The organism is Nostoc sp. (genome assembly GCF_036919575.1).
Lineage (GTDB): Bacteria > Cyanobacteriota > Cyanobacteriia > Cyanobacteriales > Nostocaceae > Nostoc.
The window spans coordinates 1-99,355 of sequence record NZ_JBALBY010000014.1; the positions used below are offsets into that span (position 1 = coordinate 1).

The 99,355-nt window shown below is 42.9% G+C and carries 77 protein-coding genes, 1 pseudogene and 1 CRISPR repeat array; of the genes and pseudogenes, 50 read left to right on the plus strand and 28 right to left on the minus strand.

Annotation, left to right across the window (positions count from 1 at the left end):
* Positions 1-621 precede the first annotated feature (621 nt).
* From V7K27_RS04900 to hetR, 3 genes are all read left to right on the plus strand, one after another.
* Positions 622-1,959: an inorganic phosphate transporter gene (locus V7K27_RS04900; protein ID WP_334944869.1), complete on the plus strand. Its 1,338-nt coding sequence runs from the start codon at positions 622-624 to the stop codon at positions 1,957-1,959.
* A 1,189-nt stretch (positions 1,960-3,148) separates the two neighbouring features.
* Positions 3,149-5,392 (plus strand): EamA family transporter, encoded by a 2,244-nt coding sequence (locus V7K27_RS04905; protein WP_334944871.1) that lies wholly within the window; start codon positions 3,149-3,151, stop codon positions 5,390-5,392.
* A 1,892-nt stretch (positions 5,393-7,284) separates the two neighbouring features.
* Positions 7,285-8,184, plus strand: a complete 900-nt coding sequence (gene hetR / locus V7K27_RS04910; RefSeq protein ID WP_334944872.1) for a heterocyst differentiation master regulator HetR — start codon at positions 7,285-7,287, stop codon at positions 8,182-8,184.
* Positions 8,185-9,024: 840 nt separating this feature from the next.
* Here hetR and V7K27_RS04915 read toward each other — a convergent pair.
* The gene (locus tag V7K27_RS04915; protein ID WP_334944874.1) at positions 9,025-9,699 is read right to left on the minus strand and encodes a hypothetical protein; all 675 of its coding nucleotides are present in this window, start codon (positions 9,697-9,699) and stop codon (positions 9,025-9,027) included.
* Positions 9,700-10,168: 469 nt separating this feature from the next.
* Between V7K27_RS04915 and rpsD the strand changes: the two genes are divergently transcribed.
* Entirely contained in the window at positions 10,169-10,777 is a 609-nt protein-coding gene (rpsD, locus tag V7K27_RS04920; RefSeq protein WP_196515572.1) for a 30S ribosomal protein S4, read from the plus strand.
* A gap of 121 nt (positions 10,778-10,898) precedes the next feature.
* Here rpsD and moaA read toward each other — a convergent pair whose 3' ends face one another.
* Positions 10,899-11,885, minus strand: coding sequence for a GTP 3',8-cyclase MoaA (moaA, locus tag V7K27_RS04925; protein WP_334944877.1), 987 nt, complete (start codon positions 11,883-11,885; stop codon positions 10,899-10,901).
* A 439-nt stretch (positions 11,886-12,324) separates the two neighbouring features.
* Here moaA and V7K27_RS04930 point away from each other — a divergent pair, with 439 nt between their 5' ends.
* On the plus strand, positions 12,325-13,356 hold the full coding sequence (locus V7K27_RS04930; protein WP_334944879.1) for a hypothetical protein: 1,032 nt from the start codon (positions 12,325-12,327) through the stop codon (positions 13,354-13,356).
* 414 nt (positions 13,357-13,770) lie between these two features.
* Here the strand turns inward: V7K27_RS04930 and V7K27_RS04935 are convergent, their stop codons facing one another.
* Both V7K27_RS04935 and V7K27_RS04940 read right to left on the minus strand, forming a co-directional pair.
* Positions 13,771-16,212 carry a two-partner secretion domain-containing protein gene (locus V7K27_RS04935; RefSeq protein ID WP_334944881.1) on the minus strand — a complete coding sequence of 814 codons (2,442 nt, stop codon included), beginning with the start codon at positions 16,210-16,212 and terminating at the stop codon, positions 13,771-13,773.
* 708 nt (positions 16,213-16,920) lie between these two features.
* A complete protein-coding gene (locus V7K27_RS04940; protein ID WP_334944883.1) occupies positions 16,921-17,229 on the minus strand; it encodes a hypothetical protein in 309 nt (102 codons plus the stop codon).
* Positions 17,230-17,952: 723 nt separating this feature from the next.
* On the opposite strand from V7K27_RS04940, the gene V7K27_RS36395 reads away from it, so the two are divergent.
* The 4 genes from V7K27_RS36395 (at position 17,953) to V7K27_RS04955 (ending at position 24,657) form a co-directional block, all read left to right on the plus strand.
* Positions 17,953-18,159 (plus strand): HNH endonuclease, encoded by a 207-nt coding sequence (locus tag V7K27_RS36395; RefSeq protein WP_442938035.1) that lies wholly within the window; start codon positions 17,953-17,955, stop codon positions 18,157-18,159.
* 122 nt (positions 18,160-18,281) lie between these two features.
* On the plus strand, positions 18,282-18,977 hold the full coding sequence (locus V7K27_RS04945; RefSeq protein WP_334944885.1) for a hypothetical protein: 696 nt from the start codon (positions 18,282-18,284) through the stop codon (positions 18,975-18,977).
* Positions 18,974-19,732 carry a DUF1822 family protein gene (locus V7K27_RS04950; RefSeq protein ID WP_334944887.1) on the plus strand — a complete coding sequence of 253 codons (759 nt, stop codon included), beginning with the start codon at positions 18,974-18,976 and terminating at the stop codon, positions 19,730-19,732. The genes V7K27_RS04945 and V7K27_RS04950 overlap by 4 nt, the downstream gene beginning before the upstream one ends.
* Before the next feature lie 62 nt (positions 19,733-19,794).
* On the plus strand, positions 19,795-24,657 hold the full coding sequence (locus V7K27_RS04955; protein ID WP_334944889.1) for a CHAT domain-containing protein: 4,863 nt from the start codon (positions 19,795-19,797) through the stop codon (positions 24,655-24,657).
* Positions 24,658-24,732: 75 nt separating this feature from the next.
* Here the strand turns inward: V7K27_RS04955 and V7K27_RS04960 are convergent, their stop codons facing one another.
* On the minus strand, positions 24,733-25,560 hold the full coding sequence (locus tag V7K27_RS04960; RefSeq protein WP_334944891.1) for a carbohydrate ABC transporter permease: 828 nt from the start codon (positions 25,558-25,560) through the stop codon (positions 24,733-24,735).
* Between the two features lie 178 nt (positions 25,561-25,738).
* On the opposite strand from V7K27_RS04960, the gene V7K27_RS04965 reads away from it, so the two are divergent.
* The 5 genes from V7K27_RS04965 (at position 25,739) to folE (ending at position 30,793) form a co-directional block, all read left to right on the plus strand.
* Positions 25,739-26,437, plus strand: coding sequence for an aldehyde oxygenase (deformylating) (locus V7K27_RS04965; RefSeq protein ID WP_334944893.1), 699 nt, complete (start codon positions 25,739-25,741; stop codon positions 26,435-26,437).
* A gap of 156 nt (positions 26,438-26,593) precedes the next feature.
* The gene (locus V7K27_RS04970) at positions 26,594-27,613 is read left to right on the plus strand and encodes a long-chain acyl-[acyl-carrier-protein] reductase (protein ID WP_334944895.1); all 1,020 of its coding nucleotides are present in this window, start codon (positions 26,594-26,596) and stop codon (positions 27,611-27,613) included.
* A 141-nt stretch (positions 27,614-27,754) separates the two neighbouring features.
* Positions 27,755-28,735, plus strand: a complete 981-nt coding sequence (locus V7K27_RS04975; protein WP_334786046.1) for an acetyl-CoA carboxylase carboxyltransferase subunit alpha — start codon at positions 27,755-27,757, stop codon at positions 28,733-28,735.
* A 355-nt stretch (positions 28,736-29,090) separates the two neighbouring features.
* Positions 29,091-29,816, plus strand: a complete 726-nt coding sequence (locus V7K27_RS04980; RefSeq protein ID WP_334944897.1) for an SDR family oxidoreductase — start codon at positions 29,091-29,093, stop codon at positions 29,814-29,816.
* Between the two features lie 269 nt (positions 29,817-30,085).
* Positions 30,086-30,793, plus strand: a complete 708-nt coding sequence (folE, locus tag V7K27_RS04985; RefSeq protein ID WP_334944899.1) for a GTP cyclohydrolase I FolE — start codon at positions 30,086-30,088, stop codon at positions 30,791-30,793.
* Positions 30,794-30,882: 89 nt separating this feature from the next.
* Here folE and V7K27_RS04990 read toward each other — a convergent pair whose 3' ends face one another.
* The gene (locus V7K27_RS04990) at positions 30,883-31,539 is read right to left on the minus strand and encodes a phosphoribosylanthranilate isomerase (protein WP_334944901.1); all 657 of its coding nucleotides are present in this window, start codon (positions 31,537-31,539) and stop codon (positions 30,883-30,885) included.
* Positions 31,540-31,661: 122 nt separating this feature from the next.
* On the opposite strand from V7K27_RS04990, the gene psaK reads away from it, so the two are divergent.
* The 7 genes from psaK to V7K27_RS05025 all read left to right on the plus strand — a co-directional run bounded on the left by psaK (position 31,662) and on the right by V7K27_RS05025 (position 39,937).
* A complete protein-coding gene (gene psaK, locus V7K27_RS04995; RefSeq protein WP_334944903.1) occupies positions 31,662-31,916 on the plus strand; it encodes a photosystem I reaction center subunit PsaK in 255 nt (84 codons plus the stop codon).
* Positions 31,917-32,214: 298 nt separating this feature from the next.
* Positions 32,215-33,411, plus strand: coding sequence for a site-2 protease family protein (locus V7K27_RS05000; RefSeq protein ID WP_334944905.1), 1,197 nt, complete (start codon positions 32,215-32,217; stop codon positions 33,409-33,411).
* Positions 33,412-33,713: 302 nt separating this feature from the next.
* On the plus strand, positions 33,714-34,538 hold the full coding sequence (locus V7K27_RS05005; RefSeq protein WP_334944907.1) for a class I SAM-dependent methyltransferase: 825 nt from the start codon (positions 33,714-33,716) through the stop codon (positions 34,536-34,538).
* A 1,090-nt stretch (positions 34,539-35,628) separates the two neighbouring features.
* On the plus strand, positions 35,629-36,264 hold the full coding sequence (locus V7K27_RS05010; protein WP_334944909.1) for a hypothetical protein: 636 nt from the start codon (positions 35,629-35,631) through the stop codon (positions 36,262-36,264).
* Positions 36,261-37,493, plus strand: coding sequence for a glutathionylspermidine synthase family protein (locus V7K27_RS05015; protein WP_334944911.1), 1,233 nt, complete (start codon positions 36,261-36,263; stop codon positions 37,491-37,493). The genes V7K27_RS05010 and V7K27_RS05015 overlap by 4 nt, the downstream gene beginning before the upstream one ends.
* Positions 37,493-38,248 carry a hypothetical protein gene (locus V7K27_RS05020; RefSeq protein ID WP_334944913.1) on the plus strand — a complete coding sequence of 252 codons (756 nt, stop codon included), beginning with the start codon at positions 37,493-37,495 and terminating at the stop codon, positions 38,246-38,248. The genes V7K27_RS05015 and V7K27_RS05020 overlap by 1 nt, the downstream gene beginning before the upstream one ends.
* Before the next feature lie 198 nt (positions 38,249-38,446).
* Positions 38,447-39,937 carry a saccharopine dehydrogenase C-terminal domain-containing protein gene (locus tag V7K27_RS05025; RefSeq protein WP_334944915.1) on the plus strand — a complete coding sequence of 497 codons (1,491 nt, stop codon included), beginning with the start codon at positions 38,447-38,449 and terminating at the stop codon, positions 39,935-39,937.
* Between the two features lie 275 nt (positions 39,938-40,212).
* On the opposite strand, the gene V7K27_RS05030 is transcribed toward V7K27_RS05025, so the two are convergent.
* Positions 40,213-40,359 (minus strand): hypothetical protein, encoded by a 147-nt coding sequence (locus V7K27_RS05030; RefSeq protein ID WP_334944917.1) that lies wholly within the window; start codon positions 40,357-40,359, stop codon positions 40,213-40,215.
* Between the two features lie 231 nt (positions 40,360-40,590).
* Here V7K27_RS05030 and V7K27_RS05035 point away from each other — a divergent pair, with 231 nt between their 5' ends.
* The 4 genes from V7K27_RS05035 (at position 40,591) to V7K27_RS05050 (ending at position 44,134) form a co-directional block, all read left to right on the plus strand.
* Complete coding sequence (locus tag V7K27_RS05035) at positions 40,591-40,938, plus strand: hypothetical protein (protein ID WP_334944919.1); 348 nt, start codon at positions 40,591-40,593, stop codon at positions 40,936-40,938.
* Positions 40,907-41,491 carry an NB-ARC domain-containing protein gene (locus V7K27_RS05040; RefSeq protein WP_334944921.1) on the plus strand — a complete coding sequence of 195 codons (585 nt, stop codon included), beginning with the start codon at positions 40,907-40,909 and terminating at the stop codon, positions 41,489-41,491. Before V7K27_RS05035 ends, V7K27_RS05040 begins: the two co-directional genes overlap by 32 nt.
* A gap of 272 nt (positions 41,492-41,763) precedes the next feature.
* Positions 41,764-43,134 carry a ribosome biogenesis GTPase Der gene (gene der / locus V7K27_RS05045; RefSeq protein ID WP_334944923.1) on the plus strand — a complete coding sequence of 457 codons (1,371 nt, stop codon included), beginning with the start codon at positions 41,764-41,766 and terminating at the stop codon, positions 43,132-43,134.
* A gap of 79 nt (positions 43,135-43,213) precedes the next feature.
* Positions 43,214-44,134 (plus strand): energy-coupling factor transporter transmembrane component T family protein, encoded by a 921-nt coding sequence (locus tag V7K27_RS05050; protein WP_334944925.1) that lies wholly within the window; start codon positions 43,214-43,216, stop codon positions 44,132-44,134.
* A gap of 503 nt (positions 44,135-44,637) precedes the next feature.
* Here V7K27_RS05050 and nrdJ read toward each other — a convergent pair.
* Positions 44,638-47,226, minus strand: a pseudogene (gene nrdJ, locus V7K27_RS36400) (ribonucleoside-triphosphate reductase, adenosylcobalamin-dependent).
* A gap of 363 nt (positions 47,227-47,589) precedes the next feature.
* Between nrdJ and V7K27_RS05065 the strand changes: the two are divergent.
* Positions 47,590-48,264 (plus strand): Uma2 family endonuclease, encoded by a 675-nt coding sequence (locus tag V7K27_RS05065; protein WP_334944927.1) that lies wholly within the window; start codon positions 47,590-47,592, stop codon positions 48,262-48,264.
* A 47-nt stretch (positions 48,265-48,311) separates the two neighbouring features.
* Here the strand turns inward: V7K27_RS05065 and V7K27_RS05070 are convergent, their stop codons facing one another.
* The 7 genes from V7K27_RS05070 to V7K27_RS05100 all read right to left on the minus strand — a co-directional run bounded on the left by V7K27_RS05070 (position 48,312) and on the right by V7K27_RS05100 (position 55,446).
* Entirely contained in the window at positions 48,312-49,928 is a 1,617-nt protein-coding gene (locus V7K27_RS05070) for a hypothetical protein (protein ID WP_334944929.1), read from the minus strand.
* Between the two features lie 2 nt (positions 49,929-49,930).
* Positions 49,931-50,500 carry a hypothetical protein gene (locus tag V7K27_RS05075; RefSeq protein ID WP_334944931.1) on the minus strand — a complete coding sequence of 190 codons (570 nt, stop codon included), beginning with the start codon at positions 50,498-50,500 and terminating at the stop codon, positions 49,931-49,933.
* 48 nt (positions 50,501-50,548) lie between these two features.
* Positions 50,549-51,538 carry a hypothetical protein gene (locus tag V7K27_RS05080; protein WP_334944933.1) on the minus strand — a complete coding sequence of 330 codons (990 nt, stop codon included), beginning with the start codon at positions 51,536-51,538 and terminating at the stop codon, positions 50,549-50,551.
* On the minus strand, positions 51,531-51,941 hold the full coding sequence (locus V7K27_RS05085; protein ID WP_334944935.1) for a hypothetical protein: 411 nt from the start codon (positions 51,939-51,941) through the stop codon (positions 51,531-51,533). Before V7K27_RS05085 ends, V7K27_RS05080 begins: the two co-directional genes overlap by 8 nt.
* 193 nt (positions 51,942-52,134) lie before the next feature.
* Positions 52,135-52,911, minus strand: coding sequence for an RAMP superfamily CRISPR-associated protein (locus tag V7K27_RS05090; protein WP_334944937.1), 777 nt, complete (start codon positions 52,909-52,911; stop codon positions 52,135-52,137).
* A gap of 1 nt (position 52,912) precedes the next feature.
* Complete coding sequence (locus V7K27_RS05095) at positions 52,913-53,905, minus strand: type III-B CRISPR module-associated Cmr3 family protein (protein ID WP_334944939.1); 993 nt, start codon at positions 53,903-53,905, stop codon at positions 52,913-52,915.
* Positions 53,890-55,446, minus strand: coding sequence for a Cas10/Cmr2 second palm domain-containing protein (locus V7K27_RS05100; protein ID WP_334945006.1), 1,557 nt, complete (start codon positions 55,444-55,446; stop codon positions 53,890-53,892). Before V7K27_RS05100 ends, V7K27_RS05095 begins: the two co-directional genes overlap by 16 nt.
* Before the next feature lie 340 nt (positions 55,447-55,786).
* Positions 55,787-56,417: direct repeats of the CRISPR family, unit length 32 nt; unit sequence GTTTCCATTAATTCCACTTCTCCGAAGAAAAG.
* Between the two features lie 378 nt (positions 56,418-56,795).
* On the opposite strand from V7K27_RS05100, the gene V7K27_RS05105 reads away from it, so the two are divergent.
* Complete coding sequence (locus V7K27_RS05105) at positions 56,796-56,993, plus strand: hypothetical protein (protein ID WP_334944941.1); 198 nt, start codon at positions 56,796-56,798, stop codon at positions 56,991-56,993.
* Between the two features lie 113 nt (positions 56,994-57,106).
* Here V7K27_RS05105 and V7K27_RS05110 read toward each other — a convergent pair whose 3' ends face one another.
* The 3 genes from V7K27_RS05110 to V7K27_RS05120 all read right to left on the minus strand — a co-directional run bounded on the left by V7K27_RS05110 (position 57,107) and on the right by V7K27_RS05120 (position 59,439).
* A complete protein-coding gene (locus V7K27_RS05110) occupies positions 57,107-58,513 on the minus strand; it encodes an AtzE family amidohydrolase (protein WP_334944943.1) in 1,407 nt (468 codons plus the stop codon).
* A 9-nt stretch (positions 58,514-58,522) separates the two neighbouring features.
* Positions 58,523-59,179, minus strand: a complete 657-nt coding sequence (locus V7K27_RS05115) for a hypothetical protein (RefSeq protein WP_334944945.1) — start codon at positions 59,177-59,179, stop codon at positions 58,523-58,525.
* Between the two features lie 71 nt (positions 59,180-59,250).
* Positions 59,251-59,439, minus strand: a complete 189-nt coding sequence (locus tag V7K27_RS05120) for a DUF4089 domain-containing protein (RefSeq protein WP_334944947.1) — start codon at positions 59,437-59,439, stop codon at positions 59,251-59,253.
* 152 nt (positions 59,440-59,591) lie between these two features.
* Here V7K27_RS05120 and V7K27_RS05125 point away from each other — a divergent pair, with 152 nt between their 5' ends.
* The 3 genes from V7K27_RS05125 to V7K27_RS05135 all read left to right on the plus strand — a co-directional run bounded on the left by V7K27_RS05125 (position 59,592) and on the right by V7K27_RS05135 (position 63,114).
* A complete protein-coding gene (locus V7K27_RS05125; RefSeq protein WP_334944948.1) occupies positions 59,592-59,873 on the plus strand; it encodes a glutaredoxin family protein in 282 nt (93 codons plus the stop codon).
* Positions 59,874-59,926: 53 nt separating this feature from the next.
* Positions 59,927-61,429, plus strand: a complete 1,503-nt coding sequence (locus tag V7K27_RS05130) for a UDP-N-acetylmuramoyl-L-alanyl-D-glutamate--2,6-diaminopimelate ligase (protein ID WP_334944950.1) — start codon at positions 59,927-59,929, stop codon at positions 61,427-61,429.
* A 176-nt stretch (positions 61,430-61,605) separates the two neighbouring features.
* Entirely contained in the window at positions 61,606-63,114 is a 1,509-nt protein-coding gene (locus tag V7K27_RS05135; protein WP_334944952.1) for a DICT sensory domain-containing protein, read from the plus strand.
* A 291-nt stretch (positions 63,115-63,405) separates the two neighbouring features.
* Here the strand turns inward: V7K27_RS05135 and V7K27_RS05140 are convergent, their stop codons facing one another.
* The 4 genes from V7K27_RS05140 to V7K27_RS05155 form a co-directional block, all read right to left on the minus strand.
* On the minus strand, positions 63,406-63,819 hold the full coding sequence (locus V7K27_RS05140; RefSeq protein ID WP_334944954.1) for a putative toxin-antitoxin system toxin component, PIN family: 414 nt from the start codon (positions 63,817-63,819) through the stop codon (positions 63,406-63,408).
* A gap of 14 nt (positions 63,820-63,833) precedes the next feature.
* Positions 63,834-64,055: an AbrB/MazE/SpoVT family DNA-binding domain-containing protein gene (locus V7K27_RS05145; protein ID WP_029637898.1), complete on the minus strand. Its 222-nt coding sequence runs from the start codon at positions 64,053-64,055 to the stop codon at positions 63,834-63,836.
* A gap of 180 nt (positions 64,056-64,235) precedes the next feature.
* Positions 64,236-65,729, minus strand: coding sequence for a sensor histidine kinase (locus V7K27_RS05150; RefSeq protein ID WP_334944956.1), 1,494 nt, complete (start codon positions 65,727-65,729; stop codon positions 64,236-64,238).
* A gap of 552 nt (positions 65,730-66,281) precedes the next feature.
* Positions 66,282-69,218: an S-layer family protein gene (locus V7K27_RS05155; protein ID WP_334944958.1), complete on the minus strand. Its 2,937-nt coding sequence runs from the start codon at positions 69,216-69,218 to the stop codon at positions 66,282-66,284.
* A gap of 448 nt (positions 69,219-69,666) precedes the next feature.
* On the opposite strand from V7K27_RS05155, the gene V7K27_RS05160 reads away from it, so the two are divergent.
* The 3 genes from V7K27_RS05160 to V7K27_RS05170 all read left to right on the plus strand — a co-directional run bounded on the left by V7K27_RS05160 (position 69,667) and on the right by V7K27_RS05170 (position 75,480).
* The gene (locus V7K27_RS05160; protein ID WP_334944960.1) at positions 69,667-70,335 is read left to right on the plus strand and encodes a response regulator transcription factor; all 669 of its coding nucleotides are present in this window, start codon (positions 69,667-69,669) and stop codon (positions 70,333-70,335) included.
* Positions 70,335-72,305 carry a CHASE2 domain-containing protein gene (locus V7K27_RS05165; RefSeq protein WP_334944962.1) on the plus strand — a complete coding sequence of 657 codons (1,971 nt, stop codon included), beginning with the start codon at positions 70,335-70,337 and terminating at the stop codon, positions 72,303-72,305. Before V7K27_RS05160 ends, V7K27_RS05165 begins: the two co-directional genes overlap by 1 nt.
* A gap of 466 nt (positions 72,306-72,771) precedes the next feature.
* A complete protein-coding gene (locus V7K27_RS05170; protein WP_334944964.1) occupies positions 72,772-75,480 on the plus strand; it encodes a CHAT domain-containing protein in 2,709 nt (902 codons plus the stop codon).
* 108 nt (positions 75,481-75,588) lie between these two features.
* Here V7K27_RS05170 and V7K27_RS05175 read toward each other — a convergent pair whose 3' ends face one another.
* From V7K27_RS05175 to lysA, 3 genes are all read right to left on the minus strand, one after another.
* Entirely contained in the window at positions 75,589-76,338 is a 750-nt protein-coding gene (locus V7K27_RS05175) for an isoprenyl transferase (RefSeq protein WP_334944966.1), read from the minus strand.
* Complete coding sequence (gene cdaA / locus V7K27_RS05180) at positions 76,335-77,258, minus strand: diadenylate cyclase CdaA (protein WP_334944968.1); 924 nt, start codon at positions 77,256-77,258, stop codon at positions 76,335-76,337. Before cdaA ends, V7K27_RS05175 begins: the two co-directional genes overlap by 4 nt.
* Positions 77,259-77,373: 115 nt before the next feature.
* On the minus strand, positions 77,374-78,771 hold the full coding sequence (gene lysA / locus V7K27_RS05185) for a diaminopimelate decarboxylase (protein WP_334944969.1): 1,398 nt from the start codon (positions 78,769-78,771) through the stop codon (positions 77,374-77,376).
* Between the two features lie 92 nt (positions 78,772-78,863).
* Between lysA and rimI the strand changes: the two genes are divergently transcribed.
* The 10 genes from rimI (at position 78,864) to V7K27_RS05235 (ending at position 86,288) form a co-directional block, all read left to right on the plus strand.
* Positions 78,864-79,415 (plus strand): ribosomal protein S18-alanine N-acetyltransferase, encoded by a 552-nt coding sequence (rimI, locus tag V7K27_RS05190; protein ID WP_334944971.1) that lies wholly within the window; start codon positions 78,864-78,866, stop codon positions 79,413-79,415.
* Positions 79,416-79,876: 461 nt separating this feature from the next.
* Entirely contained in the window at positions 79,877-82,345 is a 2,469-nt protein-coding gene (locus V7K27_RS05195; protein WP_334944973.1) for an ATP-dependent Clp protease ATP-binding subunit, read from the plus strand.
* 166 nt (positions 82,346-82,511) lie between these two features.
* Positions 82,512-82,784, plus strand: a complete 273-nt coding sequence (locus V7K27_RS05200) for a hypothetical protein (RefSeq protein WP_181932412.1) — start codon at positions 82,512-82,514, stop codon at positions 82,782-82,784.
* The gene (locus V7K27_RS05205; RefSeq protein ID WP_334944975.1) at positions 82,781-83,146 is read left to right on the plus strand and encodes a clan AA aspartic protease; all 366 of its coding nucleotides are present in this window, start codon (positions 82,781-82,783) and stop codon (positions 83,144-83,146) included. Before V7K27_RS05200 ends, V7K27_RS05205 begins: the two co-directional genes overlap by 4 nt.
* 188 nt (positions 83,147-83,334) lie before the next feature.
* Positions 83,335-83,547 (plus strand): TerD family protein, encoded by a 213-nt coding sequence (locus V7K27_RS05210; RefSeq protein WP_334944977.1) that lies wholly within the window; start codon positions 83,335-83,337, stop codon positions 83,545-83,547.
* Between the two features lie 58 nt (positions 83,548-83,605).
* Positions 83,606-84,121 (plus strand): TerD family protein, encoded by a 516-nt coding sequence (locus V7K27_RS05215; RefSeq protein WP_334944979.1) that lies wholly within the window; start codon positions 83,606-83,608, stop codon positions 84,119-84,121.
* The gene (locus V7K27_RS05220) at positions 84,102-84,560 is read left to right on the plus strand and encodes a cation-translocating P-type ATPase C-terminal domain-containing protein (protein ID WP_334944981.1); all 459 of its coding nucleotides are present in this window, start codon (positions 84,102-84,104) and stop codon (positions 84,558-84,560) included. Before V7K27_RS05215 ends, V7K27_RS05220 begins: the two co-directional genes overlap by 20 nt.
* A gap of 217 nt (positions 84,561-84,777) precedes the next feature.
* Positions 84,778-84,969 (plus strand): DUF6888 family protein, encoded by a 192-nt coding sequence (locus V7K27_RS05225; RefSeq protein WP_334944983.1) that lies wholly within the window; start codon positions 84,778-84,780, stop codon positions 84,967-84,969.
* Positions 84,966-85,517 (plus strand): DUF6887 family protein, encoded by a 552-nt coding sequence (locus V7K27_RS05230; RefSeq protein WP_334944985.1) that lies wholly within the window; start codon positions 84,966-84,968, stop codon positions 85,515-85,517. The genes V7K27_RS05225 and V7K27_RS05230 overlap by 4 nt, the downstream gene beginning before the upstream one ends.
* A gap of 219 nt (positions 85,518-85,736) precedes the next feature.
* Entirely contained in the window at positions 85,737-86,288 is a 552-nt protein-coding gene (locus tag V7K27_RS05235) for a Uma2 family endonuclease (protein ID WP_334944987.1), read from the plus strand.
* 408 nt (positions 86,289-86,696) lie between these two features.
* Here the strand turns inward: V7K27_RS05235 and V7K27_RS05240 are convergent, their stop codons facing one another.
* The 3 genes from V7K27_RS05240 to ssuD all read right to left on the minus strand — a co-directional run bounded on the left by V7K27_RS05240 (position 86,697) and on the right by ssuD (position 89,674).
* Entirely contained in the window at positions 86,697-87,467 is a 771-nt protein-coding gene (locus V7K27_RS05240) for an ATP-binding cassette domain-containing protein (RefSeq protein ID WP_334944989.1), read from the minus strand.
* A 140-nt stretch (positions 87,468-87,607) separates the two neighbouring features.
* The gene (gene ssuC, locus V7K27_RS05245) at positions 87,608-88,435 is read right to left on the minus strand and encodes an aliphatic sulfonate ABC transporter permease SsuC (RefSeq protein WP_334944991.1); all 828 of its coding nucleotides are present in this window, start codon (positions 88,433-88,435) and stop codon (positions 87,608-87,610) included.
* A gap of 90 nt (positions 88,436-88,525) precedes the next feature.
* A complete protein-coding gene (gene ssuD, locus V7K27_RS05250) occupies positions 88,526-89,674 on the minus strand; it encodes an FMNH2-dependent alkanesulfonate monooxygenase (RefSeq protein WP_334944993.1) in 1,149 nt (382 codons plus the stop codon).
* 671 nt (positions 89,675-90,345) lie between these two features.
* On the opposite strand from ssuD, the gene V7K27_RS05255 reads away from it, so the two are divergent.
* From V7K27_RS05255 to V7K27_RS05285, 7 genes are all read left to right on the plus strand, one after another.
* A complete protein-coding gene (locus tag V7K27_RS05255; protein ID WP_334944995.1) occupies positions 90,346-91,911 on the plus strand; it encodes a hypothetical protein in 1,566 nt (521 codons plus the stop codon).
* Between the two features lie 174 nt (positions 91,912-92,085).
* Positions 92,086-92,331, plus strand: coding sequence for a hypothetical protein (locus V7K27_RS05260; protein WP_442947591.1), 246 nt, complete (start codon positions 92,086-92,088; stop codon positions 92,329-92,331).
* Between the two features lie 997 nt (positions 92,332-93,328).
* Positions 93,329-95,143: an iron uptake porin gene (locus tag V7K27_RS05265; RefSeq protein WP_334944996.1), complete on the plus strand. Its 1,815-nt coding sequence runs from the start codon at positions 93,329-93,331 to the stop codon at positions 95,141-95,143.
* Between the two features lie 596 nt (positions 95,144-95,739).
* Positions 95,740-97,410, plus strand: a complete 1,671-nt coding sequence (locus V7K27_RS05270) for an FAD-binding protein (RefSeq protein WP_334944998.1) — start codon at positions 95,740-95,742, stop codon at positions 97,408-97,410.
* The gene (locus V7K27_RS05275) at positions 97,407-97,736 is read left to right on the plus strand and encodes a 4Fe-4S binding protein (protein ID WP_334945000.1); all 330 of its coding nucleotides are present in this window, start codon (positions 97,407-97,409) and stop codon (positions 97,734-97,736) included. The genes V7K27_RS05270 and V7K27_RS05275 overlap by 4 nt, the downstream gene beginning before the upstream one ends.
* Before the next feature lie 113 nt (positions 97,737-97,849).
* Complete coding sequence (locus V7K27_RS05280; protein WP_334945002.1) at positions 97,850-98,953, plus strand: ABC transporter substrate-binding protein; 1,104 nt, start codon at positions 97,850-97,852, stop codon at positions 98,951-98,953.
* A gap of 3 nt (positions 98,954-98,956) precedes the next feature.
* Positions 98,957-99,355 (plus strand): hypothetical protein (locus V7K27_RS05285; protein ID WP_334945004.1); only part of this gene is annotated, 399 nt, incomplete at its 3' end.

The window sequence follows — 99,355 nt, forward strand, 5'->3', positions numbered from 1 at the left end:
CAACCAGTTGTAGCCGTTGCTCATCACTAAGAAAAATGCTATGTTTTTTATTCATACACCTAATTAATATACTTTGAAATTGTTAGCGATCGCACTGAGACTCGTGTCCCGATATGCCGACACATCGTTATTATAAAACGATAGGACAGAACCCATCAAAACTAATGACATAGACTACTAGTGGTCTGTCAAATTCATTTTGACGGGTTGGTAGTGTGAGCGTCTCGCTCACGACGCGAGCAAGATGCTCGCACTACCCATCAATTTAAGCTTGACAGACTACTAGTGACTGTTTTCAAACTTGAAGATCCCCCCTAACCCCCCTTAAAAAAGGGGGGAAAAGAAACTCTAAGAGCAAGCCTTTTTAAGGGGGGTTGGGGGGATCTCTTCTGCGTAAGTCCTATAGAAGTCTGAAGCTCAGAGGTTCAGCGACCAAGCTCAGAGGTTCAATGACCAAGCTCAGAGGTTCAATGACCAAGCTCAGAGGTTCAACGACCAAGCTCAAAGGTTCAACGACTAAGCTCAGAAGTTCAGCGACTAAGTTCAGAAGTTCAGCGACCAACTTCCGACTTCCGACTTCCGACTTCCGACTTCTTTCCCATGTTCCCTACCTGCCTATATATGTCCTATACTCTACTTTCCGTCGCCTTACTAGCTTTCTACGTCGCTTGGAATCTTGGAGCAAACGATGTTGCTAACGCAATGGGAACCTCTGTAGGTTCCAAAGCTGTTACCCTCAAACAAGCACTAATTATTGCTGGGGTATTAGAGTTTACGGGTGCTGTATTGTTTGGGCATGAGGTAACGGAAACCCTAGCAACGAAAATTGCTAATCCCGCCTTATTCGCTGCTACACCCCAAATATTTGTTGTTGGGATGGTAACGGTACTAATATCGTGTGGTGTGTGGTTGCAAATTGCCACATCACGGGGTTTACCAGTCTCATCTTCTCATGCGGTTGTTGGTGCGATCGCTGGATTTAGTTGGGTAGCTTTGGGAGTAGATGCAATTGATTGGTCATCAATTAAATTGATTACCATTGGCTGGATTTTAACGCCGTTAATTAGTGGTGCGATCGCTGCTTTATTCTACAGTCAAATCAAGCACTGGATTTTGGATCAACCCAATCAAGTAGTGCAGTTACAAGAATGGATTCCCTGGTTAAGTACTCTACTGCTAGGTGTATTCGGCGTGATTGTATTACCATCGCTGACTGAACCGCTAACCAATTTTGTAATTGAGCAAGTTGGTTTTACAATCCCCGCTTACGACATCCCACTGTTAACAGGTGCAGTAGCAGCAGTTGGACTCACAATCATTAGTTGGCGACAGTTAGGGAAGATGGGGGGAGATGAGGGAGATGAGGGAGATGAGGGAGATGAGGGAGATGAGGGAGATGAGGGAGATGAGGGAGAACTACTCCCCACTCCCCACTCCCCACTCCCCAATCCCGTAGAAAGATTATTCGGCCGATTCCAATTATTGAGTGCTTGCTTTGTAGCCTTTGCTCATGGTTCTAATGATGTGGGAAATGCGATCGCTCCTTTAGCTGCGATCGTTTACATCAATCGCACTGGTAGCGTACCTACAGATGGTATCACTATCCCCATTTGGATTTTAATCCTTGGTGGTGCTGGGATTGTTGGTGGTTTAGCTGTCTGGGGTAAAAAAGTTATCGCCACCATTGGCGAAAACATTATTGCCTTGCAACCTAGTAGTGGATTTTGTGCCGAACTTGCGACTGCTACCACCATCCTCATCGCCTCCCGGCTAGGTTTACCAGTCTCCACCTCTCACGCCCTTGTCGGTGGTGTAGTTGGTATTGGATTAGTGCAAAATATCAAGTCGATTAAGTTCCAAACACTAAAAGGTATCGCCGCCGCATGGCTAATTACAATCCCCATAAGTGCTATCCTTAGCGCTGCCATCTTTAGCATCGCCCGGATTTTCTTCCTCTAAGAATTATTGAACAGAATTCAGAAGTCAGGAGTCAGGAGTCAGAATACAGCAAAGGTATTCTGTACGACACAACGACCTGAAAGTTAGTCTAGAAGAAGCATTTAGAGATTGTCTCGTTCCCAGTCGGAGACTGGGAATGCCCGTCGTTGAGGCTCCGCCTCAAGACTTGCGGCAGAGCCGCTTTTGATCTGCATTTCCAGCCAGAGGCTAGAAACGAGGTTTTAAAAGGGTTTTGGCTTAAGTTGACACCAATGAAGTGCGGGTAACAATCCCCAACTGATGGTTACGTAGCTCTGCCGAAGTATTGATTCAGAATTCTGAATTCTGGATTCTGAATTCTGGATTCTGGATTCTTCTTCAAGAATATTTTCCTAACTTTTTCTTCTACTGCATCTACTCAAAGTAGAACCTAGACTGCAACAACGCCAAAAAAGCGTGCTTTTGCAGAATTGCTGCTCATTCATTAGAATGTTGTGCAGGGGATAGCGTAACTTTGAATTTCCACAGAAAGATACTTTAATCTCCATTTAGAGATGTAAACTGTCACACAAGTTACATTCCACACAAATTTACAGCTAGTTTCGCAAGTCAGACAGTTTTGTGGCAATGTCTGGGGAAAAGTCGGTTTGCGCCTACGCGCACGCATCTGTAAGTGTTTGCGAATTACTATTGGCAGCAAAACAATAAATATTTATTTGAAGTCAATACAGTTCAGTTAAGCATTTCTTCCTTCTCTTCTTTGCGACGGCAGTCGCTACAACGGGGAGCCACTGCGGTGGACGGGTTCCCCGGCATAAAGCAAGTGGCGTGGGAACCCCCGCAACGCGCTGCCTCTCCTTTGCGTCCTTTGCGGTTCGTTAAATTGACTTTGACAAAGAGTTTTAGCCTTAACCGAAGCGTATTGTATTTTAAGTGAGATTTCTTTAAAAGTAAAAATCTCATTGGCGAATATTATCTTGATGGAAATTAAACTGACCAAATACTTGTCAATGCTGAAGACAAGACCGTGTAGTAAGCAGTGGAGCAAATTTGAGCCTTTGCTAACCGGTGTCTAGTATGACAGAATTACGTTGAAATGCGGAAGTGCTGTTAAAATTTTTAATTTATCTGACAAAATACAAGAAATTACTATGAGCGCCAAGTGTACCGGAAGCAGCTTTATCGTCAAGGTGTTAGAGGTTAGAAGCTAATGGGGCGATTCGAGAAGCAACCAGAAAACCAAAACCCGCGAGTTAGAGGCGAGCTATCCAGAGCAGCAGAAAATGCTCTTTGGGCTGTAGTTGAAGACTTAGAAAATCTTCAGCAGAATGTCCTCAGAGCATTGCAGGAAGATGTAAAGCGGCTTCAGTCCGAAAAAAATCGGTTATCTGATGAAATTCAAAGCTTGGTAGAGGAAAAAGAGCATTTACAACAAGTGCGCCAAATCACTGAGCAGCAAGTGTTAATTCGTCAACTGGCAGAAGTTCTGGCAAAGCATATATCTTCACAACTGCAATCCTCTCTGGCAACTTTAGCTAACCAAACCAGCGAGGGCAAGTCTTATGAACAAGCTGCGCTAAAGTCCGCTGAAGTCAGCAGCAATGTAGTCGGCGAAATCAATGAAAAAGTCGAACACATGTTTGACAGCCTCGATGACACCGTTACTGTTACCTTTAACTCGCTGCAACAGGAACTCAAAAATTATCAAAGTAATCTTTCCCAGCAGTTGTCACGGATGTATAGCCAGCAGCAGCAAGGGGAAACGATTTTGGCGGAGTTTGTTAATCGCCTGCATGGAGAACTAGAAAAAACTATAGAAGAAACTTCACGCAAACCAGCAACAGCAAGTACACCTACTGTTTTGCAGTTTACGGAGCCGGAAAAAAACAGTTCTTTTGAGACATCTCCGCCACAGTCTGGCGAAGTAGTCAGAAATTCCCCTGAGCCAATTTCCGCGATCGCTAATAAATTTTCACCAAGGGAAACGACATCAGAGCCAACCATTGTTAGAGAAAACGCCGCGAATCCAATTTCTGCCCCCAACCAAGACTTGTCCCAAAGGGAAACGATATCAGAGCCAACCATTGTTAGAGAAAACGCCGCGAATCCAATTTCTGTCCCCAGCCAAGACTTGTCCCAAAGGGAAACTATATCAGAGCCGCCACCTGTTGTAGTTCCGCCACCAAAAGACAATGCCACCGAACCAATTTCTGTTTTAAATCAGGACTTGCTAGAAAACGAAACGACATCAGAGCCTCCGACTGCATCTGTACCACAGCCACGAGCAATACCACCTTCACGAAGGAGAAACGCTGCTGAACCAATTTCTGTCGTCCGCAGGAACGGATCGCAGAGCAAAGCTAAATCCTCATCGGCGACTGCCCTAGAGCCGCAACCGGAAGCAAAACCCCCACAATCCCGATCGCCTAATTCCTCTGGTTTATCGCCGCTTCAAATTGGTTTCTTGTTAATTGTCTTATCGGCAGTCGTATCGTCACTTTATAACGTCGCCATCAAGGTGATTTTCCACGAAGGTTCCCAGATTTTTGGAGTATTAGAGGTAGAGCGCTTGCTGCCGCCCACTTTGGGCAATACTCTGTTAATTTTGACCCTAAGATTTATGGTGGTAGTTCCACTGATGTTACTGTTGTCTCCGATACTGCATCCCCAATTGTGGCAAGACTTGGAAAACTTGGCTAATTCAGTCCGAGGAAATCCCACAGGTGCGAATGCAGCTACCAAGCAAATTTTGCTGTTGTCGATTGTGAGTGGGGGCTTTTTGTTTTTGTCTCAGGTGCTAATATACATTGCGATCGCACAAGTCCCGACTGGAATGGCGATCGCACTGTTCTTTGTCTATCCAATGGTTAGTGGTTTATTGTCGTGGTTTCTGTTTCGCGATCGCCCGACAATATTCCGCATCAGTGCGATCGCTGCGATTTGCTGCGGTGAATTGTTGGTTTTAGCGGGTTCTCCCAGCATCGGTATGGGAAGCAGCACCGCCATTCTTGCGGGCGTGGCTTTTGCTGCCTACATAATTTTGACGCGGGTTTGTGCTAGCAAACTGCATCCGGTGACTTTTACTTTAATAAACTTCGCTACCATGTTGTTGTTGAGCTTTATCTGCTTGATGCTACCTTTACCAAGCAGTTGGAACTTGGTACTTGACCCCTCTAAAATACTGGAACTAGTTTTAAGTGCATTTATTTTGGGTGTGCTGACTCTTGCGGGCTATTTGCTCAACAATATTGGTATAAGTAAACTAGGCGCCTCGCGATCGGCGATCGTCGGTGGTAGCATTCCAGTTTTAACCGTGATTTTCGCTGGGCTAATCATTCAAGAAAATTTGGATATTGTACAAATTCTGGGTGTGTTGTTAGTAACCTTTGGGGCGGCTGCTTTCAGCTTGGAAACAATGCGAAATCAGGTTAAACCCTCTAATCCCACGAATTAAATGGCGAGTTCAATCAGTATCATCTGTCAGATACAAGATCCCCGACTTCTCAAAGAAGTCGGGGATCTAAGTTTTTACGAATCATTTAGGACTACTGTATAGGTGTGGATAACACCTAATAGATTAGCGGACAGTAATCAAAATAACTTGACTTGTAATATATTTTTAGGGATTTAGCCTGATACAGGTAGGGAAAACACGTATATATAAGCAGTATGAACAGGTTTATTTCATCCTCCCCTAGTCCGCCAGGGAATAAATTCCCCATCTCATAGCTAAAGTCGGTTAAAACCGACTATCAATAAGCTTTTGAGTCCGTTAAAACGGACTTGGACTATAAGAAAAGGAAATAAATTTCCGGGCGGGTTATGCCAAGAATGAAATAGCCCTGACAGTATGAGTACTACTGAACTTAAGCAATTGAGCATGAGTACTTGCTAAAAGAGGAAATTGGCAAGGAGTTAAGACCATTGCAGCACATTTTGAAACTAGGAGATCAAAAATGTTTAGAGTAACCCGTTTTTTCCGCGTGGGAGACTATTGTCGCTACATGAATATATGGAGCGATCGCCCGTGAAACAGCTATTACCTTCATCCTACCAAAACCCCTGCGAGTAAGGTGAAATTCCAAATTCCTCATTTCCATGCTTTTGTGTTTGGTGAGATGGTATGTTTATTTCTGTCTGTCTGTAAAACGTCAACTTGGTCTGCGATCGCGCAAACGCCCAGAGAAAGAAGCTTATATCGTAGCCTGCTGCGGATTTTCCTTCTTTTCTAGCAACAAACTATCTACGCAATTCAAGTCTCTAAAATATATAAAACAGCGAGGTGAAAACATATTTGAAAGCAGCCAAAGAATTAGTTAAATCATGAAATCTTAAAACTCTTTCATGAAAAAAATATAAACTCATTGACAAAGAATCATCAGATGGAATCCAATATGTTTTATTATATCTACGGCTAGTAACTAATCTTGAGGTTATTGCCACGATTCACAAAGCCTGATAGCTATGCGATTAATTCAGACTAAATCGCGGCTTTCTGTGTCAAATCATCAACACAAAAAACAAATAAGACTTGGTTTTAGGAGTCAACATAAAAATATCATCAAACCTTGATTTAACCAGAATATAAAATATTTAAATCCGCTTTATTTATAAACTTTAAAATATATAAAATTATTCCAAATACTAAAAACAATGATATGATACAAAATAATATTTGAGAAACCAACAGGTATTTTGAAATTGGAATTATTTGCTCTACTTGATGTCTACTATCTTTCCTTAAGCCAACGGCTGATACTGCTGAGACATCACTGGAGGCTGTCAACGGGATGATAGTTCACAAAGACAACCTCTAAATGTGGCTACACCTGGCAAGCGATTTATTTTTAGACCACTCCCAATTATTTCTACTCACCTGTGTGCTACAAATAATTTGCCAAAGCTGAGAAAAACCATCTTTTTCGAGTAACAGATATCCTAGATAGACCGCGCAAACTAGTTATTACTCCGAGTCGGTATAATGCCACAATTAGGTGTAAGTAGCTTGGCGTTGTTGCTTTTAAAAGATGAGACAAACCTCAGATAACTGAAAGACTTTGTAGATTAATTGCAACATAGTTGACTTTTGGGACGGAAACCGCAATCAAGCTAGAATTGGTGATATCTGTAATTTTCTGGTTAGATGTAGGGACAGTTATAGTAACAATACTAAATCTGCTCATGTACCAGAAAAGATGCGAAAATGGTAGTTTGTGCTACCGCCGATCTGATAGTTATCGCATACTAATATAGTTTGAAGTGAAAACATTGCTTTAGCCCAGGTGTATACTACCAATTCTCACTTGATTAAAAACTCTGTAAACGTGCTATTCAATTGTCTGTAATATGAGTAACGACATAGATCTGATCAAACGTCTTGACCCCAGTGCGATGGATCAGATCATGCTTTATCTGGCTTTTAGTGCCATGCGGACGAGTGGGCACAGGCATGGGGCATTTTTAGACGCAGCCGCAACAGCAGCAAAGTGTGCAATTTACATGACGTATTTGGAGCAGGGACAAAACCTGCGGATGACAGGGCATTTGCACCACCTGGAACCGAAACGCGTAAAAATTATTGTAGAAGAAGTCAGACAGGCGCTAACAGAAGGCAAACTGTTAAAGATGCTGGGTTCTCAGGAACCGCGTTATCTGATTCAATTGCCTTATGTGTGGTTAGAAAAGTATCCTTGGCAACCGGGGCGATCGCGCGTTCCTGGTAGCAATCTGACTAGTGAAGAAAAAAGACAAATTGAGCAAAAACTGCCAAGTAATCTACCTGATGCCCAGTTAGTTAGCTCTTTTGAGTTTCTGGATTTGATCGAGTTTTTGCACAAGCGATCGCAAGAAGATTTGCCACCCGAACACCAAATGCCATTGAGTGAAGCTTTGGGTGAGCATATCAAGCGCCGTCTACTCTACTCAGGCACGGTAACACGCATTGATTCTCCTTGGGGAATGCCCTTCTACGCTCTTACCCGTCCTTTTTATGCCCCAGCAGACGATCAAGAACGTACTTATATCATGGTGGAAGATACCGCTCGGTATTTCCGCATGATGAAAAATTGGGCAGAACGGCGACGAAATGCCATGCGCTTGCTGGAAGAACTTGATATCCTCCCAGAAAAAATGGAGCAGGCTATGGAAGAACTGGATGAAGTTATCCGTGCCTGGGCAGATAAATATCACCAAGACGGTGGGATTCCAGTGGTTTTACAGACGGCTTTTGGCGAAAGAGAAGACTAGTACCGCAAGGCGGAATTCAAAATTCAAAATTCAAAATTCAAACAGGTATACAGAGTAAGCGTTTCATGGTTACGTAGCTCTGCCGTTGGCGCAGCCTCTCCAAGAGTTGTATTGATTTTGAATGGGTGGTTTATTTACGCCGTGCTGTACTAGCGCCATTAGGCTGAATTCAAAATTCCAAAAGCTGATAAAGTAAGCTTTTGAATGATTTGTGATGCGTAAAGCCCCCGTCATTTATGCGGGGGAGTGCGTCAAATTGTAATACTGTACTAGTAGTATAAAAGTCACAAGCAATTTTGTGACTTTTGTCTTGTTAAGAAACGTGGATTAAAGAAGTCAGAAGTCGGAAGTCGGAAGTCGGAAGTAAGTTTTGTGACTCTTATTTAGACCCCGACCCAAAACGTACGGCAATTGATGCAGGGGACTTAAACCCCTAAACTTTGTTAAATAAAATGCAAAACTTTATCCTGTATCTAGCTTCCCTCTCCTTTATAAGGAGAGGGATTGAGGGTGAGGTAAGCCAGGGACATAATTATGTTATTTAATTCTTATTCCTAAGGGACTTCCAAATAAAAAAATATACAACTATTTATTGTGGGGTGGGCGTCTCGCCCGCCCATAGTCAAAGGCGGGCAAGATGCCCACCCCACAAGATTGGATAATTTATTTCTTGGAAGTCCCTAAGTATTTCGTTTGCATAATTTGCAAGCAGAGGGAAATTATAGCGGAGTTTCCAGCTTATGGTTGGAAATGCACCTCATTGGGCTGCTGCCGCAAGTCTTGAGGCGGAGCCTCTTTGAATGCATTCCCAGTCGGAGACTGGGAACGAGGCACTGTAATTTAATTAGTGCCGGGTTGCGTTGGAACAAGCGGTTGCGTTGGAACAACCGGCTGCGCGGGAACAAGCGGTTGCGGCGTTGGAATTGGGGTAATATCGAGACTTGGACTTGATCCCGTAGGAATTATATTCTGCGGTGTAGACGAAGATGAAGCCCCGATAACACTGTCACTAGCATCGATACAAGTTTCCAATATCTGGGCAGGGGGAAGGTCGATTTTACTACTACGTAAGCCAACCACACACTGACCAAAGCGCACGGGCAACAAACTGCGACCACAGTAATCTAAAGCTGCTGGATTAACTGCTTCCTGAGTACTAGAACTGACACCGACTACACAGGTAGATAACTCCTCAGGACGCCTAGCTTTCCCACAAGAAGAAAGCGCATCTGTCGCGGCAATTTGGGTCTGCTTCTCAATTTTAGCCACGCAAGCAGCCAAATCCCTTGGACGCAGTGCCTTTGCACAACCTTGTGATGCTGCTTCTGGCGTGACACCGACGCTCAGAAGGCGACCTGCACAGACACTATAATCATTGCTGTAAGAGGCAGCAACAGCCACATTAGGCAAAATCGTTGTCAACCATCCAGCGATCGCCAAAACTGGTACTATTAAAATCCTGGAGGTCGAACTGCCTTGTTTGTTCTTACCTCTGCTAACCACTTTTTTGCTCATTGATATTGCCATTCTCCAAACACCCAAGGCTATGCTAACTCAAATATTATTTTAAAAATCCTCTGCAATCAAAGAATTTCGGCGGGACTAAAGTCTATACATAATTAATTATCTCGAAAATTGTGCTAATATAACTGTTTGAAAGATAAGTAGGCAACGTAAAAAGTATTTCAAAGTAAGAATACTGCGTAAACCAATCTGATGATTGAGTAGCCTACGAAACTAAATAAACAGAAAAAACTTATTGGCAGGAGTACGGCGGGACACGTCGGAATTCAGGCTTGCAAGTCAGGGGTCGGCTTTACCGACTTAAAGCAACTGGCACGCATTGGATGCCTCTACATTGGTAGGATACGTCATACCAAGGCAAGCAGCCTCAAAAAATCAAGAATCCCCTGATTTTTAATCAGTGGAATGTCAATATAGAATGTTTGGGTAAAGTTTAAACAGGATTAGATTAAGGAAACTCATGTCCCGATATAGAGGACCACGCCTCAGAATTGTCCGTCGCTTGGGCGACTTACCAGGATTGACTCGTAAAAGCGCCAGACGCGCTTACCCACCTGGTATGCATGGTCAGAACCGCAAGAAGCGCTCTGAGTATGCTATCCGTCTAGAGGAAAAGCAAAAGCTCCGCTTCAACTACGGTTTGACTGAAAAGCAATTGCTGCGCTATGTGCGGAAAGCCAGACGTGTTACTGGTTCTACCGGACAAGTGCTGCTGCAATTGCTAGAAATGCGCTTGGATAATACCGTTTTCCGCTTGGGTATTGCCCCAACTATTCCAGCAGCTCGTCAACTGGTTAATCACAGTCACATCACTGTTAACGGTCGTGTGGTGAATATTGCCAGCTACCAATGTCGTCCTGGTGAAGTGATTGCAGTCAGAGATCGGGTACAATCACGTAAAATGGTGGAAACTAACTTACAATATCCCGGTTTGGCTAATCTTCCCAGTCATTTGGAGTTTGACAAAACTAAGTTGGTTGGTAAAGTTAACAGCGTTATTGAACGCGAATGGGTGGCATTACAAGTTAATGAACTACTTGTGGTGGAATACTACTCACGACAAGCGTAATAGTCATTTGTCCTTAGTGAGCTAGTGCGGTCTTGGGGGTTTCCCCCATGAGCAACTAGCGAACCCGAAGGGTCATTTGTCCCTAGTCATTTGCAAAGGACAAATGACAAATGACCAATGACTAACCGCCAATTTGCGACATCGTGCGGGTATATGTACCTAAAATGCCAGAATCGCGCTCTTTAAAGTTAATTTCTGGCTTGATTCCGAGTAAATGTCTGACTTGCTCTTGTAATTGAGTGGTGCTGATACCAGAACGCAGAGCAGTTTTTAAATCTATTTGACCAGTTTCATTTAATAAACAGGGGCGCAGCCAGCCATCGGCACTCAGGCGCATCCGATTACAACGATCGCAAAAACATTCTGACATCTGACTAATAAATCCTAGTGTCCCCTTCGCACCGGGAATTTGAAAGACATCAGCCGGGCCAGCACCACGAACTTGAGATTCTGTCAAGCCCCAGCGATCGCAAATCCGCCCTCGTAAGTCGGCTGAAGATACCCAACCGCGATCGCCAAACAAATGCACATTACCAATAGGCATAAACTCAATAAATCGAACGTGCCACTGTTTGTCAATTGTCAGGGCGGCTAAATCGAGAACTTCGTGGTCATTTACGCCAGGAATCACTACCACATTCAGCTTCAGTGGGTCGAATCCGACGTCATGGGCTGCTTGAATCCCCTGCCAAACTTGTTGCCAACGAGAACGCCCCTGATTACCGATAATTTGATCAAAAATGTCGGGATCAAGAGAGTCCAGACTAATATTAATTCGTCGCAGACCAGCATTATAGAGGTTTTGTGCCATCGGAGCCAGCAAAAAACCGTTGGTGGTCATTGAGATATCTTGAGTTTGGGGGAGAGTTGCGATCGCACCTACCAAATCCACTACACGCGGACGTAATAAGGGTTCACCCCCAGTCAAGCGAAACCGATTAAAGCCGACTGGAATAAATACCTCTTGAATTAAAGTGAGTAGTTCCTCATCAGTCAACATTTGTTGCTTGAGAATATAATCCAGTTCTACTCCCTCTGGCATACAGTATTGACAACGAAAATTGCAGCGATCGATTAAGCTAATGCGGAGGTAGTCTACCGGGTTCATCGTTTTATTGTCTTCGATAAATTAAAGACCATACTTAGGTAGTTTACCAAAACAGAATAAAGGCGTCAGTCGTCAGAATACAGGAAAGGTATTCTGTAAGCTAATCGGCATTGAAGTTGCATAATCAGGGCGCTCATGTTGCCCACCCCACAAGATATTGAGAAAATTTTAATATGCTTTCTTAGATGTGTTTTAGCTTACCACTGGCGGATAGCGCAGCGTAAAGCCTTCTCTACGAGACGCTGCGCGAACAGCATAGCTTGGCTTAGAGCGAGTCCGCGAGCGTCTTGATTCTGAATTCTGAATTCTGAATTCTGAATTCTTCTTCAACCCTTCCTACCATTTTGCTGTAATTCAAGATACCGCACCACCTACTTAGGTTAGAATCTACAGATTGTGGCATAATAAGCCGATCGCATCCACTAGTTAGTCATCAATCGTGCAAGATACCGACTCCATCAACGACCTTGCTGCGGCTTTACTACAGCCAGCAGATATCAGCTTTGAACTGCCCGATCCAGAAGATGAACAGATTCTAGAGTCAGATTTTCAACAGCAGCTAGAAATAGCTTGGCAGGTATGCGATCGCTTTGATTTGCAAACTGAAATCTGGCGGGGGCGAATTTTACGGGCGATCCGTGACAGAGAGAAAATTGGTGGTGATGGACGCGGTACTGGCTTTCTGCGATGGCTAAAAGAGCGGGAAATCAGCAAGAGTCAAGCTTATGCCTGGATTCAACTGGCCAATAGTGCCGATACTCTCATTGAAGACGGGAAACTTGACCCCGGATCTGTGAACAACTTCAGCAAACGGGCATTTATCGAAACCTCCAAAGCATCCCCCCAAGTGCAACAGATGGTGAGTGAAGCTGCCCAAAAAGGCGATCGCATCACCAGGCGCGAAGTGCGTCAACTCAGCGATGAATGGACAGCCATGTCCTCAGATTTATTACCCGAAGCAGTCAAGGAAAAAGCCGCAGATAACACCCTTCCTCCACGCTACATCGCCCCACTGGTGAAGGAAATGGAAAAACTGCCAGAATCGCACCAAAAGTTTATTCAAAAGGAAATTGCTGCTAATCCTGATGTGGATACCCTCAAACAGGTAACAACCGAAGCGCGTAACTTGGCAAAATATCTCAAAGGGGCGGCTCAAGTTCAGGCGCTGACCCAAGAAAATGTTGATATTGAAACAGCCTTAGAAGAAGCGCAAAGAGTCGGCTGTTTGAGCATTGCTGCTGATTTAGTAAATCAAGCATCGCAGATGGAACAAACGATCGCTAAACTTTACATGACTTGGAAACGGATCAGTAATTTAGCAGATCGATTATATGTAGATACTGGCGCAAGTACACCCAACTTGCGATCGCTCCTCACTTGCTTGGAACCTCTGGGCGGTGAAATCATGGAATTGCAACTTAGTGGTGCGACTGAACACACTATTCGTTTGCAAATTCAGGAGACAAATTAGGGAATCGGGAGTCAAGAATGAGCAATTAGGGACTTCCAAATAAAAAAATATCCCAAAACTAACACAAACCCCTCTCTATTTCTCTTCTCTCTGTGTTCTCTGCGCGGCAGTTGCTTCAAGTCGGGGAACCCGCCCAACGCACTGCCTTGTCTCTGTGGTTCGTTTCTTTGGATAATTTATTTCTTGGAAGTCCCTTAAGCATAATACCCGGAACCCCACCCCGCCAAAGCTATGCTTTGTCTCCCCTCCCCGCAGGCGGGGAGGGGTTGGGGGTGGGGTTCCTTTTCAGTGCGTTTCAACGTACTTTAGCTATTAGCCCGCAATTTATTGCAGGGCGGGAAAGCAACGCAAAACTGAGGTTTTAGGGATGCGGAGTTTAACACCAGCCATCTTAAAACCACCATGTCTCAAATTCTAATTACCATCGCAAGATGTAGCGACAAGTGAGGAGTTATGGGCCGACGCAGTGGGTACTTGAGCAACCAGAACCACATTCCCATTGGCATCCATTACCCATCCTTGGGCTTCCACAATTTCAGTAGGTTCATTGACAAAATTAACTTTGTGTGAGTTTTCTTCTGTATTTCTCTGCTTGTCAACAACCACTCTTTTGTGAATAGCGTCAGCACGATTCTTACTCTCTGGCTCCAGTGTAATCCAATCTGCCAGCACTGCATTATCAGCGATCAATGGCTCTGTGGGATCAGGCGCTAGTCCTCCACGCCCAGTAGCAATAAATGAACTCCTGGCTATTTTTCCACCAGAATTACAACCAGCAACAATTTGCTGCGAAGCATCAACAAGATTTGCAGGTAATTGCACTAATCCTTTACTAGGGTCAGCATCAGGTGAGTTGATTTGGACTGTCCCACTTAATGAAGGGTTTTGTTGAGAAAATGCGGTGATGTCACTTGTTGACACGTTATTCGGGTTGATTTCCTTTAAATCAAGCCTCTCTACCTCTGCACGAGTGCGGGGCACAAATCCAAAGATGTTCTTAGCAGTGATTCCGATTTTACCACCAGAGCCAGAGAAGGCGTTGGCGGTGATATCGCTATTTTCTAAGGGAGCGGCGACGATGAAGCCATTAGGTGCTTTGATGGTGATATTACCGCCATCTCCACTAAGCCCTGTCGTACCTGCGTTAGTGGTTATTTTACTGTCGTGGCGCATCAGTAATAAGTCCCGCACCTGTAGCGTAATATTCCCGCCTCCACCGGACTCACTATTAGATGTGAGTGTTCCTTTGGAAAGAAGTATGGAGCGAGTGGTTATATTTAAATCGCCTGCTTTCCCTAAGTTAGTTGGATCTCCGTCATAAATGACATTTTTTTTAGCTTGGCTGCTCACAGATATTGTAGCCCCATTCTCGATCATCAATCGCTCTGTCGTTAGCGTCAAATTGCCGCCATCTCCAGGTCCTTCAGTTCCAGAAAACAAGCCACTGACCCTAGAACCATTTGGTGAGGTTCCTATTAGTTCTACAGACTCAGAGGCGTTCACCATCAAATTTCCTGCTTTTCCTGTAGCTGGTATAATTTCGTTAGAAAAATAACCATATATGCTCTCAGAGGTTGTTGATATTTTTGCCCCTCCTTGGATACGCAAGTTTCTAGTGTTAATTGTGATGTTGCCAGCGTTTTTATCGCCATAAGTTGCACTAAATAATCCACTGGATATTAAATCACTACCATCTTGCTGAAAAACGGAGGTGCCGCCGATTAGTTCCACGGAATCTGAGGCGTTTATGGTCAACTGCCCTTGCAATTGTCCTCCATCTCTGACGAGCAACTTTTTAGTAGTGATATTTATGTTTCCAGAGCCTCCGGTGGAGAAACTCTGAGTAAACAGTTGTGCATCTTGCTCAACTACTACAGAGTCTGAGGCGTTCAGTGTCACATTCCCCCCTGACTGATCTTGCAAGGGATAAACTAGAACTAGGAAGCTCCCAGCTATCCGTATATTCCTGCCTTGCATCTGGATATTGCCGCCACTGTCTCCATGAGTATCTATGGTGGATGAGATTTGGCTAGATTTGATTAATTCGATGTTCTGGAAATTTGGAACACCTTCATATCCAAATGCCCAACCTTGGTTCGTTGGACTCAAACTGACCAGACTATTATCAGCGACACTTCCTAACTGAACGCTTCCGTCCTTTGCTGTGATATTTCCCCCATCTAGCGTGATATCACCGCCGATGAGTGCCAAGGTTTTGCCTTGCTGCACCTGTAGACCAACGCCTTGTCCAAAGAGATTAACTGCGCCATCTGGTTCTGCTTGGGATTGATTGCGGATGGGAGCCGCAGTTGTTCCGAATTGTAAACCAATGGGAACACTTACTGTCAACAGGGGTGTAGTTTGAGGAGATGTAGCACTAAATTTTGTCCCATCAGCAAAGTTCAAGCTACTCGCCGTACTGCCCACAAATGAACCGCCGATATTTAAAGAAGCATTTGACCCAAAAACAATGCCGTTAGGATTAATCAGAAACAGGTTGGCTGCGCCGTTAGCTTTCAGAATGCCATCTATATTAGAAATAGAATTGCCTGTTACCCGACTGATGATATTTTGAATATCTCTTGCATTGTTAAAGTAGGCTGTTCTTCCCGCAGAGACAGAAAACTGTTCAAAGCTGTGGAATAAGTTTGTACCACGAACTGCCCCACCATCAATCTGGTCTGTAGGCTGACCATCGATTAGCTTTGGTGTAATGATTGAACTTTCAGATCCAAGTGTGCCATCCTTTTGTATTTGGGCTAAGGCAAAACTCTCAAAGAAAGTCAGCACTCCAGCGATCGCTAAGGTACTCACAATCCCTAACTCCCAGCACCAACTGCTTCGGTATTGAGACATGACTAACTTGCACCCAAAAAATAAGAGTATATTTAAATACTGCTCCTTGCTAATTAGGTATAGTGATACTTGAGATTATCTCTGTAGCCTAACTAGTAAATGCAAAGTTCAGCATTTTTATACTCACTAGAATAAACTCTTTAGAGGTCATTTTTGAAGAAGAATTCAGCTATTCTGAATTCAGGAGTCAGAATCAATCAGTCGCGGGTCTGAATCCCCGACTGAATTGTTGCACCACCAAATCTACGATTTGGTGGGGGTATTAAACCCGGTTATTCATCCGCCAGTCATACAGAATACCTAACATGAATTCTGACGACTGGCGGCAATATTGCTGTTTGATAAAGTAAAAATAAAATTACTCTTGGGGAGTCAGTGCGTTGCTGTAGTCAAAAGAGTTGTAGCAACTGGTTCACCAGCGCACCCAAGTTGGTTTCCTTAGAGGTTGTTTGAAAAGTCTAATTTATTACTAGCCTTGGCGACTGGAAGTCGCGGCTACACGAGACTTTACCCACCTGCGTGGGTTAAAAACCGTTGATTTTCTCTTAGTCCACGGAGGTGGACTTCGTTTGTGTAGCAGCGAATTCTATTTGCCTAGTACAGCACGGTGGAAGTAAGCAGACCATTAAAAGCTACGAAAATTTGATTGATTGCAAGGCTTAAAAATGGTATGTGTATTTACGCCGCACGGTACTAGTACTAAATTATTTAGCAGTTACAGCCAAGAGGGTTGTGATTTGAAGGGCAAGGGACACACCATGAATTTTGCATTAGCACAATTCTCTCTTCTGTGTCTTTTGGGGTTGCGGGCAATAATTCATTCGGTTGCTGTTCATCAACTGCATCACCAGATTTGATTTTATTTAGGTCAAGATTGCACTGCCACTGAACTATCAAAGCTCGATCTTCTAATACTCCGTACTTCTCAAGCACTGTGTATAAGTCAGCGTTATTAACGCTTGCAAGCAGTTTCTGTTGAATCTCGTCTTGTAACTGTTGTAAGGTTTCAGGGTTCATAACTGTTTCCATTTCCTACAGAATGTGTACAATTGTTGATTCAGCTTGGCTAAAAAGAATTTCGCCTCCTGTCACAAAACTTAATGTTTTTCGGCTGGATTTACCGAAACAGTGCTGTTAGCGCTTAAAACGTTGGGTTTCACGGGCTTTACCGAACCGTATTGCAATGACTCCAGAAACTTTTGAACCGATTCCTCCAACGAAGTAGAATATACTCTATCAATGCGTAGACGCGTAGCGGATTATCTTTGGACATCGCTAATTCCCCGCATCTGCTTTTTGCATTTTTGCAACGCAATCAAACAGGAGTCAGAATACAGAATTCAGAATTCAGAATACTCTACCCATACAGCACTTCCGGCAGCTATGAGGTACATCCTAAAAGCTGAAAGCGATGATAGGAGAGGGGCAAGGAGAAAACTATATTGCATAATAGCCGGAAGCGCTGTAAAGGGATAGAGTTTTAAGGCGAGAATATTTTAATTTTTTCGCGCCACTTGCGGGCAAGGTTTTAAACCAATATTCATTACCCAGTCGGACTCCAATTCAATTCTGAATTCTGACTCCTGAGTTCTGAATTCTCCTTATCAAAAACTCTGCGTCATTTTTTAGTACTGGCCTGTTAAACAAGTGAACACCTTCAAACCTTGATACTCAGGCAGTTAAATTATGGCTAATATGTCTCCAGCCTCTAGGCGTAGCAAGAGACACCAATTATTACAAATGTATGGTAACTGCTGTTGCTGGTGTAGCAAGCAAATGACCAATTCGGAAAGAACCATTGAACACTTAGTTCCTAAGAGCCTGGGTGGATGTAATAGTCTCTCGAACTTACGTTTGGCTTGTTTTACTTGCAATAATTCCCGTGGGAACAGTCTGTTTCCTCCACACCTCAAAAATACTTTTGAGTTTCTAAATAAAACTTACTAATAGCATTTAGTTGGATTTTGTCAAAAGATCCCCCGACAACTTCTAGATATCGTCATGGGTGTAAGCATCCGGCTAAATGAGATAATATCCATCAGAAAAACCACACCTTTGAAAAAAATGGCATGGATGATTTAGATCAACGGTTGAATACCTTAATTACAGAGGTACGTCAACAACCACCTAATAGCAGAAAATGGCGATTGTTCATGCACCGACTACTGCTAGAAATTCAGCGACTTCCAGGATTAGCCAAATCCTCTCATCCAGACTATCCAGCAGCGCTAAACCGTACCTTTAAGTGGATTAGCAAGAATATTTCTCGATTTGAGCCTTATTCTGGGTCAGTTGTAGAAAGTTTGGTGAAGTGGATTAACAGTTATCTCTATAGGCGAATTCAAGATTTATCATTACCGAAGAAAAATGTTCCACTCAGTTTAGATGCTCCCATTGCCTCCGACTTTGGGGAAATAACTCTGCTGGATAAGTTACCCAATTTTACTTTGAGTGGTTTGGATGGTCTAATTGAAATCTCTCAACGGGAAACTACTCAACGGATTGGTCTAGAATTAGAGCTTTATATTGAGCAAGATCCTGAAAGGAAACTCAAAAATAGCTATCCTAGTTCTTCTGTTCAGTGTAATTGTCAATTCCTCAGCCAGCGATTAGTACTCATAGAACCACCTGACAAAGTTGCAGATATAGCGCGAGAGTTGAGCATTCCTTACACAACCGTCAATTCGCATTGGAAGAGAAAATGCAAACCAATACTGCAAAAAATTGCCGAAGATTTGGGATATAAACAGGAGCAATCGTTATGAACAGCACAACTTCCCCCTTGTTAATGGTTCCGCTAGATTTAGAAATTCATTCTAGAGCAAGATATTTAGCCGCTCAACAAAGCACAGTAGAAAAAGGTAAACGAGTTTATTTGAATGCGTTAGCAGTTTACGCAGTTCATAGCTATTTAAAATGGTTGCAAATACCAACAGATTTCAATTCATCAGATTGCTGGAATCCAGTTAAAGCAGTTTTATCGAATGCTGCTGATTTGGTAATTCCAAATGTGGGAATATTAGAATGCTGTCCAGTTTTACCCCAAGAAACTATCATCTTATTACCGAGCGATATAGAAAATCGGATTGGCTATGTAGCTATTCAGTTTCAGGAAAGTCTAGACTCAGTGCAGCTATTGGGATTTGCACCTGCCTTTGATGAAGTGAATCCACCTGCACAGCTAGCAGTGTCAGAACTCCAGCCGATTGAGTCTCTCATTGAGCAAATTACTCGTCTTGAAGTTGCGATCGCATTTCTGCAAACTGATGACTCGGTGGCAGTACAAGTACGTTCTGTATTAGACAATAAACCTTTATCAGTCATAGTGGCACAGTTTGAGCTTCTTTACCGAACTGGCGATGAATTTGAGTGGCGGTACCCCGGAGGGGAAATATTAGCTGGAGATGTTCGCCCTGTTGGTGCTACTCGTGAAACAATTCAGCCAGATGATAGCGAATTACAAGATTTAGCCGAAATGCTATTGGAGAAGTTAGCCGAAATTTGGGGAGATGTTACGTAGTTTTGGTGGGAATGGGTAACATACCTGTAACAACCCTTGAAATCTAAAATATTTAAACAACAATGGAACAACGTAGCGAAGATTATTACAGACTAATTAACCATTTGCTAACCTGTCGTGATGGAGAAGAGCCAAAGATTCTGATGGCACATCCTGACTTAATTGATGATGGGTTAGTAGAGGCGATTAAGCAGATATCTACTATGATGTCACAGCAAGGAAACCAGAACTTAGCTGATTATTTAATCCATATTGCCAAACATCTGCCCAATGCACCATTTTTTAAAAGTGTTACCACTGCAACAGATGCGAGCAAAAGTGCATCACAGAGAGCAAACTCTGTAAAAATCCCCCCTCTTTTAGATAAGATATGTAAGACAATTATAGAAAGCCAAGGCAACCCGCAAGTTGTCTACAGTCTGCTGCAAGCAAACAAAGACAAACTGGATGAAAAATTTGTTCAGCAGATTCATAACTGGGCTTATTCTACTTTGCCGAATGCTAAACCAGAAACAGCAGAGATGGTGGCAACAGTAATTAGTGATTTCAGCACTCTAATCTATCAATTTCCATTGGGTAAGAGGGATATCAACTTAGAGATTGCGATTACAGGGTACGAAGTTGCTGCTACCATTTTTACCCGTGAAGCGTTTCCACAAAAATGGGCTAATATCCAAACTAATTTAGCACCAGCTTACCGCCATCGAATTCGAGGAAATCGCGCCGATAACCAAGAAAAGGCAATTGTTGCTTGTAATAATGCCCAGATTATCTACACCCGCGACGCTTTTTCCGAAGAGTGGGCGAGACTGCAAAATAATCTCGGTCTTGTCTATACAGATAGGATTACAGGAGACAAAGCTGAAAATATCGAAAAGTCAATTTCTTGTTATGAAACTGCTTTAAAAGTTGTTAACCGCATTCAACTTCCTGAACTTTGGGGTACTCTTCAAAATAATTTGGGGAATGCATACCTTTGTAGAATTCAGGGTGATAAGGCACAGAATTTAGAAAAGGCGATCGCTTGTTATCAAGTCGCGCTACAAGTACGTACCCGTTCGGCATCACCCTATTATTGGGCTAGTAGCCAATTTACCCTTGGTACTGCCTACACTCAAAGGATTATAGGCAATAAACAAAAGAATCTAGAAAAGGCGATTTCAGCATATATTAACGCTTTAGAAGTTTATACCATTTCTGATTATCCTGAACGATGGGCAAGAGCAAAAAGCAATCTGGGAAATGCCTATTATGAAGCTAGTCAAATTACTGAGGCACTTGACTGTCTTCATGCTGCTTTGCAAGTCTTCACTCCCACTAATTTCCCCAGAGATTGCATAAAAACTGGATTAAGTTTAGGTAAAACAGCCTTGGCTGCTGGCATGAAAGCAGAAACTTTTGAAGCTTATGCTGTTACCATTGAAGCTGTTGAACAAAGCCGTCATTGGGCTGGAATTTCTCAGAAACAAGAAATTCCTGAAGAGATATTTGCCTACACAAATATGGTGGTCTTTTGCATCACCAATGGGGAACGAGATAAAGCCAGGGAATATGCAGAACGTTCTGGTTTTCAACATCTTTTAACTTTTTTCGATACTGATGAATTTCAGCAAATTTCCTCAAATTCGCAATTTCTTGAACAGGTATTACAAGCAACAAGCGAAAGCAATGGCGAGGCACAAGCTGTATATCAAATACTAGAAAATAACCTGAACAAATTAGATGAACAATTTGTTCAGCACTTGCAAAGGCTTGAAGATGTTTTCGGACAGATGACACCAGGGCAATCTCTTAAAATTGCTACAACTATTTTAAGTTTTAGTAATTTGATTCGGGAGTTTCCACAAGGTGATAAAGCAATTAACTTAAAAATTGCTGTTACAGGTTATGAAGTAGCTGCTACTGTTTTTACCAAGAAAGATTTTCCTAAACAATGGGGAAGCATTCAAGATGCGATCCGCGAACTATTGTATATTCAGCTATTTGAAGGAATATTAGAAAAACAAGAAAACTTTAAAGAATTAGACCCCTTAATAGAAGCAAACAAACACAAACTCGATGAACGTTTTGCTAATGTATTGCGATTAAAGACAGAAGCTATGTTATCTGAAGTAGCACCAGAGTATGCAAAAGATATTGCTGCCAGTCTTATAGGTTTAAGCCTTCTAATTAAAGAATTTCGACACGGTAAAGAAGCTAATAATTTAGAGATTGCCATTACAGGGTATGAAATTGCTTCTAAAATTTTGACTGGCGAAGCTTTAAGAGAAGCATGGGGGATGTGTCAATTCTGCTTGGGCAATGTTTACCACCGTCGAATAAAAGGTGAGCAAGCAGAAAACCTGGAGAAATCCCTTTCTTACTTACACAATGCTTTACAATTCTGTAACCGTGAAAAGTTTCCTGAAGAATGGGCAGAAATTCAAAGTAATTTGGTCATTGCTTATGGTTATCGGATTCGTGGCGATCAGGTAGAGAATGCAGAACTAGCGATTAAGGCTGGTGAAGCTGCGATGCAGGTTTTCACTCGCGATCAATCTCCTGAAGGATGGGGAAAAATCCAAAATAATCTAGGTATTGTTTACCGCGATCCCTGCGGCCGGCAAAGCCATCGCACTACAGGTGACAAAGCTGAGAATTTAGAAAAAGCGATCGCTTGTTATCAAAATGCTCTTTCCATTCGTACTCGTGAAGACTTCCCAGAACTTTGGGCGCAAACTCAATTTAATATCGGTTCTGCCTATCGCCAGAGAATTAGGGGTGATGCAGCAGAAAATGTCGAAATAGCGATCGCTGCTAATCAATCTGCTTTACAAGTCTACACAAAAGCAGCCTTTCCCACAAATTGGGCAGAAGTACACATGAATTTGGCTAATGCCTATTTGGCTAATGCCTCTTTTCACCGAATTCATGGGGATAGGAGCGAAAATTTAGAAAAGGCGATCGCTGCTAATCAATCTGCTTTACAAGTCTTAACCAAAGATGAATTTCCCCGACAGTGGGCGATGACTCAGATGAATTTAGGAAATGTCTTCTTAGAAAAACAGCAAATAGAAGCAGCAATTACCTCTTATCGTTCAGCTTTAAAAATCTTCACTCCTACCGCTTTTCCCACAGAATGCCTAAAAGCAGGACAAATGCTGGGAAATACTGCTTTTGATATTAGTGATTGGGCTGAAGCTATTAGGGGCTATAGTATGGCGATTGAAGCTGTAGAAACCAGTCGCATTTGGGCAATTTCAGAATTACGCCGTCAAGAAATCTTAGGTAATTCTCTCCATGTTTACCAAAAGATGGTGCAAGCTTGTATTAATAATAAACAACTGAATAAAGCTGTTGAATATATCGAACGTTCTCGCTCAAAACGACTCGTAGATTTAATGGCAAGTAATGACCTTTACTCAGATGGTGAAATTCCTGCTGAAATTCAACAGTATTTACAAGATTTTGAAGCTATACAACAGCAGATTGATAATGAACTAAGACAACATTATAATAGCAGTAATTTGGATGATAATAATCTCGGTAAAAGCCCACAGAATCGCGCTGCTATCGAAGCTTATAACCAAATAATTGCAGATTTTGAAGCTGACAAACAGCAAATTTGGGAACAAATGCGCCGTCTAGATCCTGTCCTGGCTGGTCAAATTCAAGTAAATCCCATGAATTTATCATCCATACAGCAGCTAATTAAACTGCCTACAACAGCTATTCTGAGCTTTTATATTACCTCGAATGACACCCATATTTTTGTCATACAGCAAAGCAAAATTACTTTGCACACTTGTACTGGATTGGGATTTGAAACTTTAGAATCATCGATTTTAACTCCCTGGTTAGAGCAATATCTTCATCACAAAGATACTTGGAAAGAGCAATTTAGTTTTTTAATAGCAGAACTAGCTGAAGTCTTAAAGTTAAATGATTTAATTGCACAACATCTGAGAAATATTGATGAATTGATTCTTATTCCTCATCGGGCATTACATCAAATTCCTTTTGCTGCTTTACCAATTGCAGAAAGTCAATATCTGGGAGATAAATTTTTCATTCGTTACGTTCCTAGCTGCCAAATTTTAGAATTTTGTCACAACCGCCCCTCACTAAGTAGTCTTATGAACTATGGTATTGTTGAAGATGCTACTGAAGATTTACCCTACGCTAGTTGGGAAGGAGAACAACTAGCAAATTTGTATGATATTCCTGATAATCAACGTTTAAAAGGTAGTCAGCAAGCTAGTGTCAGCAAGTATCGTCAACTGATACAAAAAGTTCAAGTAATTCATTCTAGTCATCATGCGCGATCGCGGCTCGATAATCCTCTAGAATCAGCATTAATTCTCGCAGATGGCCATATTACTTTGAGTCAGTTATTAACTCCAAGTTGGCGCACTCCTCAGTTAGAAGATGTATTTCTATCTTGCTGTGAAACTGGTTTAGGTAAGGCTGAAATAACCGACGATATTTTAACTCTTTCAACAGGTTTTCTTTGTGCTGGTGCGAGAAGTGTTATCAGTACACTCTGGACAGTAGATGACTTGGCAACAGCACTGTTTTCACTATTTTACTATCAATACCGACATCAGGGAAACAAACGATTAGAGTCAATTAAAAAAGCTCAATTTGAACTGCGTACCCTTACAGGTGAAACTCTTACCAACATTTACAAACCGAAGTTGAGTTCTTTTTTGACGCAAAAAGGCAAGGAAACCGACAGGCTGCGTAAAAAAACTCAACAAGAACGGGATACTCATTCGCATAGTTCTCAAATATATGAACAATGCGATGAAAAATATAAAAAACATGACCAGATCGGAAAACTAATTTATCGAGCAAAAAAAGATTTGGAATCTTTTTGTCGAGAGTCCAAACCTTTCTCTCATCCTTATTATTGGGCAGCTTTCACCTGTTCCGGGTTAAATTGATGAAGTCGCGGATCTTTAGCTATTAGCGTTAGATTTCAATCTCAGGCGGGCTTTGACTCACCGCCAGCCTCCCGGCTAATTCTTAATCCCCGTGGTGCCAATACCCTGAATAAACTGACGCTGACCGATGAGAAATAATACCATCACTGGAACTGTTGCGATCGCCACTGCTGCCATCATCAAGGGCCAATTATTCGTAAATTGCTCTTGAAACTCTGCCAACGCCAGCTGCACCGTCCTTAATTCCGGTCGTGTCGTAAATACCAGAGGCTTAAACAAATCATTCCATTCGCCGATGAAGGTGAACAAAAACAACGTCACCAAGGCGGGACGGGCTAAAGGTAACATCACTCGCCACAAAATTTGCAGTCGGTTCGCCCCGTCTATAGCTGCGGCTTCCTCTAACTCTACGGGAATTGTCTGGAAATACTGACGTAACAAGAAAATGCCAAAGCCGTTGACAGCAGTGGGTAAAATCAGCGCCCAGTATGTATTTATCAGGTGTCCCCACTTCAAAACCAAAAATATGGGAATCACCAATAACTGAAAGGGAATCACCAAAGTTGCTAAAACGACTAATAGCAGGGCTTGGCGTCCCCGAAACTTCAGCCGTGCGAGGGCGTAACCCGCTAAAGCAGAAGTGACAATCTGAAACGCCGTCACAGCGATCGCTACCAAGGTAGAATTAGCAAACGCCAGTAAAAATTTTCCCTGTTGCCATGCAGCGCGATAATTAGCTAAAGACCAGTTATTTTTGGACAAATTTTCTGGGCTGGCGGCGGTTGGTGCAAAGGAGGTGAGAAAGACCACAAACAGTGGTAGTAGAACGAGCAATGCCCCTAGCAGTAAGACTACTAGGCTCAAAAAATCGCCAGATTTCAGATTCGGGTTTGGTTTGGACATAATTTGAGCTGCAAAGCATTTGTTTGGCTAGTACTAGAGCATCGCCCCCAGCAACAGTTAATCTATAAACATAGTTACTTGTTAAGTTAAATTAAACCACAGTGATTATTACCCTCAGTTCATAGGGTAAATTGAATTCTGGTGTCAAATAATTCAGGTTTACAGGAGTAAACATACCATGCAGCAGCTAGCAGACCAATTTAAAGAATTAGATTTCCAGAGCGAAACATACAAAGATGCTTATAGCCGGATTAATGCGATCGTGATTGAAGGGGAACAAGAAGCCCATGAGAATTACATCACATTAGCCCAACTGCTGCCGGAATCTCATGATGACTTGCTTCGCCTTTCTAAGATGGAAAGCCGCCACAAAAAAGGATTTGAAGCTTGTGGGCGGAATTTGCATGTTACCCCAGATTTGCAATTTGCCAAGGAGTTTTTCTCTGGACTACACCAAAATTTTCAAACAGCGGCCGCCGAAGGCAAGGTCGTTACTTGCTTGTTGATTCAGTCTTTAATTATTGAATGTTTTGCGATCGCAGCATACGAAAATTATATCAACGTCGCCGACGATTTCGCCCGCAAAATCACTGAGGGAGTAGTAAAAGAAGAATATAGCCACCTCAACTTTGGAGAAGTTTGGTTGAAAGAACATTTTACAGAATCCAAAGCGGAACTTGAACTTGCAAACCGCCAAAACCTACCCATCGTTTGGAGAATGCTCAACGAAGTAGAGAAAGATGCCCACACAATGGCAATGGAAAAAGATGCTTTGGTAGAAGCCTTTATGATTCAGTACGGTGAAGCATTAAGTAATATCGGTTTCACAACACGCGATATTATGCGGTTGTCAGCCTATGGACTCATAGCCGCTTAAAAAAGTTAGGAGTGAGGAATGCTCAGGGAGGAATTATCAGTCGTACTCCTAACCGGAGGCGGAGCGTCTCCGGCTCCACTCCTAACTCCTAACTCCTAACTCCTCACTCTACTAAATTCCACGCGCTCAAGACAGCATAAGCTTAATAATCACTACATGTTTGGTCTAATTGGACATCTCGCTAGTTTAGAACACGCTCAAGCGGTAGCTCAAGAATTGGGATACCCAGAATATGCCGATCAAGGGCTAGACTTTTGGTGCAGCGCCCCGCCGCAAATTGTCGATAGCATTATTGTCACCAGCATAACTGGGCAAAAAATTGAAGGACGGTATGTAGAATCTTGCTTTTTGCCGGAGATGCTAGCGAGTCGTCGCATCAAAGCCGCAACACGCAAAGTCCTTAACGCTATGGCCCATGCACAGAAGCATGGTATTAACATCACAGCTTTAGGCGGATTTTCCTCAATTATTTTTGAAAACTTTAAGTTAGAGCAGTTTAGCCAAGTCCGCAACATTAAACTAGATTTTGAACGCTTCACCACAGGAAACACGCATACTGCCTACATCATTTGTAAGCAGGTGGAAGAAGCCTCGAAACAACTGGGAATTGATCTATCAAAAGCAACTGTTGCTATATGTGGGGCAACTGGGGATATTGGTAGTGCAGTTACACGCTGGCTAGATGCAAGAACAGATGTCAAAGAACTTTTGTTGATAGCCCGTGACCAAGGACGTCTTAAAGAGTTGCAAAGCGAACTGGGGCGAGGAAAAATCATGGGTTTGACAGAAGCACTGCCCCTAGCTGATGTTGTAGTTTGGGTTGCCAGTATGCCCAAAGGTGTGGAAATTGACGCTACTACTTTGAAACAACCCTGTTTGTTGATTGATGGTGGCTATCCTAAAAACTTAGCGACGAAAATTCAGCATCCTGGTGTATACGTGTTAAATGGTGGAATTGTAGAGCATTCCCTGGATATTGACTGGAAGATTATGAAAATCGTCAATATGGACGTGCCAGCCCGCCAGTTGTTTGCTTGTTTTGCCGAATCAATGCTGCTGGAATTTGAGAAGTTATACACGAACTTTTCGTGGGGACGGAATCAGATTACCGTAGACAAAATGGAGCAGATTGGTCGGGTATCAGTAAAACATGGATTTAGACCACTGCTGGTTTAGTCATTGGTCATTGGTCATTAGTCATTGGTCATTAGTCATTAGTCATTGGCAAATAACAAAGGACAAAGGACAAAGGACAACTGACAAAGGACAAAGGACAAAGGATAGATAACTTATAACTCGTAATTCATAACCCCTACGATGGCAACTACCGAGCGTAAACCGCTACTGTTAGATTTTGAAAAACCCCTAGCAGAACTCGCAACCCGAATTGATCAAATTCGGCAACTTGCAGAAGAAAATGGCGTCGATGTTTCTGGTCAAATTCGTCAACTAGAAGCACGCGCCATGCAGCTACGTGAGGAAATTTTCACTAGTCTATCCCCGTCCCAGCGATTGCAAGTCGCTCGTCATCCGCGTCGCCCCAGTACTCTCGATTACATTCAGGCTATTAGTGATGAATGGATGGAATTGCATGGCGATCGCACTGGTGGTGACGATCCGGCTTTAGTTGGTGGTGTCGGTCGTCTGAGTGGACAACCTGTGGTGATGTTGGGTCATCAAAAAGGTCGTGATACTAAAGACAATATTGCCCGTAACTTTGGAATGCCTTACCCTGGTGGCTACCGCAAAGCCATGCGCTTAATGGAACACGCCAACAAGTTTAGTATGCCGATACTAACTTTTATCGACACGCCCGGAGCTTGGTCTGGGGTAGAAGCAGAACATCAAGGTCAAGGAGAAGCGATCGCTTACAACTTGCGGGAAATGTTCTGCTTAGATGTGCCAATTATCTGCACAGTCATTGGTGAAGGTGGTTCCGGCGGCGCACTCGGTATTGGCGTAGGCGATCGCCTACTCATGTTTGAACACTCCGTTTATACCGTCGCCACCCCCGAAGCCTGCGCCGCCATTTTGTGGAAAGATGCTGCTAAGGCTCCCCAAGCCGCCGTTGCTCTGAAAATTATTTCCCACGACCTGAAAAAGTTGGGAATTATCGACCAAATACTACCTGAACCCACTGGTGGCGCTCATTCTGACCCATTAAAAGCCGCCACCACTCTCAAGCAAGTGCTGCTAGAAAATTTGGACGAACTCAATCGTTTAACCGCTCCAGAACGCCGCCAACTGCGCTATGAAAAATTCCGCAAAATTGGTGTTTTTACAGAAGTTGCCCACTAACAACACTTCATAATGATTGATTAGCAAAGCAGCAATGCTATAATTGCCTATGTGCTTAAAGATTTTTAACAATCTAGCCATAGGCATTTGCATCTCCGGCAAATCTACTCAATTTGATTGAGTGGGTTTTGTATTTTTAAGTAATTTAATTTGAGTGTACGGCGTGGTTTTCCAGGCGATGATTTGTTGTCTTCACTGGATAAAACCCACAATACGCCAACTGTTGCACTGAATTATAGCAGTTGCTTAATGCAAATCATCAGATTTTTAGATTCCTTTAATCTATCCAAACCGAGAAGTGTGAATAATTGGATGGTAATAGGCTTTGGGAATTGCCAAAAAATTGGGAGACACCATGAGTGTTGAGCAAAAACGACGCGCCCTGATTACTGGGGCAAGTAGTGGAATCGGGAAAGCAACGGCTTTAGCCTTTGCGAAGGCGGGAATAGATGTCGCCTTAGTCAGCCGGTCTGGGGATAAGTTAGAGGCGGTAAAACAAGCAGTCGAGCATACTGGGGTGAAAGCGAAAGCTTACGTTGTAGATTTAGCGCGGCTGTCACAAGTAAAAGAAAAGATCCAAGCGATCGCCCTTGACTTTGGTGATATAGACATTCTGGTAAACAGTGCGGGCCTTGCCTATACAGCTACTTTGAGCGAAACTCCCCTAGAAGACTGGCAGCAGGTAATTGACTTGAATCTTACCAGTGTGTTTCAGTGCATTGTGGGGATTTTACCTTCAATGCGCGATCGGGGCACAGGCACAATTATCAACGTCACCTCAATTGCCGCCAAGCAACCCTTTCCCGGTTGGGGAGCATACAGTGTCAGCAAAGCTGGTTTGATTGCCCTCTCTCAAACCCTGGCACAAGAAGAACGCACCCACGGCATTCGTGTCACAGCTATTTGTCCGGGCGCAGTCAATACCGAACTTTGGGACACAGAAACAGTCCATGCCGACTTAGACCGTTCCAAAATGTTAACCCCGGAAATTGTGGCTCAGTCAATTCTCTACACAGTTCTGTTACCACAACAGGCAGTTATTGATGAATTGATCCTAATGCCCAGTGCTGGCGCACTCTAATCGCAAAGTTAGGAGTTAGGAGTTAAGAGTTAGGAATTAGGAATTAGGAGTTGGGAGTTAGAGTTTTTGGTGTTGCTGAATAAAAGTATGAACATGATTTTGTTTGATATCAAAATCTTTGTTGAGACACTATATATCCTGTCTGAACATCCAGATTCATAGTGCAATTGGGCAACGCGAAATTTTTCCACTCATAACTCATAACTTATAACTCATAACTCTTAACTCATAACTCATAACTAAATTCAAACCATAACCAAGACTGAATCATGACTATCGCTAGTTCAAACGGTTCCAATTGCTCTCAATCGCCTCTGATTCCCGACTTGGCAGAAGCCATAACTCCTAGACCCGATCGCAATACTCATAACGGGCGACAAGCAGATGTGTTCCCGCCAACAGAGGAACAGATGGAGGAAATGAAGGACGCCGTGCGGACAATAATATTGGGAGTTGGCGAAGACCCCGAACGCGAAGGACTCCTCAAAACACCCAAGCGAGTGGCCGAGGCAATGCGGTTTCTTACCAGTGGCTACAACCAATCCCTTGAAGAACTAGTTAACGATGCCATCTTTGATGAAGGGCATAACGAGATGGTACTAGTTAGAGATATTAATTTCTTTAGTCTGTGCGAACATCATATGCTGCCATTTATGGGTAGAGCGCACGTTGCTTATATCCCCAACCAAAAAGTTGTGGGACTGAGTAAGCTGGCCCGCATTGTTGAGATGTATTCCCGTCGTTTGCAAGTGCAGGAGAGGTTAACCCGTCAAATTGCCGAAGCAATTCAGACCATTCTGGAACCTCAAGGCGTCGCAGTAGTGATGGAAGCTAGCCATATGTGCATGGTGATGCGGGGTGTCCAGAAACCAGGTTCTTGGACTGTCACTAGCGCAATGGTTGGTGTGTTCCAAGAGGATCATAAAACCCGCGAAGAATTTTTTAACTTGATTCGCCACCAAGCAGCATTTTTTTAAGAAATGGGGGATGAGGGGGATGAGGAGGATGAGGGGGATGAGGGGGATGAGGGGGAATAATAATTAATTATTTGTTTGCTGTCCCTTCCTCATCTCCCCCTACTCCCCACTCCCCACTCCCTACTCCCCAATTTATTAAACAACTTGGCTACTTTATCTAAATCCTTATCTCCTGGTGAACGTTCCACACCACTAGATAAATCAACGCCGCTAGGACTAACCTGACTTAAAGCTTCTACAATATTATCTGCTGTTAATCCCCCAGCTAAAAACCAAGAGCAATTGGGGTTAAATTGCTCTAGCATTCTCCAATCTAAGGTTTTACCTGTACCACCAAGTTGTTGGGGATGGTAGGCATCAAGTAGTAAAGTATCTATGTATTTAATGTAATCGATCGCTGTGTCAAGATGCTCAAGACTACGAATTCTCAGTGCTTTAATAATTTCGACATTGGGTAAAGCTTGACGTAACTGGTAGCAAAAATTTGGTAATTCATCTCCGTGTAACTGGACACCAGTCAATCCAGAATCAACAACTATCTGACTGATTTCGGGAATACTCGCGTTGGCAAAAACACCAATTGTGTCAATATTTGCCGGGAGTTCTGCCACTGCTACCCGAATTTGGGATGTAGTCACGTAGCGAGGTGATGTTGGCACACAAATAAATCCTAGTGCCGTTGCGCCCAGAGAGGCGATCGCTATAGACTGCTGTGGTTGAGTGATGCCGCAAATCTTAACGCGCATGAAAATCTGACAAATTTAAAATAATCATCACAAAAGTCTAAACTATCTAAAAAACTTTTGCGACCTTGTAATTTTATAATCTTGTAGGTCTAGATTAACTTTTCCATTTAGGAGACAAAAGCTTGATTTCCTCTATTTTACTAGCAGCTGCTGCATCTGTTCCCGCAACACCTGCGTGGAATCCCACAGTGGCAATCATCATCAGCGTCAGCAGCTTAGTAGTGGTTTTACTAAGTACTAAGATTGAAAAACCCCTAGTTGGCCCCAAGTTCCCGATCCTGCCGATTAGTATTCCAACATTCGTTGCTGCGATGGCTTTTGGTCATATTATTGGCGTTGGCATCGTTTTAGGACTGACTAACATCGGTCGTCTATAGTTTTGCGATGAGAGAGGCGTTGGTTGTAACGCCACGATCAAGACAAAACTCCTAAAAACGATTTTGGGCATTGGGAATAAATAACTTATGCCCAATGCCCAATGCCCAATGCCCAATGCCCAATGCCCAATGCCCCACTCCAGAGTTTTGCTTACAGGCATTAATTGTCTATCTTAGAAATAAGAGCATTTCCTAACTTGTCATTACCGAATTGATGCTCAGAAATATATGTTTAAGTATATACGCAATTATTGCAGTATAAAAAAATACTGGCGATATCTAGTTTTAGGACAATGTAATGGAAACAAATTGGAAAATTGGGTCTTTATTTGGAATTCCCCTGTTTTTAGACCCGTTGTGGTTTGTGATTTTAGGGTTGGCAACTCTCAACTTTGGGGTAGCTTATCAAGAATGGGGGACTGTTATAGCTTGGAGTGCTGGAATAGTTATGGCACTGCTGCTATTTGGTTCGGTGTTGTTACATGAGTTGGGTCATAGCTTGGTAGCCCGATCGCAAGGTATTAAAGTTAATTCAATTACCCTATTTCTATTTGGCGGGATTGCTGCTATTGAAGAAGAATCTAAAACTCCTTTCAAAGCCTTTCAAGTAGCGATCGCTGGCCCTCTGGTGAGTATCGGACTATTTTTGCTGCTCGAGTTGGTAACTAATGTGATACCTGATACTAGTCCCCTCAGTGTCATGGTTGGAGATTTGGCGAGAATTAACTTGGTGGTGGCTCTATTTAACCTGATTCCCGGCTTACCTCTAGATGGAGGGCAAGTGTTAAAAGCAGCACTATGGCAAATAACAGGTAATCGCTTTCAAGCTGTACACTGGGCTGCAAAGGCGGGACAAATTTTGGGTTATAGTGCGATCGCTTTCGGATTTGTTGTAGATTTTGTGACTAGAGAGTTAGTAGTTGGTTTGTGGATGGCGCTATTAGGTTGGTTTGCTGTCCGCAACGCCAACAGCTATGACAGCATGACTACATTGCAAGAAAGTCTACTCAAGGTAGTGGCGGCTGATGCGATGACCCGTGATTTTCGGGTAATTGATGCTGACCAGACATTGCGCTCCTTTGCCGATTTATACCTATTGGAAACCACTCCCTCACAGGTTTATTTTGCTGCTTCTGATGGACGTTATCGGGGTCTAGTTTCCATTGACGATTTCCGTTTAACCGAAAGGAGTCAATGGGAAACCCAAACTTTACACAGCATTGTGCATCCCCTGACAGAAATACCCACTGTTACTGAAGCAACATCGATAGCTGAGGTAATTAATCAGCTAGAAAATGAGCAGTTACCTCGAATTACCGTACTTTCTCCGGCTGGCGCTGTAGCTGGTGTAATTGATCGGGGAGATATTGTGCGATCGCTAGCACAAAAGTTAAATTTGCGAATAACGGATGCCGAAATTAAGCGGATCAAAGAAGAAGGTAGCTATCCGCCTGGGTTGCAATTGGGAGGAATAGCGAAATCAATTACAAATTAAACTAGAATTCAGGAGCGGAGCCGGAGACGCTCCGCCTCCGGTCAGGATTCAGAAGTCAGAATCAATGAGTGGGGGATTTAGACACACACTTCGACCCAACTCTTAGAAACGCTGCGCGTAGCTTGCTTTCCCGTAGGGGTACGACAAGCTGAGGGCAAGTGTTGCGCTATTCGTGAGAGGTTAAGATAAAGTGCCTTTTGTCAATCAGTTAAAATACTCAAAATAACCTGAATAAAAATTTTGACAGATCCCTTGCTGGTTTTAAAATGAAATTGGACTTCATCGCTGACACGTCCTAGCTTATGCAAGACTTTAGACAAGAAATAAATGCCAGAGCTTCTATAGATTTGGAACAGCGAAGGACTTGGTATTCTCCCGTTGCTGATGTTTATTACAACGCAAGAGCGAACTATCCACATAAACTAATTGATCGGTCTGTCGCTTTAGCCCAACTTGACTCAGATGCATCGATTCTTGAAGTTGGTTGTGGTCCAGGAAATGCGACGGTGGCTTTTGCTCAATTTGGTTTTTCAATGACGTGTATTGAGCCAAACCAGGATTTTTGTCGTTTGGCACAATACAACTGCGATCGATATCCAAAAGTGACAATTTGCAATACTTCATTTGAGGAGTGGGAACTAGAAGCAAAACAGTTCAATGCCGTTCTATCTGCCAATGCCTTTCACTGGATACCGCCAGAGATTAGATATACCAAGGCAGCAGAGGCAATGTGCGATAACGGTTTTCTTATCCTGTTATGGAATCTGACCCCAGAACCGAAATACGAAGTTTACCAAGTTCTAGAGGAAGTGTATCAAGCTTATGCGCCCTCCTTTGTTCGATATGAAGGTGCCCAGATTCAAGCGGAGATTTTGAGGGGGTTTGGACAAGAGATTTTAGACTCCAATTGTTTTAAAGAGTTGGTTGTCGAGCAAACTGCATGCGAAGTCACCTATAGCATTGATGACTACCTCAAGCTTTTAAGTACCTTTCGGAGACTAGAGCCACAAGCGAAAGAGTTACTATTTGCAGGATTGCGCCAGAAGCTAGAAAAATTTGGAGATAGCGTACAACTCTCGTTTCTTTCTGCTATTCATGTTGCCCGCAAAGCACCCGTGAGAGGTTAGAGAATTGCACAAATGTCTGCGAGGGTGCGAACGACACCTGCTACGATGATCATTTTTATTTAAAAATATTTGAGTATTTTAGCTGATTGACAAAATGTACTTTTTCTTAACCTCTCACAGATGATGTTCCCCTGAGCCTGCCGTACCCCTACGGGGAAGCAAGCTACGCGTAGCGTCTCGTAGAGAAGGACAAGCTCTGTTACCACCGCTCGATTGCTGCGCCACCAAATTTTGAATTTGGTGCCTCTTGTCTTAAACCCGTTTATTCAGACGCTCTCTACGAGACGCTACGCGAACACGGACACGGCTGACTGCGCTATCCGCTTTTTCGGTCAGAATACCTTTCCTGTATTCTGACGACTGACACCAATATTTCTGTTTTGTTGAACGTCATACACTCGTCATAGTTTTGCAATAGACATGTCAAAAGCTTGTGCGATATTTAATTTGGTATTTGGTTACAAAATGCTTTTTTTGGGTAAAAGGTAGGAAATCCTACCTTTTTTATTTTTTAAACCTAAGTTCGACGCTAGAAAATGTCTCAAAACATTAGACATAAGGCTTTTTGGTGAAAAACATTTCACCTCAACTCGAAATAATCGCGTAGTTTACCGCCGTAGGCATCGTCCAAAATAATCATGTAATGGAAAGTGCGTAGTTTACAGCCGTAGGCATACACATACCTGCTATATTTCCGACTAACTGTGGTCTGTGAGTATACTTATTCATAAGGCAGAAGTACGCTTGTCTGAGGACAGCTAGCTGTGTTCCCACGTTTTTCAACGTGGGACTTAGGCTGTCGATGCTTTATACCTTAGAACAGCGCGAGGTATAAATCTTGTTTTTTGAGTGGGCAATGAACCCACAAGTGAAGTTTTTTATTTCCATCCTTGCCTTCTGCCTTTATTTGTAACTACAGGTAGGAGAGGTTTCAATGGAGGGTTTACTGTTCGGGATCTTGACAGTAGCTAGTTGGGTAATATGGCCTAAATGGTATTTTTCTATCCTATCGGTCACGAAACTGGCTTCTACTCTTAAGTATCGCTTTGTTCTACTCCTAACTCCTATTATCTGTGTGGGAATCCTTTTTTTGATTTTGCGATTTTGGGCATCAAAGGATGTCCGCAATGATGCTTTCTATCTGATTTTCTACCTAGTGATGGGAACTACTTGGTTGGGAATAGCTGTAGAAGCCTTTCTATTTTGTGGCTTAAGTGTTCGTGATGATGCGATAGAAAGGCAGAACATAGCTGCTTCCTGTGGTATTAGCGGTGCTTTAATTGGTGTTACCCTCTGCTTTGCTGGTGGAAACATTGGAGATGGACCTGGCTGGTGGACTGTTGTCTATTCGGCAATGCTATCTACAGGTGCATGGTTTTTGTTATGGCTGGTTCTAGAATTTTTCACGCACATTTCTGAAGCGATCGCTATTGACAGAGACAGCGCATCCGGTTTGCGTCTGGCTGGTTTTTTAGTAGCGTCTGGGGCAATTTTGGGTTGGGCTGTTGCCGGAGAATGGGAATCTTTGGGTGCGACTACAGTTGATTTTATCAAGCATGGCTGGTCTGCGGTGATTTTAGCGATCGCGGCAATAATGGTTGAGAAAGTTTGTCAACCAACGGCAAAGCGGCCATTCCTACCCATTACCACCCACGGTTTAATTCCATTTCTCTCTTATATAGGCGGTGGCATTCTCTGTATTTTAGTTTGGGGAGGAAGAATATGAAGCCACCCTGGCAAGCAGAGATACCGATGTCCGCAACGCTGTTTGAAGAAGTAAGGCTACAGACCATTTTTGACTGCTGTAAATGGGACCCTCAAGTTGAAGACGTTGCAACTCTAGCCAACTTTCCCCTGCTTTTGAACCTGGAAACATGGCTTGAGTTGGCGCAACTGGCTGAAAAATTAGCTTCGGAAACCCTCGCTGCTGAACAAGAAATTTTACTCCAACCTCATCTGCAAAAACACTTAAATCTACCGCCAGCGATTCAGAAATTATGGCAGCATCCATCTATCCAGACATCGCCCAAAGGAGTGCGGGTAATCCGGTTTGATTTTCACTTCACCACTGAGGACTGGCGGATTTCTGAGGCCAATTCGGATGTTCCCAGTGGTTACATTGAAGCTTCTGGCTTTACTTACTTAATGGCACTACATTATTCACAAACCACCCCCTTGGGCAACCCCGCCCTAGCCCTAGCTACCGCCATTCGGGAATCTGTTGGTGAGGGCGCTCATGTTGCTCTCGCCCATGCCACTGCTTATACTGATGACCGTCAGGTGATGACTTATCTGGCGCAGCATTTCCAGCAAGTCGGCTTGCAAACTTATCTAATTAGTCCTGCCCAACTTCGGTGGGAGGGAGGGTGTCCGTTGTTACTTAACCACCATTCCCCAACATCAATTGATTTCCTGTATCGATTTTTTCCTGTGGAGTGGTTGCCCAATCTACCCAAAGCCTCTGGCTGGCAGCACCTATTTGGTTCGGTGCAAATCCCTCAGTGTAACCCTACCTCTGCCTTAATTACCCAGAGTAAGAGGTTTCCCTTAGTGTGGGATGCCCTGAAAACACAACTACCAACTTGGCGTTCCTTATTGCCAGAAACTTGTGACCCCCGGCAAGTCCGCGACCTGAAGGATGAAGCATGGGTACTCAAACCGGCTCTGGGTCGCATTGGAGAGAACATCGGTATTTTGGGAGTAACCGAAAAAAAGGATTGGCTAAAGATTCAACAAAGCGCCAAACAACATCCAGAAAAATGGGTGGCACAGCGTCGATTTGAAATAATACCTTTGTTGACCGCAGAAGGCTATTTCTATCCTTGCATTGGAGTCTACACAATTAATGGTCGTGCGGCTGGGGCTTATGGTCGCTTGGGTAGCAGACCGCTAATCGACGCAACTGCCCAGGATGTGGCTATCCTAACTCAAGCTCAAAAAGCAGTAGGGGAATAATGCAACCAAGAGAATTTTTTGCTATCTGGGCAGATAAGGAAGTAGTTTGGTCGCGTTGGGCTAAACCAGTAGTTTTTAGCCAATTGACTGAGAGTCGTGTTGCTGCTGTCGTTCCCAGAAATGAGTTCAGCATGAATACTGATTGCATTCCTACACCCGATCGCAGCACATTTGTACTGGTAAATTTACCGGGAATAGAGTCGGTTGAGTTAGGCGTTGCTTTAGCCCAACGGGGCTATCGACCCGTCCCTTTATATAATTGCTGTGAAGGTGTTAATGCAATCATTCCAATGGGAGCGATTATAGATAGCTTGGTGAGTGCAACGCCGATACTGCAACAATTGCAGCTTCCTTTACTTGCTCCGCCGGCATTTTTGATTGATGCCAACCGAATGCGGGATACTTCAAAACCTTCTCCAGGGGATTTTGATAACCGCTGGTTAGTATTTCCCCAGGATTTTCCGTCTGCCAAGTTTCTTTTATCTCAGGGTATCCAGAGGGTAGTGCTGCTACAAAGAAACAATACACCTGAGTCCGACCTCGCGCACGTCTTGTTACTCTGGCAACAACAGGGAATTCAATTACTCAGGCAGAATCCCTCGCTGTCAGGTCAACCTGTACCTTTGAGCGTCAGTCGCCCTCGTTGGTTTAGATATTTCTGGTATCGTGCCTTAACGCTGCTGTTTCTCAGACGCAACAGTGCAGGTGGCTTCGGTTCGGTGATTCCTGATGAATCTAGTACTGGCGGTGGATGAAGAGTGTTGAGTTAAAAGACCACCCACTTTAAAAGCGGGGTATGAGGCAATACGGTTCAGTTAAGGGGTATTGGTGTAGATTATTGGTCTTTCAGACGCGATGAATCGCGTCTCTACATGAGGGTTTTGTGGCTCAACTGAACTATATTCTTCCTCCCCTGCTCCCCCTGCCCCCTGCCTCTTTTCACCGGACACAATATGATCCATTCTCTCTGGCATCGGCTATTTGTAAGCGCGATCGCAGTTGAAAAAGTAACTTTCGGCGGTCGAGTGGTGTTGCTAGGCTTCGGTACTGTGGGTCAAGGACTGTTATCTCTGCTTCTGCGTCACTTTGAAATGTCGATGGCACAGGTGACTGTTGTGGACGCACAGAAACACCGGGCGCAATTTGCCCGGTTTGCTAGGTTGGGTATTTGTTACCTTCAACTTCGCCTGACTCCCGATAATCTTACCTCTACTCTCCAGCAACTCTTATCGCCTGGAGACTTGCTGATTAATCTCACTGTCGGGGTAGATAGTATCACAATTCTTGACTGGTGTCAAATTCACGATATTCTCTACGTGGATTCCAGTATTGAACCGTGGGCAGACCAATTTGAAGATATAAAAATCCCTCTTTGGAAACGAACCCATTACTTTTTTCACCAGACACTGCGCCATCTGGCTAAAACTCGCGCTTCTGCGGGAGCTACGGCAATTGTCGCCCACGGAGCTAATCCCGGCTTGGTGAGCCACTTTGTCAAAGCCGCTTTGCTAGATATTGCCAGCATTATGAAACTACCACAAATCTGGCCAACTGACCAGACAAGTTGGGCAACTATGTCCCGATCTTGTGGTGTCAAAGTTATCCAAATTTCCGAGCGAGATACACAAATTTCTTCCCGCCCCAAGCAACTGGAGGAGTTTGTCAATACCTGGAGTATCTGGGGTTTTCTCGCCGAGGCTTACTACCCAGCTGAAATTGGGTGGGGTACTCATGAAAAACACCTGCCAGAAAATGCAGCTTGCTTCGAGTTTGGTTCTGGTAATGCTATATATTTACAGCGTCCCGGCGGTGCAACTTATATTCGCTCTTGGCTACCTTTGGGCGGTGCCATCGAAGGGTTGCTGCTCTCCCACAGTGAGACAATTACAATTAGCGACTATTTTAGCCTTTGGCAAGACGGACAACTGCTTTATCGACCCACGGTAAATTTTGCTTATCATCCGACTAATGATGCGATCGCCAGCTTGCGGGAAGTTATGATGCGAGGTGGACAACCTCACGAAAAACTACGCGTCTTGAATCAAGATATTGTGACTGGTAGAGATGAACTGGGAGTTTTGTTACTTGGTCATCCTTGCAATGGTTGGTGGTATGGTTCCCAACTCAGTATCGAAGAGGCTCGCCAGATTCTTCCCGGTCATAATGCCACTACTGTACAGGTGTGTGCTGGGGTTATCGCTGCCGCAGTTTGGGCTGTCCGCCATCCGCAAGCGGGATTTCGAGAGCCAGAACAACTACCCCATAATGAAATTTTACAAATTGCCCGTCCCTATCTGGGTCGGATGGTCAGCGTACCTACTAACTGGACTCCTTTGCAAGGTCGATGTCTAGCGACAAGCCCCTACTCGTCTACACTTCTGTTTCCTGAACCCTGGCTAGATTGGAATGACCCGTGGCAATTCGATAACTTTTTAGTGCGGTGAATCGCACAAATATACGAGGGTGAATCATCATTGGATTGCTCTAGGTAGTTGAAAACACTTTTTTAGAATATTGAAGTTGAAATTTTTGATGCAAATTGAAAGTAAAACCTGGTTTCAATATGTCCGATCGCTTTGAGAAGGTCGTCGGGGAAGCGCATAGATCGCAATTGTTTTATTTAGCATCTTCCCCTCCATTTTTTATTCCTGGAGGGGATTTTATTCCTTAAGTGGTAGTTTGCGATCGCCTACGAAACTTGAGTTGCTACTACTGAGATTTACACATCATCCAGTTTCCTCTTTTGATATTCATCAATTTTATCTACTAAAACTCCTGCTCCATGTTTTATGCAGTCTTCCAGCGCCAGTATTGCCACGCCTCGATCGTTGTATTCTACCCCCGTTTTTAACAAAATTTTAAGCACTATTACTTATTGACAAATTATTTATGATCTTAATCTGTCAAGGATGCACTTAAATCAACTTGTCGGGTGGGTCAGACGAAGTTATAAATCGATTATTGAGGATTTGTGCCTCTGACAACCCGACTCTATGTGCAAGTGGCGGAGATATTAAGTATATTTACGTAATTTTTTTGAATAAATAAAGCTTATAGTGCGAATATCGTAGTTAATTTAGTATTGTCACGGAAATAAATGACGGCTGAAGAAGCGATGTCTGCGACGGGCTACGCCTACGCACTAGTCGAACAATTATTGCCACAGGGACGCTTAACAAAAGTTCAACAGATTGTCTTACGTCAATCTTGGGCAGGACAGACGTACTCAGAGATGGCTGTAGAGTCCGATTATGATGCTGGTTACATCAAAGACGTTGGTTCGGAACTATGGCGATCGCTCTCTCAAGCTTTAGGAGAAAAAGTTACCAAAAATAATCTGCACAGAGTACTGAAACGAATCGCACAGCAACAAAAGGACACAAACGCCTCCTTAAACTTTCAACCCTCCACGAATGAACTACACAAACTGGGGGGAAGCAATTGACGTTTCCCAATTCTATGGGCGTACTGCTGAATTACAAACCCTCAGCCAATGGATTGTGCGCGATGCCTGCGGCGGGCGAAGCCATCGCACTCGTGTAGTCACACTGCTAGGTATGGGTGGCATGGGCAAAACCGCCCTCTCAGTGAAGATAGCAGAACAATTGCAGGAAGAATTTGAATATGTCATTTGGCGATCGCTGCGGCACGCACCTTTTTTCCATGACAAGGTGACGGAGTGCATCAAAATCCTTTCTCATCAACAAGTTACCACATTGCCCGCTTCCCCTCATGAGCAAATTACTTGTTTAATCGAGTACCTCCGCAAATCTCGATGCTTGCTGATTCTGGATAATTTCGACACATTATTGCAGCAAGGTAAAGGGACAGGCTGTTACCGTGAGGGCTACGAACCCTACGGTGAACTCCTGTGGCGATTAGGAGAAACTAAGCATCAAAGCTGTGTCCTGCTGACCAGTCGGGAAAAACCTACCGAAGTCGCCGCCACCGAAGGTGATGGTTTGCCAGTTCGTACCCTTAGTTTATCAGGATTATAAGTCGCAGCCGGACAAACAATTCTGACACTTAAAGGGCTATCAGGCTCCGAAGACGAAACCCGCCAACTAGTTGAGTGTTACGGTGGTAATCCCCTAGCTTTGAAAATTGCCGCCACCTCCATTCGGGACTTACATGAAGGCAATATCGCCTACTTCTTTACCGAAGGCACAACCGTTCAGATCCAATACTTGGGAAATTATTAAAACTTCAAGTTTAAAGTGAGTAAAATGTAAGTACGTGATATACTACGTCTCTCACTTACCCTGGTTTTATGGCACTGCCAATTGTTGCAATTATCGGACGCCCAAATGTGGGCAAATCCACCCTGGTTAATCGACTCGCCGGGGAACAAACGGCGATTGTCCATGATGAACCGGGAGTGACACGCGATCGCACTTATCTACCAGCTTTCTGGAATGGTCGTGAATTTTTAGTGGTAGACACCGGTGGTTTAGTCTTTAATGATGATACCGAATTTTTACCACTGATTCGCCAACAGGCAATGACAGCACTTGCAGAAGCATGTGCCGCTCTTTTTGTAGTCGATGGTCAAACAGGCCCCACATCGGCAGACCAAGAAATCGCCGAATGGTTGCGCCAACAACCCGTACCTGTGCTACTAACTGTAAATAAATGTGAATCCCCAGAACAAGGCTTAATGCAAGCTGCCGAATTTTGGGGATTGGGATTGGGTGAACCTTACGCCATCTCCGCGATTCATGGCAGTGGGACAGGAGAGTTACTCGACGAGTTAATTAATCACATCCCCAATGTTGAAGACATCCCAGAAACTAATGAAATCAAAGTAGCGATCGTGGGACGCCCAAATGTGGGCAAATCGAGCTTACTCAATTCTTTTGTCGGCGAAGAGAGGGCAATTGTCAGCCCAATTTCCGGCACAACCCGCGATGCTATTGATACCGTCATTGAGCGAGACGGACAAACCTACCGCTTGATTGACACCGCCGGCATTCGCAAAAAGAAACACATAGAATACGGCACGGAATTCTTTAGTATTAACCGTGCTTTCAAAGCGATTCGCCGCGCTGATGTGGTTTTATTAGTAATAGATGCCGTAGATGGAGTCACTGAGCAAGACCAAAAATTAGCTGGGCGGATTGTCGAAGAAGGTCGAGCTTGCATTATCGTCGTTAATAAGTGGGATGCCGTCGAAAAAGACTCTTATACAATCTACGACTACGAAAAAACTCTGCAATCACGGTTACATTTTACCGAATGGGCAGAAACAATTTTTGTGAGTGCCTTGTCAGGACAACGGGTAGAAAAGATTCTAGAATTGGTGAAAACGGCGGCTGAATCACACAAACGCCGTGTCAGCACATCAGTTATTAACGAAGTCTTAACAGATGCCGTGAGTTGGCATTCACCGCCAGCATCTCGTGGTGGGCGTCAGGGCAAGATTTATTATGGTACACAAGTTAGTAGTCAACCACCAACGATCGCCCTATTTGTGAATGATTCCAAACGCTTCAACGACAACTACCGCCGCTACATTGAACGGCAATTCCGGCAACAGCTAGGATTTAAAGGCACGCCGATTATTTTACTATGGCGGAGTAAGAAAGTCCGTGATGCCGAAAGTGGTAATGTTAATAGAGCAACTCGCGTCAAATTAAGTTAGAGACGCGATTAATCGCGTCTGTACAGGAGTTATGAGTTAAAGTCAAAACTGCTAACTCCTAACTTATAACTTTAAAATAATGGATTTATTGCGATCGCTGCCACTTGGTCTTTATTTAGAACAACCCCAAACTTGGCTACATAAAATCGATCCGCGAGTCAAGTTCGCTTGGTTGATGAGCTTTTTAACAAGCTATATTTTAGCTAACAACTTTTGGCGGGTGCTGCTGGTAGTATTGTTAATTATTGCCACCTTGATTGCGAGAATTCCCCGACGAGTATGGCGGCAGCAAATGGGCTGGCTATTAATCTTATCATTTTTTGTCTTAGCGATCGCAGCCATCAGTCCTGATGGAATGGGTATAGATTATCAGTCACGCCTGCCAGCTAATGAACAAATATTAACCCAGCCATCAAACTCCAATAATCTTGTTCAAGAGCAAGTAGTTGAGAAAAAAAAATACAGCTACGTGTTATTTCACAAAGGGCCAGTCAAAGTGACTCGCTACTCCTTGAGTTTGGCAGTACGCTTGAGTACACTTATATTTACCGTGATTTACAGCACCAACCTGTATCTGCTGACAACCGCACCAGAAGAAATCACATCTGGCATAGAAAGCTTAATGCAACCCCTACGACGCTTCAAGTTGCCTGTGACGGAAATTACTTTAACTTTAACCTTGTCCTTGCGCTTTATTCCCCTGGTTTTAGAAGAAGTGCAAAATTTATTTCGCTCCGTGATGACAAGGGCAATTAATTGGAAAAAGCTAGGATTAAAAGGAGCATTCAAGGTTTGGATGACAGTCGCAGAGAGACTGTTAGAAAATCTGCTATTACGAGCCGATCAAATGGCGAATGCAATGATGGTGCGGGGTTTTACCAGTCCCAATGAGCATCGAGTGCAATGGCACGACTTACGATTAAAAGGGCGTGACTGGCTTGCGATCGCAACTTTAATCTTATTCTGGGGAATACGGCTAGCTATAGGAACTCAGGTCTAATTTTGCACCGAGAAAAGTAAGTATTTTTGTGTTTTGAGTTGATCTAAAAAGCAGTGGTTAAATGTCATGTTAAACCACTGCTTTTTATTATAATATAGCGGTTCTCGAATGGAAGCAATACACTTTGACCTCTCTCCAAACCTCTCTTTTAAAAGGAGAGAGGCTTTGAATCTTACTGCCCAACGCTAGTAGGGAAGGGGCTGTTCTTGTTAGGTCTTTATTGCACTCAACTGGAGAAGCGCTATAGATAAATAGCCCTACCCGAAGTTGATCAGAAATTTGGGTTTAAAACCCCGTCCTTGTAGGACGGCTTTAAGTTTTGTGGCGGGGTCTGTCTTGAGAAATCGCTCCACTTGGGGCTTTGCCCAAGACCGCGTTTCTCGCACTTCTCCCCGTTACAAAACTGTACCCAACTCTTAGAGACGCTGCGCGAACGGCGTAGCTCAGGGCATCGCTTCCGACTTCCGACTTCCGACTTCCGACTTCTTTAAAGTCATTTCACCTTATGAGCTTGGTTGCTGATCGGGAAACATACACTTATCAGAGTCACAACCACTAGGGCCAGCCTCTGCCATTTCGCCGGAATCGTAGCGGCTTAAGACTGCACAGAAATCATCTGTTTTGCGCCGTGCTTTCACCTCTTGATTTAAGCGATCGTAGGTTGGTTTGTCTATTGGTTCAAATGGCAAACGTGGGAATGATTGCAGATCGTCAAAACGGGCTAAAAGAGCGGCTGAAATATATCCCTGATCATTCTGGATAGTTTCGTAGATACGCTGTCCTAAAGGTTCGATTTCATCAGAGCGAAGTTCCAAAGTAGCTGATGTGTTGTGAGTCACATACCAACGTTGAACCTGGAGGACAAAATCAAATTGGGCTAAAACTGAAAACTTAGAAACATCGATTTCATCGGCACCTGGTAAATCAGCCCAAGATACAGAAACAGGGATTTCTACTAACCATTCACTTACTCGTGAATCAAAGGGATCGTTGAGCAAATTGCCCTGTTCATCTTTGTCTGATTGAGAAGGAATGACGTTGTAACCATAGTCAATACAAGCTAAAGCTACTGGGTCATTTTTGCCGAAGGTGATGCGGCGAATAAATCTTTGGGCTTTCGGGGGATGCCATCCTGAACTAGCATTAGTTAATAAAGCCTTGGTGCCACTGGGTTGAACTGTGGTACAGCGATTTGGACGTTTGAGATTGTGGCGATCGCAATAATCCCAAACCACCCGATGTACAATATCTTTCCAGGAACTTAGATATTTTTCTTCCTCACGCTTGAAAGCTAATCCTTGTGGAGTTGCAGGTCTTCCTGCTTCCCACCAGCGCAGCCAATCAACACCAAAAGCATGGACAAAGAAATCAAATAAACCTGTAAAAGAAACTCCCACAATTGGGTCTAATTCACGGCTGTATTGATAGCGTGGTTCTAAGAATTTGTGATTTAAAAGTGCTGCTACAGATAGCGCCCCAGCAGTGAAAGCCTCCTCTTGTTCTTTGTAGTTACGTGGGTCGATTTGATTAAGGTGAACCTCTGACAAATTGCAGTGAAAATTACTACCGATGATTTCCAAATTTGTTACCCTAGAGGCTTTTTATCCCCTAGTTCTACTGCTTGATTATTTGCAGTAGCTCCGCGTACATTTTGCAAATGTGACTTCAGATAATAAAAGTGTTTTTCACATCCGCCCCCGCACTCTTGGAGAGATTATATTCTAGACAACAATTTTGGATGTAATCTAGTTTCACTCTCTACGCTGTACGGTGTCAAAGACTTTTTAATTCCTTTGATTACCACGGGATTAGCATCTCAGCTTTCCCCGTTTTTGCGAGGTTTTTAACGTGAGGCAAAATCAATTACCACACGGATTAAGCCCATATCGAGCCAAACGATGTTCTAGCTCATTAGCATCAAGCTGGGGATAGCGTTCCTGTAACCATTGTTTTGCTGTTCCCTGTTCATAAGCTTTCAAAAAATCAATTTTTAAGTTAGCAGTTGGCAGCAAATCAATATTTGATCGCGCCACAGCTTCACCAGCCCATTGAATTGCACCCTCGCCACTATAATATTGTTTGCGGACGGCATCAATACATTCTTCTAAAGTTGGCTTCCGGTGAAAAACTCTGGTATGATTTGCCATTCTTAGAGCATCGCGCTCTGGATCAATTCGCCAGTTGCCATTTGCATCCTGCTGCCATAAATTATCTTTGGCGGTGACTGCTAGGCGATCGCCAGAATCAAACTGACGCATCCCCGCACTTCTTCGGATATTGCCTGCAACAATTGTTACAGCACCTTGATCGATTAACAAACAGCATTCAACTGAATTTAATTGTCGTCCTACAGCTTTATTCAGGATGGAGGCACAACGCTGATAAAGTCCGGGTAATTTAACCGGATTAGCAACTCCTCCAAAGCCGTTAAGAGTTTCTCCGGCTTTGCGGACATCGCTGATATCAACTAATACTTCAACTTCTGTTGAAAATTGTTCATCAGTGGAGAGTTCCAACAGGGCTTGATATGATTCAACCCAACCTTCACGGCTATCTCCAACGTGAATAGTGACGCTGTTGCCTTCTATATGAGTTTCAGTATATTCACGCCGATCTTGTTGAGGAGTGCTGCCAATGTCACCTTGTACAGTGACATTCAGTTGATTACGGATGGGGGGCAACTGGTTAATAAATTGTGGTTCTAGGACGGCTCCAGTGCCACAGCCCATCATTGCCAAATCCATCATTAATCCGAAGGCACTCCAGTCTTCTAAATTGGTGGAGGTGCAATTATAAGCGCCGGAAAAGTTCTTTGGTTTGCTTATCCAGTCTGTACCACCAACCCATAGCCAGCGTCCACTGGGCATAGCTTTCAAGTTGCGCTGCATCCGATCGAGTATAGCAGCTTCTTGTTGAGTTAGCTTCCCCAGCTTGATTAAGCCGAGTAGAGTGCGATCGCACACCTCATCCCATGTTTCCCTTAGTCCCGCCTTTGTACGGCGGCTATAGGTTCTAAAAAATACGGGATTAGCAGCCGGTGCAGTTTCGGGAAACTTTGCACTCTGGCGTTTTCTTTCAAGTTCTCGAACCATATATTAGGTGTCTTGCGTTCTGGTTGCGTGCGGACAGATTATGACTATACGCCAAGTAGTTTTAGTATTAAAGATTGTCAAATTGTCCACTTTACGCTAGAGATAGGCCGTAATATTTGCAACAAAAATTTATGATGTATAATGTCCCTCACCCTTGGATAGAATCTCAATATAGAGTCTTAATAAGCACCCTGTCCTAACAAACATCCCTCTCCTTACCAAGGAGAGGGACAGGTTTTGCGTAGCAGAACCAGGGTGAGGTTTCTTTGGCCTTGGTGTACACGGTAGTCTAAAAGGGGAGAAGTCAGAAAAACTTAGCGATCGCATTATGATCAAATTATTCAGAGAATCGGTAAATCGATCATGTTAGAGTACGATCCATTAGCTTGCTTGCCCTCTTCTGAGGAGCTGCCAGACTCTGACGATACTCCTGTGGATAATGAATTACAAGATTTGATTCCCGGTTTACTCAAAGCTATATTGGCTATGGCTTGGGCAGAACGGATGGATTGGTTTTTTGGCGTTGATATGGGTATTTATTATCACCCAGATTTCCCAGCGATCGTACCAGATGGGTTTTTGAGTCTGGGCGTTGAGCGATTTTATGACGAAAACCTCCGCCCCAGTTATGTGCTTTGGGAAGAGAGGAGAGTCCCAATATTGGCGCTGGAAGTGGTATCTAGAAAATATCGCGGTGAATACTCGACTAAGAAGCAAGAGTATGCAAAGCTAGGGATTTTATATTATGTAATCTACAACCCGACTCGTCGCCGCAAAGCCCGATTAGAAGTTTACAAATTAGTTAATAATCTCTATCAATTACAAGATGGAAATCCCGTTTTGCTACCAGAGATTGGTTTAGGAATTGGTATGGAACGGGGAACTTATTTAGGCATTCCGCGCGAGTGGTTATATTGGTATAATCAGCAAGGGGAAAGGCTTTTAACACCAGAAGAACAGGTAAAACAAGCCCAACAACGCGCCCAATTATTAGCAGAAAGATTGCGATCGCTCGGTGTAGATCCTGATTCTGTTTGAATTCCTCTAAGAAAACAGATGTCGCTTTTTAAACATCCTCTCAGCAATCAAATCAGAGAATCAGCTATTTCTTGAAGTTTCATCTCTAATTTATTATCATCTGCTTCTTGTCTCCACAGACCAAAGAGTTTTAAAGCTTTGAAAAAAGGTGATTTTACATCTTGGCAATAAGCTTCATAAGCTTGATTAATTATTTGTTCAGAATCATTACTTAACTTCTTAATGTTTCCTAAAAACCGTTTGAGGGAATCCTCATTATATCCTAATAAATAATCACGTACTTCTTGCTGATTTACACCTAATAAGTTATGTAACAATTGGTTGCGAAGGTCATCTTCATCTCTCTTATATTTACAAGACCATTCCAAAAGTCCCCATGCTTTAAAATCCTGTCTGAGTTCACATAGCCATTGTAACTGTGTGCTATTATTTAATTTAAAAGTCTTAGATTTATCATTCTGGTATTCTTCCCAGAATTTAGAATTAAAATCACCGATAATAGAATTAGGAAATTTTAATTGATTTAAAATTTCCAATGGGTTTTGCAGATTGAGTAAGTTTTTGATAGTGTTTTGAGATTTAATAAATAAACCATACTTCTTCCAGCCTACGATATTTGACAATTCTATAGGATAATCATTAATCTTTTTGGTTTGGGAAATAATAGCAGCTTTTAAAAATGTCTCTTGAGTAGCATTTAAGATAGCTACTCCCTGAATATAATTTTCTTGTTTAAAAAAGATTTCAACTAAATCAAGAGCAGTAACTATTCTATCAATAGACGCTTTAACTTCAAACTCTTGACCTGAGACGAGAGAATTATTGATATTAAATAAATCAACTATCTTATTTATTTTTTCTATTGTTTGTTGATTAGCTATTCCTGTCAATATTTCCTTAGCCGCAGCCGGTAATCCTTTAATGATTAGCTGCTTTGCTTTTTGAATCTGCATACCACGCCAATAGTTAGAACTGTCGATAGCTTCAGATATTGATTGCTGATCATAATTTTCATCAAAATATTCATTACTCACTAAAAACTTAACATTTTTAAATCTACCTAAGCTAATAAATTGCACAGCCGAAGATATCGCAGGTGTTCCGGCTTGATGGCTGACATATACTGTTTTTAGGGGATTATCGTCTAACTTACATAATGTTTCTTCTACTAGCGAAAGGGTTTCATTCCAATTATCTATACCTTTACCTATTTTTGTTGGTGTTAAATATAAGAATTCCGGCTGATAGTCAAACTTATCTTTAAAATACCACTCTAATAAAGGTTTAAGTGTACAAGTATCTTGCCAATAGGGGCATTGTTCATAAATTATTTTCTCTTGATTGAATATTTGAGATTGGTCTGTGAGTAGAATTATAATTCTTTCTAGCTTGATGTTATTATCTATAAAATATTGGTGATAAGTGTTCAGGATTTGAAATTTTAAATCAGACTCATAATAATCAGGTTTGTTGGCATATACTAAACCTAAAACTCTAGCAGCTATAGTATGACCAGCATTTCTATCTTTGGAGTCTAATGGCAGTGGTGAAGCAAATTGTGTGCATTCCAAATCATATCTGACTTCACCATATAAATTGATCCAATTTCTACCATGTTTGAGAATAACATCACTATTACCTGTTGTCAAAATCCAAATACTCATATTTATTCTCCCCAAAGTTTGCTAAAATCGCTAGTTGGTAAGAAAGTCAAAAATTCTTGTGTTCTCTCATCTTTTTTATCAGGGAAAATCGTTAGTAACTCTACATATTTTCTTCCTTGACGTATCATTTCACCGTCTCTTATTTTGTAGTGCGGGTACATTCGATGCCAAATTCTACCAATTTGACCCATCCTACCTGTGAGACTTGAACCTTTAATTGATTGGCTTCCTTGGTAATTACCGTGAAACCATCTCACAGCTAAACTATCAGCTTCGTCTTCTGCAAAGCGTCCCCAAACTTGCACTTTTTGAGGATGGAATGTTTCACGCCAGGAACTTACTTGATTAGTTGGTGTTTTACCTTTTAATTGCAGCCAGTTTTTTACGGTTTGTTTGATATCATTCAGGATATTCGTAATATGGTTAATGTTATTTACTGGAAAGTAGTATTTATTTGATTGCTTAGGGAATTCCCAATGAGAACCTATCATTGGTTTACCATTTAAATACTCTGGAAAAAAGATCCGGTGGTCAACGCGTCGCCAAGATTTGCCAAAACCACCAAGCAGCATAGAAAATTTTAAAATTTTTGTTGCTAAGTTCTTTAATTCTTTTTTGTATTATGCTGAGGATGCACCCATACAGAGAATATTTAGAGTTCCCGCGTTTAATTCATAAGTAGGCATACTTACATTGTTATACCGATATTCACCCATCTCTAAATTAATGGCATTAAAAGCAATTCCTAACTGTCCGACAACAGCACCATTTTTACCAGCAAAACCTCCCCATAATTCTCTGGTTAATTCTTCGGCTGTATTTTCATCTGTGATACTGCTAAATAACCGCAGGGTATGACCACGTAAAGCAGCTTTAAAAATATTGGGTCGAAATTCACCTGTTTCATCAATTAATTTTGACGCTAGTCCTTGTCCACGCAGGTTAACAGTTACTAATTTGGTTTCTGGATGATTTATGGGTTGACCGTAACCAGCACTAACTCTAGAACCAATGCCTCTTTGTATCGCTTTATCCCAAATGTTCCAGATAGTTTCCCATTCATCGGCTGCTAGTGTTTCAGTGCTAGAAATGCCAAATACTAAGGTGGGTTGATATAGAGATATCTGAATAAAAGCTGCGTGACTATTATTATTTTTAATTTGCCAATCTTGTTGAGGATGAACTACATCAATTAATGGTTGTTCACTCCACGTTGCATCTTTGGGATAAGCACCATGAAAGCGGAGTTTTCCCGGTTGGGTATCGTTACTATTTAGTTTTCCACCGCAATATCTTTCGCCTTGTTCTGAGGTACAAGCGCGTAAAAAAGCACCTTTCATACTTGCGCCTGGATAAAATGGAAATCCTTTGGCGGCGATGACTGGCCGAATTATATCTTCGTCTTGTCCGCTATTAGAAATAAACCGCCAAGTAATTTTATATTCTTTTGTTTTAATCTTGCTGCTAAATATGTAATCATCTATTGCAGAACCCTCTACCCATTCATCAACCCATCTCTCAGACTGTTCGGGATTTCGGATATATTGAATTTGTCCACGTCCTGAAACTTGCGCTTGAAACATTAACGGGACTTCGTTACTATTAATCATCTGCAACTCCTGATTTTTTGTAGCGTTGAGTCCACCAAACTAAGCTGTCACAGAATTGAGTCAGAACGGCTAAACAAATTCTTTGGTCTTCAATGGGAAGTTCCCATAATTTAGCAGCGAATTGTTGAATTTGTGGGGTGTTATTAGTGCTAACATCCTCTTGAGGAAGCTTAATTCCCGCCAGTTGCATAATTTTGACGAAGCTTTTCCAGGTATCGCGCCAATATTCGCCTTTAGTTTTTTCTTTGTCTAAAAGTCGTAATTGTTCTCCCCAAAATCTCTCTAAGCCGTAAGCTACAGTTATTCGCATTTTGTGAGATTGACCAATTACACCTTTTTGGTCGCGGTGTTTCAGGACTAAGCGTTGCGCTTCTTGGTCTAAGTCGTAAGATTTCCAAGTCATGTATTTACTACCCCATTGAAAGTTAAGTTACAGTGACCAAAGCCAATAGATTCTAAACCACCAAGATAAGTAGGTGGGTGGGAAAATTTATAAGTATGTCATTGCGAGTGAAACGGAGTGTAACGAAGCAATCACAAGGACTTTGGCGGTTTTACATTTTGTTACATAGTTAGGTTAATTTGTGCCTACCTACTTAAATATCTGTGCTTTGAGTTCCTTTTAATGGTTCCCATTGTTTTCCTGATTTATCATCTTTCATCGCAATGGGGAAAACTAAAATAGTTCCTTCGGGTAAGGCTTCGGTGTTAAAGAAGCCACCAGCATCGACTACTTTTTGGTCTGGTTTTAATCGGACGCGACTTTGACGATATAATGCCATGTCATGAATCATCGAAATATCACTATCGTCTACTATCACTGCTGGTTTTTCCTTTGCTGATGGAAACCAAGGGGATAAGTCTACTGTTTTGGTGATGGTCAAAAATCCTAAGTTGAAAAATAAGGTTTTTTTACCTAAAGATTGTTTTCCTTTTAAATTTTTTGAACCTGTATAAGGGTCGGGTATATCTATTTCTTTGAGAGATTTACCATCATATTTGACACTATCGCCGACTATTCTTTGGTAGCGTTGGAGTAATCGCGGACTACTTACCCAAACAATGGGTTGACCGGGACAAAAGACTGGTAGCCAGAGAATGGAAGCATATTCAAATTTAATGATAGACTCGTTATTAAATTCTGATTTTTCTGAGCCTGCTTCATTGCCATACCAATAATTTGCTGTCTCTTCTCCATCTATCAGGCGCATTTCTGAACGCAAGCGACCACGTATTGAACTACCAGGAAGGATGCCTGTTTGGGTAAATTGGTCACGAAATATTAAGTTTAAATTACCGCTTTCTTCTCCGGCTGTTGCACCTACATGCAAAGGTGCTAATGTCTCAATTATGCCATAGGCTTTTTTGTACATTTTAGGCAACTCCTTTAATATCTATTGGTAAACATAGACCGCATCCTAGACGTTTCAGGCTGTAACCTTCTTTGGGAAACCAAGCTTCGTCCCATTCCCACCATGTTTTATTTAAAGGTTCTGCAAGCACATACACACTACCTGATGGAACTGCATAACGTCCTCTTCCTAAATTTCCTTTGGCGCGGTAACGGTAAGCTACTGGTTTATCAGTTAGCATCTCTATTGTTTCGGGAAAGCTTTCATGTTGGGGATGACGATGAGAGAAACGATTGGAACCCCAAATACCTGGGGTAACTAACGCAAAGCTGCGTTTAATTGGCTGGTTCATGAGGTTTAAAAATTTCTTATTTTTTATTTCCTCAGACTCGATTTCTACAAGATGATTTTCACCACCAAAACGATACCAGCCGTTTTCGATGGGATATGTTGATAGATAAACTAAACAGGTATCTTCTGACATCTGAACGGAGTTTTCTAGAAATAGTCCGTCGGAGTCTTCAACACAGCGTTCTGAGTGTTTAATTTTGGGATGAAGAAAAGAAACGTATTTCCAAGGAATCTCTGCAACGGATTTATATTTATCAATTCTGATTGCTTTGGCGGAAGTTACCCAAGAATCTATAGTTTGCCAACGATAATCTGGTTCTAGCTTCTCACTCTTATTTTCTAACTCCCATTTGCTATCCTTTAATTGCCATTCGTCAACTGCTTTTTTGGCTATTATTTTATTCCAAGGAATGGGAATATAGAAGTTTTGCTTAGATTCGAGTTTCGCCCAAAATGGCCCGGCGACAAATAGATTAGCATTCAATTCATTTTGAGGAAACTTTTCGGTGGTTTTGTTTATACTAAATATTAAACCTGATAGAGTGGCGGCTTCTGGGGGGAATTTGGCACCAGAACGACCAACTAAATTTTCTGGTGAAAGAAATGCGCCTGCACTCCCATACATCAGTCCCAAGGGTTTAATAGTGATTAGGTATTTGAACATAAATGCCAGCCTACTTTAATTAAGTTGCTAATCCAGTCAATTGTAGTTTTTGCTCTATCAAAACTCTCATCTTCTTCGCTAAAGCCGACAATATGTTTAGCACTTTCATAATTTAGAAATTGTTTACCTTCGCCGGGAAAGTAAATATCAAAGAATTCAATAATGAATTTTTCTGTAAATGTATTTTTGTCAATATTAAAAGCCCGGCGGGATTCTAATTGAGCTAAATCTTGATAAACATGACTCCAATTTGATTCATGTTCTCGGTCTTGATATTTGGTTAATATATCTAAATAATCCCAAGGACAAGTCCACTGCACATATTGTCCGCTATTAAAGACGATTCTAATGGTGACTCGTCCACGTCCTGATGATTTGGCTAGCTTTTCGGCTTCCCGACAATGTTGTAAAATATCCCTTTGGGGAACGCTTGAACCTGCCCAAACAAATCCCACGCTTAACCCTATTTGCTGTTTATGCTTTTGCCATTCTTCGGGAAGTTTGCTTAACCATGCAAATGCTTGCTTGGCTGTAATCGCCTCTTGGTCTTTTTCTCGATAAATTACGCCTAAAAAGTCGTCTCCTCCTGCATATACTACTCGACCGATTTCTTTTGGGAAGTCTCTGTTAAATTCTTTCCCCCAGTGACGCATCGCTTGACTAAATTTTTTAATTTCATCATCTCCATTTTCTTTTTTTGCCAGTTCTTTCAGGTGTTTCCCGACTTCATCCCCATCACCCATAAACCAACCTGTCCAGCGTCCTTTCCCTGAGTCATTTTTGGCTTCGGAACTTCGATAAATTTCGCTGAAGCTTTCTAGTTTAGACATCTCTAAGTTGTGAGCAATTTCTGGTAGTGTGACTAAACGTTTCACTAATTCGGGAATACTTAATTTCTCATTGAGGGCGAAAAATTTACCTTCTGGTTCTGCTTCTTGGGGACGATTTTCTAAAACACACGCGAGGCTGTGATAGAAGGTTTTTATCTCATTTTTTTCTTTTGTCCACTGGCGATTTTGAGGATTTCTATCTTCTGCACCCAATCCCGGAAATGCGATCGCATCTGTTCCTGTTAAACTAGAACTCTCACCAATCCAGTTGACAGCAGTCCACCCACGAGAAAGTTTCCGCGTTTCTAAGTTATCCATCGCTTGTTGAATGCTGTCCCCTTCTCCCCAAAAGAATTCCCACGTATGGTTTCCCCAGTTCGTCCACTCTCTTTCCCAGTGGTATTTATAGTCTGGTAATTTCGCCTCTATCCAAGTTCGACATTCCTGCAATATTCCCTTCCACGCAGATAACAGTGTTTCTTGGATTTGTGTTGGTGAAAATTCTCCCTTGAGAAGGATACGATTTGGCATCCCTTTGTGGACGTTGGCGAGGGCTGGGGAAATTACCTCTGTGGTTTTTTCAGCTTCCAATACTAGCTGCTGGCTGAGATAAGACAGGATTAATGACGCACCATATAAATCTCGGAGTTTACGGGATTTCTCGATAAATCCCTGTACAGGTGCAAAGGTGATAGCAGTATATGTTGTCACTGTCACTAGATTACCTAAATGTACTCGTTTTTCTAGGCGTATACCAAAATATAGCTTTACATCAGTATTTATGTTGGTATAAAATTTTTAATTTTTACAATTCGTAATGTCTCATGAAGGCAGATTTTGTCATGTCATACCAAGAGTTACCTAGATATATCCCATAGATTTATGAGATTGGTTGGAAGTTATATATGTAACACTTGGCTGGTTAAGGTTGTATTTATATTTTGTCTGAATAATTACAAATGTAAATCGCTATTTATGCGAATGAGGAAATTTATCGGCAGTTCGAGTTTGCGGAATACTGCCCACAAAAAACCGCAGGTAGAAGTCTGCGGTTTCTGTTAATTCCACTTCTCCGAAGAGAAGCGACTGGTAGCCATTCTTCAGCTATTATTTATGTTCCGAAGTTTCCATTAATTCCACTTCTCCGAAGAGAAGCGACAACACGCGATCGCTGCTAGTGGTTCTGTAGCTGCTGACATTTTCCCGTTTCCATTAATTCCACTTCTCCGAAGAGAAGCGACTGGGAAATCAATAAGGGAATAAAAAGCCCTTATGCGTTTCCATTAATTCCACTTCTCCGAAGAGAAGCGACTATTCTATCGGCGATCGGCATTCCCACGTGGGGAGGCTTGTTTCCATTAATTCCACTTCTCCGAAGAAAAGCGACGATGTAGCGTTGAACGGCAGTGTTTGGAGTGATGTGTTTCCATTAATTCCACTTCTCCGAAGAAAAGCGACAGAGAAGCAACTTAACATCATCATTGGTGAGAAACGTGCTGAGTTTCCATTAATTCCACTTCTCCGAAGAAAAGGGACTAGAAGCCCTTTAAGCTTCCAGGGAGAAGGCTATAAAGGTTTCCATTAATTCCACTTCTCCGAAGAAAAGCGACGTTGGATCGACGTAATTCCCGGATACGTAGAAATCTACGTGTTTCCATTAATTCCACTTCTCCGAAGAAAAGCGACACCCCTCTTATTTAAACCCTTACGCAGCCAGATGTCCAGACGCCATTTGCGAGGGGGTATATACCTACAGCAAAATTCAACCATATTACATACACACAAAAACCCTGAAACCCTTAGACAGCAGGACATCGAGGGGGTCAACGAGATAATAGGCATTTCCAGCTTTTGCCGACCCCCTCGCAGAACATAATTTGGCGATCGCATTTGTGATTTCGGGGAACCCATTTGTGATTTCGGGGAACCCATTTATGATTTCGGGGAACCCATTTATGATTTCGGGGAACCCATTTATGATTTCGGGGAACCCATTTATGATTTTGGGGAACCCATTTATGATTTCGGGGAACCCATTTATGATTTTGGGGAACCCATTTATGATTTCGGGGAACCCATTTGTGATTTCGGCGAACCCATTTATGATTTCGGCGAACCCATTTATGATTTCGGCGAACCCATTTGTGATTTCGGCGAACCCATTTGTGATTTGGGCGATCGCATTTGTGATTTCGGGGAACCCATTTGTGATTTCGGGGAACGCATTGCTGATTAACCAGGGTTTTACCCCACCCTAACCCTCCCCTTGTAAAGGGGAGGGAACTAGATTCTGTTTCCCCCCTTTATAAGGGGGGATTAAGGGGGGTAATTTGACTTGTGTATACACGGCCTGCGGGGTGGGGTTCTTTTTTTATGGGTAAGCTACCGGACATGATATCACTGGTGATGAAACTATACCTTTTGCCTCTAACGCAGCCGCAACCCGTAAAATTAACGCTTCATTATATGGTGCTGCGATCAATTGTACACCTAAAGGTAAGGCATTTTGACGCTGAATTGGTACTGATAAAACGGGTAAACCGATGAAAGATAATGGTTGAGTAAATAGCCCTAAATGAGGACGGACAAGTATTTCTTCGCCATCCAAAATCATCGTTTGTTGACCAATTAGCGGTGCGGAAATTGGTGTTGTTGGGGCAAGAATTACATCGACATTTTGAAAAATTTCCCGAATGCGATCGCGGTACCATCTTCTAAACCGTTGTGCTTGGAGATACCAGCTACTTGGAATTAACGCCCCAGCCAAAAAGCGATCGCGTGTCGCTGTGTCAAAATCTTGAGGATGCGATCGCAGTTTTCCCAAATGCAGATTTGCACCCTCGCTAGCTGTAATCACAAAAGCTGCTGCACGGGCGCGGTGTGCTTCTGGTATGGTTATATATTCAGTGACTTCTATTGCATCAGCTACTTTTTGGACTGCTGCTAAAGCTTCCAGTTCTGCGCCTTTAGTGAAATAATCAGCTGCGATCGCAATTCTAATATCAGAAATATCTTGTTTGAGTTGTGATAAAACCAATTCAGGCGGACGCTTTGTACAAATTGGATCGCGATCGTCTTCTCCTTGAAGCACATCAAACACTGTGGCAATATCCTGCACCGAACGCGCAAAAGATCCAATGTGGTCAAAACTGCTAGACAATAAAGCTACCCCAGCACGAGATAAGCGTCCATAAGTTGGCTTGAAACCAAAAACACCACACAACGCCGCCGGAACGCGAATTGAACCATTAGTATCAGAACCCAGCGTCAGGGGTACTAACCCAGCAGCAACAGCCGCCGCCGAACCACCCGATGAACCACCAGCAACTCGTTGTAAATCATGGGGGTTGTGAGTCGCACCGTAATGGGAGTTTTCCGTCACAAACCCATAAGCGTACTCATCCATATTCAAAGCGCCAAGTAGCACAGCACCCGCTTGTTTCAGCTTTGCTACTGCTGTTGCATCTTGGCTAGCAGCTGGATTTTCTGCATTAATTTTCGATCCCGCCAGAGTCGTTAAACCAGCGATATCGAAGAGATTTTTCACTGCAAAAGGCACACCAGCCAGCATTCCAGGAATATTACCTTGGGCAATTTCGGTGTCAATACGTGCTGCATCTGTTAAAGCTGTTTCAGCAGTCACAGCCGTAAAACAGTTGAGTTGATTATCCCACGCGGCGATTCGGGCGATCGCAGCCTGAGTAACTTCCACCGCGCTAACTTTACCTTCACGCACAGCAGTTGATATTGTTATGGCATCGGCTGAATCAAAATTCATGCTGGAATATTAGGAGATAGCGCGTTTAGCTTTTTGAGTAATAGCAGTCTGCATAGTTTTTGCTAATTGTAGCAAAACAGCTGTAAAACCTAAATCTAAAATACAAGATAATAAAAACCAAAAGGGCAGAAATTTATCTTGAGGATTTTTAGCAGCTTCTTTAAAAGCGATACGATTCACAAAGTTTGACCCCATCATAAAAATATATAGCGGATTTATTAACGATCGCACTTGTTCACTCAAAGGTGTGAAATCATCACCTTCCACTTTAAATCGATCAGCAAAAGTAGACAAAGTGTTAGCTATTCCCCAAAGACTATATATAGGAATTAGAAATCGTGCGATCGCACCTCCTGGCGTAATCGGATATTCCTTGAAGAGATTCCTTAAATCGGCATGGAGACGATATAGCCAAATCAAAAAAACAATGAGTAAAGTTAAATTGAACAGTGACGTAACTATTGATATCAGTGTATCAAGAGAAGCAAGTAGCTGATAAAGTGGCTGTGCTATGACTTGCAATAAAGATAATAGCGTAGAAGCAATACCAAATCCTAACAGCACCCAAAGCAACCGCACCAACAATCTACCGACACCCGCAGACTTCAATGAACTAGCAGCATTGAAATTATTCATCTGATTTTCCAAGGTATAGTCGGCTAACATCTTAGTATTGTTAGTTATATTTAAAACCCAGTAAAATTACTTAAGAATCGACAGAGCTATTCTTGAAGCGATTATGGTTCAAAAACTGGTGCAACTTCAATATCCTCTGGTAGGGGAAACTCATTAACAAGATTAGCGATCGCTCTAATTCTCTCAAAATTTGCCACCACACCATCACGATACTCATTTCTTAACTCCAAATCCAACAACAACGCCATTTGATCAACATACTCACCCACATCAAACCCTTCTCTTCTCATCTCTCTGCGCCCTCTGCGTCTCTGCGGTTCGTTATTCTAAACTTATAACGCGGCGTGAGATACAAGAACCCCACCCCCAACCCCCTCCCCGCAAGCGAGGAGGGGGCTATGATGTACTTTATGTGATTGGGAAACGCTATATAACTTCTTAAATGCAATTAATCTTATACAGTAAACCCGGCTGTCATTTATGTGAAGGCTTGCAAGAAAAGCTAGAACAAATCCAAAATCTTAGTTTCGAGTTGGAAATTAGGGATATTACGACTCGTGAAGATTGGTTTGCTGCGTATCAGTATGAGGTGCCGGTAATTTATTTATCGAACCGCAGAGGCGCAGAGGACACAGAGGGGAGTGAGAAATTATTGCCGCGTCCTTCTCCTCGTGCTAGTGTGCAGCAGTTGGAGCAAATGTTACGTAAGTATTTAGCCAATTAGAAAAAAATAATGCAGAATAATCGCAAGATTAAGAAGGTGACGAGGTTCACAAGATGAAATTGCGGGAATTACTAACGGCGGTAGATAGTGTTGAACAATTGCCTAACCATCCGATTTTTGAGGATGTGGAAGTTAGGGGTTTGAAGACGAATTCCCATGCTTGTATTGTGGGAGATTTGTTTATTGGGATGCCAGGAACACGGGTTGATGGTGGGGAATTTTGGCAAAGTGCGATCGCATCAGGTGCCGTAGCTGCGATCGTCTCCCCTGAAGCTGCACAAAAAAATCCTCCCACAAATCAGGCTGTGGTGATCAGTGCAAGTAACATAACTCAAGCTTGCGCCCAGATAGCCAGTGCTTTTTACGGTTATCCGGGAAAAAAACTCAAGCTGGTAGGTGTGACTGGTACTAATGGCAAAACTACAACAACTCATCTAATTGAATTTCTGCTGATTAAAGCTAATCTAGCTACAGCTTTGATGGGAACTCTCTACACTCGTTGGGCAGGTTTTGAGCAAACTGCTGCCCATACTACGCCCTTTGCGGTGGAACTGCAACAGCAGCTAGCTGAAGCGGTAAATGCTGGTAGTGAGTTCGGGGTGATGGAAGTAAGTTCTCACGCTTTGGCGCAAGGTCGAGTGTTGGGTTGTGAATTTGAGGTGGCGGTGTTCACTAATCTTACCCAAGACCATCTCGACTATCACAGCGACATGGAAGATTACTTTGCTGCCAAAGCGTTGTTATTTAGCCCTGATTATCTCAAGGGACGGGCAATAATTAATGCTGATGATTCCTATGGAAAGCGGTTAATTGCCTCGTTAGATTCCGATCGCGTTTGGAGTTACAGTGTCAACGATAACAGCGCTGATTTATGGATGAGTGATTTAAATTATCAGCCGAATGGTGTCAGTGGGACATTACATACACCTCATGGTGAGGTAGCTTTTCGATCGCCACTAGTCGGACAATATAATTTAGAAAATCTTCTCGCAGCCGTCGGAGCAGTTTTACACTTAGGGCTAGATTTGCAGTTACTGGTATCTGTGATACCTGAATTTCCCGGAGTCCCCGGACGGATGGAACGCGTACAAATTACTGCTGACCAAGATATTAGCGTGATTGTGGATTATGCCCACACACCTGATAGTTTAGAAAATTTGCTGAAAGCTGCACGTCCATTTATACCTGGGAAGGTGATTTGTGTATTTGGTTGTGGAGGCGATCGCGATCGCACTAAGCGCCCAATAATGGGTAAAATTGCCGCCGAATTAGCTGATGTGGCGGTGGTGACATCGGATAATCCCCGGACTGAAGACCCAGAACGGATTTTAGGAGATATTTTGGCGGGAATTGATGATACAGTGCAGACAACTGTAATTTGCGATCGCGCGATCGCAATTCGTACCGCAATTTTACAAGCACAACCCGGTGATGGAGTCTTGCTTGCTGGTAAAGGTCACGAAGACTACCAAATTCTTGGGACTGAAAAAATACATTTTGACGACCGAGAACACGCACGCGACGCTTTACACCAAAGACTGAACATACAAGCTTAATTTCAAGGGTAGCAGAGATGTGCTACCCTAAAATAATGTGAATTTAACACAATTAAAATTTGCCCATAATTGATTGTTCATGTTTCTTTCCTTGGGGATTTTGTAAAAAATGCACACATAAAGGTGAGAATCGAAAACAGAATTATTTCTTGCTTCATCCTTGTTGTGCTTGACTCATGAATGTATCTCTGACTAAGGAACTGTCCGTTTATCAACTGGTTATGGGAGTGCAAGTGCCTCCTAAACCATTGTCCCTCAGTCCTGCGACTCTGCTATCACTAGTGAGAGCGCAAATTGACTTACTAATTGAGCAGCAAATTGCAGCAACTTTATGGGTGAAGCTACCACCGGATAAAATTTGGCAATCAGAATTAGCCCGTTATAAATCCTCAGTAGGTGCGTCTAGTTTCATTTACACTTGCCAGATTGACGAAAGCGGGAAAGGGGGAGATGAGGGAGCAGGGGGAGATGAGGGAGCAGGGGGAGATGAGGGAGAGGGAAGAGTAAATGCCTCCTCATCCCCCTCATCCCCCTCATCCCCCTCATCCCCCTCATCCTCTCATCATGTCTCTGTTCACCTCCCACCAGATAGCCAACTGCGACGGGAAAACTTTCTGATGGTATTATCGCCCCAGTTTTGCAGTTTAATTTTGGCTCATCGACCACTTAAAAAACGCAAAAATCAGACATCGGGGAAGGTAAATACTAATAAAAACCAGCCGTTGCTGATTATAACTACTGTTGAGGGGAGAATAATTCAGCAAGTATTAAATGGTATCCAAAAAGCGATCGCGCCAGAATCATCCCCAATTTTACCTGCTAGTTTTATTTGTCCAAGTGCGCCCCAAGCCGCACTGATGAATCAACTATTGGCAAAACAACTCCTGCGACAAGATGAAATTAATCGTCAAATCATTACAATACGCAGCACCAAGTTGCAGCAGCAAAATCAAGAACTGCACAACAAAGAGCAACTCAAAGATGAATATCTGAAAAATGTCTGTCAGGAATTGCGTACACCCTTAACGCACATGAAGACAGCACTTTCGTTATTGAATTCCCCTAATCTTAAACCCCCCCAGCGACAACGTTATTTACAGATGTTAAATACGCAGTGCGATCAACAAAATTCCCTGATTACTGGTTTGTTGGAACTGGTGCAGCTAGAACGCAATTTGGAGGGGAGGGCTTTGGAGTCGGTGCGTCTCTCAGATATTGTACCTGGAGTAGTCAGTACCTATCAAACAGTAGCCCAAGAAAAAGGGATTATCTTAACCTATACGGTACCCACTGAACTCCCATCTGTTTGGTGCGTGAGTGGTGGTCTGAGGCAAATTGTGATCAATATGCTGCACAACAGCATTAAGTTTACCCCGATTGGTGGTCAAGTATGGGTGCGTGCCCGGATTCAAGGCGATTATGTCCAATTAGAATTCCGCGACACAGGTATCGGTATTGCCGAAAATGAGATTCCCAAAATCTTTGATCGGTTTTATCGTGTGCGGACAGCCGCAACTGAAGATTATGGTGGTGCTGGGTTGGGGTTAACAATTGTACAGCAATTGCTGCTGCGCTCTGGCGGATCTATTTCTGTCAAAAGTAAATTATCTGAAGGTTCCACATTTACAATACAATTGGCAAGTGTTGGCGATATCCCAAGAGCGATCGCTACAAAAAATGAATGATCAGTTGTGATACCATTTCACAGAAACCCTGATACATATAGATTTCTCGTAGGGGCACAGAAAAAGCTCATGCGTGTCAACTTAAAGTGAAAGCCTTTTAAAACCTCGTTTCCAGCAAGAAGCTGGAAATGCACCTCATCGCGGCTCTGCCGCAAGTCTTGAGGCGGCAGCCCTCTCGGAAGGCATTAAGAGTCGGAGACTCTTAACGAGATAATACAATTGGCAAGTGTTGGCGATATCCCAAGAGCGATCGCTACAGAAAATGAGTCATGAGTTGTGAGTCATGAGTCATTAGTCATGATGACCATCAATAACATTTAGAAAATCTTCAGCCGTGATCATCGGGCAAGAAAAATTATCTTTTAGACTGAGTAAATCGCGATCGCCCGTCACGAGATAATCAGCCTCACTGACCACAGCCAAAAGTAAAAAAGGCACATCAAACGGATCGCGACATTCAGGAATTACAGGCAAGCGGTCGGGCATCGCTACAGCTTCACAAAAGAGTATGTAATCCGATAGTAAATCTTCTTGCTCAGTTGGCGTGAGCTTAAACTTTGGATCAGCCAGCACTCGGATTAACTCAGTCGTTGTCGCTTTAGAAACCAGGGGAGTGAAGAGATCGTCCTGCCATGCCAAACGAAGCCTAGATACTCTGCCCCCAAATATCAGCGCAGAGATGATGATACTAGTATCAATTACCACCCGTGGACAAACCATTACGACTGACGCGCCCAAGCCACTGCATCAGCCACATCCTGCTCACTCAGTCCTAAATCCGCCAGCTTAGATCGAACCGCATCAGCCCGCTGAATTTTTACAGGAGTCAGAATAATTTGCCCCCCCTCCACCTTTACCTCAAAATACTCAGCCTCCCCGATTTCACGAGTAATACTTTTAGGCAGCGTTAGTTGATTCTTAGAAGTTAACTTGGCGAGCATGACTTGCCTCCTAGCTTTTGCTATCAAATGTAAGGATTCCTTACTTGAGTATATACATCCTACCTTACTAAATCTAAAACCCAATCACAGAATTCTGACGCCAAGCCGCAGAGCAATCCTAAGCTTTGCTCCTGAGTTCTGAATTCTTCTTATAAAGCCTGAAATGACTGCCAGTAACTCCTAACTCTTAACTCCTGGCTTCTGCTTGCTAACTTCCAATGGCAGGAAAATCGTCAAAACTTCCCCATAGTGTGGACGCTGGCGCACAATCAGTTTTCCACCGATCGCCTGAAACAAATGCTTAGTTGCGGCGATATTCAAACTAATCGTACCCGTTTCGGGTTGGAACATCAGCAGTTGACCTAGAGCTTTCCGAATTGGTGGCCTTGCAGGTGTGGCAGCTTTATTGGAATCTTTGCACCCAAATTGAGGCGATAATTGTAACTTCAGTTGATCTCCAGCCGGAATAACTTGTACTTGAATATGGCTGCCAGGGGGTAAGCTGCGAGTGAAATTCTCGATCAAACCAGTGAGTACCTGATCGAGCATGGTGGGATTGCTCACCACCGTTGGTAGTTGCTGAGGTAAAACAACATTTAAAGTTAAGTTCCGCCGATGCGCTGCTTGTTCCCAACGAGGAATGCTCTGCTGCAACACTTGATCTAAAGACATCGGCGTGAGTTGAGTTTTTGAGGATTTTGCTGAAGCAGTAGTTTCTAATTCTGCTGCCTTAAACAACAACTCCATGCGGTCAATTTGCTCGGTACACTCATGATCGATAATCTTTAAGCGATTAATCACGCTAGCATCTAAGTCTCGCCGCTTCAACAGCAGACGAGTCATGGTGCGAATAGTTGTTAAAGGTGTGCGGACTTCGTGAGCGAAAGCTTGGAGCAATTCCACATCAGGATTTGGGGATTTGGGCATTGGGCATTGGGCATTGGGCATTGGGGATGGGTTATTCTCCTTGTCCTCCTTGTCACCAGTCCCTAGTAAAGAGTCCCTAGTCTCTTCTGGTTCTGTTAATTCCTGAAGCAATAACTGGCTAAACTCATTCATGATGCGGTAATCTGGTGCTACCGGGGAATACTGTTCTACTAATGCGTCTAGGCGGGCAAAAAATTCTGGATTAGCCAGCATTACCCTTGCTCCTAGCGATCGCCAAGCCTGCTGTACTACTTCTGGTTCAAAAGAAAATGAAAAGGTTTTTTTACCGTTCTTGTGGGTTGCTAAAACCAGCACTAATCTAAATTTTTCTGTAAAAACTAAGCAAAACTGCTCTGCCCCTAACGGATCGGCAGGTAGTAAGGGAAGTACCGATTCATGGGGAGCGATTTGTTCATTTACAGATGCGTTGGCGTAGCCCAACTCTGGGATCGCATCTGGCATCTGAAATGGCATCAGCGCCAAGGGATTAAATGGTTTTGCTGAAAAAGTTACTGTTTCTAAGCTTTGAGTCAGTTTTGGCTGACTAAATAAGGGTGCTGGTGCAGCTAAAACTAATCCTTGGGTTGTGGCAGCTGAAAGATTTGCTAAAGTATTTAATAGCAAATGTTCTGTCGCCGCTAGGCTGACACGCCACTGCCGTTCTGCTTTAGCAGGCGAACATTCAGCCACACTTGATTGATTTTCAGCCAAGATTTCGCTCAAGCTTGGCAATATCCATTTATACACAGGTTTTCACCCCCTTAACTCAAGAGTGACTAACAGCGTCTAGGGTAGACATTTCACTACTACTTAAAAGGTTATAGCTATTTGCGTACTGTTGATAGTGGTAGAACCGAACAATTCGGGCGCAATTTCCCCTATAAGTTACAGCTATTTTCAGGTAAATAGCTGTAAGACTACGGTGTACACATAAGTTATCGAATTACCCAAAACAAAGAAAAACCTCACCCTGTCTTATCGGACATGCCTCTCCTTAATAAGGAGAGGGACAGCTTTTGCATAGCAAAATCTTTCTTGAGGTATCTCAGGGGCTGCGCGATAAATCTTAAATGGCCTCACCAAAGACTTGTGTATACACCGCATCCTTACAGCTATTTTCAGGTAAATAGACCACGCGGTAAGGGCACAGCAGTGCTGTGCCCCTACGACAGATGTGGTTCAAATAGATGAAAACTGCTGTAATAAGGAGAGGGAAAGATTTACCCAAGGGTAATCTTGGGTGAGGTTTTAATTTGTTGGTTGTAGAGTTTCAGGCTTCAGTGCGTAAGTGCTAACTTCTTAGGAACCCGAACAGGTAGGGAGTTTAGACCAAGAACCGTGAGGAGGGACAGTAGGTGCAGAGGCAGTGAGAATCACCTCACCATTAGCTCCGTACATCCATCCCTGAGCTTCAATCAGTGGTGCAGATTTAAGAGCATTGTGAGGTTTGTTGCTAGTAATCGAGTTTTTTGGGTCGAGAGCGTTTTCTTGTGGCGTTGAGATACTTGCGCTCTGGACAGTTGGGATTTGATAAGTTTGATAGGGTGCAATTGAGGGGTCATCTGGCATCACTGGCAAACCTCCGTTCCCCGTGATGATAAATTTTCCTTGTGGTCGTTTACTCCGTGCAATGCAACTATTGGCAATCAATTGGGAAGTATCGATGATGTTTGTGGGCAGAGCATTTAAGCCTTGACTAGGGTTAACATCGAGCGTGTTGAGTTGCACTACGCCATTGAATTGAGAACCACGAGCAGAACTAGCTGTAATGTCACTTAATGGCGTGGGTTGTAGACGAAACTGGGTACCAAAGATGCCAGAAGCATTGACAATTACTCGACCACCAAAGCTATCTTCAGCATTGGCAGTGATGTCGCTATTTTCTTTTGGAACAGCCACTAGGTTATCGGTATCAATCGTAATATTGCCACCAGTGGCAGTACCAGTAGCGTCGGTAGTAATGCTACTACCTCGGCGTAGGAGCAATAAATCCCGCGATCGCAAATTAATATTTCCCTGTCCTCCTTTTGTGTCAGCACTGATTCTTGCATTGTTGTCAAGATTGATAGAGTTAGCTTCAACTATTAATGAGCCTGCAATTCCTGACCCTTGACTACTCACCGTTACTTGGGCCCCATCCTTTAAAGACAGCATCCCGGTTGTAATGTTTATATCGCCCCCCTTGCCTACGCCTGTGGATTCCACAGTACTGAGTACTTGACTGGGGTTTCCATTGTTGCCGGCTCCTTCCAAGGAGACTCTATCTTGAGCAAATATATTCACATTGCCTGCATTGCCTTCCCCTGCGGTTCTGGCATTCAATACAGCGCCATTTTTCAGATCAAGTGACCCAGTGGTAATATTGATGTCGGCACCCTTGCCCACCGCATTTGGGAACATATTGCTGAATGCTCCACTCGGAAATCCATTGCTACCTATCCCATCAAAGGTAACGGTATCCCCGGCAGTAATATTCACACTGCCTGCATCCCCCTTTCCACCATAGTTGGTAGCAACCAGCTCACCACCATTTATAACAGAGAGTGACCCAGTGCTAATATTGATATTGCCTCCCTGACCTTCGGCTCCTGTCTGCACTCCGCTGACTATCCAAGTGTCATTTTTTGTGCGATTGCCATCCAAGGAAACTGTATCGCGGGCAAATATATCCACACTGCCTGCATCTCCTTTCCCATCGACTCTGGCATTCAATTGAGCGCCATTTTTTAGATCAAGTGACCCAGTGGTAATCTTGATATTGCCTCCCTGACCTTCGGCTCCTCTCCGCACTCCGCTGAGTACCGAGCTGACATTTGTGCCATTGCCATCCAAGGAAACTGTATCGCGGGCAACTATATTTACACTGCCTGCATTTCCTTTCCCATCGACTCTGACATTCAATACAGCGCCATTTTTCAGATCAAGTGACCCAGTGGTAATATTGATGCCGACACCGTTGCCCACCCCCTTTGACAACACATTGCTGAATGCTCCACTCGGATATCCATTGCTACCTATCCCATCAAAGGTAACGGTATCCTCGGCAGTAATATCTACCCTACCTGCATCCCCCCTTCCACCATAGTTGGTAGCAACCAGCTCACCACCATTGGTAACAGAGAGTGACCCAGTTTTGATGTTGATATTGCCTCCTTTGCCCACGCCTGTTGGTCGTACAGCACTGGATGCCTGACTGGCATCAAAGGAAACGGTATCACGGGCAACTATGTTTATACTGCCAGCCTTCCCCTGTCCAGAGGTTTCGGTATTCAGTAGACCGCCATTTATTGCATAAAGCGATCCGGTCGTTATATTGATGTTGCCACTGTTACCTACAGCCGTTGATTGCACTGTATTAGAGATACGACTTCCATTCAGGTTTATTGCATCTGTTGCATTAATTTCAATATCTCCCGTCTGTGAGTCAACAGAACCCAACCCTGATGGTATCCCTGATTGTAGCTGTGTACTTTCTCCAGTCATATCCAAGGAACGGGCATTGATCGCAATACTGCCCCCAGCACCAGCGAGTACATTGACATCAGTGCCATTGCCCAGAGATACATCACCTCGTTCAACGCCATTAGGAAAACTTAAACCAAGGTATGAGGCATTAATACTCATACCAACTGTACCAATGTCTGCCATACCTCCCAACTCCACATTTCCACCCGAAGCTAGGAGTTGACCACCCTTAAGCTCCACATTACCGCCTACAAGTGCTAAGGTCTGACCAGGATTAACTTCTAAATTAGAATCTTGTACCTGAATCTTTCCCGGATTTCTTCCAAATTGTAAGCCAATGGGTACATTGATAGTCAGCAAAGGTGGAGTTTGAGAATTTACAGCACTGAATTTAATCCCATCACTAAAATTAAGACTATTAGCAGTACTTGCAATAAACGAACCGCCAATATTCAGGGAGGCATTGGAGTTAAAGACAATTCCATTCGGATTGATTAAAAATAAATTTGCAGGGCTATTTGCCCGAATCAACCCATCAATATTTGAGACTGAGTTACCTGTAACGCGAGTGAAGATGTTCTGAATCTGCGTCGCATTATTGAAAAACGCTTCCCCGCCTGTAGGTACGGAAAACTCGCTAAAACTGTGGAACAGATTGCTTCCCCGAACTGTTCCACCTTCAATCGTGCAAGCTGTGCATCCCGGCGCGACCCTGGAATTTACCTCAAGTGTATTATCAGGAATAATTTGGGCGTAGACGGGGCTAGTCATTACAAAAGCACAGCATCCCGTTATAGTTATCGCCCCAGAACTAAATAGCAGAGATTCCCAACTTTGATAACACCTTAATTTAGCTTTCACAAGACTTATCGACTCCTCACAACCAGTTATTCATACTATGTCATCAACTTTAACAAGTTGTCATATTGCTTAACTAAGGTGCTGATTTTCCAATTTTGGAAAACTAAATTCCTCAAACTGCAACACGGAGTCAGTTGATTATTTGTATCCTAGTCTTGAAGGATAATTTTTACTTACAGCAGAAATCATGTATTTGAACCACATCTGTCGTAGGGGCACAGCAATGCTGTGCCCCTACCGCGTGGTCTATTTACCTGAAAATAGCTGTAAATGGCAAGTTAATTTCTCGCCACAAAAAGTTAAACCTCCTCTAGTTTTGGTAGGTTGAATAAATATATTATTAAAAAGTAAACCAGTTATGAACCGAGAGCCAAAGCAAACTTTGCAAAAGTTTTTAGTTGTTGACGACCACGAAGCCATTCTTCAAGGTACAATTCCAGCGCTCAAAGAGAAATATCCAGAAGCGGAAATCTTCGCGGCTCAGGATGCCCAAACTGCGTATCAGCAATTTGAACGCCACCACCCAGATTTGCTAATTGTGGACTTATGTCTGCCAGAAAAGCCTCAAGCTCTAGCTCAGGTTGAGGTTGGTATGCAACTGAGCAAAACTTTGATGGAAAGCACTCTTGCCCCTAACTTAGTGGTGGTGAGTACCAATGTCAAACCGTTGGTACGTCTCAAACCGATAATTAATGCTTATGAAGGTGGCTTTGCCGCTATGGATAAGTCTTTGCCAATCCGCGAAATGTTGAAGTTAGTTGACTTGGCATTGCGCGGCTCTATTTATTTATCTTCAGAATTGCGATCGCGCCCAGAATTTGACCGAAAATGGCTCGAGGTACTGACGCTGAAATATCAAGAAGGCTTAACAGATAAAGCGATCGCTCAAAAAATGAAGTTGAGCGATCGCACTGTCAGAAATTATTGGATTAGACTGCAAGATTCTTTGGGTGTCTATGACGAACCTGGTAAAGAATTGAGAATTCAAATTGAGATCGCAGCTAGAAAAATCGGATTAATCAATTGATGAAGTTTACGCTTCTTATAAAAGGCTATTTCTGGAAAAAAGTTTATAAACAACTGCAACCCTGGGGAGAAGTTATTCTCCCAGGACTCTCAATAATCGGATTGATTGTGCTGGTTCGCTCAACAGGATTATTGCAATCGCAAGAGTGGCTTGTATTCGACCAATTGCTACGGATGCGGCCTAATGAAGCTATCGATCCACGGGTGGTAATTGTCGGCATTGATGAAGAGGATATTAACTATGTAGGAAGCTATCCCATACCAGATCAAGACATTGCTAAAATGTTGAACATTCTAGATACTTACAAACCTAGAGTCATCGGTCTGGATCTTTTTAAGGACAAAGATAGTAATTCAGATCGTACAGACTTCGCACTTGCCTTGAGAGAAAATCAAAATATCATTGGAGTTGAAGTTGCATTAAATCAGAAACGAACTTTTAATGTTAAGCCACCGCCTGAATTACCTCCCGAACGAGTTGGCTTTGCAGATGTAATAGTTGATCCTGATGGCAAGCTCCGCCGCAGCTTGATGGCAAGCAAGACTTACACGGGAAAACTTAAATACTCCTTACCTTTGCGTTTAGCACAATTCTATTTGCGCGAACAAGGAATTGTATTTAATCATGGCAGTCGTTCTTACGATCCGATCGGGTTTGGTTCGAGTCAGCTAGTCCGCTTTCTCCCCAATTCTGGCGGATATGTGGGAACTGATGCTAATGGCTTTCAGATACTATTAAACTTTCGCTCTGATCCCGAACCTTTTCGCATCTTATCTTTGAGAGATGTCCTCACTAAAAAAATTGATCCCAATTGGATTAGCGATCGCGTCGTGATTGTCGGCATGACTGCCTCCAGTATTAAAGATAGATTTATCACTTCAGCAGTAAAACGTACATTTTATACTAAAGATTTAGGATTTGAAAATTCTGCTAATCAGTATCAATGGATTTATGGTGTAGAGATTCACGCCCATGCCACGAGCCAAATTATTAGTAATGTTTTAGACAGACGACCACTGTTAAAAGTGTGGTCAAAATTTTGGGAATATTTGTGGATTTTAGCTTGGGGTTTACTTGGCATAATTCTGGGTTTAATCCTGAAATCTCCTCTAAAAACACTGTTGAGCCTGGGGTTAGCTAGCATCGCACTTGTGGGAGTTTGTTATATTTTCCTAATTGTAGGTTGGTGGATTCCTTTAGTACCAACCTTGTTATCTCTAGCATGTGCCGGACTGACAACATCTTTTTTCGACCGAGATTTAAGAACATTACTCGAACAACGTAGTCTAACTCTCAAGCGCTGTTTTGAGACAATCCATAATGGACCTCTGCAAACTCTGGCTGTAATTTTAAGGGGTCTTGGCGAAGAAGACATAGAAACACGGAACTTGCGATCGCAACTTGAACAACTGAATCGGGAGTTACGAAGTATCCCTGATTCTCTTAGTCAAGAAATGCTGAGTCGCAATGACAGTCTCTACTTAGAGGGAAATGTGGTTCTCGATCTACAAATTCCAATTTCTGAGTTACTTTATCATATTTACGACAGTACCTTACAAAGAAAATTTCCAGGATTTGAGACAATTCAAAGTTTTATTCCTCCCAACTTTGAGCCACTAGAAGATTGTTACTTAAATGCAGATCAAAAGCGGGGCTTATACTTATTTTTGCAAGAAGCTTTGTGTAATGTCGGCAAACATTCCCAAGGAGCTACCCGTCTTGATGTTATTTGTTTGCGATCGGCGAGCGAGTATTGCTTGCAAATAATTGATAATGGATCTGGAATTATATCCAAATCTCACTATCAAAGTGGCGGGCGAGGAACAGACCAAGCTCAAGATTTAGCCCGAAAATTGAGAGGTAAGTTTCGACGATTTCCTCACTCTCCCCAAGGCACTGTCTGCGAGTTGAGTTGGCCTATAGCAAGAACTTGGCGACAACGATTTTTGTATCCAGATAATTGGAAATGACTAATATTGTCAAAATTGATACTTTGAGTAAATGCATATAGGTTCTGACTTTAACAACAGCAGATTACAGAGATAAATAATATCATGTCGGCTGAACTGACCATAATAAAAAAACCTCACCCTGTCCTATCAGACATCCCTCTCCGAACTCACGGAGAGGGACAGGTTTTGCGTAGCAAAACCAGGGTGAGGTATCTCAGAGGCTATGAGACTTAAGGGACTTCCAAATAAAAAAATATCCAACTATTTATTGTGGGGTGGGCGTCACGAGAGCCTTTAGTTACTGGGCTCTCGTGACGTCCACCCCACAAGATTGGATAATTTATTTCTTGGAAGTCCCTAACTGTAAATTGCGTTGAGAAAAACTTGTGTGTACACTGTATTTAATTATGTATGCGATATCCACTGATTTAGCAACTAGAGTCGAAGAGATCGCTGATTAATTAAAATATTACTTTGTGCCATCATGCAACGCTTGCCATACCGTATTCGTCGCGTTTGGGCAGTTATCTTCCTCACAACGCTAACCTTATGCTTGTGGTTAGCACATCCTTCTCTAACAATTGGGCATCAGGGAATCGCAGAGATCGCAACAGCTAAATCGTCGGCTTTAACACAGCAAGGACTTAAGCTATATCAAGCTGGCGATATTCAAGGAGCAATCAAGTCTTGGCAAAAATCCCTCTCCTCCGATCAAGAGAGCAACAGTAATTCTGCTGATAGAATAAGTGTCCTCACATACCTTGCCAGAGCATACCAACAAGTAGGTCAAATACCCGAAGCGATCGCGCAATTAAAGCAAGTTATTGCCTACTATCGTCAAACAAAGGAGCCGATAAAAGTAGGACGGATGCTGACAGAACAGGCTCAACTTTACAGTAGCTTGGGACAGCACCGACGGGCAGTTGCTATTTTGTGCGGTCAAAATCAAATCAATTTGCCATGTACTCAGGATAGTTCCCTAGAAATTGCCCGCCACCACTCAGATGATCTGGGCGAAGTCGCCGCTTGGGGCAGTCTGGGAAATGCTCATCGTCTCCAAGGCGAGTACGAGAAAGCTATTCAAGATTTTGAACGCAGTTATGAAATAGCCCAGCGCATCAATAATCAAACTTATATAATGTCTAGCTTAAATGGTTTAGCCAATACCTACGCTAGTCTGGCTAAGGGGAATGAGCGTCGTGCTGAATTCGCTAGCGAGGTAGGCGATAATAAAACAGCCCAAAAATTCCAGCAAGACGCGGTTAGTGATGATAACCAAGCTGCACAATATTTTGAACAAAGTCTGAATCTAGCTCGTAGCCAAAACGATAGAGTAAACGAACTGCGATCGCTACTAGGTCTAGTTAGGCTTTATTACCGCCAACATCGTCAGGATAAAACCATAGTTAACAATACATTACAGCAAGCGATCGCTGTATTGGAACAATTGCCTGACTCCCGCGAGCAAGCTTATGGGGCGATTCAACTCGCTAATCTTTTACAACTCGTTAACCAAAACAGCAAGTCGGTAACAACTGACCCAGCAACTCAATGCTTAGAGTCAGAATCGTTACTCCCGTCTATTCAACTACTCAATAAAGCTGTAAAAATCACTCAAAAAATACAAGATCGGGAGGGAGAATCCTTTGCCAAAGGTCGATTAGGACATATTTACGAATGTCGCCATGATTATCAACAAGCGATAAATTTAACTCAACAAGCGCTGATTGGCACGATCGCAAACGAGAGCCTTTACTTGTGGGCTTGGCAGGCGGGACGCCTATCTAAAGCCACAGGTCGGGTGAAAGAAGCGATTAATTTTTATGAACAATCTATTGACAGCCTCAAAACTATCCGTAGCGACCTGACCTTAGAACAGCGAGATTTTCAATTTGACTTTCGAGACAATGTTGAACCAGTTTACCGCGAGTTGCTGGAGTTACGCCTAGAGCAAAGTCAGCATCTTGTTAAAGAATCTGATATTCAACAGAATTTGAAATTTGTCCTTCTCGGAATAGATGAATTAAGGCTAGCAGAACTACAAAATTATTTAGGTAATGATTGTGATTTAGCACAGATTCAGGAACCAGTGCCATTAATCGGGAAAAACACTGCTGTCTTGAGTTCGATTATCTTGAAAGAGCGCCTAGCGATCATTCTGACTTTGGCTGACGGCGATCAAAAATTTAAATCACGATTGTTTTGGGTACAGGCTAAGAGTCAGGAAGTCAAAGATGTAATCAATGACCTCCGAGTTAAACTAGAAAAGCGCTCCGATTTGGTAAACAGTTATAAAGCCAAAGCTCAACAAGTGTATGAGTGGTTCATTCGTCCTTTTATCAAATATTTAGAAACAGAGAAAATCGAAACTTTAGTATTTATCCAAGATGGAATTCTTCGGAGTGTCCCGATGGGGGCGCTGTTTGACGGCAAGCAATTCTTGATTGAAAAGTATGCGATCGCCACTGCCCCAGCACTGACTCTAACCAATCCAATCCGTTATAACCCTCAAGAATTAAGAATATTGGCTTTCGGCTTGACACAGGCAGCTACCGTTGAAACGGATGCGGGTGCAAAATCTTTTGAGCCGCTTAGTCAAGTGAAATTAGAGATTAAAACCATTACAACGAGTTTACCTAAAAGTAAGGGCTTACTGGATCAAGACTTTACACCCGATCGCTTGCAACAAGAGTTACAAAAAAATACTTACCCAGTAATTCATCTCGCAACACACGGCAAGTTTGGGATTGATGATAGAGAAACATTCTTGGTGACTGGTAAAAAAGTGGAAGCAAATTATCAAAAATCTCGCCGAACTGAGACTTATAATGAAAAATTGACAATAGCCGACCTTTATGAACTAATTAGTAATAGCCGCGATCGCAATCATCCCATAGAGTTATTGACCTTGACAGCTTGTGAAACAGCAGTAGGTAGCGATCGTGAAACTTTAGGTCTAGCTGGAATCGCCATCCAAGCGGGATCTGAAAGTGCTATGGCCTCTCTATGGAAAATTGATGATGCCGCAACCGCGCAACTGATAGCCAAATTTTATCAAAGTTGGCACAGTGGACTAAGTAAAGCCAAAGCTTTACAAGCGACTCAAATAGCTTGGCTACAAGCGCATCAGCAGCAACTTGAAAGTCACCCTGGATACTGGGCACCATTCATTCTCATTGGTAACTGGCTGTAAACATTTTTTGAATTAATTTGGTGGTCAACTTTCGTAGTGGCGGGTCTAAATCCCCCACTAAATTGATTCTGAATTCTGAATTCTGAATTCTGAATTCTGAATTCTGTTTCAAACTTTCCCAAACCGCCGCTCCCGTTGCTGGTAGGCACACAAGGCGCGGTGAAACTCAGCCCGATCAAAATCAGGCCAGAGAGTATCGGTGATGTAAATTTCGCCATAAGCCATTTGCCAGAGAAGGAAATTTGAAAGGCGCATTTCTCCACTTGTGCGAATTAACAAATCTGGGTCAGTAATTCCGGCTGTATACAAGTGGCTCTCAAACACCTGCTCGTCAATTTCATCGGGTTGTAGCAAACCTTGCTGAACTTGCTTTGCGATCGCCTGACAAGCTTGTAAAATCTCCTGCCGTCCGCCATAATTAGTTGCCACCGAAAACCGGATACCCCGATTATCCTTGGTTTCTGCCATCGAACGGGAAATTTCTTGTTGGAGCGATCGTGGCAAGTCTTGCAAATTTCCCACAAACTTAATTTGCACATTCTTTTCGACCATTTCCCGCAGTTCTTGGCGCAAAACTCTTTGAAACAGAGTCATCAAAAAATCCACTTCTTCCTGCGGTCTTTTCCAATTCTCTGTCGAGAAAGCATAAGCTGTCAGTGCTTGAATTCCCCAATCTTGACAACAGCGAAGTAAATCCTTCAGAGCATCTACTCCTCGCTTATGACCCATAATCCGGGGTAGACCCTGACGTTTAGCCCATCGACCATTGCCATCCATAATCACTGCAACGTGCTGGGGCAATAGTTCTCGTTTTAAATCAGTAGGCAAATCTTGCAGTTTAGTTTGTTGTCCTGTCATTTTTTATCTCGAGAAGCGGTCGATGGTAATCCGAGTAAACGTGAAACCAGTGCTAGTGTCTTCCCACCTATCTGATGAACAAAACTCAACAGACCAGGAGCAACAGCTTCTCTATCCACGGTTGGGGACAAAAGAGCCTCTAATGACTCTTTCAGCTTCTTAATTGTCAGTGGTCTATTTAGGATTCCGCGTTCCGCTAAGGAAATGGAACCCGTTTCTTCAGATACAACCACACAAATGCAATTTTCGACCCGCTCAGTAATTCCCATTGCCGCCCGGTGGCGTGTTCCCAACTGGCGCGAGGCTGTGCGTCCCGAAAGTGGTAAAATTATACCCGATGACACAATCCGTGAGCCACGAATCAATGTCGCTCCATCGTGTAACAAAGTTTTCGGCTGAAAAATTGTTTGGATCAGTTCCTTAGAAACCTCCGCATTCAGCTTTACTCCTGGCACAGAAAAATCTCGCTCATCAATTGGCCCTGTGGTTTCTAAAATTAGTAAAGCTCCAATGCGGTTTTTTGACAATTCTTTAACAGCCTCGACAATTTCATCAATTACACTATCAGATTTGGGGATCGCCAGACGGTCTGGTTGAAACATCTGGCGGAATTCGCCACGCCCCAATTGCTCCAAAAACCGCCGAAACTCTAGCTGTAGAGCAACTGCCATCGCTACAGCACAACCAATCACCAACTTTTCCAGTACAAAACTTAGCAGAAGTAGTCCTAATCTGCCACTTAGTGCTGAGGCTAGCATTAAGATAATAAACCCCCGCACCATCCACAGTGTCCGGCGCTCACTAATGATAACTAGTATCATATATGTCAGCGCCAGCACTAAGACAATATCCAGAGTCCCAAGTAGCAAGGACTGTGACCATCCTAGGTTTGTCAGCCATTGCTTCCACCAATCTCTCATGACATCTGGATTACACTTTTGCCTCTAATTACATTTAGTCATTTGTCATTTGTCATTTGTCATTAGTTATTTGTAATTAGTTCCTGGCAAATGACCCAGGACTAATGACTAATGACTATTTTTTCAGTCTTTCTGGTAGGCGATCTTGTCTAATTAAGTCTTGATAAGTTTCACGTTGCAAAATTAAATTTGCTTCGCCATTCGCCACTACAACTGCTGCCGGTCGGGGCAAGCGGTTGTAGTTAGATGCCATACTGTAATTGTACGCACCAGTTCCCATAACTACGAGAATATCCCCTGGTTCAGTCTTTGGGAGTAGGGCATTTTTAATCAGAATATCTCCTGATTCACAATGTTTACCAGCAATTGTGACTGTTTGGGTTAAGGGAGAAGACATTTTATTGGCAATCACTGCCCGATAAACTGATTGGTAAGTAATCGGGCGGGGATTGTCAGACATTCCTCCATCGATCGCCACGTAAGTACGAATTTCTGGGATAACTTTCGATGAACCAATAGTATAGGCAGTGACGCAAGCTGTGGCAATTAGCGATCGCCCCGGTTCACTCAGTAATTTCGGCAAAGGCAGATTTTCGCTTACACAAGCTTCTTGGATCACTTCACAAATCGCCTTCACCCACTCTTCAATGCTAGGGGGATCGTCTGATTCTATATACTTAATCCCTAAACCGCCCCCAACATTTAACTCTGTAATATTTAAACCATACTTCCCGGCATCCCTTAGCCACTGAACCATGACAGCCGCCAAATCTTGATGCGGTTGGCGCTCAAAAATTTGGGAACCAATATGAGCGTGTACTCCTACGCAATTAAGGGCAGGTTGTTGACTGACAAAGGTAAAAACTTCATTTAGATCGTTGGGATCAAAGCCAAATTTGCTATCTAAGTGTCCCGTGCGAATATATTCGTGGGTGTGACACTCAATACCAGGAGTTAGCCGGAGCATGATGCGGATTGGTTGAGCAGGTTGGGCTATTTCGACAAGGGTACGCAACTCATACCAATTATCCGCCACAATGGTGACACCAGACTCGATCGCTAAAATTAATTCTTCACGAGATTTATTATTTCCGTGAAGGTAGATTTTATTGGGACTAACACCCGCTTGCAAGGCGGTGTAAAGTTCGCCCCCGGAAACTACATCGATTCCTAAACCCTCAGAGGCAGCGATCGCACAAACTGCTAAACAATTCCAAGCTTTTGAAGCGTACAATACTTGAGATTCGCCCTTATAGTATTGCTTAAAAGCATCTCGGTATTGCTGAGAAGCCGAACGCAGGGTTTCTTCATCTAAAATATATAAAGGTGAACCAAACTGCTCAACTAGGGTCGTGACATCACACCCACCAATTTCCAGGAGGTGATGATCGTGAACTCTGGCAGTCAAGGGTAAAAGTTCTTGATTAGGCGATGGATTGGCGCTGGTGTCGCCCCTTTGAGGTAAATATTGACTTCCAGAATGTTGAACCCCAGTGGGGTGAGTCGATACCATAACTATAAAAGTTTTCCTTGTTCAAATTACGGGCTTTGAATTCGTCTTCTGATTCCCAGTTTACAAATGGTTTGTAATCTTATTCAATAAATGTGATCTCATTAGACTTAGAAATTAAATTACTGACTCCAGAGCATCTGAGTGCATTGTTAGAACTTGATCAAGCCTGTTTTGGCAGATTATGGACAATGGAGGGCTACCAACGAGAATTGGACAGTCCCAACAGCGATATATTGGGTTTATTTTCCCCTGTCTCTAATTCGAGACTGCTGGGAATGGGTTGCTTTTGGTCAATTTTAGAGGAAGCCCACATTACAATTTTGGCGGTTCATCCCCAATATCACCGCCAAGGTTTAGGACAGGCTTTATTATATTCACTCATTAAGACAGCTTGCGATCGCGGCTTAGAGCGAGCGACCCTAGAAGTCCGAGCTTCCAACTTGGGGGCTATATCTTTATATCAAAAATTTGGCTTCCAAACAGCTGGCCGGCGTAAGCGCTACTACCAAGATAACGATGAGGACGCACTGATTCTTTGGCTGCCAAATTTACAATACCCCAAATTTCAAGCAACTTTAGACCAGTGGCACTCTATTATCAGCGATCGCCTGGACAAATCCTCTTGGCACTTGCTTTTTAAGTAATTCGTAATTCGTAATAGAGCCTCCGGCACGCACTCGCGTTCGTAATTCGTAATTAATTTGGAATTATCGGGGCTGGCGATCGGCTTCAGCAAAAAAATGCAACTTTGCTGCATCTATTTATATTCAAATTTCTTATCGACATGATATTTTCTATGATAAAAACATATATATAGTATTTTTTCTTGACATTAAAAAATACAAATGTTACATATAAGTGTTTGGGATTAAGTAAAGAAACTCTCAATGTCAGCAGTCAGCTATTTGTAATAAATCCCAAAAAGGCTGGTGAACTAAAGCTCCTCAGTACGCTAGCCAGATAAAAGTAGTCAATAGTTAACAATTAGCCCATCAACTCAAGTCATAGCTTCAGGATGTCTATAATCTGTTTTACAGGCATCCAAAAGCTTTGCCTGTGCTAAAATCAGCATACCGGCACGACCGCAGATGATGGGATAAATGCCATGTTTGAGCGCTTCACAGAAAAAGCCATTAAGGTAATCATGCTGGCCCAAGAAGAGGCCCGCCGTTTAGGTCACAACTTTGTCGGAACCGAACAGATCCTCTTGGGTCTGATTGGCGAAGGCACTGGAGTAGCCGCCAAGGTGCTGAAATCAATGGGCGTCAATCTCAAAGATGCCCGAATTGAAGTTGAAAAAATTATCGGACGGGGATCAGGCTTTGTTGCCGTAGAAATTCCGTTTACCCCACGGGCAAAGCGAGTTCTAGAACTCTCCTTGGAAGAAGCACGCCAACTGGGGCATAACTACATTGGCACCGAGCATCTGCTGTTGGGCCTAATCCGCGAAGGGGAAGGCGTGGCAGCCAGGGTGCTAGAAAACCTCGGTGTGGATCTATCTAAGGTAAGAACCCAAGTCATCCGCATGTTGGGAGAAACTGCCGAAGTTTCACCAGGCGGTTCATCCGGGCGCACAAAAACCCCGACTCTGGATGAATTTGGCTCAAACCTAACTCAGATGGCAATGGACAATAAGCTCGATCCAGTGGTGGGACGCGCCAAGGAAATTGAGCGGGTGATCCAGATATTGGGTCGCCGGACTAAAAATAACCCAGTGCTGATTGGGGAACCAGGGGTTGGTAAAACAGCGATCGCTGAAGGTTTAGCTTCACGCATTGCCACTAAAGATATCCCTGATATCCTAGAAGATAAACGCGTCGTCACACTGGACATTGGTTTGCTCGTAGCAGGCACCAAGTACCGGGGTGAATTTGAAGAACGCTTGAAAAAAATCATGGATGAAATCCGCTCTGCGGGTAATGTCATTCTCGTGATTGATGAGGTACACACCTTAATTGGTGCGGGTGCGGCAGAAGGTGCTATTGACGCAGCGAATATCCTCAAGCCAGCTTTGGCTAGGGGTGAGTTGCAGTGCATCGGTGCTACAACCCTAGATGAATACCGGAAGCACATCGAGCGAGATGCAGCGCTGGAGCGGCGTTTCCAACCAGTAATGGTTGGCGAACCTACAGTTGATGAAACAATTGAAATTTTGTATGGTCTGCGCGAACGCTACGAACAACACCATAAACTGAAAATCTCTGACGAAGCATTGGTGGCGGCGGCGAAGTTGTCAGATCGTTATATTAGCGATCGCTTCCTGCCAGATAAAGCCATCGACTTAGTTGATGAAGCTGGTTCTAGGGTGCGTTTGATTAACTCCCAGCTGCCACCCGCAGCCAAAGAGTTAGACAAAGAGCTGCGTCAGATATTAAAAGAAAAAGATGATGCGGTGCGCTCTCAAGACTTTGACAAAGCTGGAGAATTGCGCGATCGCGAGATGGAAATTAAAGCCGAAATCCGCGCGATCGCTCAAAGCAAGACCAATGCAACTGGCACTGAAGGTGAAGAACCTGTAGTTACAGAAGAAGACATTGCCCACATTGTCGCTTCCTGGACTGGGGTACCGGTGAGCAAACTCACCGAATCTGAATCTGAAAAGCTGCTGCACATGGAAGATACCTTGCATCAGCGTTTAATCGGTCAAGATGAAGCTGTCAGAGCAGTTTCACGAGCAATTCGTCGCGCTCGTGTTGGTTTAAAAAATCCCAATCGACCCATAGCTAGCTTTGTCTTCTCTGGGCCGACTGGTGTGGGTAAAACCGAGTTGGCGAAGTCCTTGGCTGCATACTTCTTCGGTTCCGAAGAAGCGATGATTCGCTTAGATATGTCCGAATACATGGAGCGTCACACCGTCAGTAAGCTGATTGGTTCGCCTCCAGGTTATGTTGGCTATAACGAAGGTGGTCAGCTGACCGAAGCCGTGCGGCGGCGTCCTTACACCGTGGTGTTGTTCGACGAAATCGAAAAAGCACACCCCGATGTATTTAATATGCTGCTGCAAATTTTGGAAGACGGTCGGTTAACCGATGCCAAAGGTCGCACGGTGGACTTCAAAAACACCTTGCTGATTTTAACTTCCAATATTGGTTCTAAGGTAATTGAAAAAGGCGGTAGTGGTATCGGCTTTGAGTTCTCCGAAGATGCCACCGAGTCAACTTACAACCGGATTCGCTCTTTGGTGAACGAAGAATTGAAGCAATACTTCCGTCCAGAGTTCCTCAACCGACTCGATGAAATTATCGTCTTCCGTCAGTTGAGCAAGCCGGAGGTAACACAAATCGCCGAAATTATGCTCAAGGAAGTATTTGGTCGCCTGACGGAAAAGGGTATCACCTTAGAAGTCACCGATCGCTTCAAGGATCGCTTGATCACTGAAGGTTACAGTCCCAGCTACGGCGCAAGGCCGTTACGCCGAGCGATTATGCGCCTGTTAGAAGATAGCCTCGCAGAAGAAATTCTGTCTGGTCGCATTAAAGATGGCGATACTGCGATCGTTGATGTCGATGAAAACGGCGTTGTGCAAGTTAGTTCTGAACAGCGTCGGGAATTGTTACCCCAAGGTGTTGAGTAAAATTTAGGGTTTGAGATTTGAGTCTCAAATAGAAAATTAGAAAACGGTAGAGCAATAAATACTCTACCGTTTTTTTCGGTCTGCGTTAGTATATCGTTCACTAAACCGCCTTGTATTATAGCTTGGTAGTAGAATTAATATACAACATGAACAAAGGAGTAACGACGTGCAAAGCATACTTTTAAGCCGCGAAGAAGTTGGACGACGTGCAAAAGAATTATATGAAAATAGCATTCGTCAACAAGTGGAACGAGAAGAAAACATCGGTAAAATGGTGATCATTGATATAGAAACAGGTGAATACGCAATTGATAAAACAGGCTTAGAATCGGCACGATATTTACGTAATAAAAACCCATTAGCTCGACTTTTTGGTATTCGCATTGGTTACAAAGTTGCTGTTTCCTTCAGTGGTGACATGGAGCGTGATTATCGGTGATTTCTGGTATTGTCAAGAACGGACGCGCAACCGTTGATATCATATTTCGACTGCCCAATCAACCAGACTTTACTATTGAATTTGTTATCGATACAGGTTTTACAGAGTTTCTTTCTCTGCCTCCAACAGCAGTTACTCTATTGGGTTTTCCTTTTGTGTATGATATGTATGCAAATTTAGCTAACAATAGTAATGTAATCTTGCCAATACATCAAGCCACCATTATTTGGAATGGAGAAGAACGGGAAGTGAATGTACTTGCTACAGGACGGCTACCTCTATTAGGAACTGCTTTACTTGATGATCATGAACTTGTCATACAGTTTATCGAGGGCGGTTTAGTAACAATTGATGAATTGTAGTTGCTTTCTGTATATATCGACTTTCTATCAATAGCAATATAGCAATGAGAATTATTACCCCAAGGATTTGAATAGGATTTAAAATTTTAGCTTTATCGTTACCATGTTAGATTGATCCGATAAGCACTAAAAGGTGTTCTAAGTTATGACCTTCAGTGATGTAGTTCAAGCAATTAAAAGTCTTTCCAGTGAAGAAAGGTCAGGTGCAAAATGCGTTTGTGCGAGTTGTTAATTCTCAAACTAATGAAGAAGTTGTTCGCTACGACCTTGTGGAAGACTACTCCACAGAAACATCCATGATTATGGCTGAACTTTATTTCAAAGACAATGAATGGCGTCTCAACGCTGTAGGTTCAGGTTATGAAGGTGGCTTACAAGCACTTCTCGAACGCTACAAATAGGCAACTATTGCAGAGACATAACTGATACTAGTAAAAAATTTAAGGAGTCTACCAAATCATGGCAGTTACACTTACAAAAGGACAACGTATATCACTTGATAAAGTTGCACCAGGACTAACAGAGGTATTTGTTGGTCTTGGATGGGATGTCAAAGCAATGGACACTGGTTTCGCTTTTGATTTAGATGCATCAGCTTTCATAGTCGGGAGTAACGATAAACTAATTTCAGATAACCACTTCATTTTCTACAACAATCTTCTCAGCCCAGATCCAAATAACTCAGTTCAACACACAGGAGATAATCTAACAGGCGCAGGCGATGGTGATGATGAAGTCATCAAAATTAATCTGCAAAAGGTTCCTGCTGAGGTTCATAAAATTTTTATTACTGTAACCATTCATGAAGCCGCAGAACGGAAGCAAAATTTTGGTCAAGTTCAAAATGCTTTTGTGCGCGTCGTTAATGCTCACAGCAATCAAGAAGTAGTCCGGTATGACCTAGTGGAGGATTACTCAATCGAAACTGCATTAATTATGGCCTCATTTGAGCGTCATGCAGCACTCTCCTCGTAACCCGCAAGCCTTTATTGTCACCAAAGCGATGGCACAGAATATTTTTACTGTTGGGTTAGCATTTTTGATTTTTCTGATTGGTTTCTTACGCTACATCCGTCGGGATGGGGAAATCACTCCTTATGAGCTTTCCGTGTTCTTCGGCGTGTTCGTAATGTTACAGTTCTGGAATTTGTTCAATGCTCGATGCTTGGGGTTAAAGCAGTCTGCCTTGAAAGGCTTGTCTAAGAATAAAGGATTTATAGCGATCGCTATCACCATTTTTATCGGACAGATATTAATTATTCAGTTTGGTGGTAGCATTTTTAGAACAGTACCTTTGTCTTTCGTGGATTGGATAAGTGTAATTGTTGGAACATCGACAGTGCTTTTTATTGGTGAGCTATGGCGCTTCATAATGCGGTTGAAATTGAAAAATCATCTGCGACAATCCTATTAACTACTTGACAGATGGTTGGTAAAGCGATGTCAAAAACAGTATCAGTAATTTCAATTCCAACGGGTCGAGTAAAATTTAGAACTTGGGATTAAATCTCAAATAGAAATTAGAAAACGGTAGAGTATTTTAAGATGTACCACTAAGGCGATCGCCTTTCGCAGGTGATTTCAGATATCATTTGCCGATATAATCAGTAGGTAAATCAAGTAAAGTCGATATGAAGCCCACAAACGAACAAACTCAGGGACTCTACAGGCTTTGTTATCGACTTACTAATGTCATTTACCCTGGATGGCCATACACAAACATCGAACTTGTTAGGGTAGATGAACGTACTGGAAACTTATACGTACTTGCTGGCGAAAATCTGGACTTTGAGATTAAACCAACTGGAGAGTATGAACCATGACAGTAGCTAAGTATGAAGCGATGAATCTCAATCAACTACGTCGCTATGTTCTGACTCACCGGGAAGATGTTGCCGCTTTCTATGTGTATGTTGATCGCTCAAAATCTGAAGGGCAAATGATCAGCATAGACTTGAATGATCAGAATTGGGAAGACAAAGTTAAAGAAGCAATTAAATATAGTTCCAATGCTATTCGTTGGTACTGCAATAATACACCAAAATATACTAAAGAAGCTCAGATAATTTCTGAATGGTGGAATCATTTAGATAATAAATTTGTTATCAAGCATCATCTTACTGGAATAGAAATTGATCGAGCAACTGGAATCTGGGAACCAATTCAAATTAACCCGCCAGTGCAAATACGCATCAGTGAACCAAGTCTAGAAATTGGTCAATTTACTACGTTGCTCAAATATAGAGGTCAAGATAACTCTATAAAACAAATAGAAGCCGTTGCTATTGACCTGGATATTGCAAAGCAAAACCTATTTGTTTGGCCGACTCAACCAGCAGAGGTTTTTATTTTCTCAACAGAGGCTACTTAAAACTTCGCTGTACTCAGTTCTAATCTCACTGAGATATTTTTTACTCTCAACATCTCTGTATTTTGTGCGGTGATTCTCCTTTTGTTCAAGATTAGAGCCATTTTAGTATTCTTAAGGAAAAACTTTTTGTATCTTTAATCCATCGACTGATTCTGAATCAGACCTGAAGTGCCTTTAAAATGGGAGAATATAAAGAATCGTTGGGAGGAATCAATCGTCATGACTGTGATAGTTGCTAAGTGGACGATTGACGAATATCACCGCATGATTGACGCCGGCATTTTGAGTGATCGCAAAGTTGAACTACTCAATGGAGAAATTGTCGAAATGTCGCCAGAAGGGGAACCCCATGCTTATAGTAGTGGTGAAGCTGGTGAGTATCTAGCAAAGTTATTGGCTGGACGCGCCAAAATTCGTCATGCTAAACCAATTACTCTACCCAACGACTCGGAACCTGAACCAGATATTGCCATTGTCCAACCTTTAGGACGCGAGTATCGAGAGCATCATCCCTATCCAGAAAATATTTTCTGGTTGATTGAGTACGCTAACTCTAGTTTAGAAAAAGATTTAGAGACAAAAAGCAAAATCTATGCACAAGCAGGTATTTTAGAATATTGGGTTGTTAATTTAAAAAAGTTACACCTAGTGGTGTTTCAAGAAATCTTAGATGGAGATTACGCGACAAAACTGACATTAACTAGGGGAACAATTCAACCGCTTGCATTTCCTGATGTTTCTGTTGTGGTGGAACAAATTATTAACAGCTAAAATGAGAAGGAGTCAGAAGACAGAATTCAGAATTCAGAATACCCCATACCTGAAGTCAGGGGTAACGGTCACGGAAAGAATTTAATATCACCCGCGTTTAAAATCGCTTGCTCTAAACCTCGATTCTCCATCCAGTCACACAGAATCCATTCTGGATTCTGGCTCCTGAATTCTGAAGTCTTCTTCGGTAATTTACAGCCTTTTTTATCTATTAGGTAAGGGCGGTTGGGCTATTTCTATACTTCACGTTGACGTAGCCTCTCGTAGAGAAGTTCAAATCTGCTATATGTAAATAAAAAATCATTTTTCACAAATCAGATAGGATTCTTATATTAATAATATTGAGTCTCGAAGTAGCCTATTTACCGCAGCTACCTCAAGCATTAATCAATTAACGAAAGCTAAATCTCAACTACTCAACTGCAACACTTGGTTATTTGGCACAGTAGCTTCATTGCTCATTACTCGTTGGAGAACTGATTCTCTGATATTGACAAACACTTCACTACTTCTATCTCGTGGGCGTGAAAGTCTCACAGGCAAATCCAGTGAAATCTGTCCTTTTTCAATCACTATCACTCGGTCTGCCAACGCCACAGCCTCTTCCACATCATGAGTAACCAAAAACGCAGTAAATCTTCGCTCTTGCCACAAGTTCTCAATCAAACCCTGCATCTCTTGGCGAGTTAGAGCATCCAATGCTCCCAAAGGTTCATCTAGCAACAACAAACGGGGCTGACTGACTAACGCTCTTGCCAATGATACCCGTTGCCGTTGTCCACCAGATAAGACATAGGGCCACTCATCAGCCCGATCTTTGAGTCCAACTTTATCAAGTGCCCACAAAGCTTTTTCACGCCAATTACCTTCCAAGCCTAACCCCACATTCTCAACAACGCGCTTCCACGGCAGCAAGCGGGGGTCTTGAAACATCACTGTTACGGAACGGCTGAGTCTACGCAGGGGTTCTCCATTCAGTAGTATTCCGCCTGAAGTTGCTTTATCTAATCCTGACACAAGACGCAATAGGGTACTCTTACCGCAACCACTACGTCCGACAATAGCGACAAACTCACCTGCTTCAACTTCTAAATTCAGCGAGTTTAAAACAGTTTTCTTACCAAAAGTCTTCGTCAAATCCAAAATACTTAGTTGTGTACCTTGTACATTTGAACTCACTTGCAAAACCTCCTTTTTTAGCACAATCGGGATTTAATTATTTGATCAGACGTTGAAGAAAGCAAATCACACTCAAAATGAATAGAAGTCAAAAGTTAAAATCAAAACTTTTCAACTTTCGACTTTGGTAATTTTGGCATTTATGACTTTTGATAATTGGGGTTCCAAGCCAAGAATTTTGTTTCTAATCCTTTGGCAACAGCATCTGCTAATTTACCGAGCAGTGCATAGATCAGAATACTCAAGACCACAACATCAGTTTGCATAAACTCACGGGCATTCATTGCCATATAACCAAGCCCTGAATCTGCCGCGATCGTTTCTGCCACAATTAATGTCAGCCACATAATCCCCAAGGAAAAACGGACACCAACGAGAATCGAAGACAAGGCTCCTGGAAAAATAATTTGCCACAGAAGTTGTGGTGTTTTCAATCCATAGACTTTTCCCATCTCAATCAGTCCAGGGTCAACACTGCGGATGCCATGAAATGTATTGAGATATAACGGGAAAAATACCCCCATAGATACTAGAAATAATCTAGCTTGATCGCCAATTCCAAACCAGAGAATCACTAGCGGAATTAATGCCAAATTAGGGATAGTGCGGAGCATTTGCAGGGAACTATCTAATAACTTTTCGGCTACAGGGGAAAAACCATTGAGCAATCCCAAGCCGAACCCAATGCTACCACCAATTATAAAACCAGATATCGCTCGCCCAGCACTAATTCCGATATTTTGAAACAATTCTCCAGTTGATCCTAGTTTAATCGCTGTAGCAATTACGCCACTAGGGGCTGGTAAAATTCTGGTTGAAAGTAAACCAGTTCTGGAAGCAAGTTCCCAAAGTATTAGCACTGAAACGGGGACAATCCAGGGAACTATTTTCTGGATTTGCGGGTTTTCTAACACCTCTCTTAGGGATATATTATTGTTGCTTTTAGTGGGTTTAAAGGTAATAGTCACGTCGCTTCCCTCCGAATTCAAAATTCAAAATTCAAAATTGACAATCCCCATAAAGAAATTTACTTGCTCTGTATCATGAGTCTGTTTCGGTCATGAAGCACTCGTTAGTTGTTTAGCAAATTTTTCATTGGTGACGATTTCGCTAACAGTACTCAAGATTGGTGGCGTTAAAGGTGCAGGTTCGCTCTGGAAAGGTAGACGCGGAAATAATAATTCAGCAGTGCGATACGCTTCTTCTAAATGGGGATATCCAGAGAAAACGAAAGTTTCTATGCCTAAATTGCGATATTCCAGCATCCTAGCGGCAACGGTGTCGGGATCTCCAACTAGGGCCGTACCAGCACCACCCCGCACCAATCCAATTCCTGTCCACAGGTTGGGGCTAATCTCTAAGGTTTTTCGACTACCACTATGTAGTTGACTCATGCGGCGCTGCCCTTCAGAATCAGAACTAGCCAAGCCTTTCTGAGCTTTGGCGATCGCATCCTCATCCACATACTTAATTAGCTCATTGGCAGCATCCCAAGCAGCAGATTCAGTTTCTCGCACAATTACATGCAAACGAATCCCAAAACGTACTGTTCTACCTTGTTGGGCCGCCAGTTGCCGAACTTCAGCAATCTTTTCGGCTACTTGCTGTGGTGGTTCGCCCCAAGTCAGGTAAACATCAATGTGTTTGGCAGCAACTCGCTTGGCAGCAGCAGATGAACCACCAAACCACAAGGGTGGATAGGGTTTTTGAACTGGTGGAAATAAGAGCTTACCGCCTTTGATATCGAGGTAGTTTCCTTTAAAATCGACTGTTTCCCCACTGACGATACCCCGCCAAACTGTGAGAAATTCATCGGTTAAATCGTAGCGATCGTCATGACTAAGATGCAAACCATCCCCAGCGAGTTGCACCGGATCGCCACCTGTCACCACATTAATCAACAATCTTCCTTTAGAAATTCGGTCAAATGTTGCTGCCATCCGTGCGGCAGCACCTGGAGAAGTAATCCCTGGACGAATTGCCACAAGAAATTTCATCTGCTTGGTGACAGAGATCAAAGCGGCGGCGGTGATCCAAGCATCTTCACAAGAACTCCCTGTGGGTAACAATGCCCCTGTGTAGCCCAAATTATCTACAGCTTGGGCGATTTGCTGCAAATAATCAGGTGTGATAACACGAGAGCCAATATCTGTGCCTAAATAGCGTCCGTCATGAGATCCAGTCGGAAGAAACCAGAGAATTTCCATGTTTGTCAGGGTATGAGGGCTTAAATCTACGGTAATTAGACACAATTACCGTAGATTGTAATCAGCATTTTACAGGAAATTATTTAAAAAAGGAGTATTGATTAACGATTCATAAAGAATAACTGGCCCCAAAATTGACTTGATCGCAGACCACCGTATTAATCATGACACTTTTGCTGCAAGAATGGCTGTCGTGAAGAATACAAATTTTGTCATTGTTGTAGGATGACCTCCACAACGACTGTGCTGGAATAAACGTTATCGTTAGCGAGAAATCTATGACTTAGCAGAGAGTTGGGATACAAGGCTTATATCTAGACGCGAATGGTTAAAGGAAAAATCTGGCTATATCTATTGGTCTATACAACGTCAACCCAACTCTTGGAGACGCTACGCGAACGGGGAATTCAAAATTCAAAATTCTTGCATTCAAATCCCCATAAATAAATTTATTTGCTCTGAAAACTTGGACTTTTTGTGCCTTGTGCTTACGCATCGCGGCACAATTGTAGCTTTATGTGATCATCTATGAGATCCAGAGAAAGCTTGTTACATAGTTAGGTTAATTTGTGCCTACCTACCTAATTGATATAACTCAATTTTTACTTAAAAATATTTTCAAATTTAACTCTCTATGGTAGAGTTACACTGAGTTTTGCTACTGAAGAGTTATGAAACAACAAAATCATACAATTGTATTAATTATAACTTTATTAGGGTTAGCTAGCATATTTTACTTGTCTATTGTATACAAAGATACATTAGGAGAGAGAGATAGCTTCCGAATGGCAATGGGTCTTATTGACTCGATCACATCTAATAAACCATTAGGAAGCAGTATGCTTTATGGTCGTTCTATCTCTTTTGCATACTTTGTACTATTAGATTTTTTTACGCCAATTTTTAAAACAAATTTGGCCTTGATGATTCCTTTTATGAACTATATAAATGCCTTGAGTGCTATTTGTATGGTTATACCTTTCTTCTTTTTAGTTAGGAGGTATTGGGGAACAGCTATAGCCTTATTAGCAAACATACTACTAGTGTTGCTCCCAGTTTGGAGAGCAACAAGCCAATATGCACATCCCATGACTGAAGCTATATTATTCATGTTCATAGGATTAGCCTTGATTGGTTATCGTTCTTTCATAAGCTCATTGAGATTAGGATGGAATAGATTAATTTTATTGGATGTACTAATTATTGCTGCTTTTGCTTTGTGTTTAATGTTCAGGCTCGATGCAATACTAATGTTTCCTCTGATTCCTGCCTGTCTTCTTCTCGAAAATTTTCCTTTGAAAAAGATTGTTTCTACTTCGATTTTATATAGCTTTTTTTCATTAATTATTTTTAAAGTGATGCAATCTCAACTTCCATACATTGATGAAAAGAGTAATGGAATATTTGATCAACTTTTATTATGGAATAATCCTGCTAGATACATTGATATTGATAATTTTTTGCATGGGAACCAACTTTTTATTTCGAGCTTGAATCATTTACTTTGTTTGATATTTTTAATATCCTGCATTTATTTATTGTATAAACGTAATTATTCATATCTCTTTTTTATCTTACCAACAGTCTTATTAAATTATATATTTTGGCTACCAAATCCTCAACCAGCGCGTCATTTTATCTATTTATCTCCTATTGTAGCAATTAGCATTGCAATCTTCTTAGTAGATATTTTTGCAGTAAAATCCTTGGTAAAAAATAATAGAAACATAGGAGTAACAGTCGCCGTAATTTTAATAGTTTCTCTTTCCATAAGCTATAAGTTTTCCTATTCTGTGCCAATGTCAAAGAAATACTCTTACACAGTGAGAGAACTAGGTAACAAATTACAACAATTAGAGCCGAAAAATAAGCCAATTTTCGTAGTTGGCGATACGATTCCGGCAGTGGTTCAAATGCAACTTATGTCAAAAGATACAAAGGTGAAGTATGAAACAACAAATATTCTTACAGACGAGGATATCAAAGATCAAGAAAAATCTGCTTTTAAACCTAAACCTATATACATAAGTTTAATAGTTGTAGAGAATAAAAAAAATAAATTTATATGTTATTACCAAGGCTGGAAATCCAAAATAAATGAAGTAAAGAGATTGTTATTGGAAAAAAAGGAATATACCCAAGGTTATCTTGTATTAAATATCTTAGATGAAAATGCTAGGAAGATTGATATTGAACCATCTACCTTGACTAATAAGTTTGAGACGTTAAAATTATAAAACAGGAGTCAGAATTCAGAATTCAGAATTCAGAAAACTCTACCCATAAAGGGATAGAGTTTTAAGGCGAGAATATTTTAATTTTTTTCGCCCACACTTCGGCAGGTGTTACCCTGAGCTTGTCGAAGGGGCTTTTTTATATGTTTGCCATTCGACTAGTACCGATTATGCCCTATGGCTTGGTCAATCTACTTAGGCTTAGTAGCGGCGGCGGACATCTTCATGGCTTTATTAGTCTTGTATTGGCGTCTTTTTGTCCCCCATTCGCCTTTAACCGGGTTTACGATTATTTTGATGGCAATTTTCTTTCTCGGATCTGTCCAGTTAGTCAGTGTTGGCATCTTAGGCGAATATATCGGGCGCATCTACGAAGAAGTTAAAGCTAGACCTCTAGACCTCTCTATACTTTGGCTGAGGTAGGTGGTTTATATTCCAAATCCCCCAACTCAACGAACAATTCTGACAAACTAGATAATTTAGAACATTAGCGATCGCATCCTCATCCTCATCTTCATCCACAAGTATCCCAAACCGTAGATTCGGTTGATCGCAAATTAATTACATACAAGCAAATCCCAAAACGCACTGTTGTGCATCGTTCAGCCCCTAATTTTCGGACTTGGGCAATCTTTTGTGCTACTTGTGTGCTACTTGCTGTGGATGTTCGCCGCAAGTCTGATTATCTGCGGCGATCGCAGTTGCTCAGCTGACTTACCCAATTATTTTGACATATTTTCACCTTATGAAGAAATACTGGGTCTTGCATTGTAGCAAGCTCTATGCAAAGATAATTCTACACAAAGTACGGTAATTCTATCGTTTTATCGTATTTAACTGACAATTGATGCTGTCAAAATATAGCTGATTGCAAATTAGTGTTTTCAGCTAATGTTAATTGGCAATTGAAGAAGAATCCAGAATCCAGAATCCAGAATCCAGAATTCTGAATTCTGAATTCAGAATCAGTCAGTCGGGGATTGGGACCCGCCACTACGAAAGTTGACCACCAAATCGTAGATTTGGTGGGGGTGCAAAAACGCCGGTTATTCATCCGCTTTTTCGTACAGAATACCTAACATGAATTCTGACGACTGGCGTCAATATTGCTGTTCGATAATAAATTGAATCCAAATCAAGCTTTAGTCAATGTCAGTAACCATTGATTAACTTTGTACACTATAACCAATAAAAACAGGATTTCAAAGGGGGTTTTAGTGCGACTTTTGGATTCAAAATTCAGCTGCTTAATACTGGTTTCGATATCTATAGGAGATTACTAATTTTCTCCATAGTGAAACCTTTACGAAGGTTATTCTCTAATGGTTTAGCAGCAACATTGCATCAAGTATTTCTGCTGGTTTATCTGTCCAACTTAGAGCTAGATTATTCATCATTAAGGTTGAGGAGTTGAGGAGTCATGTCGAATTTTCGCTGGAATTATAGATGCCTAATGTTCCTGCTTTCGTTGCTAGATATTCTAATCATCCTGGTTTTTTATCCGGCACAAAGTAAAGCTGAACTGCCTAAATCTGATGCATCTACTGTCCAAATAGAAGTGAAAAAAGCTCCAGAAGCAGTTACCAATCAAACAGTAGACACTTCAATTGCACCGTTAAGTGATAAAAAGGCTACAAATAATGTAACAGGGCAAGTGACACCTGTATCGCAATTGTTGGAAGTTGCACCGCCAACTAATAAAAAAGCTCCAAATAATGCTGCCGGACAAGCAACATCCGTCTCACAACTCTCAGATGTTAAGCCGACAGATTGGGCATTTCAAGCATTACAGTCTCTAGTTGAGCGCTACGGTGTAATTACAGGATATACAGATGGCACATTTAAAGGGAATCGTCCTTTAACGCGCTATGAATTTGCGGCTGGATTGAATGCAGCTTTAAATCGCATCAATGAGCTAATTGGGACTTCAACGACAGATTTAGTTAAACGGGAAGACTTGGATACTCTCAAAAAGTTACAAGAACAATTTTCTCCAGAACTTGCTCAACTTCGGGGACGCGTAGATAGCCTGGAAACGCGAACTGCGAAGTTAGAAACAACTGAGTTTTCGACCACAACCAAACTTATCGGTCGAGCCCAGATTGTTCTTGGCTCAGTTCTGGCGGGCAATAACGTCGTCACCAAGACACCCGCAGCTCACAATCCCACACTTCAAGGTTTAACTTCTTTACGGTTAAACACCAGTTTTAACGGTAAAGATTCACTAGGTATAACGCTGGGAGGTGGAAATATTGAATCATTGGGACAAACAAGAGCTGGATTATTGGGAACTTATGAGGGGAGAAGTGCTGATAACGCCAGTATTACTTTTGCACGCAATCAGATTATTCTCGGTGGTGTCCGCTATCGGTTTCTACCTTATCCAAATACCCAAGTCAACATTTATGCCCTGTCTGATGGAGCTAGTGAGATAGGTCTTTCTGGTCCGATTAACCCATATTTTGAATCGTCTTCTGCGACTGGTGCTAATGGGATTTCACGATTTTCACGGCGGTCTTTGGTCTATAACTATGGAGATAGCGGTGCCGGAATTGCCGTACTCCAGGGATTAGGCAAACAGGTTCAATTAGGATTAGCGTACAGTGCACCAAACGGCAACAATCCGACAGCTAATAATGGCTTCTTTAAAGGCAGGTATTTAGCTTTAGCACAGTTAATATACTACTCTTCTGATCGGAATTTTCGGGTGGCGGGAACTTACGTTAATACCTATAGCCCACCAAATACCATAGGTTTTAGTGGAACAAACTTCGGTCCAGCAGTCGGGAGTAACCTGATAAACAGCACCGTGCCCGGAGCGGGAACTGTGGGCAACCTTTATGGTTTACAGGCGTTCTATCAAGTTAGTCCCAAGTTGGCACTCGATGCGTGGGTAAGTTATGCAGCACACCGCTATTTGGGACACGGAGATGGCGAAGGCATGGATTGGGCGGTAGGAGTGGCATTCCCCGATCTTTTTAAGGAAGGTGCTCTAGGGGGGATTTTAGTTGGTATGGAGCCGAAAATGATCAGTCTCAGTAAGAGTGTAGATTTGGGAGCAGGTGCGGGACAAGCGGACAAAGATACTTCCCTGCACGTTGAGGCATTCTACCAATATAAAATCGGAGATAATATTGAGATTACGCCGGGTTTGATCTGGATTACTGCACCGAACTCTGATTCCAGCAATCCTGATAGTTTATTTGCCTGGGTTCGTACTCTCTTTAGATTTTAATAAATTACGGTAAGTAGTTGGACAGAACTAATTACACAATGTCATTGCGAGTGTGACGTACTCCTACGGAGAAGCAAGCTACGCTCCGCGAACACTTCGTGTAAAAAGACATCAGTTCGACCGAACCTAACCCCAACCCCTTCCCTACAAGGGAAGGGGCAAAAAATCTACAACTTGGTACGAAATTAATCGGGTTTTTAAGCCTCTCCCCGTTGGCGTCAGCCTGCCGTTAGGCAAGGGTCGAGAGGAATGGAAGCGGTTTCTTCAGAATCCTATCGAACTCACGTTAAAAAGCAAATCCATTGGGAGAGATAACCAAATTTATTTACATAACTTTATGTTTGAATTTGTTTGTTAAAATGCTTGCTTTTTGTCGAAAACTATGAAAAGCTTTGTTATGTTGCAAACTACGGTTTATCGATCAAGTTAAAGTAGTAGATGGATGCCAATCTAGTGGCAACCTGTCTTAAGGAGCCACAATTTAAGGCAACAAGTAAGCCGTCAAGTAGATAGACAAACAGGTTTGTAAATATTTTGCAGCATCGATGGGGTGAAGACTTGATGCTTAAGACTTTATCGATGGGAGGAAATTGTAGATGCTGAAGACGTTAACAACCGATTTTGAACTCGACTTAGAAGCAGATGTGCTTGTGATTGGAGGTGGGCCTGCTGGAACTTGGGCGGCATGGAGTGCTGCATCAAATGGAGCTAGAGTGATCCTTGTAGACAAAGGATATTGTGGCACAACTGGATGCGCTGCGGCATCTGGTAATGGTGTGTGGTATGTGCCACCCGATCCAGAAGCACGAGAAACAGCAAAGGCGAGTCGGGAATCTTTGGGTGGGTTTTTATCCGATCGCAACTGGATGGATCGGGTACTGAATCAGACTTATGTAAACGTCAATCAGTTAGCAGAGTGGGGTTATCCCTTTCCTACCGACGATGAAGGTAAACCCTATCGGCGATCGCTACAAGGGCCCGAGTATATGCGGCTGATGCGGCGACAAATTCAACGGGCGGGAGTCAAAATTTTAGACAACAGCCCCGCGTTAGAATTACTGGTTGATGATGATGGTGCCGTTGCTGGTGCATCAGGTGTGAACCGTCAGACTGGTGAGAAATGGCTAGTGCGATCGCAGTCCACAATTATCGCAACTGGCGGCTGTGCATTTCTCAGTAAAGCGTTAGGATGCAACGTCCTGACAGGGGATGGTTATTTAATGGCGGCAGAAGCTGGTGCTGAGATGTCGGGTATGGAATTTTCCAATGCTTACGGCATCTCCCCCGCCTTTTCTTCAGTCACCAAAACCCTGTTCTATAATTGGGCAACCTTCACCTACGAAGATGGTACTGTGATTCCGGGGGCAAGTTCTCATAGACGTTCAGTAATTGCCCAGACATTACTGCAACAGCCAGTTTACGCCATCATAGACAAAGCGGCGGAATCGATGCGGCCATCTATGCGTTTAGCACAGCCCAACTTCTTTTTACCCTTTGACCGTGCAGGCATTGATCCATTTACTCAACGTTTCCCTGTGACTCTGCGCTTAGAAGGAACTGTGCGCGGTACGGGGGGAATTAGGATTGTAGATGAGAGTTGTGGTAGTTCTGTACGGGGACTTTATGCGGCTGGAGATGCCGCTACACGCGAACTGATTTGTGGCGGATTTACTGGTGGTGGTAGCCATAATGCGGCTTGGGCAATATCTTCTGGCTATTGGTCGGGGAAATCGGCTGCTGAATATACCCGCAGTTTGGGAGAACAGAAAACTCAACGCCGCGTTCATGGTGTTGGAGAGGTAGGATTACAGACTGGGAGCGATCGCTCTCAAACATTAGCAACTGATGAAGTGATTCAAGCAGTTCAAGCTGAAGTATTCCCCTACGAAAAGAATTATTTCCGTACAGAACAAGGCTTAACCGAGTCTTTGGGTAAGTTAAATCATCTTTGGCAAGAACTCCGCAATAGCCAGGTAACATCAGATAAAGAGCTAATCCGGGCGCGAGAAGCTGCGGCGATGGTAGCCACAGCGCGGTGGATGTACAGCAGCGCCATCGAACGTAAAGAAACTCGTGGTATGCACAGACACTTAGATTATCCAGAACTTGATGCTAACCAGCAACATTACTTGATTAGTGGCGGATTAGATCAAGTTTGGGTGAAAAGTCAGCCTTTAAATAGCACAACAGAAATTCTAAATAGCACAACAGAAATTCCCCAATCCAAAATCCAAAATCTAAAATCTAAAATAGGAGCAGCAGTGTGATTGAGTTGGTCAGCGAGTCGCGGTGCATAGAATGTAATATTTGCGTGAACATTTGCCCGACCAACGTGTTTGACAGAGTACCTGATGCACCACCAACCATTGCTCGACAGAGTGACTGCCAAACCTGTTATATGTGCGAATTGTATTGTCCAGTTGATGCTCTTTATGTTGCACCAGAAAGCGATATACAAACTTCAGTCAACGAGGCAGAATTGGTAGAAGTCGGGCTACTGGGTAGTTACCGGGAAAAGGTTGGTTGGGGAAATAAACGCACATCAACAGCAAAAACAGATCAAACATTCCAAATTCTCAAGCAGATGAAATAGTAATGCGATGTGCAACTTATCCTTAGAACCCCTCTCCAAACCTCTCCCCCACAGGGAGAGAGGCTTTGATTCTTGCTCCCCTTCCCTTGTAGGGAAGGGGTTGGGGGTTAGGTTTGAGAGAAAGTCGCACACGGCATATATATAGTCCGGTGGAGAAAATAGTCATGCTGTCGATCGCAGTAGGAACAGGTTCTATGAGTAAAAATAAACTTCCTTCAAGATTATCAACCTCAGTGGCTTGTGTCCTACTGCTACTGACTACAGCGTGTAGCCAAGGTGAAACTAAATCGGCTCAATCCATTGATGCCAATAAAGCCAGTAATGCTAGCGCTGTAGCTGCATCTAACAATATTTCTACCCTACGAATAGGTTATGTAGGTAGTTCAGAACCTACAGGGCCACTTGGTTGGGCAAAGAAAAAGGGGATATTAGAGCGTGAGTTGCAAAAAGCGGGATTTAAAAACGTTACTTTTGCAAGGTTTCCTAACGGGCCGGATCTAAATGAGGCGCTTGTCGCAGGGAAATTAGATGTTGGCTCTTTAGGCGATACACCAGCCATAGTTCTGAGAGCTAGGGGTGTTGAAACCCGACTGCTACGGATTACTCAGTTTAATACAATCGCGTGGTTAGTGGCGAAAAAGAATGGCGCGCGATCGCTCGCTGAACTTAAAGGTCAGAAAATAGCTACCCAAAAAGGCTCTTATATGCATAGATACCTGCTGGGTCTGTTAGCTGAAGCTAAAATTGCCAAGGATGTAAAAGTTGTCCACTTGATGACTACTGAGGCAAAAGCGGCTTTAGAACGTGGTGATGTCGCAGCTTATGCAACTTCAAGTGATCTGGGGCCTTTTCTGAAATCGCAAGGGTTTCCAGTGCTTGATTCTTCGGCGAATCATAAAGGTTTGTCAGGGACATCATTAGTTGTAGCGACTGAAAGCTTTCTGGCGAAACAGCCTGATTTTCCCCAGAAATTTAATGCAATTCTCACAGAAGCAGCTAAGGATTTAAAAGCTAATTCTGAAGAATATTATCAGTACCACGCTCAAATTACTAAATATCCTCTCGACATTATCAAAATATCGTTACCACTCAAACAGATATCAGAAGAACCATTACCAGCTGAGGGTGTGAAACTTTTAGAGGGGACAAAGAAATTTTTAGTCTCGCAGGGTTTAGCAAAGTCGGACTTTAAATTAACTGATTGGGTTGAGAAATAGGGAGTGGGGAGTGGGGAGTGGGGAGTGGGGGATGAGGGAGCAGAAAAGGGGGGAATCAGTAACTTTTCTGAGCAAGAAAAACAGATTTTTGTAATCAAGTCTTTCAAAAGCGCAACTCCCAGGCTCAAAGGTGCAACTCCCAGGCTCAAAGGTGCAACTCTCAGGCTCAAAGGTGCAACTCCCAGGCTCAGAGGTGCAACTCCCAGGCTCAGAGGTGCAACTCCCAGGCTCAGAGGTGCAACTTCCAAGCTCAAAGGCTCAACTCCCATGCTCAGAGACTCAACTTCCAAGCTCAAAGGCTCAACTCCCAAGCTCAAAGGCTCAACTCCCAAGCTCAAAGGCTCAACTCCCAAGCTCAAAGGCTCAACTCCCAAGCTCAAAGGCTCAACTCCCAAGCTCAAA

Bases quoted from the DNA above. Each gene is read 5' to 3' on its own strand.
- V7K27_RS05170 (WP_334944964.1), top strand. From the start codon at position 72,772: ATGCAACGCTTGCCATACCGTATTCGTCGCGTTTGGGCAGTTATCTTC.
- V7K27_RS05135 (WP_334944952.1), top strand. From the start codon at position 61,606: ATGAATGTATCTCTGACTAAGGAACTGTCCGTTTATCAACTGGTTATG.
- V7K27_RS05115 (WP_334944945.1), bottom strand. From the start codon at position 59,179: ATGTTAGCCGACTATACCTTGGAAAATCAGATGAATAATTTCAATGCT.
- moaA (WP_334944877.1), bottom strand. From the start codon at position 11,885: ATGAACCCGGTAGACTACCTCCGCATTAGCTTAATCGATCGCTGCAAT.
- V7K27_RS05225 (WP_334944983.1), top strand. From the start codon at position 84,778: ATGAAGCCCACAAACGAACAAACTCAGGGACTCTACAGGCTTTGTTAT.
- V7K27_RS05020 (WP_334944913.1), top strand. From the start codon at position 37,493: ATGCAACCAAGAGAATTTTTTGCTATCTGGGCAGATAAGGAAGTAGTT.
- V7K27_RS05095 (WP_334944939.1), bottom strand. From the start codon at position 53,905: ATGTTCAAATACCTAATCACTATTAAACCCTTGGGACTGATGTATGGG.
- der (WP_334944923.1), top strand. From the start codon at position 41,764: ATGGCACTGCCAATTGTTGCAATTATCGGACGCCCAAATGTGGGCAAA.
- V7K27_RS05050 (WP_334944925.1), top strand. From the start codon at position 43,214: ATGGATTTATTGCGATCGCTGCCACTTGGTCTTTATTTAGAACAACCC.
- V7K27_RS05000 (WP_334944905.1), top strand. From the start codon at position 32,215: ATGGAAACAAATTGGAAAATTGGGTCTTTATTTGGAATTCCCCTGTTT.
- V7K27_RS05175 (WP_334944966.1), bottom strand. From the start codon at position 76,338: ATGACAGGACAACAAACTAAACTGCAAGATTTGCCTACTGATTTAAAA.
- V7K27_RS05255 (WP_334944995.1), top strand. From the start codon at position 90,346: ATGAAACAACAAAATCATACAATTGTATTAATTATAACTTTATTAGGG.
- V7K27_RS05120 (WP_334944947.1), bottom strand. From the start codon at position 59,439: ATGAGAAGAGAAGGGTTTGATGTGGGTGAGTATGTTGATCAAATGGCG.
- ssuD (WP_334944993.1), bottom strand. From the start codon at position 89,674: ATGGAAATTCTCTGGTTTCTTCCGACTGGATCTCATGACGGACGCTAT.
- V7K27_RS05130 (WP_334944950.1), top strand. From the start codon at position 59,927: ATGAAATTGCGGGAATTACTAACGGCGGTAGATAGTGTTGAACAATTG.
- V7K27_RS05035 (WP_334944919.1), top strand. From the start codon at position 40,591: ATGACGGCTGAAGAAGCGATGTCTGCGACGGGCTACGCCTACGCACTA.
- V7K27_RS04990 (WP_334944901.1), bottom strand. From the start codon at position 31,539: ATGCGCGTTAAGATTTGCGGCATCACTCAACCACAGCAGTCTATAGCG.
- V7K27_RS05260 (WP_442947591.1), top strand. From the start codon at position 92,086: ATGGCTTGGTCAATCTACTTAGGCTTAGTAGCGGCGGCGGACATCTTC.
- V7K27_RS04950 (WP_334944887.1), top strand. From the start codon at position 18,974: ATGAACAGCACAACTTCCCCCTTGTTAATGGTTCCGCTAGATTTAGAA.
- V7K27_RS05265 (WP_334944996.1), top strand. From the start codon at position 93,329: ATGTCGAATTTTCGCTGGAATTATAGATGCCTAATGTTCCTGCTTTCG.
- V7K27_RS04915 (WP_334944874.1), bottom strand. From the start codon at position 9,699: ATGAGCAAAAAAGTGGTTAGCAGAGGTAAGAACAAACAAGGCAGTTCG.
- V7K27_RS05090 (WP_334944937.1), bottom strand. From the start codon at position 52,911: ATGTACAAAAAAGCCTATGGCATAATTGAGACATTAGCACCTTTGCAT.
- V7K27_RS04935 (WP_334944881.1), bottom strand. From the start codon at position 16,212: ATGTCTCAATACCGAAGCAGTTGGTGCTGGGAGTTAGGGATTGTGAGT.
- V7K27_RS05085 (WP_334944935.1), bottom strand. From the start codon at position 51,941: ATGACTTGGAAATCTTACGACTTAGACCAAGAAGCGCAACGCTTAGTC.
- V7K27_RS05005 (WP_334944907.1), top strand. From the start codon at position 33,714: ATGCAAGACTTTAGACAAGAAATAAATGCCAGAGCTTCTATAGATTTG.
- V7K27_RS05070 (WP_334944929.1), bottom strand. From the start codon at position 49,928: ATGAGTATTTGGATTTTGACAACAGGTAATAGTGATGTTATTCTCAAA.
- V7K27_RS04980 (WP_334944897.1), top strand. From the start codon at position 29,091: ATGAGTGTTGAGCAAAAACGACGCGCCCTGATTACTGGGGCAAGTAGT.
- V7K27_RS05270 (WP_334944998.1), top strand. From the start codon at position 95,740: ATGCTGAAGACGTTAACAACCGATTTTGAACTCGACTTAGAAGCAGAT.
- V7K27_RS05065 (WP_334944927.1), top strand. From the start codon at position 47,590: ATGTTAGAGTACGATCCATTAGCTTGCTTGCCCTCTTCTGAGGAGCTG.
- V7K27_RS04940 (WP_334944883.1), bottom strand. From the start codon at position 17,229: ATGAACCCTGAAACCTTACAACAGTTACAAGACGAGATTCAACAGAAA.
- folE (WP_334944899.1), top strand. From the start codon at position 30,086: ATGACTATCGCTAGTTCAAACGGTTCCAATTGCTCTCAATCGCCTCTG.
- V7K27_RS04975 (WP_334786046.1), top strand. From the start codon at position 27,755: ATGGCAACTACCGAGCGTAAACCGCTACTGTTAGATTTTGAAAAACCC.
- V7K27_RS04945 (WP_334944885.1), top strand. From the start codon at position 18,282: ATGGATGATTTAGATCAACGGTTGAATACCTTAATTACAGAGGTACGT.
- V7K27_RS05075 (WP_334944931.1), bottom strand. From the start codon at position 50,500: ATGCTGCTTGGTGGTTTTGGCAAATCTTGGCGACGCGTTGACCACCGG.
- cdaA (WP_334944968.1), bottom strand. From the start codon at position 77,258: ATGAGAGATTGGTGGAAGCAATGGCTGACAAACCTAGGATGGTCACAG.
- V7K27_RS36395 (WP_442938035.1), top strand. From the start codon at position 17,953: ATGTATGGTAACTGCTGTTGCTGGTGTAGCAAGCAAATGACCAATTCG.
- V7K27_RS05195 (WP_334944973.1), top strand. From the start codon at position 79,877: ATGTTTGAGCGCTTCACAGAAAAAGCCATTAAGGTAATCATGCTGGCC.
- V7K27_RS04970 (WP_334944895.1), top strand. From the start codon at position 26,594: ATGTTTGGTCTAATTGGACATCTCGCTAGTTTAGAACACGCTCAAGCG.
- rpsD (WP_196515572.1), top strand. From the start codon at position 10,169: ATGTCCCGATATAGAGGACCACGCCTCAGAATTGTCCGTCGCTTGGGC.
- V7K27_RS05230 (WP_334944985.1), top strand. From the start codon at position 84,966: ATGACAGTAGCTAAGTATGAAGCGATGAATCTCAATCAACTACGTCGC.
- V7K27_RS05080 (WP_334944933.1), bottom strand. From the start codon at position 51,538: ATGATTAATAGTAACGAAGTCCCGTTAATGTTTCAAGCGCAAGTTTCA.
- V7K27_RS04905 (WP_334944871.1), top strand. From the start codon at position 3,149: ATGGGGCGATTCGAGAAGCAACCAGAAAACCAAAACCCGCGAGTTAGA.
- V7K27_RS05105 (WP_334944941.1), top strand. From the start codon at position 56,796: ATGATTTCGGGGAACCCATTTGTGATTTCGGCGAACCCATTTATGATT.
- V7K27_RS05145 (WP_029637898.1), bottom strand. From the start codon at position 64,055: ATGCTCGCCAAGTTAACTTCTAAGAATCAACTAACGCTGCCTAAAAGT.
- V7K27_RS05235 (WP_334944987.1), top strand. From the start codon at position 85,737: ATGACTGTGATAGTTGCTAAGTGGACGATTGACGAATATCACCGCATG.
- V7K27_RS05025 (WP_334944915.1), top strand. From the start codon at position 38,447: ATGATCCATTCTCTCTGGCATCGGCTATTTGTAAGCGCGATCGCAGTT.
- V7K27_RS04960 (WP_334944891.1), bottom strand. From the start codon at position 25,560: ATGTCCAAACCAAACCCGAATCTGAAATCTGGCGATTTTTTGAGCCTA.
- V7K27_RS05015 (WP_334944911.1), top strand. From the start codon at position 36,261: ATGAAGCCACCCTGGCAAGCAGAGATACCGATGTCCGCAACGCTGTTT.
- V7K27_RS05220 (WP_334944981.1), top strand. From the start codon at position 84,102: ATGCAGCACTCTCCTCGTAACCCGCAAGCCTTTATTGTCACCAAAGCG.
- V7K27_RS05215 (WP_334944979.1), top strand. From the start codon at position 83,606: ATGGCAGTTACACTTACAAAAGGACAACGTATATCACTTGATAAAGTT.
- lysA (WP_334944969.1), bottom strand. From the start codon at position 78,771: ATGGTATCGACTCACCCCACTGGGGTTCAACATTCTGGAAGTCAATAT.
- V7K27_RS05110 (WP_334944943.1), bottom strand. From the start codon at position 58,513: ATGAATTTTGATTCAGCCGATGCCATAACAATATCAACTGCTGTGCGT.
- V7K27_RS05165 (WP_334944962.1), top strand. From the start codon at position 70,335: ATGAAGTTTACGCTTCTTATAAAAGGCTATTTCTGGAAAAAAGTTTAT.
- V7K27_RS04965 (WP_334944893.1), top strand. From the start codon at position 25,739: ATGCAGCAGCTAGCAGACCAATTTAAAGAATTAGATTTCCAGAGCGAA.
- V7K27_RS05040 (WP_334944921.1), top strand. From the start codon at position 40,907: ATGAACTACACAAACTGGGGGGAAGCAATTGACGTTTCCCAATTCTAT.
- hetR (WP_334944872.1), top strand. From the start codon at position 7,285: ATGAGTAACGACATAGATCTGATCAAACGTCTTGACCCCAGTGCGATG.
- V7K27_RS05160 (WP_334944960.1), top strand. From the start codon at position 69,667: ATGAACCGAGAGCCAAAGCAAACTTTGCAAAAGTTTTTAGTTGTTGAC.
- V7K27_RS05125 (WP_334944948.1), top strand. From the start codon at position 59,592: ATGCAATTAATCTTATACAGTAAACCCGGCTGTCATTTATGTGAAGGC.
- V7K27_RS05155 (WP_334944958.1), bottom strand. From the start codon at position 69,218: ATGACTAGCCCCGTCTACGCCCAAATTATTCCTGATAATACACTTGAG.
- V7K27_RS04900 (WP_334944869.1), top strand. From the start codon at position 622: ATGTCCTATACTCTACTTTCCGTCGCCTTACTAGCTTTCTACGTCGCT.
- V7K27_RS04955 (WP_334944889.1), top strand. From the start codon at position 19,795: ATGGAACAACGTAGCGAAGATTATTACAGACTAATTAACCATTTGCTA.